The organism is Streptomyces sp. NEAU-174, from assembly GCF_052665095.1.
This window is the reverse complement of sequence record NZ_JBQTCE010000001.1, coordinates 391,884-504,754: the sequence shown is the minus strand read 5'-3', so window position 1 is coordinate 504,754 and position 112,871 is coordinate 391,884. Positions and strand designations below refer to the sequence as shown.

Genomic DNA, 112,871 nt, shown 5'->3' with positions numbered 1-112,871 from the left:
AGAGCGACTCCAGGACGTCCCGCGCCGGGCAGCCGGGCAGCGTCGACAGGGCCGCGCGGGCCGCGTCGGCCTGACGGGCGGTCTCCTCACGGGCCCGGTCCAGGACCGGATGGGTGCGCAGCCGCGCCACCGCGTCCGAGTGCCCCACCGCGTCCGCGTGCCCCGCCCGCTCGGTGGGCCCCGCCCGCTCGGCGAGCCCGGTGAGCAGCTCGTGCAGCTCCCGGTCCGCGGGGTCCGCGGCCCCCGCCAGCAGCAGGACGGGCAGGGTGGGGCGGCGGGCGGTCGGGGCCGCCACCTCGTCGGCGAGATGGCTCGCCACGCCCAGCCGTTCGCCGTACCGCGCGAGCGCGTCCGCGACGCTCGGATCCGCACCCGAGGCCAGCGCGCCCAGCCGTCCGGAGACGGCGGTCAGTGAGCCGGTCCGGCTCGCCAGCACGTCCAGATGGTGCTCGACGGGGTCGCGGCCCTCGCACGGTCCGGTCGTCTCCAGGATCTGGCCGGTGACCTGCCGCCGGAACGCCTGGGCCTGGATCCGTACGGCCTCCGGCCCCAGGTCGGCCAGGATGTGCGAGGCGCGGGCGAAGAGGAAGTCGCCGGTGAGCACCGCCACCGTGTTGTCCCAGTTGGCGTCCGGGCGCGGGGCGTCGCGCCGTACGGCCGCCTCGTCCCGGACGTCGTCGTGGTAGTGGGTGGCGAGATGGGTCAGCTCGACGACCACGGCGGCGGGCACCACGCCCGGTGCGCCGGGGTCGCCGAACCGCGCCGCCAGCAGCACCAGCAGCGGCCGGAGCCGTCGCCCGGCCGTGCGCGTCAGCTCCCGCGCGGCCTGGGTGATGAACGGCACATCGCTCTTGGTGGCCCGCAACAGGCCCTCTTCCACCGCCGCTTGACCGGCCCGGAGGCCGTCCGCCAGCGCGTGGTCCCGCACGGTCGGCTGCATGGACAGAAATGTCTCATATGTCGTCAGTCGTGGGCTTGAGGGCGTGTCATCGGCGACCGGTTTCAGGACGTCGTCAGCACGTGGGCCCAGGGCGCCGGATCAGGAGTCCGGCGCGGCCGGGATCCTGGCCCGGATGCGACTTCCCTGTCCGGGGCGGCTGTCCACGTTCAGCGTGCCGCCCACCTCACGGGCCCGCTCCCGCATGGAGAGCAGTCCGAGATGGCCGGGGAAGGAGCCCTTGCAGTCGAAGCCCACGCCGTCGTCGGCGACCGTCAAGGTGATGGCGCCCGGTTCGTTGAGCAGATGGAGCCGTACGTTCCGGGCCTGCGAATGCTTGGCGACGTTGTGCAGCGACTCCTGGGCGATCCGGTACAGGGCGTGCTTGGCCTCCGGTGTGGTCTCCGGTTCGGCGTCCAGCTTCGCCTCGGTGGCGATCCCGTACCGGGCCCGGAGCGCCTCGACATGCTGGGTGAGCGCGGCCACCAGGCCCTCGGTCTCCAGCGATTCGGGCCGCAGCCGGCACAGCAGGGTCCGGGTCTCGGCGATCGCGGCGTCCGCGAGCCGCCGTATGTACTCGATGGGCTCGGCGAGTTCGGCCAGCTCGGCGAGGTCCACGACCTCCCCGGCGGGCTCGTGTCCCGCCACCGGATCGACCCGGCCCGGCGCCCGCGCAGGGCTCGACGTCCCGGTCCGGCCCTCCGCCGGCTCCGCGCTGTCGATGTCGCGCTCCAGCATCTCGCGGGCGGTACGGGCGCCCAGCGCGATGCCGTAGAGCGCCTGGGAGACCGAGTCGTGGAGCTCGCGCGAGATGCGATGCCGCTCCTCGTGGACGGCCTTGTCCTGGGTGGCCGCCCGCTGCCGGTCGTTCTCCACCGCGCACGACGCATGCCCCGCGATCACTTCCAGGAGGGTGATGTCCGCCTCGCCGGGGTCGCGGCCGGGCGGGAAGTGGCAGCACATCGCGCCGATCGCGGTGGATTCGCGCAGCAGCGGCCACGCGGCCACCGCGCCGCGCGCGGGGCCCTCGCCGTCCGCGCCGGTACGGCCGCCGCCGTGGATGACGGGCGCGGCCCCGCCGATCGCCTCCAGCGCCGGTTTCCGCGACGGCGGGGTGTGGCCGTGGCCGCCGCCGACCAGGCGCAGATTCGCCGACGGGCCGGGCTCCAGCAGATAGACCGTGCAGCTCGCGGCGCCGGTACGGGCCACCGCGCCCGCGGCCAGGGAGTCCAGGGTCCGCCGTACGCAGGGGCCGGAGGGACGGGGGAACACCGAGGGGCCGGACGAGCCCCACGAAGAACCGGAGGGCCCGGCGAATCCCGAAGTCCCGGCGGACCCCGAAGCCCCAGCGGTCGCGGCCGACCCGGAAGTCTCGGAGGCCCCGGCGGACCCCGAAGAGCCGGAGGACCCCGAAGCCCCGGTGGGCCCGGCAGACCCGGAAGTCCCGGCGGCCCCGGCGGGCCCGGCGAATCCCGAAGTCCCGGCGGACCCCGAAGTCCCGGCGGACCCCGAAGCCCCAGCGGTCGCGGCCGACCCGGAAGTCCCGGAGGCCCCGGCGGACCCCGAAGTCCCGGTGGACCCCGAAGTCCCGGCGGGCCCCGAGGCCCCGGCGGCCCCGGCAAACCCCGAGGCCCCGGCGGCCCCGGCAAACCCCGAAGCCCCGGCAGCCCCGGCGAATCCCGATGGCCCCACGGCCCCCGGTGCCACCGACGCCCCCGAAGGATCCGGGGGCCCCGAGGAAGCGCCCCCGGAACCGTTGGTGCCCGGTCCGGCCGCCGCCGCCGACGCCAGCCGCCGCAGATGCTCCCGGTGCCGGATCTGGGCGACCGCGTGGCCCGCGGCCGTCGCGAAGAGCCCCACGGTGCTCACATCGGCGTGGCTGAGCCGGCGCCCCCCGCCGCGGTTCGCCACCTCGATCACCCCCACGGGGTGGCCGCGTACCAGCAGCGGCACGTCCAGCACCGAGGCCGGGACCGCGTGCCGGGGGTCCCGGCCGCGGCGGCGCGGCCGCCGTTCGGCGCCGGAGACCGTGGGCCGTCCGGCCCGGATCGCCTGGCGGGCGGGGGAGGAGCCGCCGGGCGTCAGCGGTCCGCTCGGCGCGGTCCACGGGGCGCCGTCGGTGGCCCGTATCGTCAGGACGTCGCCCGGCTCCAGCACCATCACCCGGGCCATATCGGCGCCCAGGAGCTCCCGCACCCGGCGGGCGATCAGCCGGAGCGTGGCGTCGGCGGTCTCGCCCGCCAGGATGTGTTGGGTGACCTCGGCGAGCGCGGTGGCGCTCCGTCTCCGCCGGGTCGGGGTCCATCGTGTACTGATCACGCCGACCACCACTGCTCCCTCGTCGTCGACTCCACTGCTTCCGGAGGGGTGAGCTCACCCGCGGGCACCAGGCCGGACTGCACCGCGTAGACCGCCGCCTGGGTCCGGCTGTGCACCCCGAGCTTGGTCAGGATGTGGCTCACATACGTCTTCACCGTCTGCTGGCCGATCCGCAGATCGTGGGCGATCTCCTTGTTGGCCTTGCCGCGCGCGAGCATGGTCAGCACCTCGGTCTCCCGCTCGGTGAGCTGCTCCGGGCCGCTGGGCTCCCTGACCTGGCCCATCAGCCGGGAGATCGCGGCGGGAGAGACATGGATCTGGCCCGCGGCCGCGGCCTTCACCGCGTTGCGGAGGTCGTCGGCCTCGGCGTTCTTCAGCAGGAAGCCGATGGCGCCCGCCCGGACCGCGCCCATGACCATGGCGTCGTCGAGGGAGCTGGTCAGCGCCACCACCTCGACCTCGGGGAGGTCCTGGCGGATCTCCGCCGTGGCGGATACGCCGTCCATCACCGGCATCAGCAGATCCATCAGGACGACGTCGGGGCACAGCTCCCGGGCCAGCCGCACGGCTTCCCGGCCATTGGTCGTCTCGCCGACCACCTTGATGTCGTTGTCGAGGCCAAGGATCATGCGCAGGCCCTGCCGGACCACCGCATGGTCGTCTGCGATCAGCACGCGAAGCGCCACTTGGTTCACCTGCCCATGGAGTACCCCGCCGCACGGGCGGAGACATACGCGGAAACGGTCGCGATCAGCGGTTCGAAGAGCGGGAGGGCCAGCAGGACGAGGACGCCCGCCGCCCATCCGCCCAGGACGTCACTGACCCAGTGGGTGCCCAGATAGACGGTGGTCAGACCGATGCCGACGGCCATCACGCAGGCGACCAGCGCGCCCGTCAGCCGGTGGCGACCGGCGAGATAGGCGAGGGTGCCCCAGACGACGACGGCGTTCGCGGTATGACCGGAGGGGAAGACCATGCCGCCGTGGAAGAGCTCGGCGGACCCGGGGGTCCGGGCGTCGTACGGGCCCAGCCGCCCGGTGAGGATCTTGACGGCGCCGACGCTCACGTTGAGCAGCAGCAGCGCCACGCCCAGGACCAGCGGCGGACGGAGGCTCCGGGTCCGGCCGCCGCGCCAGACGGCCCAGGCCAGGGCGGCCAGGGCGGTGGGGCCGCGCTGGCCGGTGATGACGAAGGCGTCCAGCACCGGCCGGACCCGCGGCCACTGTGCGTACGGCTTGAACAGGGCCACCTGCCAGTCGAACCGGACGAGCTGCGAGCCGGTGAGGACGGCCGTGAGGACCGCCGCGTAACAGGCGGCGGTCACCAGGAAGGCGATCGTCTGCCCGCGGCTGAGCGGGCATCGGATCCGTCCAGGGACTCGCATAGGGACTCGCATGAGGAGGGAACCCGTCTCGGTAGCTCCGCGATTCCATCCGAAGGGGGACTTGTCGTCCCATTTGGCCCGGGCTGCCCTGCCCCACGGTTGCCCCCGGCTGCCCCGCCCCGGGCGCCCCAGGTGGTCCCGCCCCCATCCGTACGGGCCCGTCCAGGGGAACCCGTACGGCGACACGCAAACGGCCCCCACCAGAGGGGGCCAGGGCCACCGCCGTACCGAAGGCGGACACGGGTCAGCTCAGCCCGTCACTCACTCCTCCTCACCCGTCCTCGCCCCTCCTCACTCCTGCGGCCCCTCCGGCTGCGCGGGCTTGAAGCCGAATTCGGCGGCCTTCGCGACCGCCTCCAGCTGCGAGCGCGCCTCCAGCTTCTCCAGGATCCTGCGCACATGGGTGCGCACCGTGGCGTAGCTGATGCTCAGCCGCTCCGCGACGGCGCGGTTGTCCAGGCCGTGGCTCATCAGCGTGAGGATCTCCTGCTCGCGCGGGGTCAGGCTCTCCAGGCGCTCGGTCTGCTCGGCGGTGGACCGCGCGTCCTCGCGGTGCCGTGCCAGCACCTCCACCAGCGTGCTGGCCGGGATGAGGGTCTCGCCCTCGGCGGCCGAGCGGATGGCGGACGCGATCTCGTCCCCGCTCGCCGACTTCAGCAGATAGCCGCAGGCGCCCGCCTCCACGGCGGCCAGCAGCGCCGAGTCGCTGGCGTCGGCGCTCAGGATCACGATGGCGACGGACGGGTCATGGGCCCGGATGCCGCCGGCCGCGTCGGCCCCGGTGCCGTCGGGCAGCCGGAAGTCGACCAGTGCCACATCGGGCTTCAGCTCCTTGGCCATCGGCACGGTCTCGGCGACCGAGTCGGCCCAGCCGACCACCGTCAGATCCGAGTACTCGGCCAGCAGGGCCCACAGCCCCTCGGCCACCACCCGGTGGTCCTCGACGATCAGCACCTTCGTCAGTTCGGGAGGTGCGGTCACGGCTGCGGGTCCCCTTCGGGGGAGTCGGGCGAGTCGGGAGCGGCGAGCGCCGCGTCCGGGGGAGTGCCGAGCGGCACCCAGAACTCCACGGTGGTGCCGGAGCCGGGTTCGCTCTCGATCCGGCACCAGCCGCCCGCGATCTGGGCCCGCTCCTGGATCAGGGAGAGCCCGAGGTGGCCGGGGCGGGACTCCACCTCGAGCGGGTTGTAGCCCTCGCCGTCGTCGACGATCCGCACCAGGCAGCCGTCGTCGAGCCCGAGCAGCTGCACATGGACCGTCTTGGCGTGGGCGTGCTTGCGCACGTTCACCAGCGCCTCCTGGGCGGTCCGGTAGATCAGCGCCATCGTCTCGGCCGGGGGATGGGCGGTGAGCCGGTCCTCCAGCCGGTAGGTGACGCCGGTCTCGGTGCGTATCTGCTCCAGCAGGCCGCGCAGCGCCCCGGCCAGACAGCCGTGCTCCAGGCTGGACGGCCGCAGGTCGAAGATCAGCTGGCGCAGCCGGCTGAGCGAGAGCTTCAGGGTCTCGTCCAGCTTGTCCATCACCCGCTGCTCGTCCGGGTCCCGCAGCCGCCTGCGCAGCTGCTGGAGGCGGAGGCTGGCGGCGGTGATCACCTGGATGGTGTCGTCGTGGATGTCGGCGGCGATCCGGCCGCGCTCGGCCTCCTGGGCGTGGACCAGATGGCTGAGCAGCGCCTGGCGGTCGCGGTCGGTGACCTCCAGCAGCTCCAGGCTGCGCTCCAGGACGAACTGGGCGCGCTGCACCTCGGTGATGTCGCGGACGGTCAGGACGGTGAGCAGGCCCTCCTCCGTACGCAGCGGGCTGATGCTGACGTCGGCGGGGAACTGCTTGGCGTCGCTGCGCCGCCCGACCAGCTCCATGCTGTGGCCGACCGGCTCCTCCAGGCTGTCGTCCCATTCGCGCAGCGAGACGGTGAGCGGCTGGTCGGGCAGCAGCGCCTCCACGGCCCGGCCGATCAGATGGTCGCGGTCGTAGCCGAAGAGCGCCTCGGTGCGGTGGTTGGCCGCCTGGATCCGGCCGCTGGAGTCCACGATCAGCATCGCGTCCGGGGAGGACTCGATGAGCTGGCGGAACCGGCTCTCGGCCGCCCGCAGCTGGCTGAGGTCGGCGATGAAGACCACTCCGCGGGGTTGCCGGCCCTGGAGATGGCCGCCGCTGAACTGGGCGGGGAACTCGCTGCCGTCGCGGCGGCGGCCGCTCATCGCGGACGGTGTGGTGAAGACCCGGCCGATCAGCTGCTCGGAGGCGGTGCGGTAGCGCTCGGGGACGAGGTCCCGCAGCCGCTTGTCGCGCAGCTCGGCCGAGCCGTAGCCGAACATGTGCCGGATGTGGGCGTTGGCGTACTCGATCCGGCCCCGGGGGCCGACCACGAGCACTCCGCAGGGCGCGTGGCCGAGCAGCTCCAGGTACGAGTCCTCCAGCCGGTTGCCGACCAGGTCCTCGAACCGCCAGGAGGCGCGCTCGGCGCGGCGCAGCGGTTCGGCGCAGTCGACGAGCAGCTCGGCGGACATGCTGAACTGATCGCGCGCGGCCCGGACGATCGCCTCCAGGATCTCCTCGGCGGGGGTGCCCTTGACCAGATAGCCGCTGGCCCCGACGGCGAGCATGTTCAGCACGGTCTCGCGTTCGCCGTGGGCGGACAGGGCCACCACCCGGGCCCCGGGGACCTGGTCGCGGATGGCCCGGACGCTGCCGGGGGCGTCGCCTCTGGGCATGTGCACATCCATGATCACGACCTGTGGGCGGTGGTCCACCGCCGCGCGCACGGCCTGCTCATGGTTGATGGCCAGGCCCACCAGCTCCAGGTCCGGGTGGGAGTCGATGAGGTCGGCGAGCGCCTCGCGGACGGCCGGGTCGTCATCGGCCACCACAACGGCGATCCGGTTGTCGCCCATCGCTACCCACCTCCCTTGAGGACGGCGCCCTGCAACTCGCGGGGCTCGAATTCATCGCGCCGGCAGTGCGCCAGCGAGGGCATGACCGCGGCCAGTGGCGCGACCAGCACGTTGTAGTGGCTTCCGATGCGGTCGCAGACGGCGACCGCGGTCGCGGCGTCCCAGACCGCGGCCCAGAAGGCCCAGTCGTGTTTCTCGTGGTTCCGCGCGGCGTCCAGGGCGGCCCGGCGCGCCACCGAGGCGGCGACCAGGATCCGGTACCGCTCCTCGGGCGTGGTGGTGCGGTGGACCACCGCCCAGCCCTCGGCGCGGGTCTGGCTGGACGTCTGCTTCCACAGATCGGCCACCCGATCGATCTCCTCCGGGGAGAGGTCCTCGATATGGGTCAGGAATTGTAGGACTCTTCGTGAGTTAGGGCCGAAAATTACGCTCATAGGACACTCCAGGACGCATGGTACATCTACGGAACTGGTGAGCCGCCCGGGTGGGCCGCCCCACGGCCGTCGGCGGCCGGTCGCTCCCTGGAACGTGGGCCTGTTTCCCGGCCGTGTCCGCCGCTCTCCGCCGCTCTCCGCCGCTCTCCGCCGCTGTCCGGCGCTCTTCGTCCGGCGGGCGGCACGGCCCGGCCCACGTTCTCCCTCGGCGCCACTCGCGGCCCCTAATCCCCGCGGCCTTGGGACATGTTGATGCTCGCCCTGGCGACGCCACCGCTCTTCTGGCCGATGAGCTGGAAGGACACACCGCTCTCATCCGCCGGAGTGATCTTGTACGAGCCCACGGCCGCCGCCTTGCCCCGGCTGTCCACCTGGAAGGTCCCGATCTTGCGCTGGGCCTTCGAGCCCGAACCGGCGTAGGCGGTCACCGTCTCGCCCGGGGCGAACCCCGCGACGTAGAAGCTGAGCGTGGTGCCCGCCCTGCCGCCGAAGGCGCTGGGCTCGGCGGACGGGGTGTACGGCAGCACGGTGAAGCCCGAGCGGACCACGGCCCGGCTCTGGTCGCCGATCGCCATCAGCGTCTGCCGCCCCTTGAGGCCGAACGGCACGTTGAACGCCACGTCGCGGATCTGGCCCATGCCGTTCGCCTGGGCGGTGAAGGCCGGCAGACCGCCGGTGGAGTTGATGTAGACCAGCACCCGCTCGCCGGGCGCGAACTTGTTGGCGGACAGCGTGATCCGCTGGCCGGCCTTGAGCGCGTACGGCTTGGACTTCATCGACGGGTACATGGCCAGCATCTGGAACGGCGCGGTGGCCGTGGTCTTGCTGCGCTTGCCCACCAGGACCAGGGTGCTGGAGCCGGTCGGGGCCACGCCCACCTTGATCGCCGCCTGGCCCACGCCACCGCTGCTGTCGGTGTGCAGCGTGGTGACCGGGATACCGGTGGTCCGGCCCCAGAAGACGTCGATCGGCTCACCCGGGCGGAAGCCGCGGGCGGTGACCGTCACCACGTCGCCGGGTCGGCCCACCATCTTGTTGATCTTGGCGGTGCCGACGGCGCCCCCGGTGATCACCTTGGCCTCCGCCGTCTTGCTGCTGCCGCGCTGCTGGGCGACCAGCGTCGCGGGCCGGTTGCCCGCGTTATCGGGCATGGTGAACCGGGCGTAGATCGACCCGAACTTGTCCGAGCGCACGCTGCCGATGGCGCGGCCCTTGGTGTCCGACTTCCGGGCCTTGAGCAGGATGTCCACGGTGGCCTTCTTGTCGAAGCCGCCGCCCTCGACCGCGGCGCTGCCGCCGGGGGTGACCAGGCCCGGGTTGATCACGATGATCGGGCCGGACGCCTGGGGGACCCGCTGGTTGCCCAGCCTGATGGTCTTGGGCTGCTTGGGCGGGCGTATCTGCTGCTCCTGCCGGGAGTGATGCTCCTTCTTCGGGGCGCCGCCGCCTCCGCTGCCGGTGGTGTTCAAGGCGCCTCCGAAGCCGCCGCGCGCGACCACCTGGACGAGCGATCCGACGATCGCGAAGACCACGAGTGCGAGCAGGACGGTCTTCCAGGTGAGCTTCTTCTTCTTGTCACCGGCGGGGGTGTCCTCCTCGTCGAGGGTGTTCCCCTCGTCGGGGATGTTCTCCTCGTCGAGGGTGCTTTCCTCGTCGGGGATTTCCTCCTCGAGGATGTCCTCCTCGTCGGGGACGTCCTCGTCCTCGGGAATATCCTCGTCCTCGACGATATCCTCCTCGTTCTCGGGATCATCCCTGTCCTCCGGAACATCCCAGTCGTCGTCGTACTCAGGCATGGCCTTCACCTCCTCTTCCCATGGCTACTGCACACGGTAGATTTCCAGCTTGATATTGCCCTCGGTCACCGACCAGACGCGGTCGGAATTTCGCAGCGCCTGGAGAATCCAGTTCTCCCGGCCGTCGGCATTGTTGAGCATCATGGATTTGCGCATCTTGTTCGACAAGATGATGTAGTCCACGTTCTGCCATCTCTTCTTGAACAGTTTGTCGCGGACATCCGGGTCGGACGAGGCGTTCCAGTGGGAATGCGCGTACGGGTAGAACGGGCGCACATCGTGCAGTTCACCCCACAGGTCGTCGTCCATGATGATGCGCGAATTCGGCGGTACGTGCTTGCGCACCCAGGCGATCTGGGCGTGCTGCATTCCGGTGAGGTTGATCTTCGACTGGTACTGGTCGGCGATCTGCGTATGGCCTTCGGTATTGGTGTGGACGAGATATCCGGAGGCCGGTGACGCCAGCAGCAGAATGGCCACGAACGACGGCACGGCGACCCGGGTCACGGAATGCGCGCCGCGCATGAACCGATTGGCGAACGAACCCTTGAGCAGCCGGTCCGTCACCATGCCGAGGTTGAGCGCGAACATCGGGATCAGCGGGGTGACATAGAAGTCCAGCACCACGCTGCCGCGCACCAGATAGAAGGCGTATCCGAGGGCCAGCGTCCCGGCGATCAGAAAGCCCAGATTGCGCCTGCGGTCCCGCATGCCGATCCACAGGCAGATCGCCATCGCGCACACCCCGGCGATCAGCAGGAACTTGTCCCGGACCAGCCAGCTGCTCTGAAGCAGCCCGGTGTGGCTGAAGAGGGTGCCCTGGTTGCGGTTGAGCTGCCACCACAGGGTGTAGAGCAGCGAGACATGGTCCGCGGGCGGGTTGTTCAGATCGAAGTCGAAACCGCTCGGCAGCAGCTCGTTCTTGAGCAGTGCGTAGGTCACATAGCCGCCGATCGGGGTGGCCGCGGCGAACGGCCAGAGGGTGCTGGTGAACCGGCTGCTGGCCGAGCCTTTGACCCTCCGGTAGAGCAGATACATGAAACTGGGCACGAAGAAGATCGCGTTCTCCTTGGTGATCAGGGCGATCCCCAGCGCCACCCCGCCGCCGAACACCGATCTGATCGTGACTTCTCGCCTGAGCAGCATGAACAGGCTCAGCAGCAGCCAGAGCATCATCAGGTTGTCCAGCAGGACCTGCCGCTGGAAGTAGACCGCGATCGGCGAGACGTTGAAGAGGAACGAGGTGACGGTGGCGGCCAGCACACTGCCGGACAGCCGTCGGGCGATCTCGAACAGCAGATAGACGCTGGCGATATGCACCAGCAGCATCAGAAACCGTCCGGTGTTGATGGCGTTCCCGAAGGTCTCGAACTGCTTCGGCAGCGGGAAGACCCACCCGGCCAGGGTGATCCAGCCCAGCGGGGCGTGGTCGTAGTCGTAGGTGTACGGGGACAGGCTGGTCTCCCGCACCAGCGACCACGCCCGCTGCATATAGATGCCCTCGTCGGTGAGGTAGAGGGGGTAGCGGAACAGGTGGTAGCCGTGGGTGAGCAGCCCGGTCAGCAGGGAGACGACCAGGGCGATCCTGCCCTTGGCCCCCAGCGGCGGGAACAAGCCGCGCTCCACGGAGAACCGCGGGCGGCGGCGCGGACGCCGCGCGGGGGCCTCGGTGGTCTTGGCCGTTGTGGTGCGCTTGCTCGTCGCGGCGTTCTTGTTCGCCGTGGTCTTCTTGCTCGTCGCGGTGGTCTTGGCCGTCGCGGCGTTCTTGCTCGTCGCGGTGGTCTTGGCCGTTGTGGTGCGCTTGCTCGTCGCGGCGTTCTTGTTCGCCGTGGCCTTCCTGCCCGGCGCGGTGCTCTTCCTCGCCGCGGTCTTCCGGCCTTCCGCGTCGACGGCCGCCGGCCGCGAGGGCATGGGGTTATCCGACACGCGACTCCGCCTCCTCGGTGGTGGCCCGGTGGGCGCCTACGTGCTGTGTCTTCTCCCAGTCGTGGCGGCCGAGCATCTCCCGCCGCATGGCCCGCAGCGCGGCGTACGCCAGCACCATCTGGAACGGGAACCAGGCGATGGCCATGCGCACGAGGGCCTTCGGCGAGGCCTCGAGGCCGTGGGCGCCGGTGAACTCGTACAGGCCGACCGCCTGGACCAGAAAGTGCGCGGCCAGCAGCAGAACAGGCAGATAGGAGCAGAGCGCGATCAGCACCGGCACCTTGAGGATCAGGATCATGCCGAGCGAGATCGGCAGATAGATGCCCAACAGCGCCTGCCCGCGCGGGAACACCAGGACGTAGAAGGCGAGCCAACGCTGTTTGCGCGTCGGCATCTTCTTCCAGGTGCCCTTCTTCAGGGTCTGCATAAAGCCCTGGCTCCAGCGGGTGCGCTGGCGGATGAAGTGGCCGAGGGTCGGCGGGGTCTCCTCCTTGGTCACATACCGGTCGTCGTAGACCACGCGCACCCGCTCGCCCATGGCGGATATCCGCAGCCCCATGTCGGCGTCCTCGGTGAGGTTGCGGTCGTCCCAGCCGCCGAGCCGCAGCAGCAGCTCACGGGCGAAGAAGACGGTGTTGCCGCCGAGCGGGATCGAGCCGTAGTGGGCGTGGTAGTGCAGCCGGCTCTTGAACCAGAAGAAGTACTCCAGGACGTTGAGCGTCGAGTACCAGTTGGACTCGTAGTTCATCAGCTGCACACCGGCCTGGACCACCCTGACCTTCTCCTGCACCATCACGGTGTTCACCAGGTTGAAGATCTCCGGGTGGATGTCGTCCTCCGCGTCGAAGATCGTCACCACCTGGTTCGCGGTGTGCGGGAGAGCGGTGTTGAGGCCGTGCGGTTTGTTGATCGGCTTGTCGTCGAACACCACGACCCGCACATTGCGCAGCCCCTTCCGCTTCAGGTCGTCGATCTTCTCCTCGGCCTTTTTGATCGTGCCGTCGTCGTCCTGTGAGCAGATCACGAAGACCTCCAGCAGTTCGGCCGGATAGTTGGCCCGCACCACGCGCTCGATGGTGCTCTGGATGACGTCTTCCTCATGCCGGGCGGGCAGCAGGACACTGAAGGAGATCTGGGGCGGCAGGAATTCATCCGGCGCCCTGGCCCTCCGTTCGGCATCCGCCCGGTCCCAGGTGTAGAGCATGAGATAGAGGACATGGGCCGACTGCACGGTGAGCAGGATCGAGACCACGATCAGCACCAGGTAGACGATGGCGACAATCATCGGCTCCGCCTCCCCCAGACCCAGCCGGTACTCGACGCGAAGTTGACCGCGAATGCCGCCGCGATACCGACGCAATTCGCCAGCAGTAGATGCGTTCCGGTGCGCACCAGTGTCCAGACGATGAGCACATTGACCCCGAGTCCGCCAAGGACCGAGACATTGAACTTGATGAATCGGCCGAGGGACGGAGCGGCCACCGCGAAGGTCCACCGGTCGTTCAGCAGATAGTTGTGAACGACGGCGATTTCCACCGCTATCGAGGACGCCACCAGCAGCGGCAGTCCGGCCCAGTGATAGAGGACGAAGAGGACCACCGAGTTCACGACCACACCGCCCCCGCCGACCACCGCGAAACGCAGGGCAAGACCGGGCATGCCCGCCATCGGGTTCCGGACCTGGCGGACTCGGAACAGCATTCCGGCCCGCCTACGGGCATTACGGTCGGTGCTGTCCGCCTCTTCGCCCGGCTCTCCGGTGCGCTCGCTGAACGTTCGGAAACGCTGCATCGCGACTCCCTCGACAGGAGGCTCTTATCGCCGTTGACCCAAGAGTGCGTCACCCGAAAAGGAGGTAGTACCCGCGCCCGGGGGAGCGGGTGGTACACCTTCGGTGGACCCCTCCCATCCCCCGTATTGGGGAGAGCCGGGTCCGGGGTATCCGGACCGGTCCCCCAAAGAAGGGACGGCGCGCTCACCCTCTCGCGGGTGCCAGTACCTGCGGGGGATGCCCAAAGATGAAATGGGCCGGACGGCCTTGCGTCCCGTGCGAGGAGAGTAGGTGACGTAATGTCAGGTCACGTGATGTCACGCCATCCATTCGCCGGCCGGGCCGGAGCGGTCATCGCCGTGATGACACTCGCACTGGCCACGCCGGCTGCGGCAAGTCATTCCGATTCCGGCAGACTGCACGACTCTGGAAGACTGCGCGATTCCGGTGGGCTGCATGATTCCGAATGGGCGCTGGTCGCGCTCAAGGCGGAGCGCGCCTGGAAATTCAGCAAAGGCGCCGGAGTGACCGTGGCGGTCATCGGCACCGGGGTCGACGCCTCCCATCCGGATCTGCGCGGCCGCGTGGTCCGCGGAAAGGATTTCGCGGGCGGCACCGGCGGCTACGGCACCCGGGACGGCGGCAAGACGGCCGAGCAGTCCACCCATGCCGCCGGAATCATCGCCGGGACCGGCCGCAACTACCGCGGCGACGGGGTGTACGGGCTCGCGCCCAAGGCCAAGGTGATGCCGCTCGGCGTCTACCGCGACGGAAAGCCCCTCGCCGACCCCACCGCGAAGGCCATCCGGCACGCGGTGGACCATGGCGTGCGCGTCATCGACCTGGCCGTCGGCTTCAAGCGGCCGACCCCCGCACTGCGGTCCGCGGTGAAGTACGCCGTCGACAAGGACGCCGTGATCGTGGCCGGCGCGGGCGACAACGGGAAGATCGGCAACCGGCCCACCTATCCGGCCGCCCTCCCCGGAGTGGTCGCCGTGGTGGCCACCGACAAGAAGGGCGCCGTCTGGACCTCCTCCCACCACGGCGGGAAGACCCTCCTGGCCGCCCCCGGCGTCGCCATCCTCACCACCTCCGGCAACAACGACTACTGGACCGGCGACGGCACCGGCTTCGCGGCGCCCTGGGTCGCGGCGGGCGCCGCGCTGCTGCGCGCGGAGCACCCCCGCTGGAACGCCAATCAGGTGGTCCAGAAGCTGATCGACACCGCAGACCGCAAGGGCTCCTCGGGCCATGACCCGCGCTATGGGTACGGGGTGATCGCCCCGGCCAAGGCGCTGGCGGACCGGGCCGCGCCCCCCGCCTCCGCCGAGCTCTCCGCGCCCCGCCGCCATCCGTCCGCCACGCCGGACGCCGCCGCGCCCAAAACCGAGGGGGATGAATCCGCCCTGGTCACGATAGGTGTGGTGGCCGGGGTCCTGGTGGTGCTCGCGATCCTGGCGGTGGTGCTCATCAGCCGCCGCAGGCCGCCCGACAACTCCCACCACGGCTGAGGCCGGGCAGGACTCGCCATGATCACGAAACTGTGCGGCCGCGACCGTCGCCCCCGCCTTCCGGCGCGTGCCCGCACCTCGCGGTCGGCGGGGCGGGGCGTCGTCGCCCAGCTGATCGTGATGGTGCTGGTGGTCGAGGTGGTGATGGCGGCGACCACCGTACAGGCCCTGTTCGTGGGCCCGGTGCGACCGCCCGCCACCAAGCCGTCGCTCCCCGTGGCCAAGCCGTTCTTCCCGGCCACGACCCGCTTCTACGTCGACCCGCACAACCCGGCCGCGACCTGGGTGCGGGACCATCCGCACGACCGGCGGGCGACGGCCATCGCCCGGCGGATCGCCGCCGAGCCCCAGGCCGCCTGGCTCACCGAGACCAATGAGTCCCTGATCGAGGAGCGGGCCCGCGACCTGGTCCGCACCGCCGCCGCCCGGCGACGGCTGCCGGTGCTGGTCCCCTACACCATCCCCCAGCGCGACTGCCAGCAGCTGAGCTCCGGCGGCGCCGGGGACACGGCCGCCTACCGGCGCTGGAGCGAGGCCCTCACCCGGGGGATAGGGGACGGGCGCGCGATCGTCATCCTCGAACCGGACGCGCTGGCCCATATGAGCTGTCTCAAGCGGCGGCAGCAGGCGGACCGGTTCGCGGCGCTGGCGTACGCGGCGCGGTCGCTCCAGCGGGGCGCGCCCCGCGCCCGGGTCTACTACGACGCCGGGAACTCCGGCTGGCAGCCCGCGCGGACCATGGCCGAGCGGCTGCGGCGCGCCGGGATAGAGCGGTACGGGGACGGGATAGCGGTCAACGTCTCCAACTTCAACGCCACCGCGGACGAGGTGCGCTACGGGCTGTCCGTGATCCGGGAGCTGCGCCGGCCCCGGCTGGGGGTCGTGGTGGACACCAGCCGTAACGGGGCGGGGCCCACGCGTAAGCACAGCTTCTGCGATCCGCCGGGCCGCAAGCTGGGCAGGGCCCCTACCGCCGCCACGGGCATCCCCGGGGTCGATGCCTTCCTGTGGGTCAAGCAGCCGGGCCAGGCGGACGGCTGCGCCGCCGGCGCGGGGATGTTCGTCCCCGGCTACGCATACCGCCTGACCCGCTGAGGCTCGCGACGCCTGCGGCGGGCTCCTCCCCTCCCCGCCCCTCCCCGAAACAGGGGCTCCGCCCCTGACCCCGGACGCTGGGGGCTGCGCCGCTGGCCCCGGGCGGGGGTTGCGCCCTTGGCCCCGAAGCTGGGGCTGCGCCCCTGGCCCTGGACTGGGCCCAGCCCCCGAAACTGGGGCTGCGCCGCTGACCCCGGGCGGGGGCTCCGCCCCTGACCCCGGACGCTGGGGCTCCGCCCCTGGCCCCGGACGGGAGCTGCAACCCCTGGCCCCGAAGTTGGGCTGCGCCCCTGGCCCCAACCGGGGGGCGCCCCTAAGCGCTCCGCTGGAAGTGTTGCGATGCGTCGTCGGCCGACTGCGGCGCCGTCGTGGCTGGTCGCGCAGTTCCCCGCGCCCCTTCGGGGCGCAACCGAACCGCACCGGACTTCAGCGAGGCCGCCCAGCCCCGAAGCTCGGGCTGCGCTCCTGGTCCTGGAGGCGGGGGCTTCGCCTCTGGTCCCGGAGGCTGGGGCTGCGTCCCTGGTCCCGAAGCTCGGGCTGCGCCCCTGGTCCCGGGGCTGGGGCTGTGCCCTTGGCCCCGGATGCGGGGGCTGCGCCCTTGGCCCGGGCGGGGGCTCCGTTCTTGGCCCCGGGCGGGGGGTTCGCCGCCAGGCCTGGGGTCCAGGGGCGGAGCCCCTGGTAGCGGGAAGGGGCGGGGAGGGGAAAGATCCGCCGGGCGCCCCCTAGGCGTCGGTCACTTCGTGACCGGCGCCTTTTGTATGCCCTGAGGGCCCTCTGGGCTGCCTCTGGGCACTCCTGAGCACCCCGAACCACCTCCCCCAAAACGGACATAACCCATATAAAACGGCCGAATTCCTCTACCTCAACTGAGGTAGGCGGAATTCGGCCGTTTGGTGTGCCCTGAATTCCCGCAATTGAGGTACGCAGATTTCAGCCAGGCGTACGGCGATTCCGACTGCGGTCACTCCCTAATGTCGTGAAGCGAAAGGACAAGCCCCGAAGGAGCTCCAATCGATGCACAGAGTTCTCGTCGTGGAGCACCACCCATTGGTGTTGAGTGCTCTCGCCGATCTCGTAGTCGAGGAGCCCGGACTGGAGCTATCCGGAATTGCAGGTTCGGCCCGGGAGGCAATTTCTCTGGCCAACCACATGCAGCCGGATGTGGTGCTGATCGACGTGGATGAGCCCAGCTGGCAAGCGCAGCGGTTGGTCCGCCTGATCGGCGAACTCCTACCGTCCGCGCGGATTGTCCGGCTGACCGCAGTCTCCGACCCGCAGATGGAATGTCTGGAATCTCCGACGAACAACCCCAGCGTCCTGAAAACCGCAGTACCCGATTTGCTCAGGAGCATCTCCGAATGAATTCCCCCATGGACCAGAACAACGCCCCGACCACCGAGACCAAGCGTGCGCCGCGCTCGCAGCGTCTCCGCTTCGGTATCGCCGCGGCCGTCGTCGCTGCTGCTGCCGTGGGTGGCACGGTCACCGCTTTCGCGGTGAACAACAACTCCGATGGCCAGTCGGCCACCACCACCACTACCTCCGCCGTCAAGGCATCCGGTGCGGGCGCCGAGGGTCCCCTGTCCACCAAGAAGGGCGACATCGTCGACGCCGACGGTAAGAAGGTCGTCCTGACCGGTGTGAACTGGTTCGGCTTCGAGACCGGCACCTACGCGCCGCACGGCCTGTGGACCCGTAGCTGGGAGTCCATGCTGGACCAGATGGCCAAGCAGGGCTTCAACACGATGCGTCTGCCGTACGCGAACGACATGTTCAAGTCGTCCGCCAAGCCCGACGGCATCGACTACCACAAGAACCCCGATCTGAAGGGCCTCACCCCCCAGCAGATCATGGACAAGATCGTCAAGGGTGCCACCGACCGTGGTATCCGGGTGATCCTGGACCAGCACCGTCCGGACCAGTACGGCCAGAGCGAGCTGTGGTACTCCCAGAGCCTCTCCGAGAAGCAGTGGATGGACGACTGGGTCAAGCTGGCCAAGCGCTACAAGAACAACGACCGGGTGATCGGCGCCGACCTGCACAATGAGCCGCGTGGCCAGGCCACGTGGGGCGACGGCAACCCGAAGACCGACTGGCAGCTGGCGGCCACCAAGGCCGGTAACGCGATCCACAAGGTCAACAAGAACTGGCTGATCTTCGTCGAGGGTACGGACCGCCACAAGAACGAGCAGTTCTGGTGGGGCGGTGACCTCCAGGGTGTGAAGAAGCACCCGGTGAAGCTCAGCGAGCCGAACAAGGTCGTCTACTCGGCCCACGACTACGGTCCGGGCGTCTACAACCAGAACTGGTTCATGGCGAAGGACTTCCCGAAGAACATGCCGGCCATCTGGGAGAAGCACTGGGCGTACATCAAGAAGCAGAACATCGCCCCGCTGCTGCTCGGTGAGTTCGGTGGTAAGAAGACCGCCGGTAAGAGCTCCGAGGCCGTCTGGCAGAACGCCCTGATGGACTACCTCAAGAAGCACCAGATCAGCTACACCTACTGGACCTGGAACCCGGACTCGGGTGACACCGGCGGTGTGCTGAAGAACGACTGGAAGACGATCGACAAGAACAAGATGAAGATGCTGGCCAAGTACCAGACGCCGCTCCTGGAGGCGAAGAAGGGGAAGTAAGTCGGAGTAACCCCTTCGGTACACCGCCGATGACCACATAGCTGATCACGGCGTTGGCAAGCAGCGAGGGCCCGCAGGCAGTGCCGCCTGCGGGCCCTCGTCTTTTCTTCCCTGGCGCCCGTTTGGTTCTGATTCGTTCCGCCGGAAGGGAAGTGGGGCGGCCGCCCGGCGGGTTTCCCTCCCGGGCCGCGGGCCGCGCCCGCGGACCGGCCCCCGCCCCCAGGGAGGCCGATGATGAAGCCCCATCCGGCGACCGGCCGGCTGCTCTTCCCCCTGGTCGCGCTCGCCGTGATCCTGGCCGATCAGCTGAGCAAGGCGATGGCGCTGGCCGCCTGGAGCGGCACCGCGGGGCCGCAGGCCCGGTTCGGGCCCTTCTGCGCGCTGCTGGTGCGCAACACCGGGGTGGCCTTCGGCCTGGGCCAGAGCCGCCCCGCGCTGATCGTGGTGATCACGCTCGCGGGAGCGGTGGCCACGCTGGGCGCGGCCGGTGCCGGGCTGCGGGCCCGCGGCCGGGGCGCGGCGCTGGGCCTGGGGCTGATCGCCGGGGGAGCGCTGGGCAACGGCGCCGACCGGATGATCCGGTCGCCGGGCCCGCTGCGCGGCGCCGTCATCGACTGGATCACGCTGGACGCCCGCGGGCCGGTCTTCAACCTCGCCGATGTGGCCCTGATCAGCGGAACCCTGCTCACCGCGGCCCTGCTGCTGCGCAGACCCTCGCGCGAGCGCGAGCGTGAGCGCGGACGCGAACGCGTACGGACCGCCCGCCCGGGCCCGAGCGGCCCGGGCGCGGGGCTTGATCCGCTGGCCGTCAGCCTCCCGCCTTGTGCACCGCGCCCTGATCGGCGTCCAGATCCGCCCCCGGCGCCGTTCCGGGAACCGTCTCCGTCTCCATCTCCTCGGCCGGCCTCGTCTCGGCCGACATCCTCTCGGCCGACCTCGTCTCGTTCGGCATCGCCTCCGGCGGCACCGTCTCCGTCCCCGGGATCGGCTCCTGCGGCGCCCCCTCCGTCCCCGGCTCCCGGCTCTCCCGCTCCGCGAGGGACTCCGCGAAGTCCCTGAGCCGGTCCAGCACCGCCTCGTCGATCGTCGCGCGGGCGGCCAGCGCCTCGCTGATCCGCTGGTAGACGGCGAGCTCCCGGGCGCAGCGGTGGCACTCGGCCACATGGGCGCGCACCCGGGCCGCGGCCGGGGCGTCCAGCTCCCCGTCCAGATACGACTGGAGCATCGGCGCGCCCAGGGGACATCGTGTGGTCCGGAGCCGTCCGGTGGTCTGCGTGGTCCCCGTGGTGCGTGGGGTCCGCCACCATGTCCATCTGCTCATGCGCCACCTCGCTCCGATTCCACTCCCGCGGCCAGCAGCTGGTTCCGGATCCGCTTGCGCGCCCGGTGCAGCCTGCTCATCACCGTCCCTTTGGGGACGTCCAGCACCTGTGCGGCCTCCGCGTACGACAGTCCGTCCACGTGCACCAGCCGCACCACCTGCTGGTCCCGCAGCGGAAGCGCCGTGAACGCGGCGTCCACGGCCTCGTCGAACGTCGTGTCCACCACCAGCTCCTCCGGCGTCGCGTCCCGGGCCGGGACCAGCCGCTCCAGCTCCGTGTCCGGATCGTCGAGCAGCCGGGGCCGGCGCTGGCGGCGCCGGCTGACCTCCGCATGCCGCATGATCGTCAGCAGCCAGGCCCGTGGATGTCTCCCGTCAAAACGGCCGACTGCCCGGTACGCCCGTAGTAACGTGTCCTGCACGAGATCCTCGGCGTCGGCTCGCTGGGTGGTCAGTGACATGGCCACGCGCAGCAGCACCTCGACCTCGGGCAGCACATACTGAGTGAACATGCGCTGCTGATGGGCGTCCGGGTCAGCCACGGGGTGCCTCCTCGGATCCGACCCCCCGGGGACGCGAAGCACGACATATCACACTCTGTGTAACATCTCGCTCACCGCGCCGCATGGGTTGATCGGCGATCCGAGTGGCGGGTTGGACGTATCGGTGGCAGGCCGGACGTTTCGGTGGCGGGTCAGACGTTCAGGGAGACCAGGCGCTTGCCGTCGGTCGTACGGACTTCGAAGCGTTCGATGTCGGAGCGCTTCATGCCCGCGCCGCCGTGCGCCCACAGCGGACCTCTGGCCTCCGCCTTGGGGCTGTCCTCGATCCCGTAGCCCCACTCGGGCACGGACCAGGTCATCATCGTCTGCTCATGGCCGTTCTTGGAGACCGCGATGAGGCTGCAATCCAGGGGGCCCTTGAGGTTCTTCAGCCGGAGGACGGCGTCGGTGCCCCACATCTTGTCCTCCAGCGCGACCGCCGCGTTCACCTTGGTGTCCGGGTCGGTGCCCTGCACCTTGTCGGGCATTCCGGCGAAGAGGTCGCTCTCGCTGGGGGCGGCCGTGACGGAGCTGTCCGAGCCGCCGGAGGTGACCGCGATCGTGCCGACCGGGCCGCCGACGATCAGTACGGCCGCCGCCGCGACCAGGTAGAGACCGCGCCGCCGCCGCTTGGCGCGGGACGCGGCGACCTCGCCGACCATCCGGTTGAACAGGGCCGGACCGGGGCGCGCGGTGAGGGTCTCGATGGCGTTGGGAGTGGCGCTGAAGGCATGCGGAGTGTGGCCCGTGAGCTGGGTCCGCCCGGGGCTGGCGTGGATCCCGGGGACGTCGGCGGCCAGATCGGCCAGCAGGGGTTCCAGTCCGGTCAGCTCGTCCAGCTGCCGTCCGCACTGGTCGCAGCCGGCCAGATGCTCCTCGAAATAGGTGGCGTCCGCCTCGTCGAGCACGCCGAGCACATACGCGCCAACGGCGTCATGTCCCGGATGGTGCGTCTGCGCTGTCATGCCGTTACTCCTCTCTCCTCGAGCGCGAGCTTCATCGAGCGCAGCGCGTAGAAAACCCGGGACCGTACCGTCCCGCTGGGTATGCCCAGGGTCTGGGCCGCCTCGTTGACGGTCCGCCCCTTGAAGTAGGTCTCGACCAGCACCTCGCGATGGGCGTCGCTAAGGTCCTGCATCGCGTCGGTCAGGGTCATGAGCCGCAGTGCACGGTCGATCTCGTCCTCCGCGGGCATGAGTTCCAACGGGGAGGGGTCGACCTCCTGCGGCCGGGCCTGCCGGCTGCGGTGTCCGTCGATCACGATCCGCCGGGCGACGGTGACCAGCCAGGGCCGGATGGAGCCGGTGGCCCGGGACAGCTGGTCGGCGTTGCGCCAGGCGCGCACCAGGGTCTCCTGGACGACGTCCTCCGCGCGGTGCCGGTCGCCCGCGACCAGTCGCAGTACGAACGCGAGCAACGGCCCGGCGTGCTCCTGGTAGAGCGCGCGCATGAGTTGCTCGTCCGGCGTACCACGCCTGGATCTTGACGGACGCTCATCGGCCACGGCGGCGTCGTCGTGCACCTGAACCTCCAGGACCTGACCTGAGTTGGACAACATCAACGGACGACTCCCGGTCTGAGCCCCGGGGGGGATCGGCGGCCATGTCGGCCTCTTCCCCCTTCACTACGCACGGGGGGAGGCAGCCGCTCAACGCGTCACGAAGAATTTCCGATCAGAGGTCAGGGGGCAGGGGGCGGGTGTCAGGGGCCAGGGGCCGGCGACCGGGGGCGGTCAGGAGACCATCGCGTCCAGCAGCAGGGGCTGCACCTTGCCGTCGAGCATCGCGCCGAGCCCCTCGACCGCGCAGACGTCGGGGTGGTCGGCGATGTTCAGCGGCATGCCGGTGGCCTCGCGCAGCATCGTGTCGAACCCGGGCAGCACCGCGCTGCCACCCGCCAGCATGATGCCGCGGTCGGCGAGGTCGGCCACCAGATCGGGCGGACAGCGGCGCAGCACCGTGCCGATGGCGTCCAGCACCCCGGTGAGCGGGGTGCGGATGGCGGTCCGCACACCCTCGACATCGATCCGTACGGTCCGGGCGAGCCCGGTGGCCACGTCCCGGCCGTGCACCTCGGTGCTCTGCACGGCCGGGGCGCCGTCCGCGCCGCCCGCGCTGTCCTTGACGATCAGATGCAGCGGGCGGACGGCCTGGCTGGGCAGCATCAGCGCGTGCTCGTTGCGCAGATGCTGGACGACGGCGTGGTCCACGGTCTCGCCGCCCACCGGCACCCGCTCGGCGGCCACGATCGAGCCCAGCGACAGGACCGCGACCTGGGTGGTGGCCGCGCCGCACACCACGATCATCGTCGCCTCGGGCCGTTCCACCGGAAGGCCGCAGCCCACGGCGGCGGCGATCAGGGTGTCCACCAGCTCGACCCGCCTGGCGCCGATCCCGGTGAGCGTCTCCATGGCGGCGCGCTGGGCGAGCGGGTCGGCGTCGTGCTGCACGCAGACGGCGGCGCTCACCAGCGGGCGGCGCCGCCAGGCGCGGCGCAGCTTGTTGCCCAGCAGCAGCCGCAGCATCCGCTGGGCCATCTCGATGTCCACGACGGTGCCGTTGGAGACCGGCCGGACCACCCGGATGTGCGCGGGCGTCCGCCCGGTCATCCGCTGCGCCAGCGTGCCGACCGCGATCAGCCCGCCGGTGTGGGTGTTCACGGCGGCCACGGTCGGCTCGTCGACGATGAGCCCGGTGCGCCTGAGGTAGACGCGCGTCCTGGCCGCGCCGAGGTCGACGGCGATGGAGCAGCGGCGCAGCGCCTCGAGGCTGATGGTCATGGCAGGTCTCCCCTGTGGGCGGTGTGGCGGGCCGCCGCCCGGCGGCCCTCCGCTCTCATCGTGTGGGGACGATCAGGCCCGCTGCCCGTGGGGCTGCGCCGGTCGGGGGAGGCGGCCGCCACTTCCGGGCCGCCTACTTCGCGTCCGCGTAGCACTCCACCGCCGCCATGGTGAAGGGGAACCGCACCGGGGTCGGTCCGAAGGCGATCCGGCCGGCCGTCCCGCCCGCCTCGGCGATCGCCTCCCGGACCGCGTCGGCCTCGCCCTCCGGGCAGTGCACGATCACCTCGTCGTGCTGGAAGAAGACGATCTCCGCGCGCAGCCCCGCCCCGGTCAGCGACCGCCGCAGCGCGGCGAGCATCAGCAGGGCCCAGTCGGCGGCGCTGCCCTGCACCACGAAGTTCCGGGTGAAGCGGCCCCGGGCGCGGGCGCCCGCCGTGCTGCCGTACGACGGCTCCTCCTGGTCCCGCGGCAGCCCCGCCTCGTCGGCCGTCTCCTCGGCCGCGCCGCCCGCGGGCGGGCAGGTGCGGCCCAGCCAGGTGCGCACCAGCCGGCCCTCCTCGCCCGCGCGGGCCGCCTCGTCCACATACGCCACCGCCGCCGGGAAGCGCCGCCGCAGGGCCGCGAGATGCTTCAGGCCGTCGCCCGAGGTCTGGCCGTAGACCGCGCCCAGCAGCGCCAGCTTGGCCTGGTCGCGCTGACCGGAGAAGGCGCGGTCGGACAGCGTCGCGTACAGGTCCCGGCCGCTGCCCGCGACCTCCATCAGCCCGGGGTCGCGGGAGATCGCGGCGAGCACCCGGGGCTCCATCTGGTCGGCGTCGGCCACCACCAGCCGCCACCCCGGATCGGCCACCACCGCACGCCGCACCACCTTGGGGATCTGGAGCGCCCCGCCGCCGTTGGTGGTCCAGCGGCCGGAGACGGTGCCGCCGGGCAGGTACTCGGGGCGGAAGCGGCCCTCGCGCACCCAGGACTGGAGCCAGGCCCAGCCATGGGCGGTGTGCAGCCGGTAGAGCTTCTTGTAGCGCAGCAGCGGCTCCACGGCGGGGTGGTCGATCCGCTCCAGCTCCCAGGCGCGGGTCGAGCCGAGGGCGATGCCCGCGCGGGCGAACGCCTTGACGACCTCGGCGGGCAGATCGGGCCGCACCCGGGTGCCGAAGGCGCGCGAGACCTCGTCGGCCAGCTCGGCCAGGCGCCGCGGCTCAAGGCCGCCCGGATAGCGCTCGCCGAGCAGCTCGTCCAGCAGCTCCCGGTGGCGGTCGGCGCGCCAGGGCACCCCGGCGCGCCGCATCTCGGCGGCGATCAGCATCCCGGCCGACTCGGCGGTGGTCAGCAGCCGCATCCGGTCCGGGTGCTCGGCCGCGTCCGTACGGACCAGCTGGTCCGCGTACACCTCGAGCAGCGCGTCCAGCGGATCGGTGCCCGGCGGCAGCGGCGGCGGACCGGGCTCGAACAGCGACGGCTGGCCCCCGGCCGCCCGGGGCGGCGGATCCTCGGGGACGGGCAGCCCGCGCAGCCGCGCCCGGGCGGCGGCGAGCGAACGCGGTGCGCCCGAGCGCCCCTCATGGCCGAGGAGCAGCGCCTCGGCCGCCTCGATGTCATAGGCCCGCTCGACCCGGACCCCGGCGGCCAGCAGCCGTGGATAGACCTCGGCGGTGGACCGCCACACCCACCGGTCGGCCTCGGGCCGGGACCGCACGGCCTCGGCGATTCCGCCCTGCTCCGCCGTGACCTCGACGACCGGTCCGGCGGCCCTTCCCCAGGGGTCGAGCGGGCAGAGACGAACACCCCCGTGGTCCGTCTCCGCCGCCGCCCATCTCATGCCCGGGATTCTGGCAGGGGGGTCCGACAACGCTCCGAGGACGAGGCCGGCTCAACCCGGAGGGGGACCGGGACGTCATTCATGACGACTGCTCTTCTTCACTCCGGGCAGAAGATGTCGGGTGTCGGGTGATCATGCCGTTGCACATGGTGCACGTGCATCTGCTTGTGCATCTACCTGCGCATACGCAGATGCATTTGCCCATGCATTCGCAAAGGAACGGAGCTATGATCCCGGACAGTTGACAGCTGCACGCATGCACGAACGTGGAGAAGCCCTGTGCGCGACCACCCCTACAACGGCATGGCGGCCGCGGACCTCCGGGGAGTCGTCTGGCAGAAGAGCAGACACAGCAACTCCCAGGGGTCGTGTGTCGAGTTCGCCAAGCTGCCCGGTGGGGACGTGGCCGTCCGCAACTCCCGGTTCCCCGACGGACCGGCGCTGATCTACACCCCGGCCGAGGTCGAGGCGATGCTGCTCGGGGTCAAGGACGGCGAGTTCGACCATCTGGCGCAGGATCCGGCAGGTCTGGGCTGATCGCCGCGGACGCGCGACACTGGTAGTGGCAATCGGGGGGACCCGACCCATGTGAGACGGCGATGAACGGCTCGGTCCGCGTCGGACGTGTACTCGGGGTACCACTGCGGATGCACTGGAGCGTCCCGGTGCTGATCGTGCTGCTCGCCTACGGGCTCGGCCATGAGACGCTGCCCGCCTGGACCCCCGGCCGGACCGGCGCCGTCTACGCCGTCGCCAGCGTCATCGGCGCCGTACTGCTGATGGGCAGCCTGCTGGTGCACGAGACCGCGCACGCGGTCGCCGCCCGCAGACGGGGCGTCTCGGTGGAGGACGTGACGCTCTGGGCGCTTGGCGGCATGACCAAGATGGGACGGCCCCGCACCGCCGGGGTCGCGTTCTGGGTGGCCGTCATCGGGCCGCTCACCAGCCTGGTCATCGGCGGTGTCGCGGTCGGCGCGGGGGTCGGGGTGCACGCGCTCACCGGGTGGGGTGTGCCCACCGCCGTGCTGATCTGGCTGGGCTGGGCCAATCTGCTGCTGGGCGTCTTCAATCTGCTGCCCGCCGCGCCGCTGGACGGCGGACGGGTGGTGCAGGCCGTGATCTGGTGGCGCACCGGGGACCGGGAGCGCGCCGAGCGGGCGGCGGGGCGCAGCGGCCAGATCCTCGGGGTGCTGCTCATCGCCGCCGGCTGGGTCTCCTTCCTGCGCGGGAACAACGGCGGGCTGTGGCTCTCGCTCATCGGCCTCTTCATGGTGATCATCGCCAACGCGGAGCGGCAGCGGGCAGGGGTCAACACGGCGCTGCGCGGGGTGCGGGTGGCGGACGCGATGTCGGCGCCGGTGGCCGCCGGGGCCGACTGGCTGACCGTGGCGCGGTTCATCGACGAGGTGGCGGCCCACGCCCGGCATTCGGCGATGCCGCTGCTGGACTTCGAGGGACGGCCCAGCGGGCTCGTCCAGCTGCGCGCGCTCGCGGCGGTGCCGGTCGAGGCCCGGGACGAGCGGCGGGTGCGCGATGTGGCGACCCCGCTGGCGCGGTGCACCGTGGCCGAGCCCGGTGAGCTGCTGAGCGAGGTGCTGGAGCGGGCGCGTCCGGGTGGCGGGGCGCTGCCGGTGCTGGTGGTGGACCACGGGCAGCTCGAGGGCATCGTCACGATGCACGATGTGAACCGGCTCTTCCAGCTGCACGGCCTGGGCATCACCACGGCCCCGCCGGAGTCCACCCGCCCGTGAGGGGTGGTGGCGTCCGAGACAGGCGGCGTGCGTTTCCCTACGCGTATCCCGACGCTTCTCCCTGCGCGTATCCCTACGCGTCGGGGAGCCGGAAGACGGCCCAGACGATCTTGCCGCGCAGGGTGCCCGCCAGCGGCTGCCAGCCCCAGCCGTCCGTGAACGACTCCACCAGATGGAGCCCGCGCCCGGACTCCTCGCCGCAGCCCGCCTCACCGGCCACCGGTCCCACCTCGCTGGGGTCGCGTACGGCGCACACCAGCCGGGAGGGGCCGCGCATCAGATGGAGCCGCACCGGCCGCTCCGGCTCGCCGGTCGCCGCCGTGCCGGACAGGGCGTGCCGGAGGGCGTTGGTGACCAGTTCGGAGACGACGAGCGCCACTTCGTCGAGGAGTTCGGGGATGTCCCACTGCCGCAGGGTGGAGCCGGTGAACTGCCGGGCCCCCTTGACCGCTTCGTAGCGGGCGGGCAGGGCGCAGGAGACGGATCCGGAGACGACGGCGGGATCGATGGCAGCAAGCCCTTGCCACAAGGGTTCCAGCAGGGTCGAACCTTCGCTCCCCATGCGAGCACTCCTGCATCCGTGGCCGTGACGAACTCTGGCCAGATTTCGTACCAGCTAGCACGTGCGCACACCCTATGGTTCCGAATGCGCACGTCAGATGCAAGGGCAAATGCACGTGCACGCGGGCTGGTTGGTCCGATCCGCCGGGTTTTGCTCGGATTTATGACTCCGTACACTGGCGTGCGTCATCGGGTTGAGTAACGACGCGCCTACGGCGTGAAGCCCGATCAGTGGCAGACTTCGCCCTCAGGGGCTGCGGGGGCGCCGTTCGCAAGGATGCTTTCCGTACAGGGAGGATCGCGGAAATGGCCGCAGGCGAGTCGAGTGGATCGGTGGTGCGCCGCATCCTCCTGGGCTCTCAACTCAGGCGGTTGCGCGAGGACCGCGGCATCACCCGCGAGGCGGCGGGCTATTCGATCCGGGCTTCCGAATCCAAGATCAGCCGGATGGAGTTGGGCCGGGTGAGCTTCAAGGCGCGGGACGTCGAGGATCTGCTGACGCTGTACGGGGTCACCGACGACGCGGAGCGCGGGGCACTGCTCGGGCTCGCCCGCGAGGCCAATGTCGCCGGATGGTGGCACAGCTACGGCGATGTGCTCCCCGGCTGGTTCCAGACCTATGTCGGCCTGGAGGGCGCCGCCTCCGACATCGCCTGCTACGAGGTCCAGTTCATCCACGGCCTGCTCCAGACCGAGGGCTACGCCCACGCCGTGGTCACCCGCGGGCAGCCGCAGGCGTGCTCCGACGAGGTGGACCGGCGGGTGGCGCTGCGGCTGGAGCGGCAGAAGCTGCTGGTCTCCGAGCGCGCCCCGGCGTTCCATGTGGTCCTGGACGAGGCCGCGCTGCACCGCCCGTACGGCGGGCGCGATGTGATGTCCGCCCAGCTGCGCCATCTGGTCACGGTCTCCGAGCAGCAGAACGTGACGCTCCAGGTGATGCCGTTCGCCTTCGGCGGACACGCGGGGGAGAGCGGGGCGTTCACCCGGCTGCGCTTCCCGGAGTCCGACCTCCCCGACATCGTCTATCTGGAGCAGCTCACCAGCGCGCTCTATCTGGACAAGCGCGATGAAGTCCTCCAGTACGAGCGGGTGTTGGAGCGGCTCAGCGCGGACAGCCTCTCCCCTGAGGAGAGCCGGGATTTGCTCCGGGGGCTCCTTCGCGAAGCCTGACCCGTCAGTAGGATGACGTTCTGTCAGGATTACCCCCCACACGTGCGCGGCTGTCGGGGACCGGCACCGCGTCCTGAAGATAGGGATGGCATGTCCTACTTCTCCGAGTTGGCCCTTCAGTTCATCGATGGCGAGTGGCGCGGCGGAAGCGGTTCCTGGGACATCGTCGACTTCAACCCCTACAACGGGGAGAAGCTGGCCTCCATCACCGTGGCGACCGTCGAGGAGGTGGACCTGGCCTACCGGGCGGCCGAGCGGGCGCAGCCGGAGTGGGGCGCCACCAACCCCTACACCCGGCGGGCGGTGTTCGAGCGGGCGCTGCGGATCATCGAGGACCGGGAGAAGGAGCTCACCGAGACGATCATCGCGGAGTGCGGCGGCACTCATGTGAAGGCGGGCTTCGAGCTGCACCTCGCCAAGGAGTTCCTGCGCGAGGCGATCCATCTGGCGCTGCGGCCCGAGGGCCGCATCCTGCCGTCGCCGGTGGACGGCAAGGAGAACCGCCTCTACCGGCTGCCGGTGGGTGTGGTCGGCGTCATCAGCCCGTTCAACTTCCCCTTCCTGCTGTCGCTGAAGTCGGTGGCCCCCGCGCTGGCCCTCGGCAACGCCGTCGTCCTCAAACCGCACCAGAACACCCCGGTCTGCGGCGGCGGTCTGGTCGCCAAGATCTTCGAGGAGGCGGGGCTGCCCGCCGGGCTGCTCAATGTGGTGGTCACCGACATCGCGGAGATCGGCGACGCCCTGATAGAGCACCCCATACCGAAGGTGATCTCCTTCACCGGCTCCGACAAGGTCGGCCGGCACGTCGCGACCGTGGCCGCCTCCCACTTCAAGCGCACGGTCCTGGAGCTGGGCGGCAACAGCGCGCTGGTCGTGCTGGCCGACGCCGATCTGGACTACGCGGTGGACGCGGCCGTCTTCAGCCGCTTCGTCCACCAGGGGCAGGTCTGCATGGCGGCCAACCGGGTGCTGGTGGACCGGGCGGTCGAGCGGGAGTTCACCGAGAAGTTCGTGGCCAAGGTGGAGAGCCTGAAGGTGGGCGATCCGGTCGACCCCACCACCCATATCGGCCCGCTGATCAACGAGGGCCAGGCCGAGGCGATCACCCAGCTCGTCGACCAGACGATCGCCGAGGGCGCCACCGCGCTGGTGCGCGGGCGGACCGAGGGCACCCTGATGGGGCCGACCGTGCTCAGCGGGGTCCCGGAGGGCTCGGCGATCCTCGGCCAGGAGATCTTCGGCCCGGTGGTGACGCTGATCCCGTTCGACGGCGACGACGAGGCCGTACAGATCGCCAATGACACCGACTACGGGCTCAGCGGGGCCGTGCACACCGCCGATGTCGAGCGCGGGGTGCGGTTCGCCCAGCGGATCCACACCGGCATGATCCATGTGAATGACAGCACGGTGCACGACGAGCCGATCGTGCCGTTCGGCGGGGAGAAGCACTCCGGTCTCGGGCGGCTCAACGGGGATTCGATGATCGAGGACTTCACCACCACCAAGTGGATCTCCATCCAGCACGGCCGGAGCCAGTTCCCGTTCTGAAGCGGTGGGATGACAGGGTCGGCTCGCGGACAGAAGCTGACCGCAAGCCTCCCTAACGTCGGGTTCATCGAAGGGCGCCGCACCCGGGCGCCCTCCAGATGAGAGGCGGCAGCCATGCCCGTGATCGTGGACCCCGAGGCCTGTCAGAGCGAGTGCGGCGCGCTGCTGGCGTACCTGGACGCACAGCGCGGCGGCATCCGGCGCTCGGTGCACGGCCTGACCGAGGAGCAGGCCCGCAGCGTCCCCAGCGCGAGCGTGCTCTCGCTGGCCGGGGTGCTCAAGCACGTGGTCACGGGCGAGCGCGGCTGGCTGCGCGTCCTCCAGGGCAAGGTGGGGGATCCCAGGGACGAGATGGCCCGGTGGGAGCACACCTTCGAGCCCACCGAGGACGAGACGGTGGAGGCGCTGCTCGCCCTGTACGACGAGGTGGCGCGCGAGACCGAGGAGGCCGTACGGGCCCTGCCGTCGCTGGACGAGACGTTCGAGGCGCTCCGGCTCCCCTGGGACGAGGGCGGCACCCGCACCTGGCGCTGGGCGGTGCTCCACCTGATCGAGGAGGTGGCCCGGCACGCAGGGCACGCCGACATCATCCGCGAGACGATCGACGGCAAGGGCGCCTTCGACCTCGTCTTCGAGACGGGGGCGATGCCGGAGCCCGACTGGTCGGTCCTGGAGCGGTGATCCGCCCGGCCCGCCGACCCCCTAGCCTGGTCATCGCGGGGGTCGGGACCAGGATGGAGACGAGCGGGCGATGTCAGCGATCCGGCTGCTGGTGCTGGGGGCCGTGCGCCAGCACGGGCGGGCGCACGGCTACCAGGTCCGTAACGACCTGGAGTTCTGGGGCGCGCATGAGTGGTCCAACGCCAAACCCGGGTCCATCTACCACGCGCTCAAACAGATGGCGAAGCAAGGGCTGATGCGCGCGCACGACGTCGCGCCGAGCACGGTCGGCGGGCCGCCGCGCACCGAGTACGAGCTGACCGAGGCGGGCGAGGAGGAGTACTTCCGGCTGCTGCGGGAGGCCCTGCTGCGCCATGACCAGAAGATCGACGAGCTGACGGCCGGGGTGGGTTTCATCGTGGACCTGCCACGGGACGAGGCGATCGCCCTGCTCAAGCGGCGGGTGGCGGCGCTGGAGGAGTGGCGGGCCGAGGTGACCCGGCACTGGACGCCGCCGGACGGCACCCCCGAGCAGTGGGGCCATATCGGCGAGATCATGAAGTTCTGGGTGCACTCCGCGGACAGCGGGGCGGAGTGGACCCGTGGGCTGATCGAACGGCTCGAGGGCGGGGCGTATGTGATGGCGGGCGAGGGGGAGCGCTCGGTGGAGGTGCTGCCGGAGGGCGTCACCAACCCGTACGCCGAGGCGCCCGGCGCGGACTGACGGCCGCCCTCAGCGTTAATCAAGTTTGACTAGCCAGGTCTCGGGCAGTACCTTCCGGCGTACGTAGTCAAACTTGACTACGCGGTGCGGAGAAGAGCATGAGGGAGAGGGGAAGACCTTGGCCGACAGCGATCCCGCGATCGTCGTCGAGGGGCTGCGGAAGACCTACCGGGACAAACAGGCCCTCGCCGGACTCGACCTGACCGTCCCGCAGGGCACCGTGCACGCCGTGCTCGGCCCCAACGGCGCGGGCAAGACCACCTGCGTACGGATCCTGGCCACCCTGCTGCGGCACGACGGCGGCCGGGCCGAGGTCGCCGGGTACGACGTGCTGCGCGACCCCGACGAGGTCCGCTACCGCATCGGACTCGTCGGCCAGCACGCCGCGGTGGACGAGGAGCTGAGCGGACGGCAGAACCTGGAGATGTTCGGCCGCCTCTACCACCTGGGCGGCCGCCGTGCGGCGGCCCGCGCGGACGAACTGCTGGAGCGGTTCGGCCTCGCCGGCACCGGCACCAAAGCCGTCGGCCGGTACAGCGGCGGGATGCGCCGCAGGCTGGACCTCGCGGCCAGCCTCATCATGCGGCCGCGGATCCTCTTCCTGGACGAGCCGACCACCGGGCTCGACCCCCGGGGCCGTACGGAGGTGTGGAACGCGGTCCGCTCGCTGGTGGACGGCGGTACGACCGTGCTGCTCACCACGCAGTACCTGGAGGAGGCAGACCAACTCGCCGACCGCGTCTGCGTGATCGACGGCGGGCGGGCCATCGCCGACGGGACCGCCGACGAGCTCAAGGCCCGGCTCGGCGGCGACCGGATCGAGGTGGTGCTGCGCGACGCGGGCCAACTGCCCGCCGCCGCCTCGGTCGTGACCGCGGCGACCGGCGGCGCCGAGGTCGAGAGCGACCCCGACCGGCGGCGGCTCGGCGCGCGGGTCACCGACCGGGTGGCCGCGCTGACGGAAACCGTAAGGGCGCTGGCGGCGGCCGGGATCGAGGCGGAGGACATCGTGCTGCGCCGCCCCACGCTCGACGAGGTCTTCCTGCACCTCACCGGGGAACCGGCCACGACGGACACTGCCGAGGAGGAGACCCTCGTATGACGACCGCGACCCTCATCGACTCCTGGACCATGACCCGCCGCGGACTCGCCCACTGGGCACGGCAGCCCGTCCAGGTGGCCGTCCAACTGGTCTTCCCGGTGATGATGCTGCTGATGTTCGCCTACTTCCTCGGCGGCGGGATGACCGTCCCGGGCGGCGGCGACTACAAGGAGTACCTGGTGCCGGGCACGTTCGCGCTCACCATGGTGTTCGGCCTCGAAGGGACGATGCTCGCCATCACCCAGGACCTCAACAAGGGCGTCATCGACCGCTTCCGCTCGATGCCGATGGCCCGCTCGGCGGTCCTGGTCGGGCGCAGCGTGCTGGACATGCTCCAGTCGGCGCTCGGGCTGCTCGTCCTCCTCGGGGTCGGGCTCGCGATGGGCTGGCGCTGGCACGGCGGGCCCGGCGACGCGCTGCTCGCCATCGGGCTGCTGCTGTGGCTGCGCTTCGCGATGCTGTGGCTCGGCATCTTCCTGGGCATGGCCGCCGGGCGTCCGGAGATGGTGCAGGCCGTACAGATCCTGGTCTGGCCGGTGGGCTTCCTCTCCAACGTCTTCGCCTCGCCCGAGACCATGCCCGACTGGCTCGGCGCCCTCGCCGTCTGGAACCCGATGTCGGCCACGGCCACCGCGATCCGCGAGCTGTTCGGCAGCCCCGGGGGCGGTGGCGGCTCCTGGGCCGCGGACCACGCCCAACTCCTCGCCGTCTGCTGGCCGCTGGCGCTGATCGCGGTCTTCCTCCCGGTCGCGGTGGGGCGTTACGGGCGGCTCAGCCGCTGACGGCGGCGCCCCGGATCCGGATGCCGCGCCGGTCACACCTCCACCGGTCGTCGCCGGTTGCGGATACGGTGCAGGTATGGGGAACGACAGGTCGGGCACGGGGGCGGAGACGGTGAGCGGGCCCGGATACGCCCTGTTGCTCGCCGCCGGCCCGGCCGGCAAACAGCGACTGATGGACGCGGCCGCCGCGCTGCCCCAGCTCGCCGCCGTATCCCCGGCGGCGCTGCTGGGCACGCCCGGCGGCGCCAGCGTCGTCCAACTCGTCGACCCGGTCGACCCGCAGACCGTACTGACGCATCTGCGGACCGCCGCCGCGCACCCGGGCCCGGTGCTGGTCCATCTCGCGGGCCAGCTCACCCTCGACGCCAAACAGCGGCTGCCGCACCTGGCGTTGGCCCGTACGACGCCGAGGACCGCCCGCTACACGGCGCTGCCCTGGCACTGGCTGGCCGCCGAGCTCGGCCGACGGCCGCCGGGCAGCACCGTCGTGATCGCCGACCTGGTGGCCGACGAGACGGCCTGGCCACCGCTGAGCACCGCCGGTCCGTCCGCCCTCGCGGCCGGGCTGACCCTCTACGGCACGGTGGCACCGGCCCCGCCCAAGCGCCAGCTGGCCACGCCGGACTACAGCCGGGCGTTCGCCGGCCTCCTGCGGGCCGCCGCCGAACGCCCACCACTCGCGCTACTCCACCAGCGCGCCACCCTGGAGGCCGGACTGGGCCCCGGCCCCGAACTCCTCCTGGACGGCCCGGGACCGGGCGAGGCGTCCCCGGCCCCGGACGCGGCCCCATGGGCCGGGCAGACGGAGCAGCGCGCGCCGCTCGGGGCGACGGGGCATACGGGGCAGAGCGCGCCGCTCGGAGCGACCGGGCAGACGGGACCGGCCGGGGCAACTGGTCCGGCCGGGGCAGCCGGTCGGGCTGGGGCAGCCGGGGCAGTCGGGGCAACTGGACCGGTCGGGGCAGCCGGGCCGAGTGGGCCGACCGAGCAGGCCGAGCAGGCCGGGGCCACGGGGCGGACCGTATCGGCTGGGCAAGCCGGGCCGGCCGGGGCTACCGGACCGACCAGGCACGCGATATCGGCTGGCCAGACCGGCCAGACCGGCCAGACCGGCCAGACCGGCCAGACCGGCGCGACTGGCCAGACCGGCGCGACTGGCCAGACCGGCGCGACTGGCCAGACCGGGGCGACCGGGCAGAACTGGCCCACCGGGCAGACCGGGGCGACTGGCCAGACTGGGGCCACTGGGGCAACCGGACCGGCCGGGGCAGCGGGACCGAGCGGCCAGACCGGGGCCACCGGGCAGACCGGGACGGCTGGGCAGACCGGGGTCACCGGGGCCACCGGGGTCACCGGAGCAACTGGACCGGCCGGGTCGGTTTCGGCCTCGCTGCCGCCCATGCCGGCCGGCCCTCCCGAATCGTTTCGCCCCGCCGACCCCGTGCCGACGCCCCCATCACTGCGCCCGCCGCAGCCGACGCACGCCCCCGCGCCGCCGCCCGGATGGGCACCCGTGGCCGATCCGCTCGCCTCGACGCACGCGGCGATATTCGAGGCGGCCAACTCGGGGCGGCACAGCGAGGCGGCCTCGATGGCGGCCGCCTGGGAGCAGGAGGCGCTCCGGACGGCCGGTCCCCGGTCCGACGAGGCGATCCACTGGCTGGAGGTCCGCGCCGATCTCTCCCGTATCGCCGGGGACCCGGCCCGCGCCTGCGAGCTGTGGCTCGCGGTGGCCGACGCGCGGCTGGGCAACGGGGAACCGGCCGAGCACCCCGAGGTCGAGGGGGCCGTGGACCGGGCGCACCACCAGTGGCAGTTCGTGGTGGACCGGGCCAGGGCCGGTGCCCTCGCCCCGCTGCTGATCGAGCTGCGGGGCCGGGTGCCCGGCCGCAGACCAGGGGCGCTGGAGGCGATCCGGCGCCGGGCCGAGCTGCTCCAGGCCCCGGCCCGTACGCGCTGACCGCCTCGTCCCGGCCCGGACACGCTGACCGCCGCCGCCCCGGCACGTACGCGCTGACCGCCGCCGCCCCGCCCGTACGCGCTGACCGCCGTCGCCCGGGACCGGACACACCGGGCTCAGTGGTGGAACGCCTTGACGACTTTCCCCATGGGCGCGGGCTGTGACCGCAGGTCCGGCAGCAGCGACCCAAGGTCGCCCAGGAAGAGATCGGCGAGGTCCTCCGAGAAGCCGTTGCGGCACACCACCCGCAGTACGGACAGGTCCTCCCGATTGGGCGGGAAGGTGTACGCGGGCACCAGCCAGCCGCGTTCGCGCAGCCGCCGGGAGACGTCGTAGACGTCGAAGTTGCGGATCCCCTCCGCCGTGGTGAACGCGAACACCGGCAGCTGATCGCCGCGGCTGAGCATGGTGAAGTCCCCGAACGCCTCGATCCGCTCGGCGAGCGAGCGCGCCACATCGCGGGTCTGCTGCTGGACGGCGCGGTAGCCCTCCCGGCCCAGCCGTACGAAGGTGTAGTACTGGGCGGCCACCTGGGAGCCGGGGCGGGAGAAGTTGAGCGCGAACGTGGGCATGTCGCCGCCGAGGTAGTCGACGCGGAAGACCAGCTCCTCGGGCAGCGCGTCCGCCGTACGCCACAGCGCCCACCCCACCCCGGGGTAGACCAGGCCGTACTTGTGGCCCGAGGTGTTGATGGAGGCGACCCGCGGCAGCCGGAAGTCCCACAGCAGGTCCGGGTCGAGGAACGGCGCGACCATCGCGCCCGAGGCGCCGTCCACATGCACCGGGATGTCCAGGCCCGTGCGCTCCTGGAGGCCGTCCAGCGCCCGGCACACCTCGGCGACGGGTTCGTAGGAGCCGTCGAAGGTGGAGCCGAGGATGGCGACGACCCCGATGGTGTTCTCGTCGCACAGCTCGGCGGCGGCCTGGGGATCGAGGTGGAACCGGTCGCCCTCCATGGGCACCTGCCGCGCCTCCACCTCCCAGAAGTCGCAGAACTTCTCCCAGCACACCTGGACATTGGTGCCCATGACCAGATTGGGCCGGGCGGTGGCCGGATAGCTCACCGGGTTCCGCTTGGCCCAGCGCCGCTTGAAGGCCATTCCGGCCAGCATGCACGCCTCGCTCGACCCCGTGGTGGAGCAGCCCACGACCGCGTCCGGGTCGGGGGCGTGCCACAGATGGCCGAGCATCGTCACGCACCGCCGCTCGAGTTCGGCGGTGCGCGGGTACTCATCCTTGTCGATCATGTTCTTGGCGAGGCAGTCGGACATCAGCCGGCCCGCCTGCGGCTCCATCCACGTGGTGACGAACGTGGCGAGATTCTGGCGGGCGTTGCCGTCCAGCATCAGCTCGTCATGGACGAACTGATACGCCGTCGTGGGCGCCATCGGCTCGTCCGGGAGGCAGTGGCGCGGGGGTCTGGCGGTCATTCCGCTGACCGGATTGGCCTCGCCGTAGAGCGGATTGATGGAGAAATCGGGGCCTTCGTCGAGGTCGCGTCGGCCGAGAGTTCCTTTGTGAAGTGCCATCTTCGTTAAATTAGGGGCATTTCACCAATAAACCCCGGCCCCGCGCCGACGCATAGCCCCTACCCCGCGCTGCTGAGCGACAGCTTCGCCGCGAAGCCGAGGAACGCCGTGCCCGCGGCCGCCGAGAGCCCCGCCCGCAGTCGCCGACGCCGCCGGAAGGTGGCCGCCAGATACGTACCGCTGAAGATCAGCACCGACAGATAGGTGATGCTGAACAGCTGCGCCCAGGCGCCCAGCGCCACGAAGGACAGCGCGGGATGGGCGTAGTCCGGATCGACGAACTGCACGAAGAAGGAGATGAAGAAGAGGATGGCCTTCGGGTTCAGCAGGCTGATGACCAGCGCCCTGCGGTACGGGCGCTCGCCGTTCGCGGACCCCATGGCCGCCTCCGCGGCCCCGTCCGTACCCGGCGCCCCCGCCGCGCTCCGGGCCGCCTCCGCGGTCCCCGGACGGCGGCGCCACAGGGCCCGCGCCCCGCGCAGCATGCCCACCGCCAGCCAGGTCAGATAGCCCGCGCCCGCGAACTTGACCACCGCGAAGAGCACCGGGCTGGCGTGCAGCAGCGAGGCCACCCCGCCCGCCGACAGCGCCATCAGCACGGTGTCGCCGCACAGCACCCCGGCCGCCGCCCGATAGCCGGTACGGGGGCCGCGGCGGGCCGCGACCGACACCACATACAGCGAATTGGGACCCGGCAGCAGGATGATCAGCGCCAGACCGGCCAGATACGTCGAAAGATCGGTTATCCCCAGCACGATCGGCAGGATGACAGCGGCCCGCCGCGCCTCCCAGTCGGTTTCGCCATCCGGACTTGCACCTCACGCCACGTGAGGGAGCACCGTGGAACCCGTACCGAACAGAAAGAGAGCGGATTCGGCCATGAGCTATTCCGTGGGACAGGTGGCGGGCTTCGCCGGTGTCACGGTGCGCACGCTGCACCACTACGACGAGATCGGGCTGTTGCGCCCCGGCGCCCGCAGCGCGGCCGGGCACCGGCGTTACGACGACGCCGACCTCGACCGCCTCCAGCGGATCCTGTTTTACCGGGAGCTCGGCTTTCCGCTCGAGGAGGTGGCGGTGCTGCTCGACGACCCGGACATCGATCCGCAGGCCCACCTGCGGCGTCAGTACCAGTTGCTGTCCGACCGGATCGAGCGGCTGCGGAAAATGGCCGCCGCCGTCGAACGAGCCATGGAGGCGCGGAAGATGGGCATCAATCTGACCCCCGAGGAGAAGTTCGAGGTCTTCGGGGACTTCGACCCGGACCAGTACCAGGAGGAGGTCGAGCGGCGCTGGGGGAACACCGAGGAGTACCGGGAGTCCCAGCGCAGGGCGGCCTCGTATACGAAGGAGGACTGGAAGCGGATCCAGGAGGAGGGGGACGACATCAACAGCCGGTTTGTCGCGCTGATGGGTGCGGGGACCCCGCCGGGGTCCGAGGCGGCGATGGACCTTGCCGAGGAGCATCGGCGGTGGATCTGCCGCAGCCACTACGAGTGTGGCCATGAGCTGCACACGTGTCTGGGCCGGATGTATGTCTCGGATCACCGCTTCACGGAGAATATCGACAAGGCTGGGCCGGGGCTGGCCGTTTACCTTCGGGATGCGATCCTCGCCAATGCGGAGCGGCACGGCTACCGGGTGTCCGACGGAGCGTGACGCCTGCGGCGGGCTGCTCTCCCCTCCCCGCCCCTTCCCGCAACTGGGGCTCCGCCCCAGACCCCGCTCCTCAAGCGCCGGAGGGGCTGGAAGGCTGAACGCCGGAGGGGATGGAAGGCCGAACGCCGGAGGGGCTGGGAGGCGGGGCTTCGCCCCTAAGCAGGTCGGAGGAAGTTCGCTACGGTTCGGGCAGCGCCCCGAAGGGGCGCGGGGCCGTGTCGATGTGCGGCTCCGCCGCGCGGGCGCGACCAGCCACGACGGCGCCGCAGTCGGCCGACGACGTATCGCGGCACTTCCCGCGGAGCGCTCAGGCCCCGGGGTCCAGGGGCGGAGCCCATGGGTCGGGAAGGGGCGGGGAGGGGGAGAGCATTAGGGGATCCCTGGGCGTGGCGGTCGGGGGCGGGCTCCTGGGCGGCGGGAACCAAGGGCACGCACACGGCGTTGATAGCTTTGGGCGGCACACTGTGAAGCACACCCAGTCCGCCCCAACCCTGCGGCCGGGCCTCGCACGAGCCTGCTTCCCTCGACCCAGGAGCCTGTCACCCGTGACCACCCTCGCGCTCGGCCCTCAGTGGCTGGACCCGGACTATCTGATCGAGACCTTCGGTCTGCTCGGCGTCCTGGCCATCGTTTTCGCGGAGTCCGGCCTGCTCATCGGCTTCTTCCTGCCGGGCGACTCGCTGCTGTTCACCACCGGCCTGCTGGTGACCACCGATGTGATCAAGCAGGATCTGTGGCTGGTGTGTGTGGCCGTGGCGGTCGCAGCGATCCTCGGTGACCAGGCCGGATATCTCTTCGGCCGCAAGGTGGGGCCGTCGCTCTTCCGGCGCCCCGACTCCAAGCTCTTCAAACAGGAGAACGTGGAGAAGGCGCATGAGTTCTTCGAGAAGCACGGGCCGAAGTCGCTGATCCTCGCCCGCTTCGTGCCCATCGTGCGGACGTTCACGCCGATCATCGCGGGCGTGAGCCGGATGAACTACCGCTCGTTCATCATCTTCAACGTCATCGGCGGTGTGCTGTGGGGCACCGGCGTCACGCTGCTCGGCTCGGCGCTCGGGAAGGTCGACTTCGTCCATCAGCACATCGAGCTGATGCTGGTCGCGATCGTGCTGCTGTCGATCATTCCGATCGTGATCGAGTTCCTCCGGGCGCGCGGCAAGGCGAAGAAGGAGGCCGCCGCGCAGCCGGAGCCGCAGGGCCCCGCCGCGGGCTCCCCCTCCCAGGGCCCGGCCGCGGGTTCGCCCTTCCAGGGGCCGCAGGGGCCGCACGGGCCGCACGGGCCGCAGGGCCCGCGCGGGCGCCACGCCAAGCGCTGAGCGGGACCTTCACCAGGCTTCACATCCGTCACACACCGCCCCCACTTCCCACTCGGCGGTCACCGCCCCGCACAATGGGCTCCGGTGGCCGCCGATGTTGCATCCTTGGCTGCTGGGAAACATACGGGGAGGGCTGGTGAGGAGCGAGGAGACGTGAGGTCGGACCGTCAGCAGATGCCGCGTGCCGTGAGCGCGGCGGAGACGGACACGGGGGAGCAGCAGAAGCCGCTGTCCGACGAGGCGCACAGCGCCTTCACCCCGCCCCTGGGCGTACCCCTGCCGCCGCCGCCCGAGGACGAGCACCCGACATCGGAGTTCGCCGTCCCGGACGGGCTGACGGCGGAGGCCCCCGCCGAGCCCGAGGGCTCGGCGTTCGTGCCGCCCGCCGGGGTGAAGACCACCTCGAACAACCAGACCACCGGCGGCTTCCCCGTCATCACCCCGCCGAACGGCATCCCCGTCGTCCGGCTGACCAAGGACGCCCCCTGGCAGGACCGGATGCGCACGATGCTGCGCATGCCGATCAGCGAGCGCCCGACGCCCGAGCGCGTCGAGCGGCAGGACGACACGGGCCCGGCCGTGCCGCGTGTGCTCGACCTCACTCTCCGCATCGCCGAGTTGCTGCTCGCGGGCGGTGAGGGGGCCGAGGACGTCGAGGCGGCGATGCTCGGCGTGGCGCATGCGTACGGGCTCGACCGCTGCGAGCCGACCGTCACCTTCACCCTGCTGTCGGTCAGCTACCAGCCCTCGCTGGTGGACGACCCGGTCACCGCCAGCCGGACCGTACGGCGCCGGGGCACCGACTACACCCGGCTGTCCGCGGTCTTCCGGCTCGTGGACGACATCACCTCGCGGGACGACTTCACGCTGGAGGAGGCGTACCGGCGGCTCGCCGAGATACGCCGTAACCGCCACCCCTACCCCGGCTGGGCGCTCACCGTGGCCGGTGGCGGGCTGGCCGGCGCGGCGAGCATGCTGGTCGGCGGTGACTGGCCGGTCTTCTTCGCGGCGGCCCTCGGCGCGATGCTCGGCGACCGGCTGGCGTGGCTGGCCTCGGGGCGCGGGCTTCCGGAGTTCTACCAGTTCGTGGCCGCGGCGATGCCGCCCGCCGCGATCGGGGTGGCGCTCAGCCTCGCCGACTCCGGGCTCCAGGCGTCCGCCGTGATCACCGGTGGGCTGTTCGCGCTGATCCCGGGGCGGGCGCTGGTCGCGGGCGTCCAGGACGGGCTGACCGGCTACTACATCACCGCGGCGGCGCGCCTGCTGGAGGTCGTCTATCTGATCGTCGGCATCGTCTGCGGGGTGCTCACGGTGCTCTACGGGGGCCTCCAGCTCGACGCCAAGCTCAACCCGGAGGCGGCGCTGCGCCATGTGGAGCGGCCGTACATCCAGATCCTGGCGGCGATGCTGCTCGCGTTGACCTTCTGCATCCTGCTCCAGCAGGAACGTCACACCGTGCTGTTCGCCACGCTCAACGGCGGGGTCGCCTGGGTGGTCTACGGCGCGCTGGCCGACACCGCGGGCGTCCCGCCGGTGGCCGCCACGACCGTGGCCGCCGGGCTGGTCGGCCTCTTCGGCCAGCTGCTCTCGCGGTACAGATACGCCTCGGCGCTGCCGTACGTCACGGCGGCGATAGGGCCGCTGCTGCCCGGTAGCGCCACCTACTTCGGGCTGCTCGCGCTGGCCCAGGGCAACCTGGACCGCGGCATTCCGCACCTCACCCAGGCGGCGGCACTGGCCCTGGCGATCGCCATAGGGGTGAACCTGGGAGGCGAGGCCGCGCGCCTCTTCCTGAAGATGCCCGGCGCGGACACCGACCCCTCCGGCCGCCGCGCCGCCAAGCGCACACGGGGCTTCTGACCGGGCCCGGAAACGCGGGAGGGCGGGGCACCCGTACGGTGCCCCGCCCTCCCGGCGTGGATCTGTCGCCAACTACCGCTCAGGACTCAGTGGCCGCCTGCGGCCTCGAGACGCTTGATGGACGCCTCCACCTCGGCCTCGGCCTCGGCGCGGCCCACCCAGTTGGCCCCCTCGACCGACTTCCCCGGCTCCAGGTCCTTGTAGACCTCGAAGAAGTGCTGGATTTCCAGGCGATCGAACTCTGAAACGTGGTGAATATCACGCAGATGCTCCACCCGGGGGTCGGAGGCCGGTACGCAAAGCAGCTTGTCATCGCCGCCCGCCTCGTCGGTCATCCTGAACATGCCGATGGCGCGGCACTTGATCAGGCAGCCGGGGAACGTCGGCTCGTCGAGAATGACCAGTGCGTCCAGCGGATCACCGTCCTCGCCGAGGGTGTTCTCGACGAAGCCGTAGTCCGCGGGGTAGCTGGTCGACGTGAAGAGTCGCCGGTCAAGGCGGATGCGACCCGTCTCGTGGTCCACCTCGTACTTGTTCCGCGAACCCTTCGGGATCTCGATGGTGACGTCGAACTCCACGGGTGGCTCCTCCATGATCAACACATACGTCTGGTGATTAAGTGTCCCCCACGCAGGTGTGTGGTGGCGAAAGGGGCTGGTCGGTCGTGCCTGAAGCCCGATCGTGGCAGGTCAGGGAGTGGCTGAGCCACCGGCTGAGCCGTGGGCGACGCGAGTTGGACCGGATGCGCGGGCGTGGGCTGCGCGAGTGGAACCGCGCGCGCGGGCGCGGGCTGCGCGAGTGGAACCGCGTGCGCGCCCGGGTCCGGCGCGAATGGCGCAATACGCCCCGGGAGCAGCGGCGGACATGGCAGCTGGTGGCGGTCTCCGCCGCGACCGGCCTGGTCGTCGCCGTGGTGTCGGTGCTGCTGGCCGGGCCCTGGGACGGCGGCCGGCGGACGGCCGAACGCGCCCGCGCCGCCGAGGACGGTGTCCCGGGCGAGCGGCACGGCGGCCCGGACCGCCCCGCGCCCAGCGCCGCACCCGTCCTGGCGGCGCTCGGCACGCGGCCCGCGCCCCGGTCGCCGGACAGTGGCGGCGACGCCGTGCCGCCGCCCACCGGGGCGGGGCTCGCCGACACCCTCGAACCGCTGCTGAAGGACCCCGCGTTGGGCGGTGAGCGCTCGGTGGCGGTGATGGACGTGACCACCGGTCAGCAGGTGTTCGGCGCCAAGGCGGGCACGGCCATCGTCCCCGCCTCGACGATCAAGCTCGCGACCGGGGCCGCAGCCCTCTCCGCCCTCGGCCCGGAGCACCGCATCAGGACCAGCGTCGTGGCGGGCGCGGGCAAACACGACATCGTGCTCGTCGGCGGCGGCGACCCCACGCTCACCGCGCGGGCCGTCAAGGGGGCCGACCACCCCGCCGCACTCCGCCAGTTGGCCGATGCCACCGCCCGCGCCCTGAAGAAGCGCGGTGCGGGCCCCTACCGGCTCGGCTATGACACCTCGCTCTACTCCGGGCCGAAGCTCCACACCATCGGCCCCAACGAGAACCTCTCGCCCGTTGTCCCCCTGATGGCCGATGAGGGCCGTAAGGACGACAGCGACCACGGCCCGGCCCCGCGCGCCGAGGACCCGGCCGCCGACGCCGCCGGTGCCTTCGCCGGGATGTTGCGCGACCGCGGCGTCGAGGTGAAGGACGAGCCCCGGGCGGGCAAGGCCGCCAAGGGCGCCCGTACGGTGGCGTCCGTCCGCTCCCAGCCGCTGTCCTCGCTCGTCGAGCGGATGCTGACCACCAGCGACAACGACATCGCCGAGGCCCTGTCCCGGCAGACCGCCATCGCCGCGGGCGAGCCCGCCAGCTTCGAGGGCGGGGCGAAGGCCGTGACCCAGCGGCTGCGCAAGCTGGAGCTGCCGCTGGGCGGAGTCCGGATCGCGGACGGCAGCGGGCTCGACCGCGCCGACCACGTCTCCGCCGGGCTGCTCGCCCAGGTGCTGGTGCGCGCGGCCGACCGCGGCCACCCCGAACTGCGGTCGCTGCTCACCGGGCTGCCGGTGGCCGGATTCACCGGCACCCTGCGCACCCGCTACGCCCAGGACGCGGTCGGCCGGGGCGTGGTCCGCGCCAAGACCGGCACCCTCACCGGGGTGAACAGCCTCGCGGGCTCGGTCGTGGACGCGGACGGCCGGCTGCTGGTCTTCGCGTATCTGACCAACGGGACCACCGACGCCACCGGCGCCCAGCGCGCCCTGGACCGGATGGCCTCGGCCCTCGCCAACTGCGGCTGCCGCTGAGCGGAGGGCATGACCCGGACGCTGGACGGCCGCCTGTGCGGACCCCGGTGTCCTCCCGGATGGGGCGCGGGCCACGTACCGTGAAGCCATGACGAGCATCGGTGGTGTGGAGATGGTCGACTGGAACCTCGCGGTCGCGACCGCGACGCGGCTGGTGCGCCCAGGGCCCGAGGTGAGCCGCGAGGAGGCGCGCTCGGTCGTCGCGGAGCTGCGCCGGCACGCCAAGTCCTCGGAGGAGCACGTCCGCGGCTTCACCCGGATGGCCGTCTCCGGCGGCCCTGCCTTGGACACCCCCGTCCTCGTCGTGGACCGCGCGGGCTGGATCAGGGCGAACGTGGCGGGCTTCCGGCAGATCCTCAAACCGCTGCTCGGCAAGGTGCAGGACCGGCGCGGCGGACTGCCCGGCGGGGCGGTGCTGGGCGCGGTCGGCGGCAAGGTGACCGGCGTCGAGCTGGGGATGCTGCTGTCCTTCCTGGCCTCCCGGGTGCTCGGCCAGTACGAGACCTTCGCGCCCTCGACCCGCGAGCTGCCCGGCTCCCCGGGCGGCGGCCGGCTGCTGCTGGTGGCGCCCAACATCGTCCATGTCGAGCGCGAACTCGACGTGGCCCCGCACGACTTCCGGCTGTGGGTCGCGCTGCACGAGGAGACCCACCGCACCCAGTTCACCGCCGTGCCCTGGCTGCGCGACCACATCGAGTCCGAGATCCAGTCGTTCCTCGGCGAGACCGACGTGGACCCGGCCACCCTGCTGGAGCGGGTCCGCGAGGCCTTCCAGTCGCTGAGCGGCGGCCGTCCCGCCGACGAGGGGGAGGAGCCGGAGGGGCACGGCGCGCCCAGCATCATCGAGCTCGTCCAGACCCCGGCCCAGCGGGAGATCCTGGCCCGGCTGACCGCGGTGATGTCGCTGCTGGAGGGGCACGCCGACTACGTCATGGACGGGGTGGGGCCGGAGGTCGTGCCGTCCGTCGCGGAGATCCGGGAGAAGTTCCAGAAGCGCCGGGCGAGCGGCGCGGGCCGGCTCGACCAGGCGCTGCGCAAGCTGCTGGGGCTCGACGCCAAGCTGCGGCAGTACCGTGACGGGGAGCGGTTCGTGCGGGCCGTGGTGAACCAGGTGGGCATGGACGGCTTCAACCGGGTCTGGACCTCGCCCAACACCCTTCCGACCAAGGCGGAGATCAGCAAACCCGCCGAGTGGGTCGCGCGGGTGCACCGCAAGGCGGAGTCCTAGAACCGGCACACCCCCGGCACACGCGAAAACGGACGAACGCCCCCTTTAATCACTCGTCCGAGGGACCGTTGGCGACGGGTAGGCGTGCGATGCTCGGGGAACAGCTCGCTTCTGTCACCATCGACATACGCAGCGTGACGAAAGCCTCGTACCGCTCGTACTCCTCGTACCCCCCGAGGCACCCCCTCGAATGACAGATGGGAAACGGACATGGGTCCCCATCCAGCGGTCGCCGCGATACGCCTCGCGGTCCGCCGCGTCCTCCACGACATCCTCGTCGCCCATTCGGCCGCGCCCTCTGCCGCCTCGTCGCCCTCCGCTCCGCCCTCCCTCTCCCCGGCGTCCGCCGCCCCCGGCCCCCGCGGCTCCGCCGCGCCGGACGACGCACCGCTCGTGCTCGCCGCCTGCTCGGGCGGCGCCGACTCCATGGCACTCGCCTCCGCGCTCGCCTTCGAGGCCCCGCGGGCCGGGCTGCGCGCCGGCGGGGTCACCGTCGACCACGGTCTCCAGCAGGGGTCCGACGCCCGCGCCGCCGAGGTCACCGACCGGATGCGGGCCCTGGGCCTGGCGCCGGTCGAGGCGATCGCCGTGTCCGTAGGGCGGGGCGGCGGTCCCGAGGCCGCCGCCCGGGACGCCCGTTACGCCGCGCTGGACGCCGCCGCCGAGCGCCACGGCGCCGCCGCCGTGCTGCTCGGCCACACCCGTGACGACCAGGCCGAGACGGTTCTGCTGGGCCTCGCCCGCGGCTCCGGCACCCGCTCGCTGTCCGGTATGGCCTGGGTCTCCGGCACCGGCGGCCGCTACCGCCGCCCGTTCCTCCAGCTGGACCGGCACACCGTCCGCGAGGCGTGCCTGGCCCAGTCGCTGCCGGTCTGGGACGACCCGCACAACGTGGACCCCTCCTACACCCGCTCCCGGGTCCGCCACGAGGCCCTGCCCATCCTGGAGAAGGCGCTGGGCAAGGGCGTCGTCGAGGCGCTCGCCCGCACCGCCCAGCTCTCCCGTGACGACGCCGACGCCCTCGACGCCTGGGCCGCCCGCGCCGAGGCCGATGTGATGACCACCGCACCGGCGGCGGCCGGTGGCGCGCAGGCCGTGCACCTCGACACCGTCGGCCTGCACGGACTGCCCACCGCCGTCCGCCGCCGGGTGCTGCGCCGGGCCGCCATCGCCGCGGGCGCGCCCGCCGGTTCGCTCTTCGCCCGCCACATCGAAGAGGTGGACCGGCTGATCACCGGCTGGCGGGGGCAGCGGGCCATCAACCTCCCCGGCCGGGTCGAGGTCCGCCGGGAGGGTGGCAGACTGGTCATCCGGCAGGGCTGATCCGCCCGAGCCAGTTGAGCCGGTATCGAACGAGAGTGGCGCGGGTGGACGACAAGGACATGGGCACCGACCTCAAGTCGGTCCTCATCACCGAGCAAGAGATCAACGCGAAGCTGGCCGAGCTGGCCGCCGCCATCGATGAGGAGTACGCGGACAAGGATCTGCTGATCGTCGGCGTGCTCAAGGGTGCGGTCATGGTGATGGCGGATCTGGCGCGCGCCCTGTCCACGCCGGTCACCATGGACTGGATGGCCGTGTCGTCCTACGGCGCGGGCACCCAGTCCTCCGGCGTGGTGCGTATCCTGAAGGACTTGGACACCGACATCAAGGGCAAACACGTCCTGATCGTCGAGGACATCATCGACTCCGGACTGACGCTGTCGTGGCTGCTGTCGAACCTGGGCTCGCGCGAGCCGGCCTCGCTGAACGTCTGCACCCTGCTGCGCAAGCCGGAGGCGGCCAAGGTCGCCATCGATGTGAAGTGGGTCGGCTTCGACATCCCCAATGAGTTCGTCGTCGGCTACGGCCTGGACTACGCCGAGAAGTACCGGAACCTGCGGTTCGTCGGCACCCTGGCACCTCACGTCTACGGCGGCTGACGGGCGCCGCCGGCCCCTGGGAACCTGGCGGGGTTTTCCGCCGTTGGAGCAGGGGAAGGCGGTTTTGTTAACAGTCCACGGCGGCGTCGGGTGACAATGCTGGGGTACCGTCCGAAGGTCAGTCTTTTTCGAGACTGAGGATTACACAGCTCATACACCGCAAATACACCGCAATACACCGCACGCACAGGCGCCCCTCCAGGGCTGCCGTGCCTCACTGTGGCAGGAGGGACGGGGCGGCTTCGCCCCGTATGGATGGACGTGAAGCGCTACTTCCGTGGGCCGGTCATGTGGATCGTGCTGGCCGTCCTCGCCGTGGTCGTGTTGATGCAGGTCGTCGGCTCGTCCGGCGGCTACAAGTCGGTGGACACCAGTCAGGTCGTCAAGGCGATCAACCAGAACCAGGTCCAGTCCGCCGAACTGACGACCGGCGACGAGCACAAGGTAAAGATCAAGCTCAAGGACAACGTCGCCAAGATCTCGGGCAGCGACAAGCTCCAGGCCACCTACATCGGTGACCAGGGTGTCGATCTTGCCAAGACTCTTCAGGCCAACGCCCAGAAGCAGGGCGGGATCCCCGACGGGTACAACGTCTCGACGTCGAAGCAGAACCCCTTCGTCGGGATCCTGCTCTCGCTGCTCCCGTTCGTGCTGATCGTCGTGGTCTTCCTGTTCCTGATGAACCAGATGCAGGGCGGCGGCTCCCGGGTGATGAACTTCGGGAAGTCGAAGGCCAAGCTCATCACCAAGGACACGCCGAAGACGACCTTCACCGATGTGGCGGGGGCCGACGAGGCGGTCGAGGAGCTCCAGGAGATCAAGGAGTTCCTCCAGGAGCCGGCGAAGTTCCAGGCCGTGGGCGCCAAGATCCCCAAGGGTGTGCTGCTCTACGGCCCGCCCGGTACGGGTAAGACGCTGCTCGCGCGTGCCGTCGCGGGCGAGGCGGGTGTCCCCTTCTACTCGATCTCCGGCTCCGACTTCGTCGAGATGTTCGTGGGTGTGGGTGCCTCCCGGGTCCGCGACCTGTTCGAGCAGGCCAAGGCCAACGCCCCGGCCATCGTCTTCGTCGACGAGATCGACGCCGTCGGCCGGCACCGTGGTGCGGGCATGGGCGGCGGCCATGACGAGCGCGAGCAGACGCTGAACCAGCTGCTCGTCGAGATGGACGGCTTCGATGTGAAGGGCGGGGTCATCCTGATCGCCGCCACCAACCGGCCCGACATCCTCGACCCGGCGCTGCTGCGCCCGGGCCGCTTCGACCGGCAGATCGCCGTCGACCGCCCGGACATGCAGGGCCGGCTGGAGATCCTCAAGGTCCACCAGAAGGGCAAGCCGGTCGCCCCGGACGTCGACCTGTCGGCCGTCGCCCGTCGCACCCCCGGCTTCACCGGTGCCGATCTGTCGAACGTGCTGAACGAGGCCGCCCTGCTGACGGCCCGCAGCGACAAGAAGCTGATCGACAACCACTTCCTGGACGAGGCGATCGACCGAGTCGTGGCCGGTCCGCAGAAGCGGACCCGGATCATGAGCGACAAGGAGAAGAAGATCACCGCGTATCACGAGGGCGGTCACGCCCTGGTCGCGGCGGCGTCTCCGAACAGCGATCCGGTGCACAAGGTCACCATCCTCTCCAGAGGCCGGGCCCTGGGCTACACCATGGTCCTGCCCGACGAGGACAAGTACTCGACCACGCGCAACGAGATGCTGGACCAGCTCGCCTACATGATGGGCGGCCGGGCCGCGGAGGAGCTCGTCTTCCACGACCCGACCACGGGCGCGTCCAACGACATCGAGAAGGCCACCACCACGGCCCGCGCGATGGTCACGCAGTACGGCATGACCGAGCGGCTCGGCGCGATCAAGTTCGGCTCCGACAACTCCGAGCCGTTCCTCGGCCGTGAGATGGCTCACCAGCGGGACTACTCCGAAGAGGTCGCCGCGCTGGTGGACGAGGAGGTCAAGAAGCTCATCGAGGCCGCGCACAACGAGGCGTGGGAGATCCTCGTCGAGAACCGGGACGTCCTGGACAACCTGGTGCTGGCGCTGCTGGAGAAGGAGACGCTGAACAAGGAGGAGATCGCCGAGATCTTCGCCCCGATCGTCAAGCGTCCGGCCCGCCCGGCGTGGACCGGCTCCTCGCGGCGTACGCCCTCCACCCGCCCGCCGGTGCTCTCCCCCCGGGAACTCGCCCCGGCGAACGGTGCGCAGCCCACCTCGGCGGCCTCGCTCACCAAGGCCACGGCGCCGGAGGACGGCGCCGAGCGGCCCGAGGAGTCGGACTCCGGCCCGGAGAGCTGATCCCCCCACCGGGGCGGCTTCCGTCCCCGGTGGGCCCCGGAATGATTGCCGCGTCCATCAGGTTCTAGCCTGGTGGACGCGGCATTTTCGCGTTCGTGTGCGTGTATGTGAGGAACGAGGCAGTCCATGACCGATCCGGTGACGCTGGACGGCGAGAGCCCCATTGGCGTGTTCGACGAGAAGCGCGCCGAGAACGCGATCCGCGAGCTGCTGATCGCCGTTGGCGAGGACCCCGACCGGGAGGGGCTGCGTGAGACGCCGGGCCGGGTGGCCCGTGCGTACAAGGAGATCTTCGCGGGGCTGCGCCAGGAGCCCGAGGACGTCCTGACCACCACCTTCGACCTGGGCCACGATGAGATGGTGCTGGTCAAGGACATCGAGGTGATGTCCTCCTGCGAGCACCACCTGGTGCCGTTCGTGGGCGTGGCCCATGTGGGCTATATCCCGTCCCATGACGGCAAGATCACCGGGCTGTCCAAGCTGGCCCGGCTGGTCGATGTCTACGCCCGTCGCCCCCAGGTGCAGGAGCGGCTGACCACCCAGATCGCCGACTCCCTGATGCGGATACTGGAACCGCGCGGGGTGATCGTGGTGGTCGAGTGCGAGCACATGTGCATGACCATGCGCGGGGTGCGCAAGCCCGGCGCTAAGACCCTCACCTCGGCCGTCCGCGGCCAGCTGCGCGACCCGGCCACCCGGGCGGAGGCGATGAGCCTCATCATGGCCCGCTGAGCGGCTCCGCGCGGCTCAGCCGCGTACGACGGTGTGCCTCAGCCTCTCAGGCCCCTCAGGCGCGGGCCGCCGCGCTCGGGCCGTTCCCGTCGTTGTCGTCGTCCTCCGGGAGCTTGAGCACCCGCTCCAGGAAGAACGCGGCCGCGACCACCCCCGCGCCCGCCAGGACCGATCCCCCGGCGTAGATCGCCTGATCGCGGCGGGCGGGCACATCGAGCTGCTCCATGGCCAGGAAGACGCCCACCCCGCCGTACATCCCCGAGATCAGCGCCGCCACCAGCGCGCTGGCCTGCCCGAAGACCACCGCACGGGCGGCCACCATCGGGTCCACTCCCTTGGCGTCGGGCTGCCGCTCCCGCTGGGCGCGCAGCCGGGCCCGCAGCGACAGCGCGGTGGCGGCCAGCACGACCGCGATCAGGGCCAGCACGATCGGCGCGGCCACCGGGACGCTCGGCAGCGACCCGAAGGTGTCCCACAGCCGGGCGCCCGCCCACGACACCACACCGGCCACGGCGAACAGCCCGACCAGCACCCCGATCCGAAGTTGCTTCACCGAGCGGTCGCCCCTCAATCCAGTACGTGCCAGCGTCTCCCGGAACCTATCCGGATCAACGTCTACTCGGGCAGTCGCAGTTCCAGATCGCCCCGGACCCGGACCCCCTCCTGGCCCACCGCCGCCAGCAGCCCCGCGACCGGCCCGCGCCCGGGTACCTCGGCCTGCGGATCCACGTCGTTCCACGGCACCAGGACGAAGGCGCGCTCATGGGCGTGCGGATGCGGCAGGGTCAGCTGCGGGTCGTCGGAGACCACGTCCTGGTACGCCACGATGTCCACGTCGATGGTGCGCGGGCCCCAGCGCTCGTCCCGCACCCGCTCGAACGCCTCCTCGATCGCGTGGCCGCGCTCCAGCAGCGAGGACGGCGGCAGCGTCGTCTTGATCAGCACCACCGCGTTGAAGTACGTGGCCTGGGTGCCGGGCTCCACACCCCACGGATCGGTCTCGTACACCGGCGACACGGCCTTGACCCGCAGGCCCGGGGTGTCCTCCAGCGCGTCGATCGCGCCCTGGAGGGTCTCCAGGCGGTTGCCCAGGTTGCTGCCGAGCGAGAGCACCGCCCGTTTGGGGTTGCTCAACGTCACATCGGCGGCGTCCACCTGCTCCACCACGGAGGTGGGAACGGGCTGCACGGTCGGGTCGCTGCTGCTCATACTCGGCTCCGGGTGATGGTGATGGTCACGTCGTCAAAGGGCACGGTGATCGGGGCCTGCGGCTTGTGCACCACGACCTCGACCTCCCGCACCACGTCGTGCTCGAGGCACCGGTCCGCGATCCGTTCGGCCAGCGTCTCGATCAGATCGACCGGCTCACCCCGAACCACGTCCACGACCTCCTCCGCCACCACGCCGTAGTGGACGGTCCTGCCGAGGTCGTCGTCGGCCGCGGCGGGACGAGTGTCCAGGCCGAGCACGAGATCCACGACGAAGTCCTGGCCCTCCTCGCGCTCATGGGGCAGCACACCGTGGTGCCCGCGAGCCCTCAGGCCGCGCAGCGCGACACGATCCACCTGAACCACTCCTGCTGGTCGTCGGTACGCGGGCACGTCCCATCCGGAACGCACCACCCGTCCCCTGCCGTATGCGGGGGTACCTGCCTCGAATCTACCTGCGAGCTCCGGCGGCACTCGCCCATGGGGTGGGCGGCGCCGGCTGCCGACACTCCGCGCCACAGCCTCCTACCCCCACCTCGCGCAGCTCGAACGGGGTGGGCTCAGCCCGGCAGCAGTCCGTCGTCGGCGGGGCCTTCGGGGCCGCCCGGCTCCTCGTCGTCACTCTCCGCGAGCACCGGGGAGCCGTGGTGCGCCCAGACCTTCCAGCCGTCCTCCGTCCGGCGGAACACGTTCGTGGCCACGACCAGCTGGCCCACCAGCGGGCCGAGCTGGCCCTCCTCCTCCGCGGGGGCGCCGCTGAGGATGTTCTCGGTGCAGGTCACCATGGCGGTGTCGGCCATCACCGACACCTCGACATCCGTCAGGAAGAACTGGATGTAGTCCGTGTTGGCCATGATCAGCGCGTAGGAGCGGAGCACCTCGCCCCGGCCGCGCAGCACCGGCCAGCCCGGGTGGACACAGGACACCTCGGTGTCGGGGGAGTCCAGCCAGAGCCGCTGTAGCGTGGCGTGGTCGCCCTGCTCCATGGCGTCGTACAGCGCGGTGTTCACCAGCGCCACACGCTCGTTGTCCGTAAGGGAAGTCACAGCGCTCCCGCCGTGGTCTCGGCCGCTTCGATGGCCCGCGCCACGCGCACCGCGTCCGCGCTGGCCCGTACCTCGTGCACCCGGACGGCCCAGGCGCCCTCGCGCGCAGCGAGCGCGGTGACCGCCGCCGTGGCGGCGTCCCGCTCCCGGGCGGGCGGCGGGCTGCCCCCGTCACCGGCCAGGACGCGCCCCAGGAACCGCTTGCGGGAGGCCGCCACCAGCAGCGGCCGGCCCAGCTCCCGCAACGCGGACAGATGGGCCACCAGCGCCAGGTCGTGCCCGGCGTCCTTGGCGAAGCCCAGGCCCGGGTCGACCACGATCCGCTCCGGGTCGACACCGCCCGCGACCGCCCGCTCCAGGCCGGTGCGCAGCTCGGTGACGACCTCGCCGACCACGTCCGCGTACACCGCCCGGTTGTTCATGTCGATCGACTGGCCGCGCCAGTGCATCACCACGAACGGCACCCCCGCCGCGGCCACCATGGGCACCATCGCGGGGTCGGCGCCGCCGCCGCTGACGTCGTTGACCAGCCGGGCCCCGGCCTCCACGGCCCGTTCGGCCACCGCGGCCCGCATGGTGTCCACGCTGATCACGGCCCCGGCCGCGGCCAGCTCCCGGACCACCGGGATCACCCGGCGCAGCTCCTCTGCCTCGTCGACGCGCGCCGCGCCGGGCCGGGTCGACTCGCCGCCGACGTCCACCAGGTCGGCCCCGGCGGCGACCAGATCGAGACCGTGCTTGACGGCCAGATCGGTGTCGAACCACTTCCCGCCGTCGGAGAAGGAGTCCGGTGTGACGTTCACCACGCCCATCACCGCGCACCGGTCCCACTCCGGCAGTCCGGCCACCCGTCCCCGCCCATGCAACGTGCTCATGTGCCCAGCCTAGGCGTAGGCCCTGTCCGGCGGATCTACGCGGGCCCGCGAAGATCCGCCGACAGGGCCCGGGGGTGGGTTCTGGATCAGGCCGCCTGCTGGAGCTCCCGGCCCTCGGTCAGGTGCCGATGGGCGCAGGGCCGGGGCTCGGGGCGGCGGCCGCGGCGCAGCAGCCGGGGCAGGGCGAGCGAGACGAACCCCTCGGCCTGCATCGCGGCCAGGCCGATCCGGGGCAGGTCGCGGGTATTGCGGAAGACCACGAAGCGCGGCTCCCAGCGCGGCTGGAACTTCGCGTTGAACTTGTACAGCGACTCGATCTGGAACCAGCGGGAGAGGAACACCAGCAGCGCCCGCCAGCCGCGCAGCACCGGGCCCGCGCCCAGTTTCTCGCCGCGCGCCAGCGCCGAGCGGAACATCGCGAAGTTCAGCGACACCCGCTCCACGCCCAGCTCGGGGGCGGCCCGCAGCGCGGCCACGATCAGCAGCTCGTTCATGCCCGGGTCGGCGCCGCGGTCGCGCCGCATCAGCTCCAGCGACATCCCGTCCCGGCCCCACGGCACGAAGTGCAGTACGGCCTTGAGATCCCCGTACGGGCCCTCCTGCGCGCCCTCGCCGGCGGCCTTGTGGGCGGTGGCGATGACCGCGTCCCCGTCCGCCGGGTCACCGATCCGGCCCAGCGCCATCGAGAAGCCGCGCTCGGTGTCGGTGCCCCGCCAGTCGGCGGCGGCGCGCCGGATGGCCTCCAGCTCCTCGGGGCCCAGCTCGGCGGCGCGCCGCACCCGGGTCTGATACCCGGCCCGCTCGATCCGCTTGACCATCTGGCGCACATTGCGCATGGCGCGCCCGGAGAGGGTGAAGTCCGCCACATCGACGATGGCCTCGTCGCCGAGTTCCAGCGCGTCCAGGCCGGTCTCGCGGGTCCACACCTCGCCGCCGGTCTCGCTGCACCCCATCACCGCCGGGGTCCAGGAGTGGGCCCGCGCCTCCTCCATGAAGCGGGCGATCGCGCCGGGCCACGCCTCCACGTCGCCGACCGGGTCGCCGCTGGCCAGCATCACCCCGGAGACCACCCGGTAGCAGACCGCGGCCTTGCCGGTGGGGGAGAAGACCACGGCCTTGTCGCGGCGGAGCGCGAAGTGGCCGAGCGAGTCGCGGCGCCCGTGGGCGGTGAGCAGGCCCCGCAGCCGCTCCTCGTCCTCGGCGGTGAGGCGGGCGGCGGGGTGCTCGGGGCGGAAGGCGAGATAGGCGGTGGTGGCCACGGTCAGCAGGCCCAGGGCGCCGAGGGAGTAGCCGACGGTGTAGTCCGCGCCGTGGCGGTAGTCGACCGGCCCCTCGAAGCCGAACAGGCCCCACAGGACGTGCTCCAGCTGCTCGCCGAGCGACGGGCTTCCTTCGATGGCGTCCGGATGGGACCGGACGATGAGCAGCCCCACGGTGACGCTGACCGCGCCCAGACCCACGAAGTTGGCCAGCGCCATCCAGCGGCTGCGGGGGTCAGGCAGCGCCGCGAACTCGGCGCGGTAGCGGATCAGCACCCCCATCAGCACGAGCGAGAGGACCATGCCGATGACCGAGTGCCGGTAGAGCAACTGGGCGGCGGCGCCGACCGGCAGCAGCCCCACGGCCGCGACCCAGGCCCGCCGCTTACGCCGTTTGAGGCCGTGGGCCAGCATCAGCAGCAGCAGACCGACCACGATCGAGGCGGCGGCCGCCAGGGAGCTCACGGCGCCCGGCAGCAGCTCGGCCAGCGCGTGCACCCTGCTGTGCCGCAGCCGGGGGAAGACGATGTCCATCAGCCCGATCAGCGTGCACGCGGTGCCGACGCCGGTGGGCACCGCCTCCGGCCTGGGGCCGCGTGGCAGGCGCCGTATCCGGGTGGGAACCTTCCCGGAAGTTTCGGCATCTTGACTGTCAGACATCTGTATTCCCGTCGCTTCGGTCAAGAGGATCTTCGGTTCTGTTGCGCGGCATCCGCACGATTTGCGCCCAGTAAGACGGCATTTGAAGGAGTGGGGTTCACTCCCCGGCCACGGCCGGGAGGTTCCCCAGGCGGCACGGGGGGCCGGTCGCCCGGCAGAAAGATAGTGATGGGTCTCACGAGCAACAACATCGTGATCGCGGCAGCCGTCGCGGCGTTGCTGCTGTTCGCGGCCACGATATGGCTGTGGCCCCGGCTGGCCGGGCGCGGTGTGGCTCCCGTGCTCGGCCGGTTCGGCATGCTACTGGGCACGCAGCTGTCCGTGTTCATGGCGTTCGGACTGTTCGCCAATCAGTCCTTCGGATTCTACGGATCCTGGTCCGACCTCCTGGGTACGCAGGACGAGCCTGGTGTCGTAGTGGACCACGACACCCCGGGCACCCGGGTGCGGGTCACCGAGACCCGCCATCTGGCCATGGACGGCGGCTCCGCGCCCAGGATCGCCGGGCGCATCGAGAAGGTGAAGATCCAGGGGCCGGTCTCCGGGATCGCGAGCCCGGCGTACATCTATCTGCCGCCGGAGTACTTCAGGCCCGAGTACGCCCGGCGGACCTTCCCCGCCGCGCTGGTGCTGACCGGGTATCCGGGCACCACCGAGGCGCTCATCAATGGCCTGAAGTATCCACAGCGCTCGCACAAGCTGGTCAAAACGGGGAGGATGCAGCCCCTCGTCCTGGTGATGATGCGGCCGACGGTCGCGCCGCCGCGCGACACCGAGTGCGTGGACGTGCCGGGCGGGCCGCGGACCGAGACGTTCTTCACCAAGGACCTGCCCAAGGCGGTGGCCGACCACTACCGCGTGGGCAAGCGGGCCCGTAACTGGGGCGTCATCGGAAATTCCACCGGCGGCTACTGCGCCCTGAAGATGGCGATGCGCCACCCCGACGCGTTCTCGGCGGCGGCCGGGCTCTCCCCCTCGTACCAGGCCCCGATCGACGCGACCACGGGCGATCTCTTCGGCGGCAGCGAGCGGCTGGAGCGGGAGAACGACCTGATGTGGCGGCTGGACCACAAGCCGGCGCCGCCGGTCTCGCTGCTGGTGTCCAGCAGCGAGCACGGGGAGCAGAACTACCAGGACACCGTGCGCTTCGTGAACAAGGTGAAGCGGCTCAACCGGCGCGGGGAGCCGACCCGGATCTCGTCGATCATCCTGAGCACCGGCGGCCACAACTTCAACACGTGGAAGCGGGAGGTTCCCGCCGCCTTGGAGTGGCTCGGCGGTCGGCTTGCCGACCGCTGACCAACTCCAAGGCGGCGGGGAGCCCCGGTTGACCTATACGTCGGCGACGGTCTGGAGTTGGACCTCGCCGCGGGCGATGCCGCCCGCGTCGGCGTCGATCGAGCGGCGCAGGGCCTCGTGGAGCCGGGCCGGGGTGAGGACGCCGAGGAAGCGGTCCTCGTCCAGCACCGCGATCCAGCCCGCGTCGTGCTGGAGCATCGTGCTGAACGCCTGCTTGAGCGGCGCCCCCACCGGCAGCCACGCCTCCATCCGGCGCGCGTGGTCCCGTACGGACCCCCGCGCGCCGTCGGCCGCCTCCGCCGGGATCCAGCCGTGCAGCCGCTCCGCGTCGTCCAGGACGACGGCCCAGCGCGCCCCCTCCGCGGCCAGCTTGGCGGCCGCCTTGGGGAGCGGGTCGTCCAGGTGGACCACGGGCGGCTGGGTGAGGTCGCCGGGCTCGATGGGGGTGACCGACAGCCGCTTCAGCCCCCGGTCCGCGCCGACGAAGTCGGCCACATACGGAGTGGCCGGCGCGCCCAGCACCGTGGCCGGGGTGTCGAACTGCTCGATCCGCCCCGAGCCGTAGACGGCGATGCGGTCGCCGAGCCGGACCGCCTCCTCTATGTCATGGGTGACGAAGAGCACGGTCTTGCGCACCTGTGACTGAAGTCGCAGGAATTCGGTCTGGAGATGCTCGCGGACGACCGGGTCGACCGCGCCGAACGGCTCGTCCATCAGCAGCACCGGCGGATCCGCGGCCAGCGCGCGGGCCACGCCGACGCGCTGCCGCTGACCGCCGGAGAGCTGATCGGGGTAGCGGTCGCCGTAGACGGACGGGTCGAGGCCGACCAGGTCCAGCAGCTCGGCGGCGCGCTCCCGCCCCTTCTTCCGCTGCCAGCCCAGCAGCTGCGGCACGGTCGAGGTGTTCTCCAGCACGGTCTTGTGCGGGAAGAGCCCGACCTGCTGGATGACATAGCCGATACGGCGGCGCAGGGCGACCGGATCCGCCTCGGCGATGTCCTCGCCGTCCACCAGGATCCGCCCCGATGTCGGCTCGATGAGCCGGTTCACCATCTTCATCGTCGTCGTCTTGCCACAGCCCGAGGGGCCGACGAGGGTGACCAGCTCGCCCTCCGACACCTCGAAGGAGAGGTCGTCCACGGCCGTCGTGCCATCGGCGTAGCGCTTGGTGACATGCTCGAAACGGATCATGGCTCCCCATTGTTGCCGCATTCGTGGCAGACATTGTTGCTGTTGTGTGGCGATCGGACGAGATTGTCATCTCCCGGGGTTAGGGTCACCTGGAATTGGGATGAGCAACCGGCCCGCGACCCGACGGGGGAGGTGAGCGTATGGCCGACGGAAACTGTCTGATCAGTAACGAGTGGATATGCGGTGAGTATGTACGCACACGCGGTCAAGAGCTGACGGACGCGACGCTCGAGCACGTAGGGATCACGCTCGCCTCGGTGGCGATCGGCCTTCTGGTCGCCTTTCCGCTGGCGCTGCTGGCTCGCCGCTGGCGGTCGGTGGCGGGGCCGGTGCTGGGGCTGACCACGATCCTCTACACGGTGCCGTCGCTGGCGATGTTCTCGCTGCTGCTGCCCGTGTTCGGAGTGTCGGCCGCGGTGGTGATCACCGGGCTGGTGCTCTATTCGCTCACGATCCTGGTGCGCAACATCATGGCCGGTCTCGCCTCGGTGCCCGAGGAGGCGCGGGAGGCGGCCCGGGGCATGGGATACGGCCCGCTGCGGCTGCTCTTCGGCGTGGAACTGCCGCTCGCGCTGCCCGCGCTGATGGCCGGGCTGCGGATCACCACCGTCTCCACGGTCTCGCTCACCACGGTGGGCGCGATCATCGGATACGGCGGCCTCGGCAACCTCATCTACGAGGGCATGCGCAGCTTCTTCAAGGCCGAGGTGCTCACCGCCTCGGTGCTGTGCGTGGCGCTGGCGGTGGTGGCGGATCTGCTGCTGCTCGGCCTCCAGCGGCTGCTGACGCCGTGGGCACGCAAGAGTCGGAAGGGCACTACCTGATGGACGTCGTCGCCAAGGCGTGGACCTGGCTGGCCACCGGGTCGCACTGGGCGGGCCCCGACGGGGTGTGGCACCGGCTGGGCCAGCATCTGTTCCTGACCTTCGTCTGCCTGGCGATCTCCTGCGCGGTGGCGCTGCCGATCGCCGTGGCCCTCGGCCACATCGGCAAGGGCGGCGCGCTCGCGGTGAACATCTCCAACGCGGGGCGCGCCGTGCCCACCTTCGCCGTACTGGTGCTGTTGCTGCTCAGCCCGCTGGGGACGCACGGCCAGTGGCCCACGATCATCGCGCTGGTGCTGTTCGCCATCCCGCCGCTGCTCACCAACGCCTATGTCGGGGTGCACGAGGCGGACCGGGAGGTCGTGGAGGCGGCCCGCGGCATGGGGATGACCGGCGGCCAGCTGATCCGGCGGGTCGAGCTGCCGCTGGCGTTTCCGCTGATCATGACGGGCGTACGGACGGCCGCGGTGCAGGTCGTGGCCACCGCGACGCTGGCCGCGCTGCCCGGCGGCGGCGGTCTCGGCCGGATCATCACGGCGGGCTTCCGGCTCACCGACACCCCGCAGGTGGTGGCCGGCGCGGTGCTGGTCGCGGCCCTGGCGCTGGTGGTCGAGGGCGTCTTCGTCCTGCTGGGCCTGGTGCTCGACCCGATGCGGCGCAGGACGGGGCGGCGGTCGACCGCGGCCCGGCGCCCGCCCGCCGACCAGGCGCCGGCCTCACCGGCGCTCACGACGTAGAACCCGCGGGCCGAGCCCTCCCGCGACCGGGCGCGAAGGCGCGTGCGGACACCCAGGGCGTACAGCGCGGAGAGCGCGGATGACGCATAGATCGCGGACGACGCGGAAAGCGCGGATGACGCGGAATGCGCCGACAACGCGGCCACACAACCGCGGCCACAACAACGGATGGGGAACCATGGGAAAGATCAATCGCGCCGCGGCCGCCGTGGCGGGGGTCGCGGCGCTGGCGGCCGGGCTGACCGCCTGCGGCGGGGACAGCCTGGAGAAGTCGAGCGGCGGCGACAGCTCAGGTAAACCGGGCAAGGGCTCGCTGGTGATCGGATCCGCCTCCTTCTCCGAGTCGAAGATCCTCGCGGAGCTGTACGCGGGGGTTCTGAAGGACGCCGGCTATTCCACCTCGATCAAGACGGTGGACGCCCGTGAGCTGTATGAACCGGCCCTGGAGAAGGGCCAGATGGATGTCGTGCCGGAGTACGCGGCGACGCTGGCCGAATTCCTCAACCAGAAGAAGAACGGGTCGAATGCCGCCCCGGTGGCCTCCGCGGACGTGACCAAGACGGTCGCGGCGCTGAAGAAGCTCGCCGAACCGCGCGGGCTGAAGGTGCTGGAGCCGGGGAAGGCCGTGGACCAGAACGCCTTCGCGGTCACCGCCGCCTTCGCCAAGAAGCACGGTCTCAAGACGCTCTCCGACCTCGGGAAGTCCAAGCAGAAGGTCACCCTGGCGGCGGGCGACGAATGCCCCAAGCGGCCCTTCTGCCAGCCGGGTCTGGAGAAGAAGTACGGCATCGACATCGCCGGGATCGACCCGCTGGACATCGGCAGCGTCCAGGCCAAGCAGGCCGTCAAGGACGGCAAGGACCAGATGGTCCTGACCACGACCACGGACAGCACGCTGGATCAGTTCGGGCTGGTGCTGCTCGGCGACGACAAAAATCTCCAGAATGCCGACAACGTACTTCCCGTGGTGAATGCGAAGTCCGCCGGTGCACAGAAGATCGCGGACTCGCTGAACAAGCTCACCAAGGTGCTGACGACCGCCGATCTGAGGGAACTCAACAAGAAAGTTGACGCCGAGCGGCTCAAGCCGGGGGATGTCGCCGACGACTACCTGCGGGACAAGGGGCTGGTGAAGTAGGATCAAATCCCCGCTCGGGAGGGCTTGGCAAGGGGTCGGCACGGGATCTCGGCCGCACAGCCGCCGTATTTGCCAACGGATTGACAACAGATCTGGCCCGGCGGGCACCCAAGCGACCCCTTAACACGGTAAGTTTCGGGCCATGCCACGTGGACGCCACCGCCAATCCCCACCCCTGCACAGGCTCCTCCCCTCCGCTTCGGTCGCAGTCGCGTCAATAACCTGCGCCGCCGGTGCCTGGCTGGTCGGCGACACGGTCGTGATCCGTGGGCTGGCCGCGACCGCGGCCGGCGCCGCGGTCGTCGGCGCCTATCTGATGCGCCGTTGGGACCGCTCGGCCGGTCGCCGGGTCGCGGAGGCCGCGAGCGAGACCGCGCGCCAGGAGATGAAGTACGAGGAGCGGATCGCGGAGCTCGAGGCGGACGCCGAGAAGGCGAGCGAGCTCCGCGGCGCGCTCAACACCCGGCTGCGCGCCAAGCGCGCCGAACTCGCCCGGCTCCGCAACGAGCACGCCGAGCTGCTGCGCCGCTACGCCACGGCCGAGACCGAGCGGGCCAGCGCCCTGGAGGGCCGCCGCCGGCTCGCGCTGGAGGCCGCGTCCCCGGCGAAGGCGCTGGAGGCGGCCGGGTCCGTCGGGTCGGCCGGTTCCGTCGGGTCGGCCGGGTCGGCCGGTTCCGTCGACTCCGACGACGAGCCGGACGAGATCCCCACCGGGCTGCCGTCGGCCGCCGCGTACGCCAAGGCCGACGAGGCGCTCAGCCGGCTCAGGGAGAGCGCCCGGCGGCAGAAGGAGCGGCGGGAACAGGCCGCCGCCGCGGCCGCCAAGGCCGAGGCTCCGGAGCAGGACCCGGAGCGGAACGCGGAAGGTGACGACCGTAAGGGCCCGCGCGAGAGCCGGGGCAAGGACGGTGCCGCCACGCTGGGGAAGCCCCCGGCGGCCGGCGGGCAGGACGACGACGGCCCGCAGGAGCCGCGCGCCCACGCCCGTACGGCCGCCTCGGCGGTGGTGCCGTATGCCGCGGCCCGCCGGGCCGCCTCCCGTTCGGAGAGCGGCTTCGACTACTTCGGCACCCAGAAGAAGCAAGCGAAGAAGCAGAAGCGGGAGCCCGAACCGGCCGCCGAGGAGGATCTCGCGGATGTGATCGGCGACGAGACGCTCGCGGAGACCAGGAAGGGCGCGGTGGGCGAGGTCATCGACCTGACCGCGCACGACGAGACGGAGCAGATCGACCTCGGGGAGCTGCGCAGCGCGATCTCGTGAGGGATCGCCGCGCGGCCCGCCCGCGCATCGCTCGGCTACGTGGCGATCACTTGCCGATGTCGCCTACTTGTCGATATCGCCGACGACGAAGAAGAGCGACCCGAGGATCGCCACCATGTCGGCGACGAGAGTGCCCGGCAGCAGCTCGGTGAGCGCCTGGATGTTGTTGTACGACGCCGAGCGGAGCTTCAGCCGGTACGGCGTCTTCTCGCCCTTGGAGACGAGGTAGTAGCCGTTGAGGCCGAGCGGGTTCTCGGTCCAGGCGTAGGTGTGGCCCTCGGGCGCCTTGAGCACCTTCGGCAGCCGCTGGTTGATCGGCCCCGGCGGGAGCTCGTCCAGCCGGTCCAGGCAGGCGTCGGCCAGGGCCAGCGAGGTGTGGGTCTGCTCCAGCAGGCATTCGAACCGGGCGAGGCAGTCGCCCTCCTCGCGAATGGCGACCTCGAGGACGTCCTGGAGCTCGGCGTAGGCCAGATACGGCTCGTCGCGCCGCAGATCGAAGTCGACGCCCGAGGCCCGGGCGATGGGGCCGCTGACCCCGTACGCGTGCACCGTCTCGCGGGCCAGGATGCCGACGCCGCGGGTGCGGCCCCGGAAGATCTCGTTGCCGAGCACCAGGTCGTCGTACACGCCCATCCGCGAGCGCACCTCGGCCACGGCCTGCCGGGCCCGGCCCAGCCAGCCCGCCGGGAGGTCGTCCTTGAGGCCGCCGACCCGGTTGAACATGTAGTGCATCCGGCCGCCGGAGATCTCCTCCATGACGTGCTGGAGGTCTTCGCGCTCCCGGAACGCGTGGAAGATGGGTGTGATGCCGCCCAGCTCCAGGGGGTAGGAGCCGAGGAACATCAGGTGGTTCAGGACCCGGTTGAGCTCGGCGAGGAGGGTACGGGTCCACACCGCGCGCTCGGGGACCTCCATGCCCAGCATCCGCTCGACGGCGAGCACGACGCCGAGTTCGTTGGAGAAGGCGGAGAGCCAGTCGTGACGGTTGGCGAGCATGATGATCTGGCGGTAGTCGCGCGCCTCGAAGAGCTTCTCCGCGCCTCGGTGCATATAGCCGATGACGGGCTCGGCGCTCTGGATCCGCTCCCCGTCGAGGACCAGCCGCAGTCGTAGCACTCCGTGGGTGGAGGGGTGCTGTGGGCCGATGTTGAGCACCATGTCCGTGCTCTCGGCGGCGCCGCCGATGCCGACTGTCGTCTCCGTCATGCGTACCAGTCTCTCAGCTGCCCGGTGGGCCTTTCCCCTACCCGCCCCTTCCCGATACCAGGGGCTCCGCCCCTGGACCCCGGAGCCCCCCCGCGGTGGCGGAGCCGCGTATCAGTGCTTTCCGCGCCCGCCGCTTCCCGGGCGGTAGCGACTTGCGGCTCGGCGGCGTGGCAGTGGCTTTGCCCCTGACCTTGAGGTCTGGCGGTGGTGCCCGCAGGCGTCGGAGCCGCATATCGATGCGCTGCGTGGCAGGGCCCGGGGTCTGGGCGGAGCCGCGCATCGGTGTTTTCCCCGGCCCCCCGCTTCCCGGGCGGTAGCGATTTGCGGCTCCGCCGTGTGGCAGGGGCCTCGCCCCTGGGCCCCGGGGTCTGGCGGCGGTGCCCTCAGGGGCGGTGCCCTCAGGGGCGGCGCCCCCGGGCGGCGGTGCCCCCAGGGCGGAGCCCTCCTACGTGGCGGTGCCGCGTAGCGGTGTTTTCCCCGGGCCGCCCCATCCCGGGCGGTAGCGGCTTGCGGCTCCGTCGCGTGGCAGGGGCTTCGCCCCTGGGCCCCGGGTCTGGGGCGGAGCCCTCCGCGAAGGAGCCCCTGCGGCGGAGCCCCCCGGCGGAGCTGCATACCGATGTGCTGCGTGGCAGGGCCGGGGTCTGGGGCGGAGCCCCAGGTTCGGGAAGGGGCGGGTAGGGGAACAGCCCGCCGCAGGCGCCAAGCTCCGCCGGGCACCCCCTACGGCCGAAGCACGTCGTGGGGCAGGTTCACCGGATGCAGGAGCCAGGTGAAGGCGCCCAGCCCCGCGGGGTCGGTCAGCTCCGCGGCCTCGCCCGCCGCGCTCAGAGCACGTACGTAGGCGGTGGGGTCGGTGGAGGCCAAGGCGAGCGGGGGCCGGCGGGCGTCGAGGCCCAGGGCGCGCAGCGCCTCGCGCTGCGTCAGCAGCCCGGCACCGGACCCGCCCGCGCCGGCGGACCCGTCCATCGCGTCGGCGGATGCGTCCGTCGTGGTGGTGGGCGCGTCCGTCGTGGTGGCGGACGTGTCCATCGCCGCGCCGGACCCGTCCATCACGGCAGCGCACGCGTCCATCGCGACATGCGCCGTCAGATCGCAGGACCCATCCGGCACGGGCCGGACCTCGCGCCCCTCGCGGAAGCCGGTCAGCGTGCCGAAGGGCGGCCGGGTGGCGCGTTCGTGGGCGTAGTCGACGGCGACCGCGAGGCCCGCCCGCAGGGAGCCGACGGCCCGCGCCCAGGCCGCATCGCGGGGATGGCCGATCTCCGCGCGCAGCCCCGGTTCGGCTCCCGCCAGGGGCCACCAGCGGGCCAGCCACGCCGCGTCCGCGCCGTCCACCGGGTCGCCCAGCCGCTCGGTGCCGTCCAGAGAGGCGAGATCCACCTCGACCCGGCGGGGCACGCCGGCCGCGTCGGTCTCGGCCACGTCCACGGGCACGTTGTCGAGCCACTCATTGGCGAACAGCAGCCCCGCGCACCCCTCCGGCGGGGCGTCGAGCCAGCCGATCCGCCCGTCCAGGCCCGCCGGCCGCGCCGCCCGTTCCACCGCGTACGGACGCAGCCGCCCGCCCAGCCCGTGCGGCAGACCGGGGGCCAGGGCGAGCACCCGGGTGAGCAGCTCACCGCGGCCGGCGCCCAGGTCCACCAGCGCCACCTCGGCCGGGTGCCCCAGCGCCTCGTCCACCCGGCACAGCAGCTCCGCGACCGCCCGCGCGAACAGCGGTGAGGCATGCACCGATGTGCGGAAATGCCCGCCCGGGCCCTCCGGGCGGCGGAAGAAGCCGCCCGCTCCGTACAGCGCGCGTTCGGCCGCCGTACGCCATCCGCTCCACTCATGCTTCGCACTCGCCACACCGCCACGCTATGCGGAGTGGTCTCCACCTTGGGGAGTAGGGCCGGGGGTTTCGGATCGCCCCTCGGGCTGACCCGGGAGGGGTCCGGCGATACCTACGCTGGGTGACGTGCAGCGCCTCTACGAATTTCTCCGCAGGCATCCGACAGGGGTGGACACCTTCTGGGCCGTCCTCCTTGTCGCTTCCGGGTTCCTGTGGCTCGTGGAGGCGTCGCTGGGCCGGGGCTCCCGCGTGGCGGGCGTGCCGATCGTGCTGGCGCTGGGGGCGACGGTCGCGCTGCGCCGCCGCGCCCCCGAGAAGATGCTGGTGCTGGCCATCCTGTGCGGTCTCGCCCAGATGGCCGCGAACGTCAAGCCCAATGTGGCCGACTTCGCCATGCTGGTGATCGTCTACACGGTGGCGGTCACCTCCTCGCGCCGGGCCTCCCGCTTCGCGCTCGGCGTGGCGATCGGCGCGGCCCCCCTCGCCACCCTCCGCTGGCCGCACTCCCAGCAGGGCTGGTGGGAGGACGTGGTCTCGGCGGTCTTCGTCTCCATCCCCTTCGTCCTGGCCTGGGTGCTCGGCGACTCGATCCGCACCCGCCGCGCCTACTACGCGCAGCTCGAGGAGCGGGCCGCCCGGCTGGAGAAGGAGCGCGAGGCGCAGTCGAAGGTCGCGGTGGCCGCCGAGCGCGCCCGGATCGCACGGGAGCTGCACGACGTCGTGGCGCACAACGTGTCGGTGATGGTGGTGCAGGCGGACGGCGCCGCGTACGTCCTGGACTCCTCGCCCGAACAGACCCGGCAGGCGCTGGAGACGATCTCCGGCACCGGCCGCCAGGCGCTCGCCGAGATGCGGCGGCTGCTGGGCGTGTTGCGCACCGGGGAGCCGGGCGAGGAGAACGACTACGTACCGCAGCCGGACGTCGAGCAGATCGACGAGCTCGTGGAGCAGGTGCGCGGCGCCGGGCTCCCGGTGGACTTCAAGGTCGTGGGCAGCCCGCGCCAGCTCCCCAGCGGGGTCGAGCTGACCGCGTACCGGATCGTGCAGGAAGCGCTCACCAACACCCGTAAGCACGGCGGCCCTGACGTGGGCGCGAGCGTCCGCCTCACCTACTTCGACGACGGGCTCGGGCTGCTGGTCGAGGACGACGGGCGGGGCGCGCAGCGCGAGATGTACGAGGACGGCGGCGCCGACGGCAGCGGTCATGGTCTGATCGGGATGCGGGAGCGCGTCGGCATGGTGGGCGGCACGCTCGACGCGGGCCCGCGACCGGGCGGCGGCTTCCGGATCAGCGCGCTGCTGCCGCTGAAGCCGGTCCGTTGAGCCAGCTGTCCGTTGAGTCGTCTGCCTGTTGAGCCATGTGATACGTGCTGTAGGCCGCTGTCAGGCCAGAGGAAGGGACCGTCCGGGATGTCGATCCGCGTCATGCTCGTCGATGACCAAGTGCTGCTGCGCACCGGCTTCCGGATGGTGCTCGCGGCCCAGCCCGATATGGAGGTCGTCGCCGAGGCGGGCGACGGGGTGGAGGCGCTCCAGGTGCTGCGCTCCACCGAGGTGGACGTCGTCCTCATGGACGTCCGGATGCCCAAGCTGGACGGGGTGGAGACCACCCGGCGGATATGTGAGCGGGACGGGGCGCCGAAGGTCATCATCCTGACCACGTTCGACCTGGACGAGTACGCCTTCTCCGCGCTCAAGGCCGGGGCGGGCGGCTTCATGCTCAAGGATGTGCCGCCGGGCGAGCTGCTCGGGGCGATCCGCGCGGTGCACAGCGGTGACGCGGTGGTCGCGCCCAGTACCACGCGCCGGCTGCTGGACCGGTTCGCGCCGATGCTCCCGGGCAGCGGAGCCGGTGGCGGCCGGGCCCGTCCGGAACTGGACCGGCTCACCGACCGGGAGCGCGAGGTGGTGCTGCTGGTCGCGCAGGGGCTGTCGAACGGCGAGATCGCGGCGCGGCTGGTGCTGTCCGAGGCGACCGTGAAGACCCATGTCGGCCGCATCCTCACCAAGTTGGAGCTGCGGGACCGGGTGCAGGTGGTGGTGATGGCCTACGAGACCGGACTGGTCCGGGCCGGGGGGCCGACCGGACCGACCCGCTGAGGCGGTGTCCTTACGGTCGGCATCGCCGTCTTACGGCTGGCACGGCCGTCTTACGGCCGCTCCCGGAGGACCAGGTCGAGCAGTCCGGGGAAGCGCTCGTCGAACTCGGGGCGGCGCAGCCGGTTCACCCGCTTGGGGCCCAGGTCGCGCTGCTCGATCAGCCCGGCCGCGCGCAGCACCGAGAAGTGGTGGCTGAGGGCCGCCTTGCCCACGGGAACGTCGAAGGTGCCGCAGGTGTGCTCCCAGTCGGCCGCCGTGGCGAGTTCGCGGACCAGCTGGAGCCGTACGGGGTCGGCGAGGGCCGCGAGCGCGGTCTGCACGGGGACGTCGTCGGGGTGGGTGTGGAGCGGCGCCGACCGGTGGCTTCGGTTGCTCATCGCCGCTCCTCCGCCGTTCGCCGCTCGCCGTTCCGACCGCGTTCACCGTGCGGTGAACATTTTAGGCGGGGCCGGCGCCCTACCGCAGAACGCTCTCCAGGAAGTCGCTGCCCAGCCTGGCCACCGACGGCAGGTCGAGCTGGTGCAGCACATAGCGGCCGCGGCGGCGGGTGGTGAGGAGACCGGCCTTCTTCAGCACGGCGATATGGCGGGAGACCTCCGGGGGCGTGATGGCGTACGCCTCGGCCAGCTCACCCGTGGTGTGCGGCCCCCGGGCCAGCGTGCGGCAGATGCGCATCCGCATCGGGTGCGCGAGCGCCTCCAGGCGGCGCTGAACCAGTTCCAGGGCGGCGGGCGGGGAGAGTTCCGGCCCGGCGACCGGGTACTGGATCACCGGCTGCCAGCCCGGCGCGTGCACCAGCAGCAGATGCGGCCAGCCGAAGGTCGTCGGTATGAGGGTCAGTCCGCACCCGGTCGCCGTCGTCCGCCCCGCCGCCAGCTTGTCGACCAGGACACGAGACCGCCCGTCCGGACCCTGCTCCAGCGACAGCGCGGCCGAGGCCGCCGCCAGCGCCTCGGCGAGCCCCTTGCGCTGCAACAGCTCGCCCTTGTGGCGGGCATCGGCGGCCAGCTGGACCCGCACCCGCCGCCAGGTGTCCGCGAAGAACGCCTGGTCGCAGTCCTCCAGCAGCCGCCGCAGCCACACCCGCAGCCCGTCCGGGTCCACCAGCATGCGGTCCACGAAGGCCAGTTGCCGTGGTCCGCGGGCCCGGGCCATGTCCCGGACTCGGTCCCGCTCGTCCCGGTCGACCAGCGGCGACGGCGTCGGCCGGTCGTACGCGGCGGAGCAGCTGATCTCGAAGGCGGCCGCCACGAACGTCTCGTCGTCGATCCGGTCCAGCGCGTCCAGTTCCTCGGCGAGCGTCGCCCCGGGGACGGCCGGGAGCAGCAGATCGGAGCGGGCGGTGCGCCACAGGAAGTCCGCCTCGCAGAGCCGGTCCGCGAGGTCCGGTTTGAGCGCCGAGGCGGTGGCGGTGGCCCAGCCGTGCAGCCCGGGGTGGTGGCCGGGCTCGGACAGCACATGGAGCGCGGCGCCCAGCTCGGCGAGCGGGGACGGGCTGAAGACGATGCGCTCGGGCGGCAGCCCGGCGATGTCGATGACATTGGCCATGGAGCCATGGTGCGCGAGCCCGGGCCCGGCGTCCCCCTCGTTTGACGCCCCTCGTCAAACGGCGTGACCGGCGCCCGGGGCCGGGCGGACCGTCGAGCCATGTCCCTCACCGAGCAGTACGCACTCGACCTCTACCGGGCCGCCCGGCGCGGCGACCCCGCCCCGCCCGCACCGGGCCTGCACGACTGGCGCACCCTCCGGGAGCTGCGCGAGTACCGCGACGTCCGGGCCGTGACGGAGGGCCGCCCGGTCCGCCGCCGCGGCCGCCATGGCCGCCTTACGGATGCGCTGCGCTCCGTAAGGGCGGTCGGGGCGGTCGGGGAGGTGTTCGCGCGGCGCCGGTCAGCCGTTCCCGTCCCCGAGCTCCCGGCCCTCCATGAGCTTCCGGACCCGCGCGAGGAAGGCGTCGGCCGCGGCCGTGACGTCGTCGGCCGTCCAGTCGAGTGCGGATGACGCGACCGTCAGCTCCGTCATGGCCAGGCCGGGCGGTCCCGGCTCCCGCCAGCGACGGAACAACACCGTCCGGGTCTCCTCCGCCAGCCGCACCCCCGCCTCGTCCAGCACCGCCGCCGGATACGGCAGCCACACCTGGAACTGGTGGGTGTGCGGCACCTCCGGGTGCACCCGGGACCACCCAACGCCCGCGGCCGTTAACGCCGTCCGCAGCGCCTCGGCCACGACCCGCGCGTGCGCCACGTACGACGGCAGCCTCGGCAGCTCGCGGTCCAGGCCGTCCAGCGCCGCCAGCGCCACCGGCCACTGCTGGAAGAGCTGGCCGCCGTACCGGTGGCGCCACGCCCTGGCCTCGGTCACCAGGGTCTCGGGCCCTGCCAGCGCCGCTCCCGAGAGGCCGCCGAGCGACTTGTAGAAGGACACATAGACGGAGTCCGCCAGAGCGGCGATCTCCGGCAGCTCCCGGCCGAAGTGCGCCGTGCACTCCCACAGCCGCGCCCCGTCGAAGTGCACTACCGCGTCCCGCTCCCGGGCCGCCGCCACGGCCGCGACCAGCTCGTCCCACTCGGGCAGCACGAATCCGGCGTCGCGCAGCGGGAGTTCGAGGGCGAGGGTGCCGAACGGCTCGTCCAGGCCGCGGATCTCCTCGGCCGTGGGCGGCCGCGGCTCGCTGGTCGGACGCACCGCGCGCAGCCCGCTCACCGTCAGATACGCGTCCCGCTCGTGCACGTCCAGATGGGCCAGCGGATGCAGCGCCACCACCGGACTGCCGGTGCGCCCCGCCCAGCAGCGCAGCGCGACCTGCTGCGCCATGGTGCCGGTGGGGAAGAACGCCGCGGCCTCCATGCCGAGCAGCTCGGCGACCCGCCGCTCCAGTTCCTCGACGATGCCGTCGCCGTAGATGTCCACCCAGCCGTCCCCGTCGTACGACGCGGTGTCGGCGTCGTACGACGCGGTGTCGGCCGTAAGGGCGGTCGTGAGGGCGGCCAGCCGCTCGGCGATCCGCACCTCGGCGGGCCCGCGCGCGAGCGTCCGCTCGGCGCCGTGCCAGGCCGCGAGGCGGCGCGCCCGCGCGGCCCGCTCCGTCCCGCCGCCCGTGCCGTCCATCTCGTCTGCCTCGTCCGTCCCGTCCGTCATGGGCTGATCATGTCGCACGCCTGTCCATCGGACCACAGAGTTGTCCACAGGCCCGGGCGTGCGGCCAAACCCCCCGGAAACACTCGCGTAGCATGGCGGGGAATCGTCCGGTACCCCTGAGGACTGGAACGGAAGGCCGTTGCCGCGTGAACGCTCAACCACTGCCTGAGCCGCAGGACCGACCTGCCCGGCTCACCGTCGGGGTCGTCGGCGCGGGCCGCGTCGGCCCGGCCCTCGCCGCCTCGCTGAGACTCGCCGGGCACCGCCCGGTCGCCGCGTCCGGTGTCTCCGACGCCTCCGTGCGCCGGGCCGCCGCCCTGCTTCCCGAAGTCCCCGTCGTGCCGCCCTCCGAGGTGCTGGCGCGGGCCGAGCTGGTGCTGCTCACCGTCCCCGACGACGCGCTGCCCGAGCTGGTCGGCGGCCTCGCCGAGACCGGTGCGGTGCGCCCCGGCCAGCTGCTGGTGCACACCTCGGGGCGCTACGGCGTCAGCGTGCTGGAGCCCGCGCTGCGGGCCGGTGCGCTGCCGCTCGCGCTGCACCCCGTCATGACCTTCACCGGCACCTCGGTGGACGTCCAGCGGCTGGCCGGCTGCTCCTTCGGCGTCACCGCGCCCGAGGAGCTGCGGCTGGCGGCCGAGGCGCTGGTCATCGAGATGGGCGGGGAGCCCGAGTGGATCGCGGAGGAGTCCCGCCCGCTCTATCACGCCGCCCTCGCCATCGGCGCCAACCACCTCACCACGCTGGTCGCCCAGTCCCTGGAGCTGCTGCGCGCGTCCGGGGTCGAGGCCCCCGACCGGATGCTCGGCCCCCTCCTCGGCGCCGCGCTGGACAACGCGCTGCGCAGCGGCGACGCCGCGCTCACCGGCCCGGTGGCGCGCGGCGACGCGGGCACGGTCGCCGCCCATGTCGCCGAGTTGCGGCGGCACGCCCCGCACGCCGTCGCCGGCTATCTGGCCATGGCCCGTACGACCGCGGACCGGGCGCTCGCGCACGGTCTGCTCAAGCCGGAGCTCGCCGAGGACCTGCTGGGCGTGCTCTCGGACGTGACCGACGCGCGGGGCCGGGGAGGTAGCGAGGCATGAGCCCGAAGCTGTGGACCAAGGCGCTTCCAGGGGAGCCGGATGTGGAGCTGTTCCGTCATCGCCCGGATCTGGACGCGGCGCTCGCCCACTTCGCCGTGCCCGGGCGCACGGCCGTCGTGATGACTATGGGCGCGCTGCACGACGGGCACGCCTCGCTCATCCGCGCCGCCCGCGCCCGGGTGGGCGCCAAGGGCATGGTGACCGTCACCGTCTTCGTCAATCCGCTCCAGTTCGGCGCGGGCGAGGACCTCGACCGCTATCCGCGCACCCTCGACGCCGACCTCAAGGTGGCGGCCGAGGCGGGTGCGGACATCGTCTTCGCCCCCACCGCCGAGGAGGTCTATCCGGACGGCGAGCCGGGCGTCCGGATCACCGCCGGGACCCTGGGCGAGCGCTATGAGGGCGCCTCGCGCCCCGGCCACTTCGACGGGATGCTCACCGTCGTCGGCAAGCTGCTCCATCTCACCCGCCCCGACATCGCCTTCTTCGGCGAGAAGGACGCCCAGCAGCTGTCCCTGGTCCGCCGGATGGTCCGTGACCTGAACTTCCCCGTGGAGATCGTCGGCGTCCCCACCGTCCGGGAGGGCGACGGGCTCGCACTCTCCAGCCGTAACCGCTATCTGACGGCCCAGGAGCGGGACACCGCGCTGGCCCTGTCCCGCGCGCTGTTCGCGGGGCGCGACGCGGGGCTGCTGGCGGCCGGGGAGGGCCCTGCCGGGTCCGAGGAGCACGAGCTCATACGGGTCGCGTCGCCCGCCGCGGTGCGGTCCGCGGCGCGGACGGTGCTCGACGAGGCGGCGGGGCTCGAACCGCCGCTCGTCCTGGACTATCTGGCCCTGGTCGACCCCGCCGACTTCACCGAGGTCTCCGACGGACACACTGGCGAGGCCGTGCTGGCCGTCGCCGCCAAGGTCGGCGCCACCCGCCTGATAGACAACATCCGCCTGTGGATCGGAGCCGCCCGATGACCCGTCCGACCGGGCGCCCGGCGGCCGAGGCCGCCGCCCCCGCCACCGCCCTGCGCGCCCCCGCCCCCGGCTGGGCCACCGAGGCCGATGTCGTGGTCGTCGGCTCCGGGGTCGCCGGGCTGACCGTGGCGCTGCGCTGCGCCGCGGCCGGGGCCAGGGTCACCGTGGTCACCAAGGCCCGCCTGGACGACGGCTCCACGCGCTGGGCCCAGGGCGGCATAGCCGCCGCCCTCGGCGAGGGCGACACCCCCGAGCAGCACCTGGACGACACCCTGGTGGCCGGTGCCGGGCTCTGCGACGAGCGGGCGGTGCGGGCGCTGGTCACCGAGGGCCCCGACGCGGTGCGCAGGCTCATCGCCACCGGCGCCCGCTTCGACGCCGACGACGTTACGGGCGAGATCCTGCTGACCCGCGAGGGCGGCCACCACCGCCGCCGGATCGCCCACGCGGGCGGCGACGCGACCGGCGCGGAGATCTCCCGGGCCCTGGTCGATGCGGTCCGCGCGGCCGGTATCGAGACCGTGGAGAACGCCCTGGTGCTCGATCTGCTCAAGGACGGCTCCGGCCGGGCGGCCGGGGTCACCCTGCACGTCATGGGCGAGGGCCAGCGGGACGGCGTGGGCGCCGTAAGGGCGGACGCGGTCGTGCTCGCCACGGGCGGCATGGGCCAGATCTTCTCCGCCACCACCAACCCCGCCGTCTCCACCGGCGACGGGGTCGCGCTCGCGCTGCGCGCGGGGGCCGAGGTGAGCGATCTGGAGTTCGTACAGTTCCATCCCACGGTGCTGTGGCTGGGCCCGGATGCGGAGGGCCAGCAGCCGCTGGTCTCGGAGGCGGTGCGCGGCGAGGGCGCCCACCTCGTGGACGCCGACGGGGTGCGGTTCATGCGCGGGCAGCACGAACTGGCCGAGCTGGCGCCCCGTGACATCGTCGCCAAGGGCATCATGCGGCGGATGCGGGAGCGCGGCGCCGAGCACATGTACCTGGACGCGCGCCACTTCGGCGCCGAGATGTGGGGGCGGCGCTTTCCGACCATCCTCGCCGCCTGCCGCGCCCACGGCATCGACCCGGTGACCGAGCCCATCCCGGTCGCCCCGGCCGCGCACTACGCGAGCGGCGGGGTCCGCACCGATCTGCGCGGCCGCACCACCGTCCCCGGGCTCTACGCCTGCGGGGAGGTCGCCTGCACCGGCGTCCACGGCGCCAACCGCCTGGCCTCCAACTCCCTTCTGGAGGGCCTGGTCTTCGCGGAGCGCATCGCGGAGGACATCACCGCTGAGGACATCACCGCGGAGGACATCACCGCTGAGGCGGAGTCCACGGGGGCGGAGTCCGCCGGGGCGGAGCCCACCCGGACCGTGGGCCGCGAGCGGCCCGCGGAGCGGACCGGGCCATCGGCTCCCACCGCTTCTCCCGCCGCTTCCGGCGACGCGCCCCTGCTCGCCTCCGAGGCCCGCTACGAGATCCAGCACATCATGACCCACGGCGCCGGGGTGCTCCGCTCCGCCGCGAGCCTGGCCCGCGCCGCCGACCGGCTGGACCGCGTCCAGGACGACGCCGTGGCGCAGCTGCTGCGGGACGGCAAGACGGCCGAGCCCGGGGTCGAGACCTGGGAGGCCACCAACCTCCATCTCGTCGCCCGGGTCCTGGTGGCCGCCGCGCTCCGCCGCGAGGAGACCCGCGGCTGCCACTGGCGCGAGGACCGCCCCGAGCGGGACGACGCCGCCTGGCGCCGCCACCTGCTGGTCACCCTCCGCCCGGACGGCGCCCTCGATGTCCGTGCCACGGACTCCGAAGCGTTTCCCCCATCGACCACCCCCCGAGCCGAGACGGAGTCCCGCCCGTGAGCAGCAGCACTTCCGAAGACCGTCAGCCACTCGTGTCCCTGCCGCTGCTCCAGATCGGCGGCCCCGGTGCGGGGGGCGGCTGCGGCGACGCCTGCGGCTGTGGCGGTGACGACGGTGAACTCGACCCGATGGAGTGCGGTCTGGACCCCGATCTGGCCGAGCTGCTGATCCACGCCGGGCTCGACCCCGTTCAGGTCGAGGACATCGCCCATATGGCCATCGAGGAGGACCTCGACCAGGGCGTGGACGTCACCACCGTGGCCACCGTCCCCGAGGACGCCTTCGCCACCGGCGACTTCACGGCCCGTGAGGCGGGCACCGTCGCGGGGCTGCGGATCGCCGAGGCGATCCTGTCCGTGGTCTGCACGGACGAGTTCGAGGTCGAGCGGCATGTCGAGGACGGCGACCGGGTGCAGCCCGGCCAGAAGCTGCTCAGCGTCCGCACCCGCACCCGCGACCTGCTCACCGGCGAGCGCAGCGCACTCAATCTGCTGTGCCGGCTGTCCGGTATCGCGACCGCGACCCGCGCCTGGGCCGACGCCCTGGAGGGGACGAGGACCAGGGTCCGTGACACCCGTAAGACCACGCCGGGGCTGCGCGCCCTGGAGAAGTACGCGGTGCGCTGCGGCGGCGGGGTCAACCACCGGATGTCGCTCTCGGACGCCGCGCTGGTGAAGGACAACCACGTGATCGCGGCGGGCGGTGTCGCGGAGGCGTTCGGCGCCGTACGGGCCGAGTTCCCGGATGTGCCGATCGAGGTGGAGGTCGACACCCTGGAGCAGATCCCGCCGGTCCTGGCGGCGGGCGCGGATCTCATCCTGCTGGACAACTTCACCCCGGAGCGGACCCGCGAGGCCGTGGAGCTGGTCGCCGGGCGCGCCGTGCTGGAGTCCTCGGGACGGCTGACGCTGGCCAACGCCTGTGCGTACGCCGAGACGGGCGTCGACTATCTGGCGGTCGGCGCGCTCACCCACTCCTCCCCGATCCTGGACATCGGCCTGGACCTGCGCGAGGCCGAGGAGAAGTAAGCGATGCTCCTGACCATCGACGTCGGCAATACGCGCCCGCCCGTCGCCCCACCCACCACCCCAGGGCTCGACCTCGGCCGTGAGCCCGACCGGAAGCGGTGCCGCCCATGCTGTTGACCATCGACGTCGGCAACACGCATACCGTGCTCGGCCTCTTCGACGGCGACGAGATCGTCGAGCACTGGCGGATCTCCACCGACGCCCGCCGTACCGCCGATGAGCTCGCCGTACTGCTCCAGGGCCTGATGGGCATGCACCCGCTGCTCGGCGAGGAGCTGGGCGACGGGATCGCGGGCATCTCCATCTGCTCCACCGTCCCCTCCGTCCTCCACGAGCTGCGCGAGGTGACCCGCCGCTACTACGGCGATGTGCCGTCCGTCCTGGTCGAGCCGGGCGTGAAGACCGGTGTGCCGATCCTGGTGGACAACCCCAAGGAGGTCGGCGCCGACCGGATCATCAACGCGCTGGCCGCCGTGGAGCTCTACGAGGGTCCGTGCGTGGTGGTCGACTTCGGCACCGCGACGACGTTCGACGCGGTCAGCGCGCGCGGGGAGTACGTGGGCGGGGTGATCGCGCCGGGCATCGAGATCTCGGTCGAGGCGCTGGGCGTACGCGGGGCGCAATTGCGCAAGATCGAGCTGGCCCGCCCGCGCAGCGTGATCGGGAAGAACACGGTGGAGGCCATGCAGTCCGGCATCCTGTACGGCTTCGCGGGCCAGGTGGACGGAATCGTCCGCCGTATGGCGCGTGAGCTCGCCCAGGACCCCGAGGACGTCACCGTGATCGCCACCGGCGGTCTGGCGCCCATGGTGCTAGGAGAATCCTCAGTGATCGATGAGCATGAGCCCTGGTTGACCCTGATCGGCCTCAGACTGGTCTACGAGCGGAACGTCTCGCGCGGCTGAGCACCGGTGATCAGCTCTTCACCTGCTCTTCACCCGGGTGCTCGACCGCATTGACGGCATTCCGAAACGAATTCCCGCACTGGGGATTCGTCCCGCGCGACTGATCGCTCTTCGCCAATGGGGCGAGGGGTGGTCAAGGGAAAGACGGCACATCGAATTCCGTATTGACAAGCGGAACGGCCGTCGACCATGTACACCGGCACCCGGATGCGACGGTCCGCCCCCGGGTGCCGGGTCCGGACGGGACCGCCTCGGCGCGGTCCCGTCCGGCGCTTCCCCCGTATGGCGGCTCGGCGTCCGCAACGCGCCGCACCGTCCCGCGCTCAGCGAAATTTGTCCGCTTAGCACTTAAAGTCGCCCCATGCCCACGCCATATGGATCCCGCGGCGGAATGGCGTTCAGTGCGGATGAGCTGCGTGTGCTCCGACGCGCCCTCGCCATCGCCCTCCAACCCGACCCCGTCACCCCCTCCGCCGGCCCCCTCGGCCCGGACCGGGCGGAGGAGGTCCAGGACTGTCTCCGGCTCGCCGAGGCCGTGGACGAAGCGGTCCGCGAGGGCGGGCGGCTGCGAGCGTTCCTGCTCGACGAGCTCGCCCGCTACCGCGCCGCCCTGCCCGGCGCCGCCGTCGGCTATCTCGAGCAGCTCCAGGGCGCCCTGGCGGCCGGTTATGAGCCGCTGGCCGAGGATCTGGCCGCGCTCCGCGCGCTGTGCGGGTCGGCCGCCGGGGGCGGTGAGGCGACGCGCCGGCGCGCGCTGCTGAGCCACTGCGAGCGCCTTGCCGAGCGGGGCGTACGCGCCCGGCTCGCGGAGCGCGCCGGTGAGCGCGCCGGTGCCGCCGGCGCCGCCGTGGAGCCGCGCACGCGCCCCGTGGCGCCCCGGCTGCGCGCCCTGCCCGGCGGGATCTCGGCGGCGTCCGGGACGGCCGCGCAGGGGGCCGCCCGGAGGGGGACCGGGGCCGCTCTCCAGTCCGACGAGCAGAAGCGTGAGCCCCGTAAGAAGCCCACGCCGCCGGAGCACGGCGACCGCGAGGAGCCGAAGCGGAGGGAGCCGGGCCGCCGGGCGCCGCGCCCGGGGCGTCCGGTGCCCACGCCGGCGGAGGTCTTCCCGCCCAAGCGCCGCCGCCCCCCGCCGCCCCCGGAGCACGAGTCGAGGCTCGCGTCCGGCGCCGGGACCCGCTCCGCCTGACCTGCCGCCCCCCGGGCGCCCCGCCCGGGACCGGTGCCCGGCTCCGGGAGGCCGCGACGCGCCGCGTAATCTGGTGGTCTCGAGCAAAAGGAGGCCAAGAGTCATGGATTACGTCTCCGCGCTGGTCCCGCCCGTGGTGATGGCCGTGGCCTTCACCGCGCTCATCGTGACGATGGTGAAGAGCCAGGGCGGCGCCAACAAGTCCAAGGAGGACGCCGCGGTGGACGCCGCGCTGGCGGCCCGCGCCGAGGCCGAGCGCCCGGCGCCGGAGCGCGAGACCTCCTGATCGGACCGATCACGCCGGACCACGCCCCGCGGACGCGTCGCGTCCCGGGGCGTGCGGCTTTTCCCGTCCAACCGCCCAACCCTCCGGACATTCGGGACATCTCCCACTATTATTCTCGGTGTGCCTCGGCCATTGGGAGATCTCGAAGACGCGGTCATGACGCGGGTGTGGAAGTGGAACCGCCCGGTCACGGTCCGGGAAGTCCTGGAAGACCTTCAGCGGGAACGCTCGATCGCCTACACGACGGTCATGACCGTAATGGACAACCTGCATCACAAGGGCTGGCTGCGCCGTGAGGTGGAAGGCCGCGCCTATCGATATGCCGCGGTCTCCACGCGCGCCGCCTACTCGGCCGCACTGATGAACGAAGCGTGGTCGACCAGTGACAACCCGGCGGCCGCACTCGTCGCGTTCTTCGGGATGATGTCCGAAGAGCAGCGCGACGCACTACGGGATGCCATGCGCGTCGCACAACTGGGGGAGCCGGGGGAGAGCCCCGGTGAGTCGGGGCGATGACACGGGGCGATAGCGTCCGCTCATGTCCTCCCCACTATCAAAAGTAGTCACCGTCCGCCGTGCCCGGACCAGCGATGTTCGGGCAGTGCGCCGTCTCATCGACTCGTACGTGGACGATCGCATCCTGCTCGACAAAGCCACCGTGACGCTTTACGAGGACATCCAGGAGTTCTGGGTCGCCGAGCGCGACGACGACGCCGAGGTCATTGGCTGTGGAGCGCTGCACGTCATGTGGGAAGACCTCGCGGAGGTCCGCACTCTCGCCGTCGATCGGACTCTCAAGGGCACCGGTGTAGGGCATCTGGTGCTTGACAAGCTGCTACAGACCGCACGCTGGCTGGGCGTGCGGCGCATTTTCTGCCTCACCTTCGAAGTCGAGTTCTTCACCAAGCACGGCTTCGTGGAGATCGGCGAGACGCCGGTCGACGGCGATGTCTACAGCGAGCTCCTGCGTTCCTATGACGAGGGCGTCGCCGAGTTCCTGGGTCTCGAACGGGTGAAGCCGAACACCCTTGGCAACAGCCGGATGCTTCTGCAACTGTGATCGCGGGCCCCTATGTCCGAATCGCTCCCCTATCACATAGCTCCGGAACATGACCTTCCATGAGCCTTCCCGCTTGGTGGATCGGTCGAACCCTCGCGAGGGGTTTGTGTTTTTCCGGGAAAAGCGGTTTCCTATTCTCTCGTAGTGTAATTACCTGGGGGGTGAGTCATCAGCGGCTAACGCCGTGCCCCCGAGCCCCCCGTTTTCCCTGAAAGGAACCCCATGGCACAGAAGGTTCAGGTCCTTCTTGTCGACGACCTCGACGGCGGCGAGGCGGACGAGACCGTGACGTTCGCTCTGGACGGCAAGAGCTACGAGATCGACCTCACCACCACCAACGCGGACAAGCTCCGTGACGCCCTGGAGCCGTACACCAAGGGCGGCCGGCGCACCGGTGGCCGGGCCTCCGGCGGCCGGGGCAAGGCGCGCGCGGCGGCGGGTGGTGCCGGTCAGGACACCGCGAAGATCCGCGCCTGGGCGAAGGAGAACGGCTACGAGGTCAACGACCGCGGCCGTGTTCCGGCGACCGTCCGTGAGGCGTACGAGAAGGCCAACGGCTGAGCGCGTCACCCTTCCCCGGCTCGCCGCTGTCCGGGAAGTGGCAGGGCGCGCACCAACCGGGCTCGGTGGCACTCCGTGGCCGCCGTGCTCACGAGCCGTACGAGATCGGGGGCGCCCCCATCGCCCCCGAAGCCTGCCCTCGGCAGCGTCGGCTCCACCTCGCCCTTCGCGTCGGGAGGTCGCAGCCATACAGCGGCCTCCTGCGGGCATCGCTCACCGGGCGCCCCGGCGGCCAGGGACGGTGGCCGGCAGTGGGCGGGGCATGGCGCGGTGATCCGGCCTCCGGCGCCGATCGTGCCCAGGTCCAGGGCCACACCGCCCCACTCCAGCCAGTCGAGCAGCCCCGGAAGCTCGTCCGCGCTGCCGGTGGCCACCAGGAGCCGCATCCAGGCGCCCTCCACCGCGACCGGACCGGTCCGCGGTACGCGCCGCAGCATCGCGAAACCGGCCACGGCCGGCAGTTCGATGACGTCGAAGGCCACCCCCGTGAGCAATTCGACGGGATCGCTGCCGGCCGTCGGCCAGCCCAGCTCCCGCTCGTACCAGCGTGACCGGGCGGCGGGTGCGGACGGCTCCGCGCCGTGGGCCCTGAGGATCATGCCCGGCAGAACTCCCCGCCCGCCCGCTTGGTTACGCGGGCGGTTCACGTTCGTACGTGATGATCTCCGTCGTGCGTGACGATCTCCACATGCGATGACGTTCCGTACCGGCCCGTAAGCGCCCCGTACCCATAAGGGGGCCTACAGGGCCGGTGAACGGGCGCAAGGTTGTTCGCCCATAGCGGATGGAACCGGCCCCCACGGCATGGAGTATCTGTGCTTGCGGGTAAGACATCCCTAGTGGGGAGGGGCGGTCCGCATGTCGGGAGGAAGCGGCGTTCGCCATCGGCGTACTGACGGTGGGCGTAGATGCCTGGCCTGCGGGAACATCGTCTCGCACCATCGGGTTGAAGCAGTTGTCGGCTGTTCGGGCAGGAGGCCAGTGCTGTTTGCCCCGTGCGAGCGGGGGTGATCCGGACGGTTGTCGGCAGTTGGAATGAGCTGTCCCGGGTTGCGGGACTAGCATGCGGAAGGACAGGGAGGGGATCGTCCCCGATCTTTCTGACCGCTCTGAGGAGCGATTAACGATGTTCGAGAGGTTCACCGACCGTGCGCGGCGGGTTGTCGTCCTGGCTCAGGAAGAAGCCCGGATGCTCAACCACAACTACATCGGCACCGAACACATCCTCCTGGGCCTGATCCACGAGGGTGAGGGTGTCGCCGCTAAGGCCCTGGAGAGCCTCGGGATTTCGCTCGAGGCGGTCCGCCAGCAGGTGGAGGAGATCATCGGGCAGGGGCAGCAGGCCCCGTCCGGGCACATCCCCTTCACCCCCCGTGCCAAGAAGGTCCTGGAGCTGTCGCTCCGCGAGGCCCTTCAGCTCGGCCACAACTACATCGGTACGGAGCACATCCTGCTCGGCCTGATCCGCGAGGGCGAGGGCGTCGCCGCCCAGGTCCTCGTGAAGCTGGGCGCCGATCTGAACCGGGTGCGGCAGCAGGTCATCCAGCTGCTCTCCGGCTACCAGGGCAAGGAGGCCGCCACCGCAGGCGGCCCGGCGGAGGGCACGCCCTCCACCTCGCTCGTCCTGGACCAGTTCGGCCGCAATCTCACCCAGGCCGCCCGCGAATCCAAGCTCGACCCGGTCATCGGGCGCGAGAAGGAGATCGAGCGGGTCATGCAGGTGCTCTCGCGCCGCACCAAGAACAACCCGGTCCTCATCGGCGAGCCCGGCGTCGGCAAGACGGCGGTCGTCGAGGGCCTGGCCCAGGCCATCGTCAAGGGCGAGGTGCCCGAGACCCTCAAGGACAAGCACCTCTACACCCTGGACCTGGGCGCCCTGGTCGCCGGCTCCCGCTACCGCGGTGACTTCGAGGAGCGCCTGAAGAAGGTGCTCAAGGAGATCCGCACCCGCGGCGACATCATCCTGTTCATCGACGAGCTCCACACCCTGGTGGGTGCGGGTGCCGCCGAGGGCGCGATCGACGCCGCGAGCATCCTGAAGCCGATGCTGGCGCGGGGCGAGCTCCAGACCATCGGCGCGACCACGCTCGACGAGTACCGCAAGTACCTGGAGAAGGACGCGGCCCTGGAGCGCCGCTTCCAGCCCATCCAGGTCGCCGAGCCGTCGCTGCCGCACACCATCGAGATCCTCAAGGGTCTGCGGGACCGCTACGAGGCGCACCACCGCGTCTCGATCACGGACTCGGCCCTGGTCGCGGCCGCCACCCTGGCCGACCGCTACATCTCGGACCGCTTCCTGCCGGACAAGGCGATCGACCTGATCGACGAGGCCGGTTCCCGGATGCGGATCCGCCGGATGACCGCACCGCCGGACCTGCGCGAATTCGACGAGAAGATCGCCGATGTGCGCCGGGAGAAGGAGTCCGCGATCGACTCGCAGGACTTCGAGATGGCCGCGGGCCTGCGCGACAAGGAGAAGCAGCTCCTGGCCGCCAAGGCGAAGCGGGAGAAGGAGTGGAAGGCCGGCGACATGGACGTCGTCGCCGAGGTCGACGAGGAGCTGATCGCGGAGGTCCTGGCCACGGCCACCGGCATCCCGGTCTTCAAGCTCACCGAGGAGGAGTCCTCCCGGCTGCTGCGCATGGAGGACGAGCTGCACAAGCGCGTCATCGGCCAGAAGGACGCCATCAAGGCGCTCTCCCAGGCCATCCGGCGCACGCGTGCGGGCCTCAAGGACCCCAAGCGCCCCGGTGGCTCGTTCATCTTCGCGGGCCCGTCCGGTGTCGGTAAGACCGAGCTCAGCAAGACCCTCGCCGAGTTCCTCTTCGGCGACGAGGACGCGATGATCTCGCTCGACATGTCGGAGTTCAGCGAGAAGCACACCGTCTCGCGGCTCTTCGGCTCCCCGCCCGGATACGTGGGCTACGAGGAGGGCGGCCAGCTCACCGAGAAGGTGCGCCGCAAGCCGTTCTCCGTGGTCCTCTTCGACGAGGTCGAGAAGGCCCACCCGGACATCTTCAACTCGCTGCTCCAGATCCTGGAGGACGGTCGGCTGACCGACTCCCAGGGCCGGGTCGTGGACTTCAAGAACACGGTGATCATCATGACCACCAACCTCGGCACCCGGGACATCTCCAAGGGCTTCAACCTGGGCTTCGCCGCCCAGGGCGATGTGAAGACCGGCTACGAGCGGATGAAGGCCAAGGTCAACGAGGAGCTGAAGCAGCACTTCCGCCCCGAGTTCCTGAACCGTGTCGATGACACCGTGGTCTTCCACCAGCTCACCGAGGACGACATCATCCAGATCGTCGACCTCATGATCGCCAAGGTGGACGAGCGGCTCAAGGACCGCGACATGGGCATCGAGCTCAGCGGTGACGCCAAGAAGCTGCTGGCCAAGCGGGGCTACGACCCGGTCCTGGGCGCCCGGCCGCTGCGCCGGACGATCCAGCGCGAGGTCGAGGACATCCTCTCGGAGAAGATCCTCTTCGGCGAGCTGCGTCCGGGCCACATCGTGGTCGTGGACACCGAGGGCGAGGGTGAGGAGAAGAAGTTCACCTTCCGTGGCGAGGAGAAGTCGGCGCTGCCGGACACCCCGCCGATCGAGTCCGCCGCCGGTGGCGCGGGCCCGAACCTCAGCAAGGAGGCGTGACCGACGCGGAGCCGTCTGTCGCCTCGGGGCCGCCCCGGACCGTTTCCCGGTCCGGGGCGGCCCCCTTTTGTGCGGGTGCCGCATGGCGTGGGTGCCGCTTTGTGCGGGTGCTGCCTTTGCGCGGGTGCCGCCTTGTGTGGGTGCCGTGCGGGCGCGTCCTGAGAGGCCCTGTGACGCCCTGTGACGCCCCGGGAGGCCGGGCGGGCCCAACCCTCCGGGGCACCCCTCACGCGCCCGCCACGATGACCTGGACGCCCTCAGGGACCCCGGTCACCTCCGCGTTGCGGTGGCTCAGCCGCAGGATCTCCAGCCGCGGGAAGGCGGCCAGCCAGCTCAGGTCCAGGTCCGCGCCCAGGTCGTAGGCGAGCCACAGCTCGGTCAGCCGCTCGGCCACCAGGCCCGCGGTCAGCTGCTCCGGGGTGAGCGCCCCGGCTATCTGGACGCAGGGGCGGCCGCCCAGCCGGCGCAGCGCCCGCAGCTCCTCCGGGTCCGACACCGGAAAGTCGAGTTCCCGCTCATCGAGATGGGCGATGATTTCCTCGGCGTAACGGTCGGTGTCATATCGCCGCCAGGCGCCCGCGAGCTGCGCCCGTACCGCCCAGGAGGCACGGTCCCGCAGCCGGACCAGATAGTCGATCGCGCGGTCGTCGGCTATCGAGGTGGCGGTGACCGCCAGCCGATGGGCCTCCTCGTCGGATACCCCGCTGGGATCGGGCAGCATTTCCAGCACGATAGGCCCGATCCAGCCCAGCGCTCGGGCCCCTTCCAGCGAGGTCGGGCGTACCAGATCACGGGTATAGCGATGCACCCGGGAACGCACCTCGGGGTCCAGCTCCGTAGCGTGTTCCAGACATGCGGCCGCCAGGAGTTTGCGATGGCGAGCATGGACCGGCCGGGCGTCTTTACGGGCCGCCAGCAGCCCCTCCAGGAGGTAGGCGCATTCATCGGGACGGGCGAGGGAGACGGACATTCTGATCACTTCTTCCCAGTCGTCCAGGTGCGCGTGGTCGATCAGGAAGTCAAAATCGTGCCGTTCGACGACCGCTCTCGCGCTGAGATAGTCCTGGAACGTTCGGTGCACGAAATCGACCGAACCGGGTGTGGGCTCGCGCAATAGACCGGTCCGGTTGAGCAGATGGCGGTAGATCTCCTCCGGCCCGCCCTGCCGCTCCGCGTGCGGAATGGCCGGGATGTACCGGCCGAGTGTCTCGAGGGCGGTGGCCCGGTCCATTTCGGACCGGCCGTTGACGAGCATCCAGTGCGCCAGCTTCTGGAGCAGCTGGATCTTCGGTTCCTGGGGGAGGTCGATTCCATCCGGCGGCAGCATGGCGCGCTCGCGGTCGCGCCGTTCCAGGAGCATGGAAAGGGCCGCGTCATAGAGGGCTTTCCGGCCGCGCGGCAGATAGCCGCGGCGGTCGCGGTGCAGTGCGCACAGCAGACCGCACATCAGTGGATTGGTGGCCAGCCGCCCGAGGTCCCGGGTAATCCTTACGGCGTCCAGCAGCGTTTCCTCGTAACCGCTGAGCCGGTCCAGATCGGCCTGGTCGGTGATGTCCTGGCGGGCGGCCGCATGCCAGCGCCGGATGAACGCGGTGACGCCCTCGCGGCTGAGCGGGGAGAGTTTCAGCTCGGTGAAGCGCTCGGCGGCGAGCCAGTTCTCCCGTACGGCCGAGGGGCGCGAGGTGACCAGCCAGACATTTCCCGGATAGCGGGTGGGGAGTTCGCGGAGCGCTTCGCGGAGCCGTTCGCGCTCGTCCTCCGGGGCCTCGTCCACGCCGTCCACGAGCAGCAGCCCGCGCCCGCGCGAGAGCACCCGCTCGGCCCAGCCCGGCGGCTGTGCGGCGGCGTGCGGATAGCGGACGGCGGAGAGGAAGGCGTCCGGCTCCGGGAAGCCGTCGCGGCGGAACCGGCGCACGGGGAGCACGAACGGCACCCGCCCGCGCAGCCCCTCCAGCGGGGCCGGGAGGTCGCCGCGCGCCACGGACACCGCGAGCCGCTGCACCAGCGTGGTCTTGCCCGACCCCGCCACGCCCCACAGCAGCACCCGGGTGCGTCCGGCGAGGGCCTGCTCGGCGGGGGCGCTGGGGCCGCTCCCGTCGGTCTCGGTCTCCAGGCTGAGATAGGCGGCGTCCAGCGGCCAGCTGTCGGGGGAGTGGGTCAGATCGATGCCGTAGATCGTCAGATGGTCGTGGGCGGCCACGGTGTCCCGCGCGTAGCGCTCCTCGAACGCGGCGTCCTCGGCGGCCGTGACGAAGGGGGAGCGGACGGTGAGGAAGCGCAGGATGTGCGCGCAGACGGCCTCCCGCAGCGAGGCGTGCGTCCGGGCGTCGGCCGCGTCCAGCCCCTCGTCGGCGTCGGGCGCGCCGACGGACAGGTGCCGGGCGAAGGCCTCGGGGCCGAGGCGGACCGCCCGCAGATCGTCCAGGTCGACGGTGCCGAGGGTGTGGAGGGTGCGGGCGAGCGCGTCGATCAGCTCGGGCCGCGCCTGATCGTCGATCTCCCCGTCGACGTCGATCTCCTTCGCGACGTCCTCGACGAGCGCGGAGGCGATCCGGGGCAGGTCGCGTTCGGTGAGCGTGCGGTGGTCGCCCTGGAAGGCGACGAGGGAGGCGATGCGGACGGGCCGGTCCACCGGACCGTCGGCGACGAAGAGTTCCTGGACCAGTGTGGCTATGGCTGCGGCTGCGTCTGCGCCTGCGGGATCCATGAGGCCCCGTCCCCCCGGTGACTGTTGTTCGCCGTTCAGAAGCCACCAGGGTAGGCACGGCCGGCGCCGGATGGGTGGGGGTTCGGCGTGGGTTCCGGGGGCGGCCGGTGGCACGGGGCGGGGGCGCGGTGGGGTGGTTGCGGTGCGTTGCCGGGTGCGGGGGCGCTTTTCCGTGACGACGCCCGGGATACGGGGCCCGAGGGCTCCGGCCGCGTGCCCGCCGGGATGGATGTGTCAGACCATGGCGAGCCGGTCCACCAGCAGCTCCACCCTCGCCTCGGCGTCCTCGGGCAGCAGGCGACCCGTTCGGGTCAGGGTGGCGAGCCCGTGCAGGGCCGCCCAGAACATCTCGGTGAACAGCCCCGGGGCGACGCCGTCCCCGGCGACCTCGGCAAGGCACTCGAGCAGAGCGGCGAAGGCGTCCTTCAGCGGCTCGGGGGTGTCCTCCCGCGCGTACGGCAGGCCGCCGTCGAGCTGGAACAAGGCGTCGTAGACCGCCGGGTTGTGCTCGGCGAAGTCGAGGTAGGCGCGGGCCAGGGCGGCGACCCGGGCGCGCGGGTCGTCCTCGGCGGAGGTCGCGGCCCGCACCGCCGCGGCCATCTCGGTGGCGCCCTCCAGGGCGACGGCGCCGATGATCTCGCGCTTGCCGCGGAAGTGGCTGTAGAGGACGGGCTGACTGTATTCGATGCGCTCGGCGAGCTGGCGGGTGGTGACCGCGTCCCAGCCCTGCTGCTCGGCGAGTTCCCGGGCCGTCGCCACGATGAGGCGCTCGCGCTCCGCCCGTTCGCGCTGCTTGCGTTCTTGTACCGACATAAAGCGATCCTAGCATCACTAGACAATCGAGCGGCAGCAGGTCTAGCGTTGCCACAACAGCTAGCGGCACTAGATTCTAAGAGGGTCATCATGCTCAACGCACTCGAGGTCGTCACCACCGTGATCGTCGGCTTGATGGTGGGGGTGGAGTTCTCCGTCGCCTTCATCATGAACCGGATCCTGAACGCGCTTCCCGACGACAGCGCCCAGCTCGGCCACGCCCACGGCGGCCGGATGCTCGGCGCCCTGATGCCGTTCTGGTACATAGGCTCACTCGTCCTCAGCGCGATCTGGGCCGTCGCCGGATGGCACCACCACGGCGCCGGACTCGTCGTCACCGCCGCCGGCCTGCTGATCGTCAGCGTGGTCATGTCGATGCTGCTGCTCGTCCCGATCAACAACCGAAACAAGACCTGGACCCCCGAAAACCGGCCCGCCGACTGGAAGCAGCAGCTGGACCGCTGGGGCCGCTACCACTACCTCCGCGTCGCCGTCATCATCGCCGCCTTCACGCTGCTGGTCGTCGCCCTCACCTGACACCCCACGAAGGCGCGTGGGGTCAGGCGGCGATCCCGTATGCGTGCTGCTGCGGGGTGAGTTCGAACCAGAGCAGCTTGCCGCTGATGCCGAAGAGGTCGTCGGCGAGGGGGTAGCCGCCCCAGTTGTCGGCGCACAGCCGGACGATGAGCAGGCCACGGCCGGAGGTCGCGTCCAGGTTCGCCGCGGCCTCGGTGAGGGCCGTGAAGCGGTCGAGGGGGCTGGGCGGGGCGTCGAAGGGCGCGGGGATGGTGGGGTTGGTGTCCCAGATGCTGACGCGGAGGCGGTTCTCGCAGAGGTGACGGATGCGGAGTTGGGCCGGGCCGTCGGAGTGGCGGACGGCGTTGGTGACCAGCTCGCAGGTCAAGAGTTCCGCCGTGTCGGTCAGCTCGGCCATGCCGTGGGAGGCGAGGACCGCCCGGAGGGTGGCGCGTGAGATGCGTGCGGCCCGTGGGTCGTTGGGCAGGCGGAGGGAGTACGTCCAGGGGTCGGAGGACGGCGGTACGTTGGCCATGGAGTCTCCCTCGGTCGGGTGGAGTTGGGTGGCTTGCGCCACACAGTAGGGCCAGTCGTGTTAGTTCTAACGTCCATACGGAGATATGGCTCACGATTGCCCTCGTGTGGGTGACAAGGGGAGACCGATGGCGACCACCAGTAGTCCTACGCTCAAGCAGCGACGACTCGGAGCCGAGTTGCGGAAGCTTCGTGAGCGCGCGGGCCTGAGCTCCACTGCGGCCGCCGCCGAGCTGGGTGTCCAGCAGGCCCGCGTGAGCATGATCGAGGCTGGTCGGTACGCCGTGGGTGCCGATCGCGTGCGCGTGATGGCTCGCACGTACACCTGCGCGGACGATGATCTCGTGGATGCGCTGGCGGACATGACGGGTGGACGCACGCGAGGCTGGTGGGACGAGTATCGGGAGTATCTTCCGGCGAGTTTCGCGGACTTGGCCGAGCTGGAGCATCACGCACACGGGCTGCGCGTCGCGCTGGTGATTCACATCCCGGGTCTGCTTCAGACCGTGGATTACGCCCGTGCCGTGATCCATGAAGCAGCTCCGCCGCTCCGGGCGTACGAGGTCGAGTATCGGCTGTCGCACCGAATGAAGCGGCAGGCGATCCTCCACGGAGATAGATCGGTGCCGTACACCGCGATCATCCACGAGGCCGCCTTGCGGATGCAGTTCGGTGGTACGGACACGGTTCGCGCGCAGCTGGAGCACCTGCTCGCGATCAGCGAGGCGCACAACATCGTCATCCAGGTAATCCCGTTCAGCAGTGGAACGTTTCCCGGCCCGGGGCAGTCGATCGACTACGTCCTCGGTCCGGTGCCGCAGCTCGACACGGCGCAACTGGACCTGGCGTGGGGCTGCCAGTTCGTTGATGCTGAGGCTGAGTTGGCCAGATACCGGGCTGTCGTCGACCGTATGGAGACCACTGCCCTTAACCCGGATGAATCCCGCGACTTCATTCACAACATCGTGCGGACCATGTGAAAGGTGAAGTGTGTCCACGTACCAGTGGCGGAAGTCCACTTACAGCCCGAACTCGTCCAACTGCGTGAACGTCGCCGCGAGCGACCGCGCCGTCCTGCTCAGGGAGAGCGACGACCCCGACGTCATCCTGACCACCACCCCCGCCGCCCTGCGCGCCTTCATACGGGATGCCAAGGCCGGTGCCTTCGACCGCATCCAGCAAGGCGGAGCGTAAAGCGCGACGGCCCGTCGGGAGAGGGAGAGGGAGAAGAGACGGCCCGTCGCGTTCGTGACCCTAGGACCCGGCGCTGAGCGGGCACTTACCGCTTGCTGAGCCCGGCCGGACGGCCGACCGGAAAATCGGGGGCGGCCCGGCCGGCGGCCGGGGTACCGTGCCGTCCATGGACTCGTTCCTTCAGATCTACGGCTGACACGCCGTCTCGCCCGGCGCACCGGTGACCACGCCCGTGCGCCGGGCCGTCGTGTCCATCTCGCCGTAGACCTGAAACGAGTGATCCCCTATGTCCCGTCGCCGTGCCCATATCGCCATGGTCGGCATCCCCGCCATCAGCCACACCCTGCCCAGCCTCGAGATCATCCGCGAACTCGTGGCCCGGGGGCACCGGGTGACGTACGCCAATGACCCCTATATGGCGGACGCCATCGCGTCGACCGGTGCCGAGTTCGTGCCGTTCGAGTCCACTCTGCCGGTCGCCGACAACGACTGGCCGGAGGACCCGATCGCGGCGATGACCCTGTTCCTGGACGACGCCGTCCATGTCCTGCCGCAGCTCCGCGCCGTGTACGACCGCGACCCGGCCGATGTGTACCTCTACGACATCGGGGCGTACCCCGCGCGGGTGCTCGCCGAGACGCAGGGGCGCCCGCTGGTCCAGCTGTCGCCGACGATCGTGGGCTGGGAGGGCTACCACGACGAGATCGGGGCGCAGATCATGAGCCTTCCCGGCGCGGGCGCGTATCAGGAGAAGTTCGCGGCCTGGCTGGTGGAGTCCGGCGCCACCACCACGGATCCGAACGCCTTCTCCGGACAGCCGCCGCGCTGCGTCGCGCTCATTCCCCGTGCGATGCAGCCGAACGCCGACCGGGTGAACACCGAGGTGGTGACGTTCGTCGGACCGTGCCTCGGGGACCGTGCCGACCAGGGTGGCTGGGAACGTCCCGCAGGCGCGGAGAAGGTGCTGCTGGTCTCGCTGGGCTCGGCGTACACCCGGCAGGCCGCCTTCTACCGCGAGTGCGTCGCGGCCTTCGGGGATCTGCCCGGGTGGCATGTGGTGCTCCAGATCGGCAAGTACGTCGACCCGGGCGAGCTGGGGGAGATCCCGGCGAACATCGAGGTCCACAACTGGGTGCCGCAGCTGGCGATCCTGGAGCGGGCCGACGCGTTCATCACCCACGCGGGGATGGGCGGCAGCAACGAGGGGCTGTACACCGGCTGTCCGATGATCGCCGTCCCGCAGGGCGCGGAACAGGCCATGAACGCCGACCGGCTCGTCGAACTGGGCGTGGCCCGCCGCTTCGACACGGCGGACGCCACCGCCGGGGCCCTGCGTGCCGCGCTGCTCGAGCTCACCACGGACCCGGAGGTCGCGCGCACGTCGGCGCGGCTGCGGGACGAGGTGCGGGCCGAGGGCGGCACCGGGCGGGCCGCCGATCTGATCGAGGACGCGCTGCGGTGACACCGCGCTGACACGACGATGGCCCGGCCGCCTCAAGCGGCCGGGCCATCGTCGTACATCGGGTTACTTCACGATCGTGATGCGGTCCGCCTTCGGCGGGTCCAGGGGCGAGGACTGCGACGAGTGCGCGCCCAGGTAGGCCGTGAACACGTCCAGGTCGGAGGCGCCGACGAGCTTGTTCTTGCCCTCCTTGAAGGCGGGGAAGCCGTCGCCGCCGCCCGCGATGAACTCGTTCAGCGCGACGCGGTAGGTCTTGGCGGGGTCGATCGCCTCACCGTTGAGCTTCACCGAGTCCGTGACGATCCGGTCCTTGCCGGACTTGGTCAGATCCAGGGTGTACGTCAGGCCCTTGGAGACCTGGAGGATCCGGGGGGACGCCTCGTTGGCGCCGCTGACCTGCTGCTGGAGCGCGGTGATGAGCTGGGAGCCGGTCAGGTCGATCACGTTCATCATGTTGGTGAACGGCTGGACCGTGAACGCCTCGCCGTAGGTCACCACCCCGTCCCCCTCGCTGCCCGACGCCTTGTAGGCGAGGTCGGAGCGGATGCCGCCGGGGTTCATGAAGGCGATCTGGGCGCCGCCCTTGTCGGACGGGGAGAGCGCTTCGAGCTGGCCGTCGGCGATGACGTCGCCCAGGGGCGTCTCGTACGCGGTGGAGCCACGGCCGTTGATGTCCGCGGAGATGTGGCCGACCGGCTTGCCGGCCACCGGGGCGGCCAGCTTGTTCCAGCGCCCGATGAGCGAGGTCATGTCGGGGGCCTTGGGCTGCTCGCGGTCCACGACGTGGTTCGCCGCGTTCGCGCCCTTGACGTTCGTCCGCACGATGTCGCCGGTGCGGCGGTCGTAGGTGAGCGTGGTGTCGGTGTAGAGACGGCCGAAGGAGGCCGCGGAGGTCACCGTGCGCGGGGTGCCGGACGGGTCCGGGACGGTGCAGGTGTACGCCTGGTGGGTGTGGCCGGTGACCAGGGCGTCGACCTTGGGCGTGATGTTCTTGGCGATGTCGACGATGGGGCCGGAGATGCCCTTGCCCGCACCGCCGTTGTCGCAGTCGTAGTTGTACGAGGGGGAGGCGGGCAGTCCGCCTTCGTGGATGAGCGCGACGATCGACTTCACGCCCTTGCGCTGGAGCTCCTTGGCGTACTTGTTGATCGTCTCGACCTCGTCGTGGAACTTCAGGCCCTTGACGCCCTCGGCGGTGACGATGTCCGGGGTGCCCTCGAGGGTGACCCCGATGAAGCCGATCTTCACGCCCTTGTGCTGCCACACGGTGTAGGGCTTGAGGATGGGCTTGCCGGTCTTCTCGTCGGTGACGTTCGCGGCGAGGTAGGGGAAGTCGGCGCCCGGGAAGGTCTTGCCCTTCTCGTAGCAGCCCTCCTTGGGGTGGCAGCCGCCGTTCTGAATCCGGCTCAGCTCGGCGCGGCCCTCGTCGAACTCGTGGTTGCCGACGGAGGTGACGTCGAGGTCCAGCTTGTTGAGCGCCTCGACGGTCGGCTCGTCGTGGAAGAGCCCGGACAGCAGCGGGCTGGCCCCGATCATGTCGCCACCGGCGGCGGTGACCGAGTACTCGTGACCCTTACGGGCGTTACGGAGGGAGGTGGCGAGGTATTCGGCGCCACCCGCCGGGATGGACTTGGTGGTGCCGTCCGCCTGGGTCTCGGTGACGGTGCCCGAGGAGCCCTGCGGGGGCTCCAGGTTTCCGTGCAGATCGTTGAAGGACAGCAGCTGTACGTCGACGGTGCGCCCGGGCCGGTGCTTGTCCGAGGCGACGGCCCCGGTGTCCGCCCCCGCCGGGCCCACGGCGGTCAGCACCCCGGCCGCCGCGGCCAGCACCGCGACTCCCGTGGCCAACCGGCGTCCCGCCCCGCGCCGTTGAGGTCTCGCTGGCATGTCGTCCCCTTGTGTGCCCCGTGATGGATGGTGGAGCGCAGCTTACGGTCAACGCGCGTAGCGGGGCAGGGGGGTGAGGTGAAGAGCTGGTGGCCGGTGGTCAACGGGGTGGGCCGACTTCGCCCGTTCGGCGGAATAGTCCTGATGAGGGGTTTGGGTGGTGGTTCGTTATGTGAGCGTGCGGATCATGCAGAACGAACTCACGAAGCAGACGCCCATCCCCGCACAGGGGTCCGAACTTCCGTCGGGCTTCTTCGAACTGGTCGATGACCTCAAGGCGATCGTCACGCAGGCGAGCGTGCGTGCTCAGCTCAAGGTCAACACCGAGATGATCAAGATGTACTGGCAGATCGGCCGGACGATCCTCGACCGGACGGAGCGGGAGAAGTGGGGATCAAAGGTCCTTGAGCGGGTGGCGACGGAGTTGCGTACAGTCTTCCCGAACCAGCGGGGTTTCGGTGCGCGGAATCTCAAGTACATGCAGCAGATGGCTCGAACATGGCCCGAGCAAATTGGGCAACAAGCTGTTGCCCAATTGCCCTGGGGTCACATCACCCTGCTGATGGGCCGCTGCAAAACCCGTCCTGAGCTGGACTTCTACGCTCAGCGGGCCGTGCAACAGGGGTGGTCCCGCGTCATGCTCGACCACTGGATCGACGCCCAGCTGCACCTCACCCAGGGCGCCGCGCTCAACAACTTCGACGCCACGGTCCCGGAGGACTCCGATGCCGTCAACGAGGTCGTCAAGGATCCCTACCGAGTCGACTTCACTCGGCTCTCCGGCAAGGTGGCGGAGCGCGACCTTGAGGACGCGCTGGTGCAGCAGCTCGTCCGATTCCTGACCGAACTCGGGGTCGGCTTCGCCTTCGTCGGGCGTCAGTACCCCATCAAGGTCGGGGACGAGGAGTTCCGGATCGATCTGCTCTTCTACCACTACAAGCTGCACCGCTTCGTCGTCATCGAGCTGAAGACCGACAAGGCCCGACCCGCCCACCTGGGCCAGCTCGGTTTCTACGTCACCGTCGTCGACGACCTGGTCCGGGACAAGGAGCGCGACGATCCGACCCTCGGGATCCTCATCGCGAAGAGCCGCGACAAGGGGACGATCGAGTACGCCCTGCGGAGCAACAACGCACCGCTCGCCGTGAGCACCTATGCCGCGCTGCCGCCCCATGTGCGGGAGCTGATGCCCAGCGCCGAGGATCTCTCCCGCATCGCCGACGACATCCTCGACGGGGGTGGGGCAGCCGGGTGACTCGCCGGTAACAAATTGGTCAGCAGCTTGCTGGCCAATTGGGCCGCCGTAGGCTCGGCCTCATGAATGACGTGGTGAACGAGACATCCGGGGCCCGGCGGCTCGATGTGCTGGAGGAGCTGACGTCGGCCGAGGTGGAGGATGTGCTGCGGCTGGTCGCGGAGTCCGCGCGGGCCGATGGGCAGCAGGCGGTGTCCGAGCAGGGGCGGCTCCAGCTGCGGGGGCGGCGGGAGGGGGTGCGGCATCTGGTGTTGCGGGAGCCCAGCGGGGAGCTGGTGGGGTACGCGCAGCTGGAGGACACCGACCCGGTCGAGGCTCCGGCCGCCGAGCTGGTCGTGCATCCGGGGCACCGCGGGCAGGGGCACGGCCGGGCGCTGGGGGTGACGCTGCTGAGGGAGTCGGGGAAGCGGCTGCGGATCTGGGCGCACGGGGGGCATGCCTCGGCGCGCCACCTCGCGCAGGTGCTGGGGCTGACGCTGTTCCGGGAGCTGCGGCAGATGCGGCGGCCGCTGGGGTCGCTCGCGGAGCTGGGTCTGCCGGAGCCAGTCTTCCCGGAGGGGGTGACCGTACGGACCTTCCGGCCGGGTGTGGACGACGCCGCCTGGCTGGCGGCGAACGCGGCGGCCTTCGCCCACCACCCCGAGCAGGGTTCGCTCACCCAGCGTGATCTGGACGACCGCAAGGGTGAGCCGTGGTTCGACCCGGAGGGGTTCTTCCTGGCCGAGCGGGGCGGGGAGATCGTCGGGTTCCACTGGACGAAGGTGCATGCCGAGGAGCGGCTGGGGGAGGTGTACGTCGTGGGGGTGCGGCCGGACGCGCAGGGCGGCGGCCTCGGCAGGGCGCTGACCTCGATCGGGCTGCGGCATCTGGCGGCTCAGGGGCTGCCGACCGCGATGCTCTACGTGGACGCCGACAACTTCGCCGCGGTCGCGGTCTACGAGCGGCTCGGGTTCGTCACCCATGAGACCGATCTGATGTATCGGACGGAGACCTGAGCGAAGACGGAGACCTGAGGGAAACCTGAGCGGGGCCTGAGTCCGGGGGCGTGCGGGCGGTCCCGGGGGCGTGAAGAGGGCGGGACCCCTGGGGGATGGGTCCCGATTTCCTACGCGCCATGTGTCCGTTACCGGCGATTCAACCTTGGTTGCGAGCATCACTGAATGCAGCCCGCTGTGCCGAATTCGTCGAACCGGAGGCTCCGTGCCGTTTCCGCACCCGCTTCCGCCACGCCGTATTCACCTCCGGCGCGGAACAATGAGTTCATGAGCCACACAAGCGGTCAGGCATCGGTTTCCCCGCAGCCCCAGCCCCACTCCCAGCCTTCGGTCGGGTCCATCGCGGCCCACCGGCCGCATGCTGTCGCCGCACCGGTGCGGTCGCTCGACCCCGATCTCGACGCCGATCTGGACTCGTACGAGGAGATCGCCGGGCCCGGCACGGAGGGCGGGGAGCTGCCGCAGGGGCGGTTCCTGGACCGGGAGCGCAGCTGGCTCGCGTTCAACGAGCGGGTGCTTGAGCTGGCCGAGGACCCGTCCACCCCGCTCCTGGAGCGGGCCAACTTCCTGGCGATCTTCGCCAGCAATCTGGACGAGTTCTTCATGGTGCGGGTCGCCGGCCTCAAGCGGCGCATCGCCACCGGGGTCGCCACCCGCTCGGCCTCCGGGCTCCAGCCGCGCGAGGTGCTGGAGCTGATCTGGAACCGGTCCCGTGAGCTCATGGCCCGGCACGCCGCCTGCTACCAGCAGGACGTCGCCCCGGCGCTCGCGGAGGAGGGCATCCATCTGGTCCGCTGGCCGGATCTCACCGAGAAGGAGCAGTCCCGCCTCTTCACCCTCTTCCGCCAGCAGATCTTCCCCGTGCTGACCCCGCTCGCCGTGGACCCGGCACACCCCTTCCCGTATATCTCGGGGCTGTCGCTCAATCTCGCGGTCGTGGTGCGCAACCCCGTGAGCGGGCATGATCACTTCGCACGTGTGAAGGTCCCGCCGTCGCTCTCCCGGTTCCTGGAGGCGTCGCCGCAGCGGTACGTACCGCTGGAGGACGTGATCGCGGCGCATCTGGAGGCCCTCTTCCCGGGGATGGAGGTGCTCGCGCACCACATGTTCCGGGTCACCCGCAACGAGGACCTCGAGGTCGAGGAGGACGACGCCGAGAACCTCCTCCAGGCCCTGGAGAAGGAGCTGCTGCGCCGCCGCTTCGGGCCCCCGGTGCGGCTGGAGGTCGAGGAGTCCATCGACCCGTATGTGCTGGACCTGCTGGTGCGCGAGCTGAAGGTCTCGGACGCTGAGGTCTATCCGCTGCCCGGGCCGCTCGACCTCACCGGCCTGTTCGGCATAGCCGCGCTGGACCGGCCGGAGCTGAAGTACCCCAAGTTCGTGGCGGGCACCCACCGGGACCTCGCCGAGGTGGAGTCCGCCTCCCCGCCGGACATCTTCGCGGCGCTGCGCGAGCGGGACGTCCTCCTCCACCACCCGTACGACTCCTTCTCCACCTCCGTGCAGGCGTTCCTGGAGCAGGCGGCCGCCGATCCGGACGTCCTGGCGATCAAGCAGACGCTGTACCGCACCTCCGGCAAGTCGCCGATCGTCGACGCGCTCATAGACGCCGCCGAGTCCGGCAAGCAGGTGCTGGTGCTGGTCGAGATCAAGGCCCGCTTCGACGAGCACGCCAACATCAAGTGGGCGCGCAAGCTGGAGGAGGCCGGCTGCCACGTGGTCTACGGCCTGCTGGGCCTGAAGACCCACTGCAAGCTGTCGCTGGTGGTCCGCCAGGAGGGCGACACCCTCACCCGCTACTCGCACGTGGGCACCGGCAACTACCACCCCAAGACCGCCCGGCTGTACGAGGACCTGGGGCTGCTGACGGCGAACTCCCAGGTCGGCGCGGACCTCTCCGACCTCTTCAACCGGCTGAGCGGCTACTCCAGGCGGGAGAACTACCGGCGGCTGCTGGTCGCCCCCAAGTCGCTGCGCGGCGGGCTGATCACCCGGATCAACAAGGAGATCACCCACCATCGGGCGGGCCGCCCGGCCTACGTCAAGGTCAAGGTCAACTCGATGGTCGACGAGGCCGTCGTCGACGCCCTCTACCGGGCCTCGCAGGCCGGGGTGCCGGTGGATGTGTGGGTGCGCGGCATCTGCGCGCTGCGGCCTGGCGTCCCCGGGCTCTCGGAGAACATCCGGGTCCGCTCGGTCCTCGGCCGCTTCCTGGAGCATTCGCGCGTCTTCGCGTTCGGGAACGGTGGCGAGCCGGAGGTGTGGATCGGCAGCGCCGACATGATGCACCGCAATCTCGACCGCCGGATCGAGGCGCTGGTGCGGGTCACCGACACCGGTCACCGCGCCGCTCTCAACCGCCTGCTGGAGACCGGGATGTCCGACTCCACCTCCTCCTGGCACCTGGGCCCGGACGGCGAGTGGACCCGGCACGCCACGGACGCGGACGGCCAGCCGCTGCGGAACGTTCAGGAGATGCTCATCGACGCCCGGAGGCGACGGCGTGGTTCAACGACATGACCTGCCGCCGGCCGGGCCGACGGGCGCCGCGGACCCGGCCGCCGACCCGGCCCGCCCGGGGGCCGACGGTGTGACGGACCGCGCGGGGGAGGCCACGGCGGCAGCTTCGGGGGTTTCGGGGGGTTCGGGTGCGCCTTCGGGCGCGCCTGTGTGGGGGGCGGCGACGGCCGGGGAGGTGCTGTCGGCGTATCTGCACGCCCAGGCCGGGGACTTCCTGCGCAGCCTGCGGCTGCACCGCGAGAGCGGCTCCGACGTCCAGGAGGCGGCCGAGGCCGCCCGGCTGCTGCGCCGCGCCGCGCGGCGGATCAGCGGCGCGCTCTACGTCTACCGCCCGCTCACCGACACGGCCTGGTCCGATGAGCTGCGGACCGAGCTGGCCTGGCTGTCCGGCACGCTGGCGCGGGAGCACGCCTACGCGGAGCGGCTGAACCGGCTGCGCGGCGCCCTGCACCGGCTCTCGGGCGCGGGCGGCCCCTCGGACCGGTCACCGCAGGGCGAGGGGACGGCCACCGAGGCCGCGAGCCCAGGCGAGCGGCCCTCCGACACACAGCCGGTGAACGCGGCGCATGCCACCAGCGCCGCGCGCACCGCGCGCGGCGCGGTCACGGTCGCGGTCGACGGCGCGGGTGGCCCTTCCGGCACCGCGGGCCCGGTTCCCCGCTCCACCCGTGCCTCCCGCCGCAGCGTCTCCCTGGCCGCCGGTGCGCCGGGAGGCGGGGCCGCGGACCCTGTCGGGGGGCAGGGTGCGCGGCCCGGTCCGGCCGACGCGGGCGGCGGCGCCGAGGGCGCGGCCGGGGCGCCCAGGGACCGGGACAGGGATCGGGACAGGGACCGGGACAGGGACAGGGACCGGGACGAGAGCCGGGCGGCCGGACGGCGCCGCGGTGAGCGCGGCGACAAGAGCGGCCGGGGCGCCAAGGGCGAGAAGGGCGAGCGGTCCGGCCAGCCGGGCGCGACCCACCAGCGGGCCGGTGCCGAGGAGGAGGCCCGCGGCGGGGCGCTGACCGTGGGCGCGGCCCGCGCGGGAGCGCTGCTGGAGCGCCAGCTCACGCTGGCCCGGACCCGGGCCCACACCGCCGCCCTGGAGGCGCTCGGCTCCTCCCGCTTCCACGCGGTCGCCGACACCGTCGCCCTGCTCGCCTCCGACGTCCCGCTCGACGAGGCCAACGCCGCCCGCCCCGCCGGGCAGGTGCTGCCGCCGCTCGCCGAGTTGGCGAACCGGCGGCTGGCCGAGGCGGTGGAGGCGCTGCCGCTGGTCCGCGCCGGGCATCCGTACAACGCGGAGGCGCTGGTCCACGGCCTGGCGGCGACCCCGGCGGCGGACGCCCCGCCCGCCAGCGAGCGCCAGGACGCCCCCTGGCACCACGTGCGCCATCTGCTGCGGCTGCGGCGGTACGCGCTGGAGGTGCTCGACCAGGCGTGGCAGCAGCCGGACGAGGCGAGCGGACCCAACGGATCCGGTCCCGGCTCCGGTCCGGGCGGACCCGGTCCGGGCGGACCCGGCCCCGTGGATGCCGAGCCGCCGCTGTCGGTGCGGCTGCTGGCCGCCGGGCAGGCGCTCGAGCGGCACCGCGACGCGTCCGAGGCGGCCGCCGCCGCGGCGGCAGCCGCCCGTACGCCCCGGATCGCCCCGGCGACGGCGTACGCGCTCGGGGTGCTCCACGCCGATCAGCGGCACGAGGTCGAGGCGGCCCGCTTCGCGTTCGGCCGGATCTGGCGGCGCGTGTCCGCCGCCAGAGCCTCCTGACGCTGAACGCCTGACGCCGGATCCGATGGACCGAAGGACCGAAGAGCAGAACGCGGAGGACAGCGGAGAACCGGGGAGGGAGAGACGACAGATGAACCGCCGGAATTCCCGCGCTGACGGGCTGGCAGGAGCGGACTTCGGAACGGACCCCGGAGCGGACTCCGGAACGGACGCCCGAGCGGACACCGGGCCCGTCCTGGCCGCGGGCTGTGTGCTGTGGCGACGGTCCCCACGCGGCGGCGGGCTCGAGGTCGCCCTCGTCCACCGCCCCCGCTACGACGACTGGTCCCATCCCAAGGGCAAGCTGAAGCACGGCGAGGAGGCGCTGCACGGCGCGGTGCGCGAGGTCGCCGAGGAGACCGGCATGGGCTGCGCCCCGGGAGAGGCGCTGCCCACCCTCCACTACCTGGCCAAGGGCCGCCCCAAACAGGTCCGCTACTGGGCGGCGGAGGCGATCGACCACGACGAGCCCTTCGTGCCCAACCGCGAGGTCGACCGCCTGCTCTGGCTGCCCCCGGACGCGGCCCGCCGCCGCCTCAGCTACGACCACGACCGCACCCTCATCGACGCGCTGCTGCACACCCTGCGGCCGTCCTGAACCGATCTCGGCGCCCGCCGCTCGGAGGACGCTCGGAGGCAGCCGGTCAGCGGCGGCGCAGACTCTTGTCCGCGAGCGCCGGCGGCACGTAGTAGCTGTCCGCCCGGTTGAGGTCGGTGCCCGGCGGGACGATCTCGTCGATCCGGTCCAGGACGTCCTCGCTCAGCTCCACCTCCGACCCGGCGAGCAGATCCTCCAGCTGCTCCATGGTGCGCGGGCCGATGATCACCGAGGTGATGGCCGGATGCGCCCGTACAAAGGCGATGGCCAGGTGCGGCAGCGAGAGCCCGGCGTCGGACGCCAGCTCGGCCAGCGCGCCGACCGCCTCCAGCTTGCGCGCGTTGTCGGGCAGCGACGGGTCGAACTTGTGCTTCTCCACGGCCGCCCGGCCGCCCGACAGATCGATGTCGGACGCCTTGGTGTAGCGGCCCGTGAGCCAGCCCGCGGAGAGCGGACCCCAGCTCAGCACGCCCATCCCGTACTTCCGCGCGGTCGGCAGCACCGCCGCCTCCACGCCCCGCGCCAGGATCGAGTACGGCGGCTGCTCGCTGCGGAACCGTACGTGGCCGCGCCGGTCGGAGACCCACTGGGCCTCCACGATCTGCTCGGCCGGGAAGGTGGAGGAGCCGACGGCGCGCACCTTGCCCGCCCTGACCAGGTCGGACAGGACCGACAGCGTCTCGTCGACGTCCGTCGTCGGGTCCGGCCGGTGGATCTGGTAGAGGTCGATGTAATCCGTGCCCAGACGGCGCAGGCTGTTCTCGACCTCCTGGGTGATCCAGCGCCGTGAGTTGCCGCCCTCGTTGGGGTCGTCGCCCATCGGGAAATGGGCCTTGGTCGCCAGGACGATGTCGTCGCGGCGGCCCTTGAGGGCCTTGCCGACGATCTCCTCGGACTCGCCCTCGGAGTAGACGTCGGCGGTGTCGACGAAGTTGATGCCCGCGTCGAGGGCGCGGTGGATGATCCGTACCGAGTCGTCGTGATCGGGGTTGCCCAGGGCGCCGAACATCATCGCGCCCAGGGCGTACTCGCTCACCGAGATACCGGTACCGCCCAGGATCCTGCGCTTCATGGCCTGATGCCTTCCTTCGCTCTCCACGGCCTGTGCCTTCGACGGCCTGTGCTTTCAGCCTCGGCTCCGGGCGGGAACGTCACCAGGCCCGGCTCAACCTGGGTCTGCCAGAACCACCTGTCCGGCCCGGAATCCGGCGTCGCCCGGATAATGGAGCGATGGGCCATTCCGAACCGGAGATCAAGGGGTTTCTCAAGTCGCGCCGCGCCGCGCTCGACCCGGCCGAGCTGGGGCTGCCGGAGGGGGTCGTCCGGCGCCGGGTGCGCGGTCTGCGCCGTGAGGAGGTCGCCCAGCGGGCCGGGATCAGCGTCGACTACTACACCCGTATCGAGCAGGGCCGGGCCCCGGCCGTCTCGGACTCGGTGGTCGACGGACTGGCGCGGGCGCTGCGGCTGACCCCGTCCGAGCACACCTATCTGCGCAACATCACCCTGCCCCGGCGGCGCGCCGGGGGGCCCGATCCCGATCCGCGGCCGCGGGTGCGGCCGGAGATCCAGCAGCTGCTGAACGCGATGGACGGCACCGTCCCGGCCTATGTCTACGGGCCGGCGATGGACGTCCTGGCCTGGAACACCCTCGGCACCCGGCTCGGCATCGACTACGCCGCGATCCCCGAGGAGCGGCGCAACGGCCCGCTGCTAGTCTTCCTCGACCCCCGGATGCGGGAGATCCATCCGAACTGGGCCGAGGTCGCCGATGACACGGTGGCCGGGCTGCGCGCGGAGACCGGACGCCATCCGGGCAGTTCGCGGGTGTGCCGGGTGACCCATGAGCTGCTGGAGCGGAGCGAGGAGTTCCGGCGGCGCTGGGAGGCGCAGGAGGTGCAGGAGCGGACGCGGGGCGTCAAGCGGTTCCGCCATCCGGAGGCGGGGGAGCTGGTGCTGCGGTTCGAGGCGTTCGTGCTGCCCGCAGATCCGGGGCAGATGCTGTGCACCTACACGGCCGACGAGGGGTCGGCGACGGCGGAGGCGCTGAAGGTGCTGGCGGGCGCGGCGGCGGTGGCCTGACACCTACTGACGGCCCGAGCCGCACTCCGCCCTTTTCGCCCTAAGGCTTCGCCTGCGTCTTCGCCTTACGGCCGGGATCGCGTCCCCGGCGCCCATCCCTTTTGCCGCGGCCCACCTCCTTGACGCGACTGGAAACTTTCCTTACTTTCATTTCCTCCCACAGTGGCGCCAGTGGCGCCAGAGGGCAATGGAGGTCCGGATGTCCGGCACCGAGGGCGGATTCGTCCGCCGTATCGGCCTGTTCCAGTCGACCGCCATCAACATGAGCCAGATGTGCGGCATCGGGCCGTTCGTCACCATCCCCCTCATGGTCGCCGCCTTCGGCGGACCACAGGCCGTCATCGGCTTCGTCGCGGGCGCTGTGCTCGCGCTCGCCGACGGGCTGATCTGGGCCGAGCTGGGCGCCTCGCTGCCCGGGGCCGGGGGCAGCTATGTGTATCTGCGCCAGGCGTTCCAGTACCGCAGCGGCAAGCTGATGCCGTTCCTGTTCGTCTGGACGGCGATGCTGTTCATCCCGCTGATCATGTCCACGGGTGTGGTCGGTCTGGTGCAGTATCTGGGCTATCTGTGGCCGGATATGACACAGACCCAGGGCGATCTGGTCGGTCTCGGCGTCATCGTCCTGGTCGTCGGGCTGCTGTGGCGGGGCGTCGAGCACATCGCCCGGATCACGGCCGTCATGTGGTGCGTGATGATCGCCTCCGTGGTCCTGGTCATCGTGGCGGCCTTCAGCCACTTCGACGCGGGGCAGGCGTTCACCTATCCGGACCACGCCTTCGAGCTGACCAGCGGTCACTTCTGGACCGGGTTCGCCGCGGGCCTGACCATCGGCATCTACGACTACCTCGGCTACAACACCGCCGCGTACATGGGCGCCGAGATCAAGGACCCCGGCCGCACCCTGCCGCGGGCGATCGTCACCTCGATCGCCGGGATCATGGGGATCTACCTGCTGCTCCAGATCGGCACCCTCGGCGTCGTCGACTGGCACCAGATGACCGACCCCGACTCGGTGGCCTCCCAGTCCGTCGCCTCGGCGGTGCTGGAGGAGACCTGGGGGAAGGGCGCGGCCGACGTCGTCACCGTGCTCATCCTCATCACGGCCTTCGCGTCCGTCTTCGCCGGGCTGCTGGGCGGCTCCCGGGTGCCGTACGACGCCGCCCGCGACCGGGTCTTCTTCCGGCCGTTCGGCACGCTCCACCCGCGCCACCGCTTCCCCGTGCTGGGTCTGGCCACGATGGGCGTCGTGACGGCGATCGGCTTCCTGATCGGCCGCCACACCGATCTGGCCACGCTCATCCAGCTGCTGACCACGGTCATGGTGATCGTGCAGGCCTTGGCGCAGGTCGTCGCCGTCACGGTGCTGCGCCGCCGCCAGCCCGGCCTGCGGCGGCCGTACCGGATGTGGCTCTATCCGCTGCCGAGCGTGGTGGCGCTGGTGGGCTGGCTGGTGATCTACGGCTACGCGGACAAGAACTCCCCCGGGCGGCACCCCATCGAATGGTCGCTCGCCTGGGTCGCGGCGGGGTGCGTGGCGTTCGTGCTGTGGGCGCGGGTGGAGAAGGTGTGGCCGTTCGGCCCGAAGGAGATCAGCGAGGAGTACGCGGCGGGGGCCGACCCCGACACGGAAGGCGGCACCCGGGGCCCGGGGGACGGCACCAGGGGCTCGGACGGCGGCCCGGATGGCGGTCCGGACGGCGCCGTCACCCCCGGGGCGCCACCGCCTCCCACCGCACCGTGACCTCGCCCTGACGCCAGCGCCGCGGGCCGTCGGTGAGCGGCCAGCCCTCGGCGCGCAGCGTCCTCGCGCTGCGTATCCAGCGCTGACGGGCGCTGAGCGGCGCGTACGGGGCGGCGGCCGCCCAGGCGCGGTCGAAGTCGCGCAGGAAGGTGTGCACCGGCTCGCCCGGCACATTGCGGTGGATCAGCGCCTTGGGGAGACGTTCGGCCAGGTCGGAGGGGCGTTCCAGGGAGCCGAGGCGGGCCGCGAAGGTCACGGTGCGCGGGCCCGCCGCGTCGAGCGCGACCCATACGTGCCGCCGCCCGATCTCGTCGCAGGTGCCCTCCACCAGCAGTCCGCCGGGCGCCAGCCGGGCGCACAGCCGCCGCCACACGGCGGCGACCTCGCCCTCCTCGTACTGCCGCAGCACATTGGCCGCCCGGATGAGCGCCGGGCGGGCGCCGCCGGGCAGCGGCACCTCGAAGCCGCCGTGCGCGAAGGTGAGCCCCTCGCGCTCGTACGGCCGCGCGGCCAGCACCCGCCCGGGGTCGATCTCGACCCCGACGACGCGGGCCCCGGCCCGTACCGTCCGCAGCCGGTCCAGCAGCTCGACGGCGGTCCACGGGGCCGCCCCGTAGCCCAGGTCCACAGCCACCGGCGCCTCCGCGGCTCGCCGCAGCGCGGGCCCGTGCGCCGCCGCGATCCACCGGTCCATCCGGCGCAGCCGGTTGGGGTTGGTGGTCCCGCGGGTCGCCGAACCGATCGGACGGGACGGCGGGGGAACGCGGGCGGGCATGGCGCTGAGCCTATGCCGGGGCCGATGGGGAACCCGTGCCGGGGCCGGTGGGGAACCCGTGCCGGGGCGGACGGGGAGTGGCCGTCGAATATCAGAACGTCACGCTTTGGCAAAGCGGAAATGGGAACCATACGTTCCGGTGTTGACGCCATGGAGGGAGCCCGCCCCGGCAAGGAGGTAACGCCCGGTGAGCCAGCACGCGTCCCGGCTCGGCGGCCTGCGAGGCCGGTCGCACATACCGTTCGGCGCCCCGTCCCACCAGCGGCTTCGCCGCATTCCACGGCGGCCGCGGCGGATCGCGATGCTCAGCGTCCACACCTCGCCGCTGCATCAGCCCGGCACCGGCGACGCCGGTGGGATGAACGTCTACATCGTGGAGCTGGCCAGGCGCCTGGCCGCCATCGACATCGAGGTGGAGATCTTCACCCGGGCCACCAACGCCGCGCTGCCCCCGGCCGTCGAGCTCGCTCCTGGTGTGCTCGTCCGGCATGTGGACGCCGGGCCCTACGAGGGCCTCGCCAAGGAGGACCTCCCGGCGCAGCTGTGCGCGTTCACCCACGGCGTCATGCAGGCGTGGGCCGGGCACCGGCCGGGCCACTACGACCTCGTGCACTCGCACTACTGGCTCTCCGGCCATGTCGGCTGGCTGGCCGCCGAGCGCTGGGGAGTGCCGCTGGTGCACGCCATGCACACCATGGCCAAGGTCAAGAACGCCGCGCTGGCGGCGGGCGACACCCCCGAGCCCGCGGCCCGCGTCATCGGCGAGCAGCAGATCGTCCGCGCCGCCGACCGGCTGATCGCCAACACCGCCGAGGAGGCGGAGGAACTGGTGCACCACTACGAGGCGGCGCGCGAGCTGGTGGCGGTCGTCCACCCGGGGGTGAACCTCGACCGCTTCCGGCCCGCCGACGGCCGGGCCGCCGCCCGGGCCCGGCTGGGACTCCCGGCCGACGCGCTGATACCCCTCTTCGCCGGGCGCATACAGCCGCTGAAGGCCCCCGACATCCTGCTGCACGCCGTCGCCCACCTCCTGGAGGAGGACCCCTCGCTGCGCGAGCGCATGGTCGTGCCCGTGGTCGGCGGCCCCAGCGGCAGCGGTCTGGCCAAGCCCGAGGGGCTGCACAAGCTGGCGGCGCGGCTGGGGATCTGCGATGTGGTGCGGTTCCGGCCGCCCTGTGCGCAGGACGAGCTCGCGGACTGGTACCGGGCGGCGTCCGTGTTGGTCATGCCGTCGTACAGCGAGTCGTTCGGGCTGGTGGCCATCGAGGCGCAGGCGTGCGGCACCCCGGTCGTGGCGGCCTCGGTGGGCGGCCTTCCGGTGGCCGTACGGGACGGGGTCAGCGGCACGCTGATCGACGGCCACGACCCCGCCGACTACGCCCGCGCCCTGCGCCCCTTCGTCCAGGACCCGGGGCGGGCGGACCGGATGGGCGCGGCGGCGGCCGGGCACGCCCAGTCCTTCGGGTGGGACACGGCCGCCGCGGCCACGGCAGAGGTGTACACGGACGCGATGCGCGAGCGGCGTCACCTACGATCGGCTCATGGCTGACCCCAAGGCTGACCCCATGGCCGAGCCCAAGGCCGACCGTAAGGCCGACACGGCCCCCGATGCCGACCGTAAGGCTGACACCACGGCCGATGCCGACCGTAAGGCCGACACCGCCCCCGGGACCGGTAAGGCCGACACCGCCGCCGAGGCCGACCCCCGGGCCGTCATCGAGCGGACGCTGAACGACGCCGAACTGGAGTGGGAGAGCCCGGAGGACGGCACCTACGTCGTCACGCTCCCGGGCACCCGCAAGCTGTCGACCACCTGCTCGCTGCGGGTCGGCCGGCACTCCCTCTCGGTCAACGCCTTCGTCGTCCGCCACCCGGACGAGAACCACGAGGCGGTCCACCGCTGGCTGCTGGAGCGCAACACCCGGCTGTACGGGGTGAGTTACGCGATCGACCAGCTCGGCGACATCTATCTGGTGGGCAAGCTGCCGCTCGCGGCCGTCACCCCGGAGGAGCTGGACCGGCTGCTCGGCACGGTGCTGGAGAACGCGGACGGCAGCTTCAACACGCTGCTGGAGATGGGATTCGCCACGGCCATTCGCAAGGAGTACGCATGGCGAACCGCGCGGGGCGAATCGACCCGGAATCTTGAGGCGTTCAGCAATCTGACCCGCGACGCGGCGAAGTGAAGAGCCGGGCCTCGGCCCGGTCTTCGTCCGACACCCGCCTTTCTGCTCGACCTACGCCCATTTGACCTACGCCCATCCTGTTTGACCTACGCCCATCCTGACGCGACCCCTTCCGCGCGCCCCTGCCCCATGGCATTCTCACGCCGTCTCTCACCTGAACTGCGTTCACATCCATGGAAGGCGGGGCTGGCTCATGGGCACGGAGATCGACAGAAGGCGGTTGCTCGGCGGTGCGATGGGACTGGCGGCGGGTGCCACGCTCCTGGGAGCGGGGGCCCCGCTCCTGACCGCCACGGACGCCGCGGCGGCCGCCGCACCGGGTACGCCGGGCGGGGCCCGTACGCCCGGCGGGACGGGCACGTCCGGCGGGACGGGCACATCGGGCGAGGCCCGTACGTCCGCCCTCTGGCGTGAGTTCCGCGCCCACCCGTACACCCACCCCCAGATCCCGTACGTCGGCCGCGCCGGATACCTCGGCGGCCGCACGGGCTTCCCCCGCCTGCCCGTCGTCGCGGACGTCCGCGCCTTCGGCGCCCGGCCCGACGGCTCCGCTGACGCCGCCCCCGCGATCAACCGCGCCATCGCCGCCGCCGGTCGCCGTGGCGGCGGCACGGTGCTGGTGCCGCCCGGGACGTACCGCGTGGACGACGTGATCCGCCTCGGCTACGACAACGTCGTCCTGCGCGGCGCCGGCAGCGGCCGCACCACGCTCCACGCGACCCGTAACCTCACCGAGCTGATCGGCCCGTACGGCAGCCGCTACGGCGGCAACAAGTCGTCCTGGTCCTGGGCCGGCGGGCTCATCTGGATCTGCCCGGACGCCCGCTGGCGCTCCCTCACCGACGCGATCCGGTCCCAGGCGTGGCCGTTCGAGGGCTGGACCGGCAACCGGCGCGACGAGTGGCGCACCCTTACCGACCTCGCCGCCCCGGCCCGCCGCGGCGACTGGACGGTGGCCGTCGCGGACCCGTCCGCCCTGCGCCGCGGCGACCGCGTGCTGCTCCAACTCACCGACGACGGCGCGCACTCGCTGCTGGCCCATATGGCCGGCGATGTCGAGGGCGCCGCCGACTACGTCTGGACCGACAAGACCAAGCTCACCTCGTACGTCCCCTATGAGTGGCCGTGCCGCGTCGTCGCCGTCGACCGGCGGCGCCGCCGGGTGACCCTCGACCGCCCGCTGCCGCTCGACGCCCGGCCCGCCTGGAAGCCCCGGTTCACCACGCTGGTGCGGCCGGTCACCGGCTCCGGGGTCGAGGGCATCACCCTCGACGTCGTCGAGACCCCGCAGTCGCAGCATCTGCTGGACAAGGGGTACAACGGCGTTGCGCTTCAGTGCGCGTGGGACTGTTGGGTGGACGACGTGACCGTCAACAACGTCGACAACGGCTTCCTGCTCGTCGCCGCCAAGGCGTGCACCCTGCGCCGCACCCGTGTGACCGGCCGCGGCAGCCACCATCCTTACTGCTGCCGCGAGGGCTCGCACGACAACCTCGTGGAGGAGTTCGTCCTGGCCCAGCGCACCGTTCCGGCCCCGGCGGGGACACAGCTGCACGGGATCAATGTGGAGGGGCTGTCCAGCTACAACGTCTGGTCGCGCGGCCGGATGGAGATGGGCACCTTCGACACCCACCGCGGGATGCCCTTCGCCAACGTCCGTACGGAGATCACCGTGGACAACACGGGGGCGCACGGCGGCGACGCGAGCGCCGGTCCGCTCTACGGCGCGCGGTTCGCCCACTGGAACGTCACGGTCACCAATCAGCGGGCCGGATGCGTCAGGATCGACGACATCGCGCCGTACAGCGCGACGGTCGGGATCAGCGAGGTGCGGCAGTTCGGCCAGATCGACGTCCCGGACTTCACCGGGCCGCTCCACTCCCGTATCGAGTCCTACGGACACCCGGAGGCGGTCCACCCCCGCAACCTGTACGAGGCGCAGCGCGCCCTGCGCTGACTCCTCCCCTGACGCCTCCCCTGAACCTCGTGAGGAACGCGGTGAAGAGAGCGGTGAAGAAATACCGTCCATGAGGGCTCTTCATGGTGAACCGGCTCCTGCGGCCGGGAACCATGAAGAGGAGACACAACGGTGCTCATGGACAATCCGTGGCTCACGGTGGCGACGGTCGTGACGGTGGGGGTGCTACGGCTGATGGGGGACGTCATCCGCTGGCTGGCGGCGCGTTCGGGCGAACGGCTCCGGGCGCGCACGCTGGCCGAGTTGGTGCACAGAACGGAGCCGGGCACGGTCCTCACCGACCGCCGCCCCGACGGCGCGGCGCTGACGATCCGGCGGCGGCCGGAAGGGCGGGACGAGCGGGATGAGAGGGACGGCCGGGGCGAGCGGGGCGGCCGGGGCCAGCGGGACGGTCGGGGCCAGCGGGACGAGCGGGGCGGGGGTCGATCGGAATGAGCGACACCGTCGAGGAGACCACGCGCGGCGGGCGGCCCGAGGAGGAGTTCGACGCCTTCTACGCCCGCACCTACCCCTGGCTGGCCGCCCGCGCGGTGATGCTCAGCGACAACCGGCAGAACGCCGAGGACGCGGTGCAGGAGGCGTACATCGAGGCGATGCGCCGCTGGCCCGAGGTCAGGGCGTGCGCCTCGCCCGAGGCATGGGTGACCACCACCATGCGGCGCAAGCTCTCGCGGGACGGGCGGCGCTGGTGGTTCCGCTGGAAGCCGGCCGAGATGAGCGTCCCGGCCGCCACGACCGCGAGCGTGGAGGAGACCGCCGAGGCACTGGCCGCCCTGCGCGCCCTGGGCACGCTGCCGCCGCGCCAGCGCCAGGTGGTCGTCATGCACTCGCTCGAGGGCATGAGCTATCAGGCGATCTCGGCTGAGCTGGGCATCTCCGTAGGCAGCGTCGGCAGCAACCTCCACAAGGCCCGCGCCCGGCTGAGCCTGCTGCTCGACGTCTCCCCGGAGCTGGGCCGCGCGACCGAGCGCCTCCTGACCCGCACCCCGAAGGACCCGCTGAGCGTGGCCCTGTACGGGGCTGCGGAGTGGCTCTCGGCCGGGTTCAGGGGCGAGGGCCGGGCGTTGCGGGGCGGGACTGGAGACGGCGCCGACGGCATCCGGGGGCGTCGATGATCGCCACCACCCGCGCGCTCCTCGCCACTGCCCGCGCGCTCCTCGCCCTCGCCCTGCTCGCCGTCTTCTACGCGCTGGTCGCGGCCATGGTGCTGCTCTGGGCGGCGTTCCTCGTGGCCGCCTTATGGACCGCGGGAACGCCGGAGGCCACGACGCCGCCCACCACTGTCGTCACCGCCTGCGCCGCGATGGCCCCCATCGTCTTCGGCATGGTGTGGGCGGTGATCCGCACCGCCCGCCCCGCCGCCCCGCGCGAGGACGCGGTGACGGTGACCCGGCGCGGGGCGCCCGAGTTGTGGCGCACGGTCGAGGAGCTGGCCCTCGACGTCGGCACCCGGCCGCCCGGCCACATCAAGCTGACCGCCGAGGTCAACGCCTCCGTCACCGAGGACGCACCGCTCCTCGGCCTCGCCCCCGGCCGACGCGTCCTCTACCTGGGACTGCCCCTGCTGGCCGGACTTTCGCCCGCCGAACTGCGCGCCGTCCTCGCGCATGAGCTGGGCCACTTCTCCGGCCGCCACAGCCGCTTCGGCGCGGTCGCCCACCGGGGCGCGGCGGGGCTGGTCGCCGCCCGGCAGGCGATCCAGGACGCGTCGGCCGCGAACGAGCTGGTGCGGCTGTACGCGGGCCTGCCGCTGCTGCTGCTCGGCCTCTACACCCGCCTCTTCCGCTGGCTCACCCGCCCGGTCCGGCGGCGGCAGGAGCTGGAGGCCGATCGCGAGGCGGCGCGGATGGCCGGACCGGGCGCAATGGCCGACGCGCTGTGCTCCACGGCGGCGCTGGAGGTCGCGTGGCGGGATTTCCTCGCGGACTTCCTCACCCCGATGCGCCGGGCGACGGGCCGTATCCCCGACGATCCGTTCCGCGCCTTCGCCCATATGGTCGAGGCCCCCGAAGTGCGGGAGCCGATGGCCGTGTTCCGCGCCCTCGCCGTGGAACGGCCCGCCGACCCCGATGACGCGCATCCGGCCCTGGCCGTCCGGCTGGAACGGCTGGCGCGCCTGCCCGCGCGGGGGCCTGGAACCGGCCCCTTCCCCTCCCCGGACTCCCCCGAGCCTCTCTCCGTACAGCCGCGGTACGCGGTCGAGCTGGGCCGTGTCCTGCTGTCCGGGCCGGACGCGGGCACGAGGGTGCCCTGGCGGGACTGGCTCACCGAGCTGGCGGAGCACCGCGCGACACGGATCCTGACCCCGCTGGCGGAGGCGGTACGGGGGGTGGAGGAGACGGAGGGAATGGGCCGGCCGAAGGGGGAGCCGGGCGGCGAGCCGGACGGGGAGCCGGAGAGGCTGACAATCGACCGAGTGCTGCGACTGCTGGACGGCGGCCGCCGGATGCCCCTGGCCCGCGCGCTCAACGCCCGGCTGCCGGACGCCGGGCTGCCCAATGCCGCGGTGCCCGACGCCGGGCTGTCCGACGCCGGACTGTCCGAGGGCGAGCGAATGCCCCGTGGCGATCAGCCCGGACAGGACCCACTCGCCCCTCTGGTCGAGGCCCTGGCCGTACTGATCGGGGCGCAGCTGGTCGCGCAGGGGACGGCGTACTGGGCCATGAATTGGACCGGCCCCAGCATCCTCGTACCGCCCGACGGCATCGCCCCCGAGACCATCCGCACCTGGGCCGACACCGCCGTACGACTCCCCGGCCAGACCCAGCGGCTGGGGCTGCACCTGGCGGCCCTGGGCGTGGACGAACGCGCACCGCTGCCCACCACCGGTAGGGCAGGGGGCACGGCGGACGGGCCGGTGGAGGGGGCGAAGGCGCGGCGGATCAGCATCGCACCCGGGGCCACTGGCCCCGCGCGCCGGCGCATCAAGGCCGTGAGCGGGCTGGCGCTCACCGTGCTGGTGGTGATGACGGGGTGGACGTTCGCGCTGTGGGCGAACAAGGACGAGCCGAGCTACCCCCGGATCCCGGTGACCCGGTGGAACGACCGCTACCAGCCGGGCGGCGGTACCGGCACGGACCCCGCTCCGTACCCGACCTACCAGCGGCCCACATTCCCGGAGACGATCCCGACCTACCAGCCCCCACTGCCCCCGCCCATCCACATCGAGCCCGTCATCCCGAGATCCACTCCCTGATCCCCGCCGGGGGCGGCCCGGTCCCGCTACGAGGAGCCCGCCCCCACCGCGGGCGAAGCCGGGACCGAACCCGAAGTCGGACCCGAAGTCGGACCCGAAGCGGCACCCACACCGGCACCCACTCCACCCCCGACATCCCCGGCCGCGGGCCGGCTCCGCAGGGCGCGCCCCAGCGCCACGTACCCCCCGGCCGCCACGAGGCCCACCACGGCGCTGGCCGCCCACAGGGCATCCGCCCCGAAGCTGTCCATGACGGCGCCGCCCGCGAGCGGGGCGATGAGCGAGGCGAGGGACCACGACAGGGTGTACATCCCCTGGTAGCGGCCGCGCCCATGGGTCGGGGAGAGCCGGGCGACCAGCCCCATCTGCGTGGGGGAGTTGATGATCTCGCCGATCGTCCAGACCATCACGGCCAGCGCGTACATCCCGACCGACCCGGCGAAGGCGGTCAGCCCGAACCCGGCGCCGGTCAGCAGGGCGGACACCATCAGCAGCGGCGCCGGTTCGCGATGTTCGAGGAACCGCGTCACCGGGATCTGCACGGCCACGATCAGTACGCCGTTCATCGCGATGGCGACGCCGAAGTCCGTACTGGACAGCCCGTCCGCCCCCATCGCCACGGGCAGCGCCACGAACGCCTGCTGGATGAGGGTCGCGACCAGGAACGACAGCGCGACCACGGCCATGAACCGCCGGTCCCGCAGCACCGCACCCAACCCAACCTCGCGCTCCGACTCCGACTCCACCGCCGCACCCTCGGCGGCAGGCTCCCGCTCAGGCCGAGACTCCGGAACCTTCCCAAAGACGATGACGGCACACAGCAGCGTCATCCCGGCATCCGCCAGGAAGAGCGTGAGATAGCCGTGGCGCGCGATCAGCCCGGCCGCCGCCGCGGAGACGGCGAAGCCGAGGTTGATGGCCCAGTAGTTGAGCGCGAAGGCCCGTACCCGGTCCCCGGGCGCGACGATGTCGGCGATCATCGCCTGCACCGCGGGCCGTGACGCGTTGCTGGTCATGCCCACCAGGCAGGCCACGACGGCGATGGCGACCGGATTCTGGACGAAGCCCAGCACGGCCACGGTGACCGCGGTCGACAGCTGCGAGACCAGCAGCGTGGGCCGCCGCCCCAGCCGGTCGGTCAGCACCCCGGCGACGACCGCGGCCACGGCCCCGCCCAGCCCGTGCAGCGCGCCGACCAGCCCGGCGAACATCGCCGAATAACCACGATCCACGGTCAGGTACATGGCAAGAAAGGTGGCCACGAACCCGCCCAGCCGGTTGACCAGCGTGGAGGTCCACAGCCACCAGAACTCCCGGGGCAACCCCGAGACACTCTCCTTCGCGGCCTGCCTCAGTCGGACGACGGACACGGACGACTCCCCCCAGTGAAAGCCACAGCCCTGTGAATGCGACAGCCGGTAAGCCGCGCACCCCATGAGCGGCGCGACATGTAAGTGCCACAACCAGGATCCGCAACTTACCGATACCGTCCCCAGCCCGCCAGTCAATTGACGGGGTCCGTCAACCGACCCCCTCAGGCCGGTCCAGTAGGCTCGACGACATGGCCGACGCACCGTACAAGCTGATCCTCCTCCGCCACGGCGAGAGCGAGTGGAACGCGAAGAACCTGTTCACCGGCTGGGTGGACGTCAACCTGAACGAGAAGGGCGAGAAGGAGGCCGTCCGCGGCGGTGAGCTGCTGAAGGACGCCGGCCTGCTCCCCGACGTGGTCCACACCTCGCTCCAGAAGCGCGCGATCCGCACGGCCCAGCTGGCGCTGGAGTCCGCCGACCGCCACTGGATCCCCGTCCACCGCTCGTGGCGCCTGAACGAGCGCCACTACGGCGCCCTCCAGGGCAAGGACAAGGCGCAGACCCTCGCCGAGTTCGGCGAGGAGCAGTTCATGCTGTGGCGCCGCTCCTACGACACCCCGCCGCCCCCGCTGGACCGCGACGCCGAGTACTCCCAGTTCGCGGACCCGCGCTACGCGACCCTCCCCCCGGAGCTGCGCCCGCGGACGGAGTGCCTCAAGGACGTCGTCGTCCGCATGCTCCCGTACTGGTTCGACGGCATCGTCC

General features: G+C 71.5%; 100 protein-coding genes and 1 pseudogene (2 of these 101 cut by a window edge). 60 read left to right on the top strand and 41 right to left on the bottom strand.

Going from position 1 to position 112,871, the window contains the following annotated elements; all coding sequences use genetic code 11:
- From ACT2CW_RS02030 to ACT2CW_RS01980, 11 genes are all read right to left on the bottom strand, one after another.
- On the bottom strand, positions 1-940 hold the 5' portion of the coding sequence (locus ACT2CW_RS02030) for a polyprenyl synthetase family protein (RefSeq protein WP_445515287.1). 44 nt of this gene lie to the left of the window's left edge; 940 of the gene's 984 nt are visible here — the first part of the coding sequence; its start codon is at positions 938-940; its stop codon lies off the left edge, out of view.
- 99 nt (positions 941-1,039) lie between these two features.
- The gene (locus ACT2CW_RS02025) at positions 1,040-3,256 is read right to left on the bottom strand and encodes a GAF domain-containing protein (RefSeq protein WP_445515286.1); all 2,217 of its coding nucleotides are present in this window, start codon (positions 3,254-3,256) and stop codon (positions 1,040-1,042) included.
- Positions 3,253-3,942 carry a response regulator gene (locus ACT2CW_RS02020; protein WP_037955385.1) on the bottom strand — a complete coding sequence of 230 codons (690 nt, stop codon included), beginning with the start codon at positions 3,940-3,942 and terminating at the stop codon, positions 3,253-3,255. Before ACT2CW_RS02020 ends, ACT2CW_RS02025 begins: the two co-directional genes overlap by 4 nt.
- Positions 3,943-3,947: 5 nt before the next feature.
- Complete coding sequence (locus ACT2CW_RS02015) at positions 3,948-4,580, bottom strand: phosphatase PAP2 family protein (protein ID WP_445515285.1); 633 nt, start codon at positions 4,578-4,580, stop codon at positions 3,948-3,950.
- Positions 4,581-4,931: 351 nt separating this feature from the next.
- Positions 4,932-5,621 (bottom strand): response regulator, encoded by a 690-nt coding sequence (locus tag ACT2CW_RS02010; RefSeq protein ID WP_445515284.1) that lies wholly within the window; start codon positions 5,619-5,621, stop codon positions 4,932-4,934.
- Complete coding sequence (locus tag ACT2CW_RS02005) at positions 5,618-7,534, bottom strand: PAS domain S-box protein (RefSeq protein ID WP_445515283.1); 1,917 nt, start codon at positions 7,532-7,534, stop codon at positions 5,618-5,620. Before ACT2CW_RS02005 ends, ACT2CW_RS02010 begins: the two co-directional genes overlap by 4 nt.
- Positions 7,535-7,536: 2 nt before the next feature.
- Positions 7,537-7,968 (bottom strand): hypothetical protein, encoded by a 432-nt coding sequence (locus ACT2CW_RS02000; protein WP_164435132.1) that lies wholly within the window; start codon positions 7,966-7,968, stop codon positions 7,537-7,539.
- A 224-nt stretch (positions 7,969-8,192) separates the two neighbouring features.
- Entirely contained in the window at positions 8,193-9,764 is a 1,572-nt protein-coding gene (locus tag ACT2CW_RS01995) for a hypothetical protein (RefSeq protein WP_445515282.1), read from the bottom strand.
- A 24-nt stretch (positions 9,765-9,788) separates the two neighbouring features.
- Positions 9,789-11,690: an ArnT family glycosyltransferase gene (locus tag ACT2CW_RS01990; RefSeq protein ID WP_445515281.1), complete on the bottom strand. Its 1,902-nt coding sequence runs from the start codon at positions 11,688-11,690 to the stop codon at positions 9,789-9,791.
- Positions 11,680-12,975, bottom strand: coding sequence for a glycosyltransferase (locus tag ACT2CW_RS01985; protein ID WP_445515280.1), 1,296 nt, complete (start codon positions 12,973-12,975; stop codon positions 11,680-11,682). Before ACT2CW_RS01985 ends, ACT2CW_RS01990 begins: the two co-directional genes overlap by 11 nt.
- Positions 12,972-13,481, bottom strand: coding sequence for a GtrA family protein (locus ACT2CW_RS01980; protein ID WP_445515279.1), 510 nt, complete (start codon positions 13,479-13,481; stop codon positions 12,972-12,974). The genes ACT2CW_RS01985 and ACT2CW_RS01980 overlap by 4 nt, the downstream gene beginning before the upstream one ends.
- Positions 13,482-13,985: 504 nt before the next feature.
- On the opposite strand from ACT2CW_RS01980, the gene ACT2CW_RS01975 reads away from it, so the two are divergent.
- The 5 genes and pseudogenes from ACT2CW_RS01975 to ACT2CW_RS01955 all read left to right on the top strand — a co-directional run.
- Positions 13,986-14,972, top strand: coding sequence for a S8 family serine peptidase (locus ACT2CW_RS01975; protein WP_311767016.1), 987 nt, complete (start codon positions 13,986-13,988; stop codon positions 14,970-14,972).
- 18 nt (positions 14,973-14,990) lie between these two features.
- Positions 14,991-16,067, top strand: a complete 1,077-nt coding sequence (locus ACT2CW_RS01970; RefSeq protein ID WP_445515278.1) for a glycoside hydrolase family 6 protein — start codon at positions 14,991-14,993, stop codon at positions 16,065-16,067.
- Positions 16,068-17,081: 1,014 nt separating this feature from the next.
- Positions 17,082-17,429 (top strand): response regulator, encoded by a 348-nt coding sequence (locus ACT2CW_RS01965; protein ID WP_020870319.1) that lies wholly within the window; start codon positions 17,082-17,084, stop codon positions 17,427-17,429.
- A gap of 8 nt (positions 17,430-17,437) precedes the next feature.
- Entirely contained in the window at positions 17,438-18,703 is a 1,266-nt protein-coding gene (locus ACT2CW_RS01960; RefSeq protein ID WP_445515277.1) for a glycoside hydrolase family 5 protein, read from the top strand.
- 231 nt (positions 18,704-18,934) lie between these two features.
- Positions 18,935-19,345 (top strand): annotated as a pseudogene (locus ACT2CW_RS01955) (signal peptidase II); the annotation flags it as partial.
- 166 nt (positions 19,346-19,511) lie between these two features.
- Here ACT2CW_RS01955 and ACT2CW_RS01950 read toward each other — a convergent pair.
- The 6 genes from ACT2CW_RS01950 to ACT2CW_RS01925 form a co-directional block, all read right to left on the bottom strand.
- Complete coding sequence (locus ACT2CW_RS01950; protein WP_445515276.1) at positions 19,512-20,024, bottom strand: zf-HC2 domain-containing protein; 513 nt, start codon at positions 20,022-20,024, stop codon at positions 19,512-19,514.
- Entirely contained in the window at positions 20,021-20,566 is a 546-nt protein-coding gene (locus tag ACT2CW_RS01945) for an RNA polymerase sigma factor (protein WP_311767017.1), read from the bottom strand. Before ACT2CW_RS01945 ends, ACT2CW_RS01950 begins: the two co-directional genes overlap by 4 nt.
- A gap of 152 nt (positions 20,567-20,718) precedes the next feature.
- Positions 20,719-21,531 carry a zf-HC2 domain-containing protein gene (locus ACT2CW_RS01940; RefSeq protein WP_445515275.1) on the bottom strand — a complete coding sequence of 271 codons (813 nt, stop codon included), beginning with the start codon at positions 21,529-21,531 and terminating at the stop codon, positions 20,719-20,721.
- Positions 21,528-22,124: a sigma-70 family RNA polymerase sigma factor gene (locus ACT2CW_RS01935; protein ID WP_075200395.1), complete on the bottom strand. Its 597-nt coding sequence runs from the start codon at positions 22,122-22,124 to the stop codon at positions 21,528-21,530. The genes ACT2CW_RS01940 and ACT2CW_RS01935 overlap by 4 nt, the downstream gene beginning before the upstream one ends.
- Positions 22,125-22,298: 174 nt before the next feature.
- Positions 22,299-23,345 carry a rod shape-determining protein gene (locus ACT2CW_RS01930; RefSeq protein ID WP_445515274.1) on the bottom strand — a complete coding sequence of 349 codons (1,047 nt, stop codon included), beginning with the start codon at positions 23,343-23,345 and terminating at the stop codon, positions 22,299-22,301.
- Positions 23,346-23,478: 133 nt separating this feature from the next.
- The gene (locus ACT2CW_RS01925; RefSeq protein WP_445515273.1) at positions 23,479-25,167 is read right to left on the bottom strand and encodes a bifunctional 3'-5' exonuclease/DNA polymerase; all 1,689 of its coding nucleotides are present in this window, start codon (positions 25,165-25,167) and stop codon (positions 23,479-23,481) included.
- A gap of 303 nt (positions 25,168-25,470) precedes the next feature.
- Here ACT2CW_RS01925 and ACT2CW_RS01920 point away from each other — a divergent pair, with 303 nt between their 5' ends.
- Entirely contained in the window at positions 25,471-25,704 is a 234-nt protein-coding gene (locus ACT2CW_RS01920; protein ID WP_164435192.1) for a DUF397 domain-containing protein, read from the top strand.
- A 62-nt stretch (positions 25,705-25,766) separates the two neighbouring features.
- On the top strand, positions 25,767-26,918 hold the full coding sequence (locus ACT2CW_RS01915) for a site-2 protease family protein (RefSeq protein ID WP_445515272.1): 1,152 nt from the start codon (positions 25,767-25,769) through the stop codon (positions 26,916-26,918).
- Positions 26,919-26,991: 73 nt separating this feature from the next.
- On the opposite strand, the gene ACT2CW_RS01910 is transcribed toward ACT2CW_RS01915, so the two are convergent.
- Complete coding sequence (locus ACT2CW_RS01910) at positions 26,992-27,480, bottom strand: ATP-binding protein (protein ID WP_445515271.1); 489 nt, start codon at positions 27,478-27,480, stop codon at positions 26,992-26,994.
- Positions 27,481-27,785: 305 nt separating this feature from the next.
- On the opposite strand from ACT2CW_RS01910, the gene ACT2CW_RS01905 reads away from it, so the two are divergent.
- The 7 genes from ACT2CW_RS01905 (at position 27,786) to ACT2CW_RS01875 (ending at position 35,425) form a co-directional block, all read left to right on the top strand.
- Complete coding sequence (locus ACT2CW_RS01905) at positions 27,786-28,649, top strand: helix-turn-helix domain-containing protein (RefSeq protein WP_414084286.1); 864 nt, start codon at positions 27,786-27,788, stop codon at positions 28,647-28,649.
- Positions 28,650-28,739: 90 nt separating this feature from the next.
- A complete protein-coding gene (locus tag ACT2CW_RS01900; protein WP_445515270.1) occupies positions 28,740-30,197 on the top strand; it encodes an aldehyde dehydrogenase family protein in 1,458 nt (485 codons plus the stop codon).
- A 114-nt stretch (positions 30,198-30,311) separates the two neighbouring features.
- On the top strand, positions 30,312-30,878 hold the full coding sequence (locus ACT2CW_RS01895; RefSeq protein WP_445515269.1) for a DinB family protein: 567 nt from the start codon (positions 30,312-30,314) through the stop codon (positions 30,876-30,878).
- 70 nt (positions 30,879-30,948) lie between these two features.
- Positions 30,949-31,581 carry a PadR family transcriptional regulator gene (locus ACT2CW_RS01890; protein ID WP_086881158.1) on the top strand — a complete coding sequence of 211 codons (633 nt, stop codon included), beginning with the start codon at positions 30,949-30,951 and terminating at the stop codon, positions 31,579-31,581.
- Between the two features lie 118 nt (positions 31,582-31,699).
- On the top strand, positions 31,700-32,683 hold the full coding sequence (locus tag ACT2CW_RS01885; protein WP_164435174.1) for an ATP-binding cassette domain-containing protein: 984 nt from the start codon (positions 31,700-31,702) through the stop codon (positions 32,681-32,683).
- The gene (locus ACT2CW_RS01880; RefSeq protein WP_414084284.1) at positions 32,680-33,465 is read left to right on the top strand and encodes an ABC transporter permease; all 786 of its coding nucleotides are present in this window, start codon (positions 32,680-32,682) and stop codon (positions 33,463-33,465) included. Before ACT2CW_RS01885 ends, ACT2CW_RS01880 begins: the two co-directional genes overlap by 4 nt.
- Before the next feature lie 76 nt (positions 33,466-33,541).
- Positions 33,542-35,425 (top strand): hypothetical protein, encoded by a 1,884-nt coding sequence (locus ACT2CW_RS01875; RefSeq protein ID WP_445515268.1) that lies wholly within the window; start codon positions 33,542-33,544, stop codon positions 35,423-35,425.
- A 116-nt stretch (positions 35,426-35,541) separates the two neighbouring features.
- On the opposite strand, the gene ACT2CW_RS01870 is transcribed toward ACT2CW_RS01875, so the two are convergent.
- Positions 35,542-36,954, bottom strand: coding sequence for a glutamate decarboxylase (locus tag ACT2CW_RS01870; RefSeq protein ID WP_445515267.1), 1,413 nt, complete (start codon positions 36,952-36,954; stop codon positions 35,542-35,544).
- 59 nt (positions 36,955-37,013) lie between these two features.
- The gene (leuE, locus tag ACT2CW_RS01865) at positions 37,014-37,709 is read right to left on the bottom strand and encodes a leucine efflux protein LeuE (RefSeq protein ID WP_445515266.1); all 696 of its coding nucleotides are present in this window, start codon (positions 37,707-37,709) and stop codon (positions 37,014-37,016) included.
- Positions 37,710-37,833: 124 nt separating this feature from the next.
- Between leuE and ACT2CW_RS01860 the strand changes: the two genes are divergently transcribed.
- From ACT2CW_RS01860 to ACT2CW_RS01850, 3 genes are all read left to right on the top strand, one after another.
- A complete protein-coding gene (locus ACT2CW_RS01860; RefSeq protein WP_182472220.1) occupies positions 37,834-38,613 on the top strand; it encodes a MerR family transcriptional regulator in 780 nt (259 codons plus the stop codon).
- A 545-nt stretch (positions 38,614-39,158) separates the two neighbouring features.
- Positions 39,159-39,929 carry a VTT domain-containing protein gene (locus ACT2CW_RS01855; RefSeq protein WP_445515265.1) on the top strand — a complete coding sequence of 257 codons (771 nt, stop codon included), beginning with the start codon at positions 39,159-39,161 and terminating at the stop codon, positions 39,927-39,929.
- A gap of 174 nt (positions 39,930-40,103) precedes the next feature.
- Complete coding sequence (locus tag ACT2CW_RS01850; RefSeq protein WP_445515668.1) at positions 40,104-41,789, top strand: threonine/serine exporter family protein; 1,686 nt, start codon at positions 40,104-40,106, stop codon at positions 41,787-41,789.
- A gap of 86 nt (positions 41,790-41,875) precedes the next feature.
- On the opposite strand, the gene ACT2CW_RS01845 is transcribed toward ACT2CW_RS01850, so the two are convergent.
- Positions 41,876-42,367 carry an inorganic diphosphatase gene (locus ACT2CW_RS01845; protein ID WP_014061662.1) on the bottom strand — a complete coding sequence of 164 codons (492 nt, stop codon included), beginning with the start codon at positions 42,365-42,367 and terminating at the stop codon, positions 41,876-41,878.
- A gap of 86 nt (positions 42,368-42,453) precedes the next feature.
- Here ACT2CW_RS01845 and dacB point away from each other — a divergent pair, with 86 nt between their 5' ends.
- The 6 genes from dacB to folE all read left to right on the top strand — a co-directional run bounded on the left by dacB (position 42,454) and on the right by folE (position 50,262).
- On the top strand, positions 42,454-44,082 hold the full coding sequence (gene dacB, locus ACT2CW_RS01840) for a D-alanyl-D-alanine carboxypeptidase/D-alanyl-D-alanine endopeptidase (RefSeq protein WP_445515264.1): 1,629 nt from the start codon (positions 42,454-42,456) through the stop codon (positions 44,080-44,082).
- An 88-nt stretch (positions 44,083-44,170) separates the two neighbouring features.
- On the top strand, positions 44,171-45,310 hold the full coding sequence (locus ACT2CW_RS01835; protein WP_445515263.1) for a zinc-dependent metalloprotease: 1,140 nt from the start codon (positions 44,171-44,173) through the stop codon (positions 45,308-45,310).
- A gap of 210 nt (positions 45,311-45,520) precedes the next feature.
- On the top strand, positions 45,521-46,633 hold the full coding sequence (gene tilS / locus ACT2CW_RS01830; RefSeq protein ID WP_330807382.1) for a tRNA lysidine(34) synthetase TilS: 1,113 nt from the start codon (positions 45,521-45,523) through the stop codon (positions 46,631-46,633).
- 59 nt (positions 46,634-46,692) lie between these two features.
- Complete coding sequence (gene hpt, locus ACT2CW_RS01825) at positions 46,693-47,232, top strand: hypoxanthine phosphoribosyltransferase (RefSeq protein WP_037964726.1); 540 nt, start codon at positions 46,693-46,695, stop codon at positions 47,230-47,232.
- A gap of 255 nt (positions 47,233-47,487) precedes the next feature.
- A complete protein-coding gene (gene ftsH, locus ACT2CW_RS01820; protein ID WP_445515262.1) occupies positions 47,488-49,530 on the top strand; it encodes an ATP-dependent zinc metalloprotease FtsH in 2,043 nt (680 codons plus the stop codon).
- Between the two features lie 126 nt (positions 49,531-49,656).
- On the top strand, positions 49,657-50,262 hold the full coding sequence (gene folE / locus ACT2CW_RS01815; RefSeq protein ID WP_020870348.1) for a GTP cyclohydrolase I FolE: 606 nt from the start codon (positions 49,657-49,659) through the stop codon (positions 50,260-50,262).
- 55 nt (positions 50,263-50,317) lie between these two features.
- Here the strand turns inward: folE and ACT2CW_RS01810 are convergent, their stop codons facing one another.
- The 6 genes from ACT2CW_RS01810 to ACT2CW_RS01785 form a co-directional block, all read right to left on the bottom strand.
- Positions 50,318-50,815: a DUF3180 domain-containing protein gene (locus ACT2CW_RS01810; RefSeq protein ID WP_182472228.1), complete on the bottom strand. Its 498-nt coding sequence runs from the start codon at positions 50,813-50,815 to the stop codon at positions 50,318-50,320.
- A gap of 62 nt (positions 50,816-50,877) precedes the next feature.
- Positions 50,878-51,471, bottom strand: coding sequence for a 2-amino-4-hydroxy-6-hydroxymethyldihydropteridine diphosphokinase (folK, locus tag ACT2CW_RS01805; RefSeq protein WP_445515261.1), 594 nt, complete (start codon positions 51,469-51,471; stop codon positions 50,878-50,880).
- On the bottom strand, positions 51,468-51,827 hold the full coding sequence (folB, locus tag ACT2CW_RS01800; protein WP_020870351.1) for a dihydroneopterin aldolase: 360 nt from the start codon (positions 51,825-51,827) through the stop codon (positions 51,468-51,470). Before folB ends, folK begins: the two co-directional genes overlap by 4 nt.
- Before the next feature lie 203 nt (positions 51,828-52,030).
- The gene (locus ACT2CW_RS01795) at positions 52,031-52,516 is read right to left on the bottom strand and encodes a nuclear transport factor 2 family protein (RefSeq protein WP_037964699.1); all 486 of its coding nucleotides are present in this window, start codon (positions 52,514-52,516) and stop codon (positions 52,031-52,033) included.
- Positions 52,513-53,391, bottom strand: a complete 879-nt coding sequence (gene folP / locus ACT2CW_RS01790; RefSeq protein WP_167442593.1) for a dihydropteroate synthase — start codon at positions 53,389-53,391, stop codon at positions 52,513-52,515. Before folP ends, ACT2CW_RS01795 begins: the two co-directional genes overlap by 4 nt.
- Before the next feature lie 86 nt (positions 53,392-53,477).
- On the bottom strand, positions 53,478-55,310 hold the full coding sequence (locus tag ACT2CW_RS01785; RefSeq protein ID WP_164436204.1) for a phosphatidylglycerol lysyltransferase domain-containing protein: 1,833 nt from the start codon (positions 55,308-55,310) through the stop codon (positions 53,478-53,480).
- 168 nt (positions 55,311-55,478) lie between these two features.
- On the opposite strand from ACT2CW_RS01785, the gene ACT2CW_RS01780 reads away from it, so the two are divergent.
- Positions 55,479-56,609, top strand: coding sequence for an alpha/beta hydrolase (locus tag ACT2CW_RS01780; protein ID WP_182472230.1), 1,131 nt, complete (start codon positions 55,479-55,481; stop codon positions 56,607-56,609).
- A gap of 33 nt (positions 56,610-56,642) precedes the next feature.
- On the opposite strand, the gene ACT2CW_RS01775 is transcribed toward ACT2CW_RS01780, so the two are convergent.
- Positions 56,643-57,800 (bottom strand): betaine/proline/choline family ABC transporter ATP-binding protein, encoded by a 1,158-nt coding sequence (locus ACT2CW_RS01775; protein ID WP_164436200.1) that lies wholly within the window; start codon positions 57,798-57,800, stop codon positions 56,643-56,645.
- A gap of 140 nt (positions 57,801-57,940) precedes the next feature.
- Between ACT2CW_RS01775 and ACT2CW_RS01770 the strand changes: the two genes are divergently transcribed.
- The 4 genes from ACT2CW_RS01770 to ACT2CW_RS01755 all read left to right on the top strand — a co-directional run bounded on the left by ACT2CW_RS01770 (position 57,941) and on the right by ACT2CW_RS01755 (position 61,760).
- Positions 57,941-58,624, top strand: coding sequence for an ABC transporter permease (locus tag ACT2CW_RS01770; protein ID WP_138915007.1), 684 nt, complete (start codon positions 57,941-57,943; stop codon positions 58,622-58,624).
- On the top strand, positions 58,624-59,361 hold the full coding sequence (locus ACT2CW_RS01765) for an ABC transporter permease (protein ID WP_086883229.1): 738 nt from the start codon (positions 58,624-58,626) through the stop codon (positions 59,359-59,361). The genes ACT2CW_RS01770 and ACT2CW_RS01765 overlap by 1 nt, the downstream gene beginning before the upstream one ends.
- Before the next feature lie 178 nt (positions 59,362-59,539).
- Positions 59,540-60,499, top strand: coding sequence for an ABC transporter substrate-binding protein (locus ACT2CW_RS01760; RefSeq protein ID WP_445515260.1), 960 nt, complete (start codon positions 59,540-59,542; stop codon positions 60,497-60,499).
- Between the two features lie 142 nt (positions 60,500-60,641).
- Positions 60,642-61,760: a hypothetical protein gene (locus ACT2CW_RS01755; protein WP_445515259.1), complete on the top strand. Its 1,119-nt coding sequence runs from the start codon at positions 60,642-60,644 to the stop codon at positions 61,758-61,760.
- A gap of 63 nt (positions 61,761-61,823) precedes the next feature.
- Here the strand turns inward: ACT2CW_RS01755 and ACT2CW_RS01750 are convergent, their stop codons facing one another.
- Complete coding sequence (locus ACT2CW_RS01750) at positions 61,824-62,966, bottom strand: NADH-quinone oxidoreductase subunit D (RefSeq protein ID WP_445515258.1); 1,143 nt, start codon at positions 62,964-62,966, stop codon at positions 61,824-61,826.
- A 720-nt stretch (positions 62,967-63,686) separates the two neighbouring features.
- Positions 63,687-64,814: an SAM-dependent methyltransferase gene (locus ACT2CW_RS01745; RefSeq protein ID WP_445515257.1), complete on the bottom strand. Its 1,128-nt coding sequence runs from the start codon at positions 64,812-64,814 to the stop codon at positions 63,687-63,689.
- Positions 64,815-64,923: 109 nt separating this feature from the next.
- On the opposite strand from ACT2CW_RS01745, the gene ACT2CW_RS01740 reads away from it, so the two are divergent.
- Positions 64,924-66,120 (top strand): sensor histidine kinase, encoded by a 1,197-nt coding sequence (locus tag ACT2CW_RS01740; protein ID WP_445515256.1) that lies wholly within the window; start codon positions 64,924-64,926, stop codon positions 66,118-66,120.
- 87 nt (positions 66,121-66,207) lie between these two features.
- Positions 66,208-66,897 carry a response regulator transcription factor gene (locus ACT2CW_RS01735; RefSeq protein ID WP_432048115.1) on the top strand — a complete coding sequence of 230 codons (690 nt, stop codon included), beginning with the start codon at positions 66,208-66,210 and terminating at the stop codon, positions 66,895-66,897.
- Positions 66,898-66,947: 50 nt separating this feature from the next.
- Here ACT2CW_RS01735 and ACT2CW_RS01730 read toward each other — a convergent pair whose 3' ends face one another.
- Both ACT2CW_RS01730 and ACT2CW_RS01725 read right to left on the bottom strand, forming a co-directional pair.
- Positions 66,948-67,274, bottom strand: coding sequence for an ArsR/SmtB family transcription factor (locus tag ACT2CW_RS01730; RefSeq protein WP_138915014.1), 327 nt, complete (start codon positions 67,272-67,274; stop codon positions 66,948-66,950).
- Between the two features lie 79 nt (positions 67,275-67,353).
- Complete coding sequence (locus ACT2CW_RS01725; RefSeq protein ID WP_164436188.1) at positions 67,354-68,445, bottom strand: DUF5937 family protein; 1,092 nt, start codon at positions 68,443-68,445, stop codon at positions 67,354-67,356.
- A 99-nt stretch (positions 68,446-68,544) separates the two neighbouring features.
- Between ACT2CW_RS01725 and ACT2CW_RS01720 the strand changes: the two genes are divergently transcribed.
- Positions 68,545-68,898 carry a hypothetical protein gene (locus tag ACT2CW_RS01720; RefSeq protein ID WP_445515255.1) on the top strand — a complete coding sequence of 118 codons (354 nt, stop codon included), beginning with the start codon at positions 68,545-68,547 and terminating at the stop codon, positions 68,896-68,898.
- Here ACT2CW_RS01720 and ACT2CW_RS01715 read toward each other — a convergent pair.
- Positions 68,788-70,035 carry a threonine aldolase family protein gene (locus ACT2CW_RS01715; RefSeq protein ID WP_445515254.1) on the bottom strand — a complete coding sequence of 416 codons (1,248 nt, stop codon included), beginning with the start codon at positions 70,033-70,035 and terminating at the stop codon, positions 68,788-68,790. The genes ACT2CW_RS01720 and ACT2CW_RS01715 overlap by 111 nt on opposite strands.
- A 146-nt stretch (positions 70,036-70,181) precedes the next feature.
- On the opposite strand from ACT2CW_RS01715, the gene ACT2CW_RS01710 reads away from it, so the two are divergent.
- From ACT2CW_RS01710 to ACT2CW_RS01665, 10 genes are all read left to right on the top strand, one after another.
- On the top strand, positions 70,182-71,117 hold the full coding sequence (locus ACT2CW_RS01710; RefSeq protein ID WP_044573332.1) for a Rossmann-like and DUF2520 domain-containing protein: 936 nt from the start codon (positions 70,182-70,184) through the stop codon (positions 71,115-71,117).
- Complete coding sequence (panC, locus tag ACT2CW_RS01705) at positions 71,114-72,085, top strand: pantoate--beta-alanine ligase (protein WP_164436183.1); 972 nt, start codon at positions 71,114-71,116, stop codon at positions 72,083-72,085. The genes ACT2CW_RS01710 and panC overlap by 4 nt, the downstream gene beginning before the upstream one ends.
- Positions 72,082-73,932: an L-aspartate oxidase gene (locus ACT2CW_RS01700; protein ID WP_445515253.1), complete on the top strand. Its 1,851-nt coding sequence runs from the start codon at positions 72,082-72,084 to the stop codon at positions 73,930-73,932. Before panC ends, ACT2CW_RS01700 begins: the two co-directional genes overlap by 4 nt.
- The gene (gene nadC / locus ACT2CW_RS01695; RefSeq protein ID WP_445515252.1) at positions 73,929-74,960 is read left to right on the top strand and encodes a carboxylating nicotinate-nucleotide diphosphorylase; all 1,032 of its coding nucleotides are present in this window, start codon (positions 73,929-73,931) and stop codon (positions 74,958-74,960) included. The genes ACT2CW_RS01700 and nadC overlap by 4 nt, the downstream gene beginning before the upstream one ends.
- A 107-nt stretch (positions 74,961-75,067) precedes the next feature.
- A complete protein-coding gene (locus ACT2CW_RS01690) occupies positions 75,068-75,865 on the top strand; it encodes a type III pantothenate kinase (protein ID WP_020870373.1) in 798 nt (265 codons plus the stop codon).
- Positions 75,866-76,226: 361 nt separating this feature from the next.
- Positions 76,227-77,051, top strand: coding sequence for a hypothetical protein (locus tag ACT2CW_RS01685; RefSeq protein WP_445515251.1), 825 nt, complete (start codon positions 76,227-76,229; stop codon positions 77,049-77,051).
- A gap of 103 nt (positions 77,052-77,154) precedes the next feature.
- A complete protein-coding gene (locus tag ACT2CW_RS01680; RefSeq protein ID WP_044573347.1) occupies positions 77,155-77,337 on the top strand; it encodes a hypothetical protein in 183 nt (60 codons plus the stop codon).
- Positions 77,338-77,457: 120 nt separating this feature from the next.
- Positions 77,458-77,853, top strand: a complete 396-nt coding sequence (locus ACT2CW_RS01675) for a BlaI/MecI/CopY family transcriptional regulator (RefSeq protein ID WP_075200364.1) — start codon at positions 77,458-77,460, stop codon at positions 77,851-77,853.
- Positions 77,854-77,875: 22 nt separating this feature from the next.
- Complete coding sequence (locus ACT2CW_RS01670) at positions 77,876-78,397, top strand: amino-acid N-acetyltransferase (protein WP_078559538.1); 522 nt, start codon at positions 77,876-77,878, stop codon at positions 78,395-78,397.
- Between the two features lie 222 nt (positions 78,398-78,619).
- Complete coding sequence (locus tag ACT2CW_RS01665; protein ID WP_037960512.1) at positions 78,620-78,958, top strand: histone-like nucleoid-structuring protein Lsr2; 339 nt, start codon at positions 78,620-78,622, stop codon at positions 78,956-78,958.
- Between the two features lie 5 nt (positions 78,959-78,963).
- Here the strand turns inward: ACT2CW_RS01665 and ACT2CW_RS01660 are convergent, their stop codons facing one another.
- Entirely contained in the window at positions 78,964-79,557 is a 594-nt protein-coding gene (locus ACT2CW_RS01660; RefSeq protein WP_445515250.1) for an SCO3374 family protein, read from the bottom strand.
- 527 nt (positions 79,558-80,084) lie between these two features.
- Between ACT2CW_RS01660 and ACT2CW_RS01655 the strand changes: the two genes are divergently transcribed.
- Positions 80,085-82,610: an ATP-dependent Clp protease ATP-binding subunit gene (locus tag ACT2CW_RS01655; RefSeq protein ID WP_037960519.1), complete on the top strand. Its 2,526-nt coding sequence runs from the start codon at positions 80,085-80,087 to the stop codon at positions 82,608-82,610.
- Positions 82,611-82,836: 226 nt separating this feature from the next.
- Here the strand turns inward: ACT2CW_RS01655 and ACT2CW_RS01650 are convergent, their stop codons facing one another.
- Both ACT2CW_RS01650 and ACT2CW_RS01645 read right to left on the bottom strand, forming a co-directional pair.
- Entirely contained in the window at positions 82,837-85,317 is a 2,481-nt protein-coding gene (locus tag ACT2CW_RS01650) for an NACHT domain-containing protein (protein WP_445515249.1), read from the bottom strand.
- Positions 85,318-85,551: 234 nt separating this feature from the next.
- Complete coding sequence (locus ACT2CW_RS01645; protein WP_182472251.1) at positions 85,552-86,130, bottom strand: TetR/AcrR family transcriptional regulator; 579 nt, start codon at positions 86,128-86,130, stop codon at positions 85,552-85,554.
- A 90-nt stretch (positions 86,131-86,220) separates the two neighbouring features.
- Between ACT2CW_RS01645 and ACT2CW_RS01640 the strand changes: the two genes are divergently transcribed.
- The gene (locus ACT2CW_RS01640) at positions 86,221-86,667 is read left to right on the top strand and encodes an anthrone oxygenase family protein (RefSeq protein WP_445515248.1); all 447 of its coding nucleotides are present in this window, start codon (positions 86,221-86,223) and stop codon (positions 86,665-86,667) included.
- A gap of 22 nt (positions 86,668-86,689) precedes the next feature.
- Here ACT2CW_RS01640 and ACT2CW_RS01635 read toward each other — a convergent pair whose 3' ends face one another.
- Positions 86,690-87,181 carry an ATP-binding protein gene (locus tag ACT2CW_RS01635; protein ID WP_164436829.1) on the bottom strand — a complete coding sequence of 164 codons (492 nt, stop codon included), beginning with the start codon at positions 87,179-87,181 and terminating at the stop codon, positions 86,690-86,692.
- Between the two features lie 127 nt (positions 87,182-87,308).
- Between ACT2CW_RS01635 and ACT2CW_RS01630 the strand changes: the two genes are divergently transcribed.
- The 3 genes from ACT2CW_RS01630 to ACT2CW_RS01620 all read left to right on the top strand — a co-directional run bounded on the left by ACT2CW_RS01630 (position 87,309) and on the right by ACT2CW_RS01620 (position 89,836).
- Entirely contained in the window at positions 87,309-88,160 is an 852-nt protein-coding gene (locus ACT2CW_RS01630) for a helix-turn-helix domain-containing protein (protein ID WP_138915027.1), read from the top strand.
- A gap of 10 nt (positions 88,161-88,170) precedes the next feature.
- Positions 88,171-88,374 carry a DUF397 domain-containing protein gene (locus tag ACT2CW_RS01625; RefSeq protein ID WP_432049063.1) on the top strand — a complete coding sequence of 68 codons (204 nt, stop codon included), beginning with the start codon at positions 88,171-88,173 and terminating at the stop codon, positions 88,372-88,374.
- Between the two features lie 286 nt (positions 88,375-88,660).
- Positions 88,661-89,836, top strand: coding sequence for a macrolide family glycosyltransferase (locus ACT2CW_RS01620; protein WP_445515247.1), 1,176 nt, complete (start codon positions 88,661-88,663; stop codon positions 89,834-89,836).
- A 63-nt stretch (positions 89,837-89,899) separates the two neighbouring features.
- Here ACT2CW_RS01620 and ACT2CW_RS01615 read toward each other — a convergent pair whose 3' ends face one another.
- Positions 89,900-91,723 carry a bifunctional metallophosphatase/5'-nucleotidase gene (locus ACT2CW_RS01615; RefSeq protein ID WP_445515246.1) on the bottom strand — a complete coding sequence of 608 codons (1,824 nt, stop codon included), beginning with the start codon at positions 91,721-91,723 and terminating at the stop codon, positions 89,900-89,902.
- Positions 91,724-91,910: 187 nt separating this feature from the next.
- Between ACT2CW_RS01615 and ACT2CW_RS01610 the strand changes: the two genes are divergently transcribed.
- From ACT2CW_RS01610 to ACT2CW_RS01590, 5 genes are all read left to right on the top strand, one after another.
- Positions 91,911-92,978: a PDDEXK nuclease domain-containing protein gene (locus ACT2CW_RS01610; RefSeq protein ID WP_445515245.1), complete on the top strand. Its 1,068-nt coding sequence runs from the start codon at positions 91,911-91,913 to the stop codon at positions 92,976-92,978.
- A 62-nt stretch (positions 92,979-93,040) separates the two neighbouring features.
- Positions 93,041-93,973, top strand: coding sequence for a mycothiol synthase (mshD, locus tag ACT2CW_RS01605; RefSeq protein WP_037960537.1), 933 nt, complete (start codon positions 93,041-93,043; stop codon positions 93,971-93,973).
- A gap of 267 nt (positions 93,974-94,240) precedes the next feature.
- The gene (locus tag ACT2CW_RS01600) at positions 94,241-96,493 is read left to right on the top strand and encodes an RNA degradosome polyphosphate kinase (RefSeq protein WP_182472266.1); all 2,253 of its coding nucleotides are present in this window, start codon (positions 94,241-94,243) and stop codon (positions 96,491-96,493) included.
- Positions 96,477-98,240, top strand: coding sequence for a CHAD domain-containing protein (locus ACT2CW_RS01595; protein WP_445515244.1), 1,764 nt, complete (start codon positions 96,477-96,479; stop codon positions 98,238-98,240). Before ACT2CW_RS01600 ends, ACT2CW_RS01595 begins: the two co-directional genes overlap by 17 nt.
- Positions 98,241-98,331: 91 nt before the next feature.
- Positions 98,332-98,838, top strand: a complete 507-nt coding sequence (locus tag ACT2CW_RS01590) for an NUDIX hydrolase (RefSeq protein ID WP_445515243.1) — start codon at positions 98,332-98,334, stop codon at positions 98,836-98,838.
- 46 nt (positions 98,839-98,884) lie between these two features.
- Here ACT2CW_RS01590 and ACT2CW_RS01585 read toward each other — a convergent pair whose 3' ends face one another.
- Positions 98,885-99,910, bottom strand: a complete 1,026-nt coding sequence (locus ACT2CW_RS01585) for an aldo/keto reductase (protein WP_138915033.1) — start codon at positions 99,908-99,910, stop codon at positions 98,885-98,887.
- Positions 99,911-100,068: 158 nt separating this feature from the next.
- Here ACT2CW_RS01585 and ACT2CW_RS01580 point away from each other — a divergent pair, with 158 nt between their 5' ends.
- A complete protein-coding gene (locus ACT2CW_RS01580) occupies positions 100,069-100,917 on the top strand; it encodes a helix-turn-helix transcriptional regulator (protein ID WP_138915034.1) in 849 nt (282 codons plus the stop codon).
- A 199-nt stretch (positions 100,918-101,116) separates the two neighbouring features.
- Positions 101,117-102,658, top strand: coding sequence for an APC family permease (locus tag ACT2CW_RS01575; RefSeq protein ID WP_445515242.1), 1,542 nt, complete (start codon positions 101,117-101,119; stop codon positions 102,656-102,658).
- Here ACT2CW_RS01575 and ACT2CW_RS01570 read toward each other — a convergent pair.
- Positions 102,621-103,433: a methylase gene (locus ACT2CW_RS01570; protein ID WP_037960548.1), complete on the bottom strand. Its 813-nt coding sequence runs from the start codon at positions 103,431-103,433 to the stop codon at positions 102,621-102,623. The genes ACT2CW_RS01575 and ACT2CW_RS01570 overlap by 38 nt on opposite strands.
- A 187-nt stretch (positions 103,434-103,620) precedes the next feature.
- On the opposite strand from ACT2CW_RS01570, the gene mshA reads away from it, so the two are divergent.
- The 6 genes from mshA (at position 103,621) to ACT2CW_RS01540 (ending at position 110,793) form a co-directional block, all read left to right on the top strand.
- Positions 103,621-104,982, top strand: a complete 1,362-nt coding sequence (gene mshA, locus ACT2CW_RS01565) for a D-inositol-3-phosphate glycosyltransferase (protein ID WP_445515241.1) — start codon at positions 103,621-103,623, stop codon at positions 104,980-104,982.
- Between the two features lie 166 nt (positions 104,983-105,148).
- A complete protein-coding gene (locus ACT2CW_RS01560; RefSeq protein ID WP_138916055.1) occupies positions 105,149-105,619 on the top strand; it encodes a type III secretion system chaperone family protein in 471 nt (156 codons plus the stop codon).
- A gap of 193 nt (positions 105,620-105,812) precedes the next feature.
- Positions 105,813-107,576 (top strand): glycoside hydrolase family 55 protein, encoded by a 1,764-nt coding sequence (locus ACT2CW_RS01555; protein ID WP_445515240.1) that lies wholly within the window; start codon positions 105,813-105,815, stop codon positions 107,574-107,576.
- A gap of 138 nt (positions 107,577-107,714) precedes the next feature.
- Positions 107,715-108,032: a hypothetical protein gene (locus tag ACT2CW_RS01550; RefSeq protein ID WP_445515239.1), complete on the top strand. Its 318-nt coding sequence runs from the start codon at positions 107,715-107,717 to the stop codon at positions 108,030-108,032.
- Positions 108,029-108,712 carry an RNA polymerase sigma factor gene (locus tag ACT2CW_RS01545; RefSeq protein ID WP_233362006.1) on the top strand — a complete coding sequence of 228 codons (684 nt, stop codon included), beginning with the start codon at positions 108,029-108,031 and terminating at the stop codon, positions 108,710-108,712. Before ACT2CW_RS01550 ends, ACT2CW_RS01545 begins: the two co-directional genes overlap by 4 nt.
- Positions 108,709-110,793 (top strand): M48 family metalloprotease, encoded by a 2,085-nt coding sequence (locus ACT2CW_RS01540; protein WP_445515238.1) that lies wholly within the window; start codon positions 108,709-108,711, stop codon positions 110,791-110,793. Before ACT2CW_RS01545 ends, ACT2CW_RS01540 begins: the two co-directional genes overlap by 4 nt.
- Positions 110,794-110,819: 26 nt before the next feature.
- On the opposite strand, the gene ACT2CW_RS01535 is transcribed toward ACT2CW_RS01540, so the two are convergent.
- Positions 110,820-112,163 carry an MDR family MFS transporter gene (locus tag ACT2CW_RS01535; RefSeq protein ID WP_445515237.1) on the bottom strand — a complete coding sequence of 448 codons (1,344 nt, stop codon included), beginning with the start codon at positions 112,161-112,163 and terminating at the stop codon, positions 110,820-110,822.
- Between the two features lie 191 nt (positions 112,164-112,354).
- On the opposite strand from ACT2CW_RS01535, the gene ACT2CW_RS01530 reads away from it, so the two are divergent.
- Positions 112,355-112,871, top strand: the 5' portion of a protein-coding gene (locus ACT2CW_RS01530; RefSeq protein WP_164435551.1) for a phosphoglyceromutase. It continues 245 nt past the right edge of the window; 517 of the gene's 762 nt are visible here — the first part of the coding sequence; the start codon lies at positions 112,355-112,357; its stop codon lies beyond the right edge, outside the window.

What these genes read in the sequence shown, in the direction of transcription:
- ACT2CW_RS01650 (WP_445515249.1), bottom strand. Translation starts at nt 85,317, where the DNA reads ATGGATCCCGCAGGCGCAGACGCAGCCGCAGCCATAGCCACACTGGTC.
- ACT2CW_RS01610 (WP_445515245.1), top strand. Translation starts at nt 91,911, where the DNA reads ATGCAGAACGAACTCACGAAGCAGACGCCCATCCCCGCACAGGGGTCC.
- ACT2CW_RS01585 (WP_138915033.1), bottom strand. Translation starts at nt 99,910, where the DNA reads ATGAAGCGCAGGATCCTGGGCGGTACCGGTATCTCGGTGAGCGAGTAC.
- ACT2CW_RS01720 (WP_445515255.1), top strand. Translation starts at nt 68,545, where the DNA reads ATGTCCCTCACCGAGCAGTACGCACTCGACCTCTACCGGGCCGCCCGG.
- ACT2CW_RS01965 (WP_020870319.1), top strand. Translation starts at nt 17,082, where the DNA reads ATGCACAGAGTTCTCGTCGTGGAGCACCACCCATTGGTGTTGAGTGCT.
- ACT2CW_RS01870 (WP_445515267.1), bottom strand. Translation starts at nt 36,954, where the DNA reads ATGGCACTTCACAAAGGAACTCTCGGCCGACGCGACCTCGACGAAGGC.
- ACT2CW_RS01850 (WP_445515668.1), top strand. Translation starts at nt 40,104, where the DNA reads ATGCCGCGTGCCGTGAGCGCGGCGGAGACGGACACGGGGGAGCAGCAG.
- ACT2CW_RS01580 (WP_138915034.1), top strand. Translation starts at nt 100,069, where the DNA reads ATGGGCCATTCCGAACCGGAGATCAAGGGGTTTCTCAAGTCGCGCCGC.
- ACT2CW_RS01545 (WP_233362006.1), top strand. Translation starts at nt 108,029, where the DNA reads ATGAGCGACACCGTCGAGGAGACCACGCGCGGCGGGCGGCCCGAGGAG.
- ACT2CW_RS01970 (WP_445515278.1), top strand. Translation starts at nt 14,991, where the DNA reads ATGATCACGAAACTGTGCGGCCGCGACCGTCGCCCCCGCCTTCCGGCG.
- ACT2CW_RS01905 (WP_414084286.1), top strand. Translation starts at nt 27,786, where the DNA reads ATGGCCGCAGGCGAGTCGAGTGGATCGGTGGTGCGCCGCATCCTCCTG.
- ACT2CW_RS01550 (WP_445515239.1), top strand. Translation starts at nt 107,715, where the DNA reads ATGGACAATCCGTGGCTCACGGTGGCGACGGTCGTGACGGTGGGGGTG.
- ACT2CW_RS01570 (WP_037960548.1), bottom strand. Translation starts at nt 103,433, where the DNA reads ATGCCCGCCCGCGTTCCCCCGCCGTCCCGTCCGATCGGTTCGGCGACC.
- ACT2CW_RS01780 (WP_182472230.1), top strand. Translation starts at nt 55,479, where the DNA reads ATGGGTCTCACGAGCAACAACATCGTGATCGCGGCAGCCGTCGCGGCG.
- ACT2CW_RS01635 (WP_164436829.1), bottom strand. Translation starts at nt 87,181, where the DNA reads ATGGCCAACGTACCGCCGTCCTCCGACCCCTGGACGTACTCCCTCCGC.
- ACT2CW_RS01890 (WP_086881158.1), top strand. Translation starts at nt 30,949, where the DNA reads ATGTCAGCGATCCGGCTGCTGGTGCTGGGGGCCGTGCGCCAGCACGGG.
- ACT2CW_RS01600 (WP_182472266.1), top strand. Translation starts at nt 94,241, where the DNA reads ATGAGCCACACAAGCGGTCAGGCATCGGTTTCCCCGCAGCCCCAGCCC.
- folK (WP_445515261.1), bottom strand. Translation starts at nt 51,471, where the DNA reads ATGAGCAGCAGCGACCCGACCGTGCAGCCCGTTCCCACCTCCGTGGTG.
- ACT2CW_RS01925 (WP_445515273.1), bottom strand. Translation starts at nt 25,167, where the DNA reads ATGAGATGGGCGGCGGCGGAGACGGACCACGGGGGTGTTCGTCTCTGC.
- mshD (WP_037960537.1), top strand. Translation starts at nt 93,041, where the DNA reads ATGAATGACGTGGTGAACGAGACATCCGGGGCCCGGCGGCTCGATGTG.
- ACT2CW_RS01645 (WP_182472251.1), bottom strand. Translation starts at nt 86,130, where the DNA reads ATGTCGGTACAAGAACGCAAGCAGCGCGAACGGGCGGAGCGCGAGCGC.
- ACT2CW_RS02005 (WP_445515283.1), bottom strand. Translation starts at nt 7,534, where the DNA reads ATGGGCGACAACCGGATCGCCGTTGTGGTGGCCGATGACGACCCGGCC.
- ACT2CW_RS01730 (WP_138915014.1), bottom strand. Translation starts at nt 67,274, where the DNA reads ATGAGCAACCGAAGCCACCGGTCGGCGCCGCTCCACACCCACCCCGAC.
- ACT2CW_RS01755 (WP_445515259.1), top strand. Translation starts at nt 60,642, where the DNA reads ATGCCACGTGGACGCCACCGCCAATCCCCACCCCTGCACAGGCTCCTC.
- ACT2CW_RS01760 (WP_445515260.1), top strand. Translation starts at nt 59,540, where the DNA reads ATGGGAAAGATCAATCGCGCCGCGGCCGCCGTGGCGGGGGTCGCGGCG.
- ACT2CW_RS01940 (WP_445515275.1), bottom strand. Translation starts at nt 21,531, where the DNA reads ATGACAGCGCAGACGCACCATCCGGGACATGACGCCGTTGGCGCGTAT.
- ACT2CW_RS01960 (WP_445515277.1), top strand. Translation starts at nt 17,438, where the DNA reads ATGGACCAGAACAACGCCCCGACCACCGAGACCAAGCGTGCGCCGCGC.
- ACT2CW_RS01785 (WP_164436204.1), bottom strand. Translation starts at nt 55,310, where the DNA reads ATGTCTGACAGTCAAGATGCCGAAACTTCCGGGAAGGTTCCCACCCGG.
- ACT2CW_RS01935 (WP_075200395.1), bottom strand. Translation starts at nt 22,124, where the DNA reads ATGTTGTCCAACTCAGGTCAGGTCCTGGAGGTTCAGGTGCACGACGAC.
- ACT2CW_RS01915 (WP_445515272.1), top strand. Translation starts at nt 25,767, where the DNA reads ATGAACGGCTCGGTCCGCGTCGGACGTGTACTCGGGGTACCACTGCGG.
- ACT2CW_RS01980 (WP_445515279.1), bottom strand. Translation starts at nt 13,481, where the DNA reads ATGCAGCGTTTCCGAACGTTCAGCGAGCGCACCGGAGAGCCGGGCGAA.
- ACT2CW_RS01950 (WP_445515276.1), bottom strand. Translation starts at nt 20,024, where the DNA reads ATGAGCAGATGGACATGGTGGCGGACCCCACGCACCACGGGGACCACG.
- ACT2CW_RS01575 (WP_445515242.1), top strand. Translation starts at nt 101,117, where the DNA reads ATGTCCGGCACCGAGGGCGGATTCGTCCGCCGTATCGGCCTGTTCCAG.
- ACT2CW_RS01680 (WP_044573347.1), top strand. Translation starts at nt 77,155, where the DNA reads ATGGATTACGTCTCCGCGCTGGTCCCGCCCGTGGTGATGGCCGTGGCC.
- folP (WP_167442593.1), bottom strand. Translation starts at nt 53,391, where the DNA reads ATGAGCACGTTGCATGGGCGGGGACGGGTGGCCGGACTGCCGGAGTGG.
- ACT2CW_RS01750 (WP_445515258.1), bottom strand. Translation starts at nt 62,966, where the DNA reads ATGACGGAGACGACAGTCGGCATCGGCGGCGCCGCCGAGAGCACGGAC.
- panC (WP_164436183.1), top strand. Translation starts at nt 71,114, where the DNA reads ATGAGCCCGAAGCTGTGGACCAAGGCGCTTCCAGGGGAGCCGGATGTG.
- ACT2CW_RS01895 (WP_445515269.1), top strand. Translation starts at nt 30,312, where the DNA reads ATGCCCGTGATCGTGGACCCCGAGGCCTGTCAGAGCGAGTGCGGCGCG.
- folE (WP_020870348.1), top strand. Translation starts at nt 49,657, where the DNA reads ATGACCGATCCGGTGACGCTGGACGGCGAGAGCCCCATTGGCGTGTTC.
- ACT2CW_RS01880 (WP_414084284.1), top strand. Translation starts at nt 32,680, where the DNA reads ATGACGACCGCGACCCTCATCGACTCCTGGACCATGACCCGCCGCGGA.
- ACT2CW_RS01630 (WP_138915027.1), top strand. Translation starts at nt 87,309, where the DNA reads ATGGCGACCACCAGTAGTCCTACGCTCAAGCAGCGACGACTCGGAGCC.
- ACT2CW_RS01655 (WP_037960519.1), top strand. Translation starts at nt 80,085, where the DNA reads ATGTTCGAGAGGTTCACCGACCGTGCGCGGCGGGTTGTCGTCCTGGCT.
- ACT2CW_RS01930 (WP_445515274.1), bottom strand. Translation starts at nt 23,345, where the DNA reads ATGACCATCAGCCTCGAGGCGCTGCGCCGCTGCTCCATCGCCGTCGAC.
- ACT2CW_RS01735 (WP_432048115.1), top strand. Translation starts at nt 66,208, where the DNA reads ATGTCGATCCGCGTCATGCTCGTCGATGACCAAGTGCTGCTGCGCACC.
- ACT2CW_RS01665 (WP_037960512.1), top strand. Translation starts at nt 78,620, where the DNA reads ATGGCACAGAAGGTTCAGGTCCTTCTTGTCGACGACCTCGACGGCGGC.
- ACT2CW_RS01685 (WP_445515251.1), top strand. Translation starts at nt 76,227, where the DNA reads ATGCCCACGCCATATGGATCCCGCGGCGGAATGGCGTTCAGTGCGGAT.
- ACT2CW_RS01875 (WP_445515268.1), top strand. Translation starts at nt 33,542, where the DNA reads ATGGGGAACGACAGGTCGGGCACGGGGGCGGAGACGGTGAGCGGGCCC.
- ACT2CW_RS01640 (WP_445515248.1), top strand. Translation starts at nt 86,221, where the DNA reads ATGCTCAACGCACTCGAGGTCGTCACCACCGTGATCGTCGGCTTGATG.
- ftsH (WP_445515262.1), top strand. Translation starts at nt 47,488, where the DNA reads ATGGACGTGAAGCGCTACTTCCGTGGGCCGGTCATGTGGATCGTGCTG.
- ACT2CW_RS01620 (WP_445515247.1), top strand. Translation starts at nt 88,661, where the DNA reads ATGTCCCGTCGCCGTGCCCATATCGCCATGGTCGGCATCCCCGCCATC.
- ACT2CW_RS01995 (WP_445515282.1), bottom strand. Translation starts at nt 9,764, where the DNA reads ATGCCTGAGTACGACGACGACTGGGATGTTCCGGAGGACAGGGATGAT.
- ACT2CW_RS01555 (WP_445515240.1), top strand. Translation starts at nt 105,813, where the DNA reads ATGGGCACGGAGATCGACAGAAGGCGGTTGCTCGGCGGTGCGATGGGA.
- ACT2CW_RS01770 (WP_138915007.1), top strand. Translation starts at nt 57,941, where the DNA reads ATGGCCGACGGAAACTGTCTGATCAGTAACGAGTGGATATGCGGTGAG.
- ACT2CW_RS01910 (WP_445515271.1), bottom strand. Translation starts at nt 27,480, where the DNA reads ATGGGGAGCGAAGGTTCGACCCTGCTGGAACCCTTGTGGCAAGGGCTT.
- ACT2CW_RS01690 (WP_020870373.1), top strand. Translation starts at nt 75,068, where the DNA reads ATGCTGTTGACCATCGACGTCGGCAACACGCATACCGTGCTCGGCCTC.
- ACT2CW_RS01920 (WP_164435192.1), top strand. Translation starts at nt 25,471, where the DNA reads ATGGCGGCCGCGGACCTCCGGGGAGTCGTCTGGCAGAAGAGCAGACAC.
- ACT2CW_RS01540 (WP_445515238.1), top strand. Translation starts at nt 108,709, where the DNA reads ATGATCGCCACCACCCGCGCGCTCCTCGCCACTGCCCGCGCGCTCCTC.
- ACT2CW_RS01900 (WP_445515270.1), top strand. Translation starts at nt 28,740, where the DNA reads ATGTCCTACTTCTCCGAGTTGGCCCTTCAGTTCATCGATGGCGAGTGG.
- ACT2CW_RS01985 (WP_445515280.1), bottom strand. Translation starts at nt 12,975, where the DNA reads ATGATTGTCGCCATCGTCTACCTGGTGCTGATCGTGGTCTCGATCCTG.
- ACT2CW_RS02000 (WP_164435132.1), bottom strand. Translation starts at nt 7,968, where the DNA reads ATGAGCGTAATTTTCGGCCCTAACTCACGAAGAGTCCTACAATTCCTG.
- ACT2CW_RS01590 (WP_445515243.1), top strand. Translation starts at nt 98,332, where the DNA reads ATGAACCGCCGGAATTCCCGCGCTGACGGGCTGGCAGGAGCGGACTTC.
- ACT2CW_RS01715 (WP_445515254.1), bottom strand. Translation starts at nt 70,035, where the DNA reads ATGACGGACGGGACGGACGAGGCAGACGAGATGGACGGCACGGGCGGC.
- ACT2CW_RS01765 (WP_086883229.1), top strand. Translation starts at nt 58,624, where the DNA reads ATGGACGTCGTCGCCAAGGCGTGGACCTGGCTGGCCACCGGGTCGCAC.
- ACT2CW_RS01700 (WP_445515253.1), top strand. Translation starts at nt 72,082, where the DNA reads ATGACCCGTCCGACCGGGCGCCCGGCGGCCGAGGCCGCCGCCCCCGCC.
- ACT2CW_RS01860 (WP_182472220.1), top strand. Translation starts at nt 37,834, where the DNA reads ATGAGCTATTCCGTGGGACAGGTGGCGGGCTTCGCCGGTGTCACGGTG.
- ACT2CW_RS01615 (WP_445515246.1), bottom strand. Translation starts at nt 91,723, where the DNA reads ATGCCAGCGAGACCTCAACGGCGCGGGGCGGGACGCCGGTTGGCCACG.
- ACT2CW_RS01670 (WP_078559538.1), top strand. Translation starts at nt 77,876, where the DNA reads ATGTCCTCCCCACTATCAAAAGTAGTCACCGTCCGCCGTGCCCGGACC.
- ACT2CW_RS01775 (WP_164436200.1), bottom strand. Translation starts at nt 57,800, where the DNA reads ATGATCCGTTTCGAGCATGTCACCAAGCGCTACGCCGATGGCACGACG.
- tilS (WP_330807382.1), top strand. Translation starts at nt 45,521, where the DNA reads ATGGGTCCCCATCCAGCGGTCGCCGCGATACGCCTCGCGGTCCGCCGC.
- ACT2CW_RS01835 (WP_445515263.1), top strand. Translation starts at nt 44,171, where the DNA reads ATGACGAGCATCGGTGGTGTGGAGATGGTCGACTGGAACCTCGCGGTC.
- ACT2CW_RS01725 (WP_164436188.1), bottom strand. Translation starts at nt 68,445, where the DNA reads ATGGCCAATGTCATCGACATCGCCGGGCTGCCGCCCGAGCGCATCGTC.
- ACT2CW_RS01660 (WP_445515250.1), bottom strand. Translation starts at nt 79,557, where the DNA reads ATGATCCTCAGGGCCCACGGCGCGGAGCCGTCCGCACCCGCCGCCCGG.
- hpt (WP_037964726.1), top strand. Translation starts at nt 46,693, where the DNA reads ATGGGCACCGACCTCAAGTCGGTCCTCATCACCGAGCAAGAGATCAAC.